Annotated in this window: 100 protein-coding genes; 57 read left to right on the top strand and 43 right to left on the bottom strand. The window is 33.8% G+C overall.

Translation table 11 applies throughout. The features are described from left to right. From OS188_RS12455 to OS188_RS12445, 3 genes are all read left to right on the top strand, one after another. Positions 1–1,902, top strand: a 1,902-nt coding sequence (locus OS188_RS12455) for a T9SS type B sorting domain-containing protein (protein ID WP_267149178.1), incomplete at its 5' end; no start/stop codon positions are given. A gap of 49 nt (positions 1,903–1,951) precedes the next feature. Then, positions 1,952–2,869, top strand: coding sequence for a PorP/SprF family type IX secretion system membrane protein (locus tag OS188_RS12450; protein ID WP_267149177.1), 918 nt, complete (start codon positions 1,952–1,954; stop codon positions 2,867–2,869). 11 nt (positions 2,870–2,880) lie between these two features. After that, positions 2,881–4,884 carry an OmpA family protein gene (locus OS188_RS12445; RefSeq protein ID WP_267149176.1) on the top strand — a complete coding sequence of 668 codons (2,004 nt, stop codon included), beginning with the start codon at positions 2,881–2,883 and terminating at the stop codon, positions 4,882–4,884. A 132-nt stretch (positions 4,885–5,016) separates the two neighbouring features. Here OS188_RS12445 and OS188_RS12440 read toward each other — a convergent pair whose 3' ends face one another. After that, complete coding sequence (locus tag OS188_RS12440; RefSeq protein ID WP_267149175.1) at positions 5,017–6,129, bottom strand: BamA/TamA family outer membrane protein; 1,113 nt, start codon at positions 6,127–6,129, stop codon at positions 5,017–5,019. After that, positions 6,129–6,767 carry a hypothetical protein gene (locus tag OS188_RS12435; protein ID WP_267149174.1) on the bottom strand — a complete coding sequence of 213 codons (639 nt, stop codon included), beginning with the start codon at positions 6,765–6,767 and terminating at the stop codon, positions 6,129–6,131. Before OS188_RS12435 ends, OS188_RS12440 begins: the two co-directional genes overlap by 1 nt. 235 nt (positions 6,768–7,002) lie before the next feature. On the opposite strand from OS188_RS12435, the gene era reads away from it, so the two are divergent. After that, on the top strand, positions 7,003–7,884 hold the full coding sequence (gene era / locus OS188_RS12430) for a GTPase Era (RefSeq protein ID WP_267149173.1): 882 nt from the start codon (positions 7,003–7,005) through the stop codon (positions 7,882–7,884). Between the two features lie 76 nt (positions 7,885–7,960). Here era and OS188_RS12425 read toward each other — a convergent pair whose 3' ends face one another. After that, positions 7,961–8,467: a GTP-binding protein gene (locus OS188_RS12425; protein WP_267149172.1), complete on the bottom strand. Its 507-nt coding sequence runs from the start codon at positions 8,465–8,467 to the stop codon at positions 7,961–7,963. Positions 8,468–8,706: 239 nt separating this feature from the next. Between OS188_RS12425 and der the strand changes: the two genes are divergently transcribed. Next, positions 8,707–10,011 (top strand): ribosome biogenesis GTPase Der, encoded by a 1,305-nt coding sequence (gene der, locus OS188_RS12420; RefSeq protein WP_267149171.1) that lies wholly within the window; start codon positions 8,707–8,709, stop codon positions 10,009–10,011. Between the two features lie 171 nt (positions 10,012–10,182). On the opposite strand, the gene OS188_RS12415 is transcribed toward der, so the two are convergent. Genes OS188_RS12415 through OS188_RS12395 form a run of 5 tightly spaced genes read right to left on the bottom strand, consistent with a single transcriptional unit; the run spans position 10,183 to position 13,392 of the window. Next, a complete protein-coding gene (locus tag OS188_RS12415) occupies positions 10,183–10,989 on the bottom strand; it encodes a TPM domain-containing protein (RefSeq protein ID WP_267149170.1) in 807 nt (268 codons plus the stop codon). Continuing rightward, entirely contained in the window at positions 10,989–11,426 is a 438-nt protein-coding gene (locus OS188_RS12410) for a TPM domain-containing protein (protein ID WP_267149169.1), read from the bottom strand. The genes OS188_RS12415 and OS188_RS12410 overlap by 1 nt, the downstream gene beginning before the upstream one ends. A gap of 8 nt (positions 11,427–11,434) precedes the next feature. Continuing rightward, positions 11,435–12,034: a LemA family protein gene (locus OS188_RS12405; RefSeq protein WP_267149168.1), complete on the bottom strand. Its 600-nt coding sequence runs from the start codon at positions 12,032–12,034 to the stop codon at positions 11,435–11,437. A gap of 57 nt (positions 12,035–12,091) precedes the next feature. After that, complete coding sequence (locus OS188_RS12400; RefSeq protein ID WP_267149167.1) at positions 12,092–12,421, bottom strand: MerR family transcriptional regulator; 330 nt, start codon at positions 12,419–12,421, stop codon at positions 12,092–12,094. Beyond that, positions 12,421–13,392, bottom strand: a complete 972-nt coding sequence (locus tag OS188_RS12395) for a peptidoglycan DD-metalloendopeptidase family protein (RefSeq protein WP_267149166.1) — start codon at positions 13,390–13,392, stop codon at positions 12,421–12,423. The genes OS188_RS12400 and OS188_RS12395 overlap by 1 nt, the downstream gene beginning before the upstream one ends. Before the next feature lie 229 nt (positions 13,393–13,621). On the opposite strand from OS188_RS12395, the gene alaS reads away from it, so the two are divergent. From alaS to OS188_RS12360, 7 genes are all read left to right on the top strand, one after another. Next, positions 13,622–16,228 carry an alanine--tRNA ligase gene (gene alaS, locus OS188_RS12390; RefSeq protein WP_267149165.1) on the top strand — a complete coding sequence of 869 codons (2,607 nt, stop codon included), beginning with the start codon at positions 13,622–13,624 and terminating at the stop codon, positions 16,226–16,228. A 148-nt stretch (positions 16,229–16,376) separates the two neighbouring features. After that, positions 16,377–17,342: a GSCFA domain-containing protein gene (locus tag OS188_RS12385; protein WP_267149164.1), complete on the top strand. Its 966-nt coding sequence runs from the start codon at positions 16,377–16,379 to the stop codon at positions 17,340–17,342. A 145-nt stretch (positions 17,343–17,487) separates the two neighbouring features. Continuing rightward, entirely contained in the window at positions 17,488–18,015 is a 528-nt protein-coding gene (locus OS188_RS12380) for a DUF6252 domain-containing protein (RefSeq protein ID WP_267149163.1), read from the top strand. Positions 18,016–18,293: 278 nt separating this feature from the next. Beyond that, positions 18,294–18,581 carry a hypothetical protein gene (locus OS188_RS12375; RefSeq protein WP_267149162.1) on the top strand — a complete coding sequence of 96 codons (288 nt, stop codon included), beginning with the start codon at positions 18,294–18,296 and terminating at the stop codon, positions 18,579–18,581. Between the two features lie 4 nt (positions 18,582–18,585). Continuing rightward, positions 18,586–20,535, top strand: coding sequence for a tetratricopeptide repeat-containing sensor histidine kinase (locus OS188_RS12370; RefSeq protein ID WP_267149161.1), 1,950 nt, complete (start codon positions 18,586–18,588; stop codon positions 20,533–20,535). 58 nt (positions 20,536–20,593) lie between these two features. Beyond that, positions 20,594–21,247 carry a response regulator gene (locus OS188_RS12365; RefSeq protein WP_267149160.1) on the top strand — a complete coding sequence of 218 codons (654 nt, stop codon included), beginning with the start codon at positions 20,594–20,596 and terminating at the stop codon, positions 21,245–21,247. Positions 21,248–21,294: 47 nt separating this feature from the next. Next, on the top strand, positions 21,295–21,918 hold the full coding sequence (locus tag OS188_RS12360; protein ID WP_267149159.1) for a DUF4230 domain-containing protein: 624 nt from the start codon (positions 21,295–21,297) through the stop codon (positions 21,916–21,918). Positions 21,919–21,956: 38 nt separating this feature from the next. Here the strand turns inward: OS188_RS12360 and OS188_RS12355 are convergent, their stop codons facing one another. Both OS188_RS12355 and OS188_RS12350 read right to left on the bottom strand, forming a co-directional pair. Beyond that, complete coding sequence (locus OS188_RS12355; protein ID WP_267149158.1) at positions 21,957–22,262, bottom strand: rhodanese-like domain-containing protein; 306 nt, start codon at positions 22,260–22,262, stop codon at positions 21,957–21,959. 457 nt (positions 22,263–22,719) lie between these two features. After that, complete coding sequence (locus OS188_RS12350) at positions 22,720–24,465, bottom strand: aromatic amino acid hydroxylase (RefSeq protein ID WP_267149157.1); 1,746 nt, start codon at positions 24,463–24,465, stop codon at positions 22,720–22,722. A 118-nt stretch (positions 24,466–24,583) separates the two neighbouring features. Between OS188_RS12350 and OS188_RS12345 the strand changes: the two genes are divergently transcribed. The 14 genes from OS188_RS12345 to paaZ all read left to right on the top strand — a co-directional run bounded on the left by OS188_RS12345 (position 24,584) and on the right by paaZ (position 37,651). After that, positions 24,584–25,153, top strand: a complete 570-nt coding sequence (locus OS188_RS12345; protein ID WP_267149156.1) for a TetR/AcrR family transcriptional regulator — start codon at positions 24,584–24,586, stop codon at positions 25,151–25,153. A 68-nt stretch (positions 25,154–25,221) separates the two neighbouring features. Then, on the top strand, positions 25,222–26,295 hold the full coding sequence (locus OS188_RS12340) for a 2Fe-2S iron-sulfur cluster-binding protein (protein WP_267149155.1): 1,074 nt from the start codon (positions 25,222–25,224) through the stop codon (positions 26,293–26,295). A gap of 153 nt (positions 26,296–26,448) precedes the next feature. Next, complete coding sequence (gene paaA, locus OS188_RS12335) at positions 26,449–27,405, top strand: 1,2-phenylacetyl-CoA epoxidase subunit PaaA (RefSeq protein WP_323370151.1); 957 nt, start codon at positions 26,449–26,451, stop codon at positions 27,403–27,405. 78 nt (positions 27,406–27,483) lie between these two features. Further along, positions 27,484–27,774: a 1,2-phenylacetyl-CoA epoxidase subunit PaaB gene (paaB, locus tag OS188_RS12330; RefSeq protein WP_267149154.1), complete on the top strand. Its 291-nt coding sequence runs from the start codon at positions 27,484–27,486 to the stop codon at positions 27,772–27,774. A gap of 78 nt (positions 27,775–27,852) precedes the next feature. Next, positions 27,853–28,605 (top strand): 1,2-phenylacetyl-CoA epoxidase subunit PaaC, encoded by a 753-nt coding sequence (paaC, locus tag OS188_RS12325; RefSeq protein ID WP_267149153.1) that lies wholly within the window; start codon positions 27,853–27,855, stop codon positions 28,603–28,605. An 88-nt stretch (positions 28,606–28,693) separates the two neighbouring features. Next, positions 28,694–29,194: a 1,2-phenylacetyl-CoA epoxidase subunit PaaD gene (gene paaD, locus OS188_RS12320; protein ID WP_267149152.1), complete on the top strand. Its 501-nt coding sequence runs from the start codon at positions 28,694–28,696 to the stop codon at positions 29,192–29,194. 71 nt (positions 29,195–29,265) lie between these two features. Beyond that, positions 29,266–30,045: an enoyl-CoA hydratase-related protein gene (locus OS188_RS12315; protein ID WP_267149151.1), complete on the top strand. Its 780-nt coding sequence runs from the start codon at positions 29,266–29,268 to the stop codon at positions 30,043–30,045. 45 nt (positions 30,046–30,090) lie between these two features. Further along, positions 30,091–30,459, top strand: coding sequence for a four helix bundle protein (locus OS188_RS12310; RefSeq protein ID WP_267149150.1), 369 nt, complete (start codon positions 30,091–30,093; stop codon positions 30,457–30,459). 59 nt (positions 30,460–30,518) lie between these two features. Beyond that, positions 30,519–31,697, top strand: a complete 1,179-nt coding sequence (locus OS188_RS12305) for a 3-hydroxyacyl-CoA dehydrogenase NAD-binding domain-containing protein (protein WP_267149149.1) — start codon at positions 30,519–30,521, stop codon at positions 31,695–31,697. Then, positions 31,694–32,074 carry a four helix bundle protein gene (locus OS188_RS12300; RefSeq protein ID WP_267149148.1) on the top strand — a complete coding sequence of 127 codons (381 nt, stop codon included), beginning with the start codon at positions 31,694–31,696 and terminating at the stop codon, positions 32,072–32,074. Before OS188_RS12305 ends, OS188_RS12300 begins: the two co-directional genes overlap by 4 nt. A 13-nt stretch (positions 32,075–32,087) precedes the next feature. Then, positions 32,088–32,510, top strand: coding sequence for a hotdog fold thioesterase (locus tag OS188_RS12295; RefSeq protein WP_267149147.1), 423 nt, complete (start codon positions 32,088–32,090; stop codon positions 32,508–32,510). 71 nt (positions 32,511–32,581) lie between these two features. Further along, positions 32,582–33,442, top strand: coding sequence for a KPN_02809 family neutral zinc metallopeptidase (gene ypfJ, locus OS188_RS12290; protein ID WP_267149146.1), 861 nt, complete (start codon positions 32,582–32,584; stop codon positions 33,440–33,442). A 165-nt stretch (positions 33,443–33,607) separates the two neighbouring features. Beyond that, positions 33,608–34,813, top strand: coding sequence for a 3-oxoadipyl-CoA thiolase (pcaF, locus tag OS188_RS12285; protein WP_267149145.1), 1,206 nt, complete (start codon positions 33,608–33,610; stop codon positions 34,811–34,813). Positions 34,814–35,113: 300 nt separating this feature from the next. Next, positions 35,114–37,651: a phenylacetic acid degradation bifunctional protein PaaZ gene (gene paaZ / locus OS188_RS12280; RefSeq protein WP_267149144.1), complete on the top strand. Its 2,538-nt coding sequence runs from the start codon at positions 35,114–35,116 to the stop codon at positions 37,649–37,651. A 155-nt stretch (positions 37,652–37,806) separates the two neighbouring features. On the opposite strand, the gene OS188_RS12275 is transcribed toward paaZ, so the two are convergent. Genes OS188_RS12275 through OS188_RS12265 form a run of 3 tightly spaced genes read right to left on the bottom strand, consistent with a single transcriptional unit; the run spans position 37,807 to position 43,459 of the window. Then, complete coding sequence (locus OS188_RS12275; protein WP_267149143.1) at positions 37,807–40,659, bottom strand: CHAT domain-containing protein; 2,853 nt, start codon at positions 40,657–40,659, stop codon at positions 37,807–37,809. 39 nt (positions 40,660–40,698) lie between these two features. Beyond that, the gene (locus OS188_RS12270; protein WP_267149142.1) at positions 40,699–41,442 is read right to left on the bottom strand and encodes an MORN repeat-containing protein; all 744 of its coding nucleotides are present in this window, start codon (positions 41,440–41,442) and stop codon (positions 40,699–40,701) included. A gap of 46 nt (positions 41,443–41,488) precedes the next feature. After that, complete coding sequence (locus tag OS188_RS12265; protein WP_267149141.1) at positions 41,489–43,459, bottom strand: hypothetical protein; 1,971 nt, start codon at positions 43,457–43,459, stop codon at positions 41,489–41,491. Between the two features lie 228 nt (positions 43,460–43,687). Between OS188_RS12265 and OS188_RS12260 the strand changes: the two genes are divergently transcribed. The 7 genes from OS188_RS12260 (at position 43,688) to OS188_RS12230 (ending at position 50,808) form a co-directional block, all read left to right on the top strand. Then, positions 43,688–44,440 carry an enoyl-CoA hydratase/isomerase family protein gene (locus OS188_RS12260; RefSeq protein ID WP_267149140.1) on the top strand — a complete coding sequence of 251 codons (753 nt, stop codon included), beginning with the start codon at positions 43,688–43,690 and terminating at the stop codon, positions 44,438–44,440. A 43-nt stretch (positions 44,441–44,483) separates the two neighbouring features. After that, a complete protein-coding gene (locus OS188_RS12255; RefSeq protein WP_267149139.1) occupies positions 44,484–44,858 on the top strand; it encodes a four helix bundle protein in 375 nt (124 codons plus the stop codon). A gap of 74 nt (positions 44,859–44,932) precedes the next feature. Further along, positions 44,933–45,529 carry an acyltransferase gene (locus OS188_RS12250; RefSeq protein ID WP_267149138.1) on the top strand — a complete coding sequence of 199 codons (597 nt, stop codon included), beginning with the start codon at positions 44,933–44,935 and terminating at the stop codon, positions 45,527–45,529. A 213-nt stretch (positions 45,530–45,742) separates the two neighbouring features. Beyond that, entirely contained in the window at positions 45,743–47,065 is a 1,323-nt protein-coding gene (locus OS188_RS12245; RefSeq protein ID WP_267149137.1) for a dihydrolipoamide acetyltransferase family protein, read from the top strand. Between the two features lie 97 nt (positions 47,066–47,162). After that, a complete protein-coding gene (locus OS188_RS12240; RefSeq protein WP_267149136.1) occupies positions 47,163–48,230 on the top strand; it encodes a branched-chain amino acid aminotransferase in 1,068 nt (355 codons plus the stop codon). Between the two features lie 232 nt (positions 48,231–48,462). Then, the gene (locus OS188_RS12235; protein WP_267149180.1) at positions 48,463–50,484 is read left to right on the top strand and encodes an alpha-ketoacid dehydrogenase subunit alpha/beta; all 2,022 of its coding nucleotides are present in this window, start codon (positions 48,463–48,465) and stop codon (positions 50,482–50,484) included. Between the two features lie 69 nt (positions 50,485–50,553). Further along, positions 50,554–50,808, top strand: a complete 255-nt coding sequence (locus tag OS188_RS12230) for a hypothetical protein (RefSeq protein WP_267149135.1) — start codon at positions 50,554–50,556, stop codon at positions 50,806–50,808. A gap of 97 nt (positions 50,809–50,905) precedes the next feature. On the opposite strand, the gene OS188_RS12225 is transcribed toward OS188_RS12230, so the two are convergent. Further along, positions 50,906–51,097, bottom strand: coding sequence for a cold-shock protein (locus tag OS188_RS12225; RefSeq protein ID WP_007646460.1), 192 nt, complete (start codon positions 51,095–51,097; stop codon positions 50,906–50,908). Positions 51,098–51,339: 242 nt separating this feature from the next. Here OS188_RS12225 and OS188_RS12220 point away from each other — a divergent pair, with 242 nt between their 5' ends. Further along, positions 51,340–51,690 carry a hypothetical protein gene (locus OS188_RS12220; protein WP_267149134.1) on the top strand — a complete coding sequence of 117 codons (351 nt, stop codon included), beginning with the start codon at positions 51,340–51,342 and terminating at the stop codon, positions 51,688–51,690. Positions 51,691–51,747: 57 nt separating this feature from the next. Here OS188_RS12220 and OS188_RS12215 read toward each other — a convergent pair whose 3' ends face one another. The 4 genes from OS188_RS12215 to OS188_RS12195 all read right to left on the bottom strand — a co-directional run bounded on the left by OS188_RS12215 (position 51,748) and on the right by OS188_RS12195 (position 60,730). Then, on the bottom strand, positions 51,748–52,347 hold the full coding sequence (locus OS188_RS12215) for a DUF4136 domain-containing protein (protein ID WP_267149133.1): 600 nt from the start codon (positions 52,345–52,347) through the stop codon (positions 51,748–51,750). A gap of 16 nt (positions 52,348–52,363) precedes the next feature. Then, the gene (hutU, locus tag OS188_RS12210; RefSeq protein WP_267149132.1) at positions 52,364–54,358 is read right to left on the bottom strand and encodes a urocanate hydratase; all 1,995 of its coding nucleotides are present in this window, start codon (positions 54,356–54,358) and stop codon (positions 52,364–52,366) included. 252 nt (positions 54,359–54,610) lie between these two features. Then, the gene (locus tag OS188_RS12205; protein WP_267149131.1) at positions 54,611–54,763 is read right to left on the bottom strand and encodes a C1orf53 family protein; all 153 of its coding nucleotides are present in this window, start codon (positions 54,761–54,763) and stop codon (positions 54,611–54,613) included. Between the two features lie 861 nt (positions 54,764–55,624). Next, positions 55,625–60,730 (bottom strand): RemA C-terminal-like gliding motility protein, encoded by a 5,106-nt coding sequence (locus OS188_RS12195; protein ID WP_267149130.1) that lies wholly within the window; start codon positions 60,728–60,730, stop codon positions 55,625–55,627. A gap of 264 nt (positions 60,731–60,994) precedes the next feature. Between OS188_RS12195 and OS188_RS12190 the strand changes: the two genes are divergently transcribed. Genes OS188_RS12190 through hemL form a run of 3 tightly spaced genes read left to right on the top strand, consistent with a single transcriptional unit; the run spans position 60,995 to position 64,056 of the window. Further along, positions 60,995–61,885 (top strand): 1-aminocyclopropane-1-carboxylate deaminase/D-cysteine desulfhydrase, encoded by an 891-nt coding sequence (locus OS188_RS12190; RefSeq protein WP_267149129.1) that lies wholly within the window; start codon positions 60,995–60,997, stop codon positions 61,883–61,885. A 50-nt stretch (positions 61,886–61,935) separates the two neighbouring features. Then, positions 61,936–62,754, top strand: a complete 819-nt coding sequence (locus OS188_RS12185) for a glucosaminidase domain-containing protein (protein ID WP_267149128.1) — start codon at positions 61,936–61,938, stop codon at positions 62,752–62,754. A gap of 15 nt (positions 62,755–62,769) precedes the next feature. Beyond that, positions 62,770–64,056: a glutamate-1-semialdehyde 2,1-aminomutase gene (gene hemL, locus OS188_RS12180; protein WP_267149127.1), complete on the top strand. Its 1,287-nt coding sequence runs from the start codon at positions 62,770–62,772 to the stop codon at positions 64,054–64,056. Between the two features lie 77 nt (positions 64,057–64,133). Here the strand turns inward: hemL and OS188_RS12175 are convergent, their stop codons facing one another. Both OS188_RS12175 and OS188_RS12170 read right to left on the bottom strand, forming a co-directional pair. Beyond that, complete coding sequence (locus tag OS188_RS12175; RefSeq protein WP_267149126.1) at positions 64,134–64,583, bottom strand: DUF4890 domain-containing protein; 450 nt, start codon at positions 64,581–64,583, stop codon at positions 64,134–64,136. A gap of 171 nt (positions 64,584–64,754) precedes the next feature. Continuing rightward, positions 64,755–65,756 (bottom strand): hypothetical protein, encoded by a 1,002-nt coding sequence (locus OS188_RS12170; RefSeq protein WP_267149125.1) that lies wholly within the window; start codon positions 65,754–65,756, stop codon positions 64,755–64,757. Between the two features lie 187 nt (positions 65,757–65,943). On the opposite strand from OS188_RS12170, the gene OS188_RS12165 reads away from it, so the two are divergent. The 4 genes from OS188_RS12165 to OS188_RS12150 all read left to right on the top strand — a co-directional run bounded on the left by OS188_RS12165 (position 65,944) and on the right by OS188_RS12150 (position 69,939). After that, positions 65,944–66,543, top strand: coding sequence for a SprT-like domain-containing protein (locus tag OS188_RS12165; RefSeq protein WP_267149124.1), 600 nt, complete (start codon positions 65,944–65,946; stop codon positions 66,541–66,543). Positions 66,544–66,715: 172 nt separating this feature from the next. Continuing rightward, on the top strand, positions 66,716–67,795 hold the full coding sequence (locus OS188_RS12160) for a mannose-1-phosphate guanylyltransferase (protein WP_267149123.1): 1,080 nt from the start codon (positions 66,716–66,718) through the stop codon (positions 67,793–67,795). Between the two features lie 87 nt (positions 67,796–67,882). Then, positions 67,883–69,370 (top strand): DUF389 domain-containing protein, encoded by a 1,488-nt coding sequence (locus OS188_RS12155; RefSeq protein WP_267149122.1) that lies wholly within the window; start codon positions 67,883–67,885, stop codon positions 69,368–69,370. 20 nt (positions 69,371–69,390) lie between these two features. Further along, the gene (locus tag OS188_RS12150; RefSeq protein ID WP_267149121.1) at positions 69,391–69,939 is read left to right on the top strand and encodes a hypothetical protein; all 549 of its coding nucleotides are present in this window, start codon (positions 69,391–69,393) and stop codon (positions 69,937–69,939) included. 40 nt (positions 69,940–69,979) lie between these two features. Here the strand turns inward: OS188_RS12150 and OS188_RS12145 are convergent, their stop codons facing one another. Both OS188_RS12145 and OS188_RS12140 read right to left on the bottom strand, forming a co-directional pair. Further along, entirely contained in the window at positions 69,980–70,747 is a 768-nt protein-coding gene (locus OS188_RS12145; protein ID WP_267149120.1) for an ABC transporter ATP-binding protein, read from the bottom strand. Next, entirely contained in the window at positions 70,744–71,484 is a 741-nt protein-coding gene (locus OS188_RS12140) for an MlaE family ABC transporter permease (protein WP_267149119.1), read from the bottom strand. Before OS188_RS12140 ends, OS188_RS12145 begins: the two co-directional genes overlap by 4 nt. A gap of 109 nt (positions 71,485–71,593) precedes the next feature. Between OS188_RS12140 and pafA the strand changes: the two genes are divergently transcribed. After that, positions 71,594–73,258 carry an alkaline phosphatase PafA gene (pafA, locus tag OS188_RS12135; protein ID WP_267149118.1) on the top strand — a complete coding sequence of 555 codons (1,665 nt, stop codon included), beginning with the start codon at positions 71,594–71,596 and terminating at the stop codon, positions 73,256–73,258. 157 nt (positions 73,259–73,415) lie between these two features. Here pafA and OS188_RS12130 read toward each other — a convergent pair whose 3' ends face one another. From OS188_RS12130 to rsfS, 6 genes are all read right to left on the bottom strand, one after another. Then, on the bottom strand, positions 73,416–73,682 hold the full coding sequence (locus tag OS188_RS12130; protein ID WP_267149117.1) for an acyl-CoA-binding protein: 267 nt from the start codon (positions 73,680–73,682) through the stop codon (positions 73,416–73,418). After that, positions 73,682–74,332 (bottom strand): phosphatidylserine decarboxylase family protein, encoded by a 651-nt coding sequence (locus OS188_RS12125; RefSeq protein ID WP_267149116.1) that lies wholly within the window; start codon positions 74,330–74,332, stop codon positions 73,682–73,684. The genes OS188_RS12130 and OS188_RS12125 overlap by 1 nt, the downstream gene beginning before the upstream one ends. Further along, entirely contained in the window at positions 74,322–75,143 is an 822-nt protein-coding gene (locus OS188_RS12120) for a phosphatidate cytidylyltransferase (RefSeq protein WP_267149115.1), read from the bottom strand. Before OS188_RS12120 ends, OS188_RS12125 begins: the two co-directional genes overlap by 11 nt. A gap of 91 nt (positions 75,144–75,234) precedes the next feature. Then, on the bottom strand, positions 75,235–75,843 hold the full coding sequence (locus OS188_RS12115) for an LUD domain-containing protein (RefSeq protein WP_267149114.1): 609 nt from the start codon (positions 75,841–75,843) through the stop codon (positions 75,235–75,237). Between the two features lie 120 nt (positions 75,844–75,963). Continuing rightward, on the bottom strand, positions 75,964–77,979 hold the full coding sequence (gene ftsH, locus OS188_RS12110) for an ATP-dependent zinc metalloprotease FtsH (protein WP_267149113.1): 2,016 nt from the start codon (positions 77,977–77,979) through the stop codon (positions 75,964–75,966). 9 nt (positions 77,980–77,988) lie between these two features. Further along, positions 77,989–78,360 carry a ribosome silencing factor gene (rsfS, locus tag OS188_RS12105; protein WP_267149112.1) on the bottom strand — a complete coding sequence of 124 codons (372 nt, stop codon included), beginning with the start codon at positions 78,358–78,360 and terminating at the stop codon, positions 77,989–77,991. 94 nt (positions 78,361–78,454) lie between these two features. On the opposite strand from rsfS, the gene OS188_RS12100 reads away from it, so the two are divergent. Next, complete coding sequence (locus OS188_RS12100) at positions 78,455–79,186, top strand: biotin--[acetyl-CoA-carboxylase] ligase (protein WP_267149111.1); 732 nt, start codon at positions 78,455–78,457, stop codon at positions 79,184–79,186. Here the strand turns inward: OS188_RS12100 and OS188_RS12095 are convergent. Together OS188_RS12095 and pyrE are read right to left on the bottom strand one after the other, a co-directional pair. Then, entirely contained in the window at positions 79,183–79,578 is a 396-nt protein-coding gene (locus tag OS188_RS12095; RefSeq protein WP_267149110.1) for an SRPBCC family protein, read from the bottom strand. The genes OS188_RS12100 and OS188_RS12095 overlap by 4 nt on opposite strands. A gap of 24 nt (positions 79,579–79,602) precedes the next feature. Next, positions 79,603–80,244: an orotate phosphoribosyltransferase gene (pyrE, locus tag OS188_RS12090; protein WP_267149109.1), complete on the bottom strand. Its 642-nt coding sequence runs from the start codon at positions 80,242–80,244 to the stop codon at positions 79,603–79,605. Between the two features lie 126 nt (positions 80,245–80,370). On the opposite strand from pyrE, the gene OS188_RS12085 reads away from it, so the two are divergent. Both OS188_RS12085 and OS188_RS12080 read left to right on the top strand, forming a co-directional pair. Further along, entirely contained in the window at positions 80,371–80,952 is a 582-nt protein-coding gene (locus OS188_RS12085) for an NUDIX hydrolase (RefSeq protein WP_267149108.1), read from the top strand. Between the two features lie 192 nt (positions 80,953–81,144). Then, positions 81,145–82,254, top strand: coding sequence for a hypothetical protein (locus OS188_RS12080; RefSeq protein ID WP_267149107.1), 1,110 nt, complete (start codon positions 81,145–81,147; stop codon positions 82,252–82,254). A gap of 4 nt (positions 82,255–82,258) precedes the next feature. Here the strand turns inward: OS188_RS12080 and OS188_RS12075 are convergent, their stop codons facing one another. From OS188_RS12075 to OS188_RS12065, 3 genes are all read right to left on the bottom strand, one after another. Continuing rightward, on the bottom strand, positions 82,259–84,517 hold the full coding sequence (locus OS188_RS12075; protein ID WP_267149106.1) for a TonB-dependent receptor plug domain-containing protein: 2,259 nt from the start codon (positions 84,515–84,517) through the stop codon (positions 82,259–82,261). Between the two features lie 34 nt (positions 84,518–84,551). Next, on the bottom strand, positions 84,552–85,451 hold the full coding sequence (locus tag OS188_RS12070) for a FecR family protein (protein WP_267149105.1): 900 nt from the start codon (positions 85,449–85,451) through the stop codon (positions 84,552–84,554). Between the two features lie 67 nt (positions 85,452–85,518). Then, entirely contained in the window at positions 85,519–86,034 is a 516-nt protein-coding gene (locus OS188_RS12065) for an RNA polymerase sigma factor (protein WP_267149104.1), read from the bottom strand. A 107-nt stretch (positions 86,035–86,141) separates the two neighbouring features. Here OS188_RS12065 and OS188_RS12060 point away from each other — a divergent pair, with 107 nt between their 5' ends. From OS188_RS12060 to OS188_RS12040, 5 genes are all read left to right on the top strand, one after another. Then, complete coding sequence (locus OS188_RS12060; RefSeq protein WP_267149103.1) at positions 86,142–87,809, top strand: FIDD domain-containing protein; 1,668 nt, start codon at positions 86,142–86,144, stop codon at positions 87,807–87,809. A 147-nt stretch (positions 87,810–87,956) separates the two neighbouring features. After that, positions 87,957–89,285, top strand: coding sequence for a signal recognition particle protein (gene ffh / locus OS188_RS12055; RefSeq protein ID WP_267149102.1), 1,329 nt, complete (start codon positions 87,957–87,959; stop codon positions 89,283–89,285). A 318-nt stretch (positions 89,286–89,603) separates the two neighbouring features. Continuing rightward, positions 89,604–90,479: a bifunctional 5,10-methylenetetrahydrofolate dehydrogenase/5,10-methenyltetrahydrofolate cyclohydrolase gene (locus OS188_RS12050; protein ID WP_267149101.1), complete on the top strand. Its 876-nt coding sequence runs from the start codon at positions 89,604–89,606 to the stop codon at positions 90,477–90,479. Between the two features lie 33 nt (positions 90,480–90,512). Further along, positions 90,513–91,214, top strand: coding sequence for a YwaF family protein (locus OS188_RS12045; protein ID WP_267149100.1), 702 nt, complete (start codon positions 90,513–90,515; stop codon positions 91,212–91,214). Positions 91,215–91,313: 99 nt separating this feature from the next. Next, positions 91,314–93,053: an alpha/beta hydrolase-fold protein gene (locus OS188_RS12040; RefSeq protein WP_267149099.1), complete on the top strand. Its 1,740-nt coding sequence runs from the start codon at positions 91,314–91,316 to the stop codon at positions 93,051–93,053. A 21-nt stretch (positions 93,054–93,074) separates the two neighbouring features. Here the strand turns inward: OS188_RS12040 and rluF are convergent, their stop codons facing one another. From rluF to OS188_RS12015, 5 genes are read right to left on the bottom strand one after another with little or no spacing between them, the layout of a single operon-like run. Further along, the gene (gene rluF / locus OS188_RS12035; protein WP_267149098.1) at positions 93,075–93,836 is read right to left on the bottom strand and encodes a 23S rRNA pseudouridine(2604) synthase RluF; all 762 of its coding nucleotides are present in this window, start codon (positions 93,834–93,836) and stop codon (positions 93,075–93,077) included. Positions 93,837–93,854: 18 nt separating this feature from the next. Then, positions 93,855–94,682, bottom strand: coding sequence for an alpha/beta hydrolase (locus tag OS188_RS12030; protein ID WP_267149097.1), 828 nt, complete (start codon positions 94,680–94,682; stop codon positions 93,855–93,857). After that, positions 94,679–95,053 carry a cupin domain-containing protein gene (locus tag OS188_RS12025; RefSeq protein WP_267149096.1) on the bottom strand — a complete coding sequence of 125 codons (375 nt, stop codon included), beginning with the start codon at positions 95,051–95,053 and terminating at the stop codon, positions 94,679–94,681. Before OS188_RS12025 ends, OS188_RS12030 begins: the two co-directional genes overlap by 4 nt. A 37-nt stretch (positions 95,054–95,090) precedes the next feature. Beyond that, complete coding sequence (locus tag OS188_RS12020; RefSeq protein WP_267149095.1) at positions 95,091–95,642, bottom strand: hypothetical protein; 552 nt, start codon at positions 95,640–95,642, stop codon at positions 95,091–95,093. Between the two features lie 51 nt (positions 95,643–95,693). Beyond that, positions 95,694–97,226 (bottom strand): helicase HerA-like domain-containing protein, encoded by a 1,533-nt coding sequence (locus OS188_RS12015; protein ID WP_267149094.1) that lies wholly within the window; start codon positions 97,224–97,226, stop codon positions 95,694–95,696. Between the two features lie 199 nt (positions 97,227–97,425). Between OS188_RS12015 and OS188_RS12010 the strand changes: the two genes are divergently transcribed. Beyond that, positions 97,426–98,058: a 7-carboxy-7-deazaguanine synthase QueE gene (locus tag OS188_RS12010; protein WP_267149093.1), complete on the top strand. Its 633-nt coding sequence runs from the start codon at positions 97,426–97,428 to the stop codon at positions 98,056–98,058. A gap of 105 nt (positions 98,059–98,163) precedes the next feature. Here OS188_RS12010 and OS188_RS12005 read toward each other — a convergent pair whose 3' ends face one another. Continuing rightward, positions 98,164–98,697, bottom strand: a complete 534-nt coding sequence (locus OS188_RS12005; RefSeq protein ID WP_267149092.1) for a DUF2911 domain-containing protein — start codon at positions 98,695–98,697, stop codon at positions 98,164–98,166. Positions 98,698–98,975: 278 nt separating this feature from the next. Between OS188_RS12005 and asnB the strand changes: the two genes are divergently transcribed. Next, complete coding sequence (asnB, locus tag OS188_RS12000) at positions 98,976–100,664, top strand: asparagine synthase B (protein ID WP_267149091.1); 1,689 nt, start codon at positions 98,976–98,978, stop codon at positions 100,662–100,664. A 49-nt stretch (positions 100,665–100,713) separates the two neighbouring features. On the opposite strand, the gene OS188_RS11995 is transcribed toward asnB, so the two are convergent. Beyond that, positions 100,714–102,225, bottom strand: a complete 1,512-nt coding sequence (locus OS188_RS11995; protein WP_267149090.1) for a hybrid sensor histidine kinase/response regulator — start codon at positions 102,223–102,225, stop codon at positions 100,714–100,716. A 542-nt stretch (positions 102,226–102,767) separates the two neighbouring features. On the opposite strand from OS188_RS11995, the gene gyrB reads away from it, so the two are divergent. The 5 genes from gyrB (at position 102,768) to secDF (ending at position 111,106) form a co-directional block, all read left to right on the top strand. Beyond that, positions 102,768–104,717 carry a DNA topoisomerase (ATP-hydrolyzing) subunit B gene (gene gyrB, locus OS188_RS11990; protein WP_267149089.1) on the top strand — a complete coding sequence of 650 codons (1,950 nt, stop codon included), beginning with the start codon at positions 102,768–102,770 and terminating at the stop codon, positions 104,715–104,717. Between the two features lie 226 nt (positions 104,718–104,943). Beyond that, the gene (locus OS188_RS11985) at positions 104,944–105,957 is read left to right on the top strand and encodes a DUF6588 family protein (RefSeq protein WP_267149088.1); all 1,014 of its coding nucleotides are present in this window, start codon (positions 104,944–104,946) and stop codon (positions 105,955–105,957) included. A gap of 310 nt (positions 105,958–106,267) precedes the next feature. After that, positions 106,268–107,194 carry a malate dehydrogenase gene (mdh, locus tag OS188_RS11980; RefSeq protein ID WP_267149087.1) on the top strand — a complete coding sequence of 309 codons (927 nt, stop codon included), beginning with the start codon at positions 106,268–106,270 and terminating at the stop codon, positions 107,192–107,194. A 120-nt stretch (positions 107,195–107,314) separates the two neighbouring features. Continuing rightward, on the top strand, positions 107,315–107,977 hold the full coding sequence (locus OS188_RS11975) for a hypothetical protein (protein ID WP_267149086.1): 663 nt from the start codon (positions 107,315–107,317) through the stop codon (positions 107,975–107,977). A 150-nt stretch (positions 107,978–108,127) separates the two neighbouring features. Continuing rightward, entirely contained in the window at positions 108,128–111,106 is a 2,979-nt protein-coding gene (secDF, locus tag OS188_RS11970) for a protein translocase subunit SecDF (protein ID WP_267149085.1), read from the top strand. A gap of 124 nt (positions 111,107–111,230) precedes the next feature. Here secDF and OS188_RS11965 read toward each other — a convergent pair whose 3' ends face one another. The 3 genes from OS188_RS11965 to lgt form a co-directional block, all read right to left on the bottom strand. Beyond that, positions 111,231–112,088, bottom strand: a complete 858-nt coding sequence (locus tag OS188_RS11965; protein WP_267149084.1) for an alpha/beta hydrolase family protein — start codon at positions 112,086–112,088, stop codon at positions 111,231–111,233. A gap of 110 nt (positions 112,089–112,198) precedes the next feature. Further along, positions 112,199–112,711 (bottom strand): DUF192 domain-containing protein, encoded by a 513-nt coding sequence (locus OS188_RS11960; protein WP_267149083.1) that lies wholly within the window; start codon positions 112,709–112,711, stop codon positions 112,199–112,201. 1 nt (position 112,712) lies between these two features. Then, complete coding sequence (gene lgt, locus OS188_RS11955; RefSeq protein WP_267149082.1) at positions 112,713–113,642, bottom strand: prolipoprotein diacylglyceryl transferase; 930 nt, start codon at positions 113,640–113,642, stop codon at positions 112,713–112,715. Positions 113,643–113,904 lie beyond the last annotated feature (262 nt).

The raw sequence follows: 113,904 nt of genomic DNA, 5'->3' as shown, positions 1-113,904 counted from the left end.
GGTGATGAAACTGAAGACGATCAAGACAGCGTGTTAATTACACCTACCGATCTAGTAGCCGATTTATCGCTTACAAAAGAAGTAGTAAACGGAAATACAACACCATTAGTTGGGTCTCAAATCGCTTTCTTAATCTCAGTAACTAACGATGGTCCACAAGACGCAACAGGCGTAGAGATAGTAGATTTATTACCATCAGGATTTGATTATGTGTCTTTCAGTACATCATCTGGAACATATAATAATGTAACAGGAGTTTGGACTGCCGGAACAATTACAAACGGAGCTACCGAAACTCTAACTATAAATGTGGTAGTAAATGAAACAGGAGATTACCTGAACATTGCAGAAGTAACAGCATCCGATTTACCTGATCCAGATTCTACACCAAATAACGGTGATGAAACTGAAGACGATCAAGATAGCGTGTTAATTACACCTGTTGATTTTATGGCAGATTTATCATTAACCAAAACAGTTGTTAATGGTAATGACACTCCAAACGTTGGAGATCAAATTACCTTTGAAATTACAGTAATTAACGACGGACCTAATGCTGCCACAGGAGTAGAGGTGGTAGATCTATTACCAGCAGGGTTTAGCTATTTAGTTTATAGTTCAACTTCAGGAACCTATAATCAGGTAACCGGTTTGTGGACTGTAGGCGATATTCCAAATGGAGGTACTCAAACATTATTAATTAATGTTTTGGTTAATGCTCCAACAGGAACTCCGGGAGAGTACTTCAACTCAGCGCAAGTAACTGCAAGTGATATTGCAGATCCGGATTCTACACCAAATAACGACGATGGAACTCAAAGTGAAGATGATGAGGATGGTATCTTAATTATGACTGAAACTGCAGATTTAAGTTTAAATAAATCAGTAAGTAATAGCAATGCCAATGTTGGCGAGGTAATAACCTTTACACTTCAAATTGATAATGGAGGAAATAGTACGGCTACAGGAGTTGCTGTTCAGGATATCTTACCAATTGGTTATAGTAACATCACAAACATCTCTAATGGAGGTCTGTTGTTTGGTAGTGTTATTGATTGGGCAAACTTAACAGTTCCTTTAACTGGATTAACATTGACTTATCAAGCTACTGTTAACTTACCAACTCTTGCAGATGACGAGTATTTAAACATAGCTCAAATTACAGCTAGCGATCAGTTTGATCCTGATTCTACACCTAATAATGACGATGGTGATCAAAGTGAAGACGATGAGGATAGTACCTTCATTAATACACCAACAACAGATATTGAGGTTATTAAAGTTGTAAATAATGAAAATCCTAATATTGCAGACGAAGTGATATTTACAATTACAGCGGCTAACCTAGGAGGTCTAGATGCAACAACAGTAGAAATTGTTGATGTTCTACCTGCAGGATACGAGTTTGTTTCTTATAATGCAACTTCAGGTACTTACAATAACTCAACTGGATTATGGTTAATTCCAACCGTTGCAGGTGGAGAAACGGAAACCTTAGATATTACAGTTAAAGTATTGGATATTAGCGATTATCTGAATATCGCATCCTTAGAGTACTTAGATCAAATTGACTCAAACAATAGTAACGATAGCGATGATGCGATTATTAGTCCTTCATGTTTAAAAATCTATAATGAGTTCTCACCTAACGGAAACGGTAAAAATGAGTTCTTCTATATAGATTGTATAAACAATTATCCAAATAATAATTTATTGATTTATAATAGATGGGGGAATTTAGTTTACAGTAAAGATGGTTACGACAACACTTTTAATGGTGAGTCTAACGGAAGATCGGTTTTCAACAAAAATGAAAAATTACCAGTAGGGACCTACTATTACATCCTTGATCTTGGTGATGGATCGGAAAGAAAATCTGGTTGGCTGTATTTAGCTAGATAATAATAACTAAAATAACATTTGATTATACCTCAAACATAAATATTACAAAATGAATTTAAAAAATAAAATAACAATCAGCTCATTAGTGTTTCTACTAACACTAGTGAGCTACGGTCAACAAGATCCTCAGTACACAGACTATATGTTTAATACATTAACTGTAAACTCTGCGTATGCAGGATCTCGAGGCCACTTAACTCTAACAGGACTTCATAGATCGCAATGGGTTGGTCTGGATGGTGCGCCAACCACCCAATCTTTTAGTGTAGATTCTCCAATTGGGAAAAATGTTGGTTTGGGAGTTTCGCTGGTTAATGATAGGATTGGACCATCGGACGAGTTTTATTTAGATGCAAACTTTTCATATACTTTAAGACTTGTAAAAGATAGAAAGTTATCTTTTGGAGTTAAAGGAGGAGGAAAGTTGTTTAATGTAGATTGGACAAGAGGTTCGTATCAAGAAGACGAAGATATCTTCCAAGACAATATTGAAAATAAATTCTTGCCTACTATAGGTGCTGGTGTTTACTATCATACCAATAAAAGTTATATAGGACTTTCAGTTCCTAACTTTTTAACCAATCAGTATTATGATGCTATTCAGAATTCTGTAGATGCAGAAAGATTGCATTTCTACTTAATTGGAGGAATGGTCTTTGATTTAAATTCTAATTTAAAATTTAAACCAGCATTTTTAGGAAAGTTTGTTACTGGAGCTCCAATTATTGTAGATCTGTCGGCTAACTTTATGATCCATGACGTATTAAGATTAGGAGCTTCTTATAGATGGGACGACTCGGTTAGTGGATTAGTAGGTTTTCAAATTTCTCCACAATTAATGATTGGTTATGCCTATGATTATACAACAACAGAAATACAAGATTTCAATAATGGAACTCACGAAATAATGCTCCGTTTTGATTTAATATCTAAAGAAAAGCAACTTAAATCCCCACGTTTCTTCTAAACCAAAGCTAAATGAAAAATACAATTACACTACTAATATTATGCGCAATTACTTTTTCTTATGGGCAAAACAGCTCTACGGAAAAAGCAGACCGCTTATTCGACAAAATGTGGTATAAAGAAGCTGCTGTATTATATGAGAATAAAATACAGAAGCTGGAAAAAAGAAATAAACAAGATAGCACAAATCAGCAAGACTATTTTAGAGTTTTAAAAAGAGCTGGAGATGCTTATTTCTTTAATACAGATATGAAAAATGCAAACCGTTTTTACGATCAGTTAATTTCAAATTTTAATGAGGAGGTAAGTCCGGAATATATTTTTAGATATGTGCATTCTTTAGAAGGTATTGGAAAATACAGAGAAGCGAAATACTGGATGAAAGAGTTTGCTAAAAGATCAAAGGAAACAGACGATAGATCGAAAAATTTTGATCAAGTAAACTTCGAAATCGAAGATGTTTTAAATATGGAGCCAAGATTTTTACTTAAAAACCTATCTATTAATACTAAGTATTCAGATTTTGGACCTATGTACTATAAAGATCAGTTGGTGTACTCTTCTACTGTTGATACCTCAAATTTCCATACTAGAATATACGAATGGAACAAACAACCATATCTAAATATGCATTTGGGAGAAATGGACGGTCTTGAATCTGATGTTGTTAATATTGGCGAATTCGCAAAAAACTTAAACACCAGATATCACGAAGCTACTTTGGCCTTCTCTCCAGACGAAACCAAAGTATATTTTACTAGAAACAACTATAATGGAAAACTAGGTAGAGATGGTAAGGGAACTAACCATTTAAAAATATATAGTGCAGAATTAGCAAAAGATAAAGACAGCACTTTAACATGGCAAAACGTAAAAGAACTTCCGTTTAACAGCGAAGAGTACTCGGTAGGTCACCCAACTGTAAGTAGCGATGGAAAGTTATTGTATTTCGTTTCAGATATGCCTGGCTCTATTGGTGGAACAGATATTTTTGTAGTAGATATTTTAGATGAAGACGCTACAAATGAAAATGGCGAAAAATCTAATGGGTATTCTACACCAAGAAACTTAGGAGAAAAAGTAAACACTGCTGGTAGAGAAATGTTCCCGTTTATAACAGATAGAGCACTTTATTTTGCTTCAGATGGACATTTAGGTCTTGGAGGTTTAGATGTTTTTCAGAGTAAAGTTCAAGATAGTACTTTTCAAAGCCCGGTTAATTTAGGAGCTCCATTAAATAGCGAGTTAGACGATTTTGGTTTTATTGTAAACGAAGAGAAAAACAAAGGCTTTGTTTGCTCTAATAGATTGTCTGGAAAAGGTGATGACGATATATATTCTTTTATACGTGAAGATATAATCTGTAATCAGCTTATTCGTGGTTCTGTAGCTAATAACATAACAGGAGAAAGCATTGCAGATGTAAAAATGATCTTAATGGATGAAAATGGCGTCAAATTAGATTCAACTCTAACAGATTTAAGAGGAGCTTACAAATTTAAGCCACGTTTAGATTGTTCTACTACATTTAATGTTATGGCCTCTAAAAATAACTATGAAACTAGAGAGAAATTAGTTCTTACTTTAGATAAATCTGGAGAAACAATTGTTCCTCTAGGTTTAGATAATATGCTAATTGTAAAAGAAGGTGATTTACTTAAAATTAAAATAGGAATTATTTATTTCGACTTGGATAAATCTTTCATTAGAAACGATGCAGCTGTAGAGCTTAATAAAGTGGTTTTATTGATGAAAGAATATCCTAGAATGATAATTAAGATAGAATCTCATACAGATTCAAGAGCAAGAGATGCTTATAACCTGCAGCTTTCAGATAGAAGAGCAAAAGCTACAAGAGATTATATTATATCTCAAGGAATTGAAAGTGATAGAATTGAAAGTGCTATTGGATATGGAGAAACTCAACTAATCAATAACTGTTCTAATGGCGTTCCTTGTACAGAAACAGAGCATCAAATGAACAGAAGATCCGAGTTTATAATTTTGCAAATGTAAATCTACCTAATAGGTTTAATATAAGTAGACATTGTAATTTGTTTTACGGACTTATATTAGTAATAGTATAGAAAAAGGTTGTTTAAAATATTATTTTTAGACAACCTTTTTTATGTTTTGTTCTTGAGGTTTTTAAAAAGCCTCATTAATTCCAAAGTAAATACCGCTACTGCCGTCTATACCAATTCCCGCATCCAAGCGCACCCAGGTATCTTGGGTTTTTAGAAGTTTAAATCGGAGTCCACCTCCAGCACTAGGTTTTAAATCGTTCATACTAAAAAGTTCTTTTTGATCGTTTGCCACCTTTCCAACCAATCCGTATCCAGCCAATGCCCAGCGCGGTTTAAATCTATACCTATATTCGGCTTGAAATAAATACAAACTTTTATCTATATATCTCCCTTGGTAATATCCTCTAGCTCTATTTCCACCACCATACCAAGCTAATCCTTGAAAAGGAGGGTTTCCATAATTACCTTCGTAATACAGTTGTAAAGCCGCAATGCTGTTTTTACCTAATTTTTGGTAGGTACGCAAATCGGCAATAAACTTGTTGTATGTTTGAGTTGCTCCAAAAAGTTCGCTTGAAAACTGAGCATTCATTTTTAATAAATGTCCAGAAAAAGGCGAACCTATATTATCTCTAGTATCTAGGTTAAATATTACTCCAAAACCACTAATTATAGCGCCATCGCTACCAGTTATGTCACCAGCGTCTAAAAGACCACCTTCAGTTACTTTTGTAACGTCGTGGTTTTCATAAATATATTCAAAACCAAAATTTAAAGAAGGAGGAAGTCGTTTTAAGAAGCTTACTTTTAGAATTTTCGAAGTCATATCGTAAGATTCCTCGTTGCTATTTGGAGTTGTATTCCCAATTCCCCAAAAATTATTAGGGAATATTTTCCACTTAAAATTCATGTCTAGAAAATAATCACCATCTCCAAAATATATTTGCGGAATAACATCTATTATAAATTGCTTGTTGGAGGTCATTATAAAATCAACAAAAATATTTGATACCCTGTCATTATAAATATTCTTCTGTTTTAGTAAAAATATTTGTCCTCCAGCTCCAAAACCAAAGCTTGTTTCTGGAGTGTAAAATACAATTGGAATAGCTACAAATTGAATTTTCTTATTCTTATTTATCGTGTCAGATTTTACAACATCGTCCTTAGTTTGACTATAGCCAAGAGAACTTATAAAAAGACTTGTAAATATGAATAAAAAAAGCTTTTTCATTATAAGGGTTTCGTGTCTAATAATATTTTAAATCCGAAAGAAAAGGATAAATTACTCAATTCGTAAGTAACCTGTTTCGTGTTATTGTCAATATTAGTTTCTTGTTTTAAATCTAACCAATATATATTGTAATTTAAACCAAGATCAAAAGATACACGATCTTGAATAACATAAGAAAAACCAAATGTTGAAAGAAATCCAAAACCACCACCTCCATTAACATTTTCAATATATGTATCAGCTACCAGGTTTCCAATAGTTTCTCTATAGAGCGCATATCCAGGGGATAAGCTAAAAAAAACAGATCCAACATTACTTGGCGATAAAAAATAAGTTCCTTTTGGTCCAATAAAAAAAGTTTCAGAAGTATTTTCAGAATCTTCATTTTCTAGATTACTTCTTTCCATATTGGCAGATAAGCCAATATTTAACCGGTCTATTAAAAACTTTCCTGTACCAATTTCTATTCGGTACCAATTGCTAATAGATTTATTATCTGTTTTAGTGTTTTCGAAAGAACCAGAACCTATAGAACCAGTAAGTCCTGTAAGCCATCTCCCTTTTCTAAAAGGAGTAACCTCATCAGCTTGCTTTGTAGAATCAGTCACTTTGTCTTGAGAGAAACAAAAGCTGGGCATTACAAAAATCCATGCTATAAATAAAATTATAAAATACGGTTTGTTTACCACTTAAATCTACACTTTAAAACAGGTTTGAATAATAGCACTAAAGTATTAAAAAAAAACCTACAAAATATTTTATGAACTAAAAAGATGAAAAACAAAAACTAAATTTTCCATTTTGAATTTATTAGTTATTTGGTTTGTACCAAGTTTAAAATTTTAAAAACTATCTTTGCCATAAGAAAATAACATGATGCATAAAGCTGGTTTTGTAAATATTATAGGAAATCCAAACGTTGGAAAATCGACATTAATGAATGCTTTTGTTGGCGAAAAACTTTCGATAATAACATCGAAAGCTCAAACCACAAGACATAGGATTCTGGGTATTGTTAATGGGGAAGATTTTCAAATGATTTTATCTGATACCCCAGGAATTATCAAGCCAGCATACCAGTTACAAGAATCTATGATGGATTTTGTAAAATCGGCTTTTGAAGATGCCGACGTGCTTATTTATATGGTTGAAATTGGTGAAAAAGAATTAAAGGACGAAACTTTTTTTAAGAAGATTACTAGCTCTAAAATTCCTGTTTTATTACTGTTGAATAAAATTGATAAATCAGATCAGAAACAATTAGAAGAGCAAGTTCAAAGTTGGGCAGAGAAAGTTCCTAACGCTGAAATTTTTGCTATTTCTGCCTTAGAAGGATTTCAAGTAAAAGAAGTTTTTAATCGTATTATAGAATTACTGCCAGATTCGCCACCTTTCTACCCTAAAGACCAATTAACGGACAAACCAGAACGTTTTTTTGTTAATGAAACCATTCGTGAGAAAATTTTAATGCACTACAAAAAGGAAATTCCTTATGCAGTTGAAATCGATACCGAAGAGTTTCTTGAGGAAGAAGAGATTATTAGAATGCGCTCAGTAATTATGGTAGAACGCGAAACTCAAAAAGGAATTATAATTGGTCATAAAGGTTCTGCCCTAAAACGGGTAGGTATAGAAGCCAGAAAGGATTTGGAAAAATTCTTTGGCAAGCAGGTTCACTTAGAACTTTATGTAAAAGTGAATAAAAATTGGCGAAGCGACCAAAGACAGTTAAAAAGATTTGGTTATAATCAGTAAGTTTTTTTTAGACATTAGTATCCTGAATACTGAGTTCTTTCTACGCTCTAAAAATTGCCCACTACCTACTACCCACTTATTGACTGCGCAAGGTATCTCTCATAAACCCATGAAGCAGATGCATTTGTTCCATGCCAGCTTGTTTGCCTAATCTCCCCACAAAATACAATACTATCCAACAAATAATCATTAATAACATCACACTTATTTGAATGCCATAAGTTGTTTTTAAAGTCCAATTGGTATAGGCCCAAGCTCCAAATCCTATAAAAAAACTTGCAACAATAAAGTGAAAAAACATAAACATGGTCCAAACGGTTGGGTTTGGGCCAAATAAGCCTCGAATTGTACTTGAATTTTCATTTATTTCTTCTATTTCCAAATGCAATTGCGGCGACCAAAAATGTTGTTGATGCTTTGGAAATTTAATAAATACATGGTCGTCTATTCTGGAAACAATAAAATTCTTCTGTTCTTGCTTAGCTTGATCAAATAACCCTAATAATTTTTCATTATTTTGATCTTTTTCAAACTTAAAACGTGGTCTTAAAACCACTTCATTGATTGTTGAGGAGTTGGACATATAGTTCTTTAAATCATTTTATTTTTTAAATTATGTTTTTATGTAGATAGTTTTAAAAAGAAATAAAAAGCTTTTAGAATTTTTTTTAAACTTTCAGAAAGTATCAATAAACAGTCAATTAAATTATTAAGTAATGATAGTGATTTTTATTAGACGCACATATTTATTTTTTTTTTGAATTAAACAAAATACAATTTAATACTTAGCATATCATTATATTTGCATCAAAATTTATTAAAATGAGTAACATAGTTGCTATTGTAGGAAGACCTAATGTAGGAAAATCCACTTTTTTTAACCGTTTAATTAAAAGAAGAGAAGCTATTGTAGATGCTGTAAGTGGCGTAACAAGAGATAGACATTACGGAAAAAGTGATTGGAATGGGAGAGAGTTTTCTCTTATCGATACAGGAGGATATGTAAAAGGAAGCGACGATGTTTTTGAAGCAGAAATCGATAAACAAGTTGAGTTAGCTATAGACGAAGCAGATGCTATTATATTTATGGTAGATGTGGAATCTGGTGTTACAGGAATGGACGAAGATGTTGCAACCTTACTTAGAAAAGTGAAAAAACCTGTTTTTTTAGTTGTCAATAAAGTAGATAATGCTAAAAGAGCCCAAGATGCGGTAGAATTTTATTCTTTGGGCTTAGGAGAGTACTTTACTATTGCCAGTATTAATGGTAGTGGAACAGGAGACTTATTAGATGCACTTGTAGAATCTTTACCTGTAAAAGAAGAAGTAGAAGAATCTGAACTTCCTCGGTTTGCTGTGGTAGGAAGACCAAATGCTGGAAAATCTTCTTTTATAAATGCATTAATTGGCGAGGACAGATATATAGTTACAGATATTGCTGGAACAACTAGAGACTCTATAGATACTAAATACAACCGTTTTGGATTTGAATTTAACCTTGTAGATACTGCTGGAATTAGACGTAAGTCTAAAGTTAAAGACGATTTAGAGTTTTATTCTGTAATGCGTAGTGTTCGTGCTATAGAACATGCAGATGTATGCTTGTTAGTTATGGATGCCACACGCGGTTTCGATGGGCAGGTACAAAATATCTTTTGGTTGGCAGAGCGCAACAGAAAAGGAATTGTAATTCTAGTTAACAAGTGGGATTTGGTTGAGAAAGACCATAAATCGACCAACGAGTACGAGGGAATTATTAGAAAAGAAATTGAGCCTTTTACAGATGTGCCAATTGTATTTATTTCTGTATTAAATAAACAACGTATTTTTAAGGCTATAGAAACGGCTGTTGAAGTGTATAATAACCGCAGTAAAAAAATTAAAACTAGTAAGCTTAACGAGGTGTTACTTCCTATTATAGAAAATTATCCTCCACCAGCTTACAAAGGGAAATTTGTAAAAATTAAATACATTATGCAGTTGCCAACACCGCAACCACAATTTGCGTTTTTCTGTAATCTACCTCAATATGTAAGAGATCCTTATAAGCGATTTTTAGAAAATAAACTTCGTGAGCATTTCGATTTTAAAGGTGTTCCAGTAAGTGTTTATATGCGTAAAAAGTAATTGTTACTTCAGTGTAAATGAAAAAGGTTCTACATCTTGTAGAACCTTTTTTTTATTAGATAATATGGAATTTTACTTTAATAGTCTCTGTTTTTAATACCAGACTTTGCAACGGTAAATTTAAATTTCGAACTCAGACTACATACATAATCCAAAGCTTCTAGTAAAAGTTTACCAACTTCCTCCAGCACCTCCACCAGAGAATCCACCACCACCGAAGCCGCCTCCAAAGCCTCCACCAGAAGAACCTCCTCCAAAACCTCCAGAAGAACCTCCATAGCCTCCACGTCCCATATTGCTTAAAATAATAGCATCGAGAATACTAAAGCCTCCAGATTTATTACTTCCGGAACCTCCAGAGCCACCTCTTCGGTTTTTAGAGATAGAGATTAATATTATGATGAAAAAGATAATTAGGAATATAATAAAACCTCCAGGCGATTCAGAGTTCTTATCAGACTTTCGAGTGCCCTGATACTCTCCCATTAAAACCTGGAAAATAGCATCTGTTCCTTTGTCTAAACCACTGTAATAATCCCCTTTTTTAAATTCAGGAATAATGACGTTTCTAGTAAGTTCGCCAACAATTCCTGCGGTGAGTTTATGTTCTACGCCATAACCAGGAGAAATCCATATTTTTCTATCGTTTCTAGCTAATAAAATAAATACGCCATTATCCTCTTTAGCTTGTCCTATTCCCCATTCTTGAGCCCATTTGGCAGATAAAAGTCCAATGTTTTCACCTTTGGCACTAGGGATAATAACTACAACTATTTGAGTAGAAGTGGTATCAGAATATTTGATGAGCTTCTGTTCTAAACTACTTTTTTCTGAAGCAGAAAGCAGCGACATATAATCGTAAACACTTGTTTGTTCTTTGGGTATTTTAGGGACATCAAATTGCGCCAATAAGTTTTGCGAAAAACACAAACTCACGAACAGAACAATAAAAAATTTAATGTGTTGAGGCTTTAACATTATCCTTTGGATATTTCGTTGCTTAATTCATCAATATCATTGTGTTGCCACGGAAAGTGTTTCTCTAAAACTTCTCCAGCTTTTAAAATACCATCCACAAGACCTTGTTTAAAATTTCCAGATTTAAACTGAGCTTGAATAGTATCTTTTGTAGTAGTCCAAAAGTCTTTCCCTACAATATCGTTAATACCTTTATCGCCATAAATAACAAAAGTTTTATCTTCTACGGCTACATAGATTAAAACCCCATTTTGTTCTTTGGTATTATCCATCTTTAGATAATGGAATACTTCCATGGCACGATTAAAAGCATCAATTTTAGAAGATTTTTCAAGATGCACTCGTATTTCTCCAGAGGTGTTTTTTTCGGCTGTACGAATAGCGTTAACAATCTCTTGTTCTTCTTGTGCAGTTAAAAAATCTTCTATTTTTGACATGATAATTTTTAATTAAAATCGAATTCTACATCTACTGGTTTTTCTGCTCCAGCTTCAGCATCGAAATAAGGCTTTCCTTCAAAGTTAAAAAGTCCAGCTAATATAGAATTAGGGAACTTTTTAACATGGGTATTATAAGGTTTAATAGCTTCGTTATAACGAGTTCTGGCAGTTTGAATAGTGTTTTCAGTACTAGTTAATTCGTCTTGAAGTTTTAAGAAATTCTGATTAGCCTTCAATTCCGGATATCTTTCTACCGTTACTAAAAGTCTAGACAAAGCACTACTTAATCCACCTTGAGCCTGATTAAATTCTTGAAGTTGCTCGGGTGTTATATTCGATGGGTCGATAGATGTTTTAGTAGCTTCGCTTCTTGCTTTAATAACTGCTTCTAAAGTGCTTTTTTCAAAATCGGCAGCACCTTTTACTGTATTTACAAGGTTTCCAATTAAATCGTTTCTACGTTGATAAGAAGTTTGAACATTTCCCCAAGCTTCGCTTACGTTTTCATTTAATGTAATTGCTGTATTATTAAATCCTACAGCCCAATTGTACATTCCAAAGCCAAGAGCGGCAATGATAATTACTGGAATTAACCATTTTTTCATGATGTATAGTTTTAAGTGTTAGTGTTTTTATTATTAGTTGTAATAGTTGGTAAAATGTTACAGTTGTTCTTTAATTTTAAGAAGTTGTGCTTTAATACTTTTTAATTTACTAATTATTTCGAAGGTTTCTAAAGGCTTTTTCTTTTCTTCTTTTAAATGGGTTTTTGCGCCTTCAAGTGTAAAACCTCTTTCTTTTACCAGATGATAAATAAACTTTAAGTTATTAATATCTTCTGGAGTAAACTTTCTATTTCCTTTTGCGTTTTTCTTAGGTTTTAAAACATCGAATTCTTTTTCCCAAAAACGAATTAAAGATGTGTTTACATCAAAAGCTTTGGCGACTTCGCCAATACTATAATATCGTTTTTCAGGTAATTCTATATGCATTAATCTAAAGATTGATTTTCTACCGAAGCATGTGTTAATAACTCATTAAACTCTTCAGCAGATAAACTACCATAGTAAAAGTTAAGAGGGTTAATTCGTTCTCCATCCTTAAAGATTTCATAGTGTAAATGTGGTCCTTGAGATCGGCCTGTACTTCCTACAAACCCAATAATATCACCTCTTTTAACTTTCTGATTCTTTTTTACATTGTATTTATACATATGTCCATAAAGACTAACATAACCATAACCATGATCTATGCGTACGTGGTTTCCATAACCAGCAGAACGGTTGTCTGCTCTAACAACAACGCCGTCTCCCGATGCATAAATAGGTGTCCCACGAGGAGCCGAAAAATCCATACCCCAATGCATTTTTCGAGCCTTCGTAAAAGGATCTGTCCTAATACCATATCCAGAGGCCATTCTAGACAGATCTTCGTTTTTTACAGGTTGAATGGCAGGAATAGCTTCTAGAAGTTTTTCTTTATCGGCTGCTAATTTTGTTATTTCATCTAAAGATCTCGATTGGACTACAATTTGTTTCTGTAATTGATCTATACGTTTATGACTTTCAATAATTAATTTCGAATTGTCAAACCCCTCGAGTTTTTTATATCTATTAATACCTCCAAAACCTGCCTTTCTTTGTTCTTCAGGAATGGGATTTGCTTCAAAGTATAATCTGTAAATATTGTTGTCTCTATCAGCCAGGTTAGCTAAAACAGTTTCTGTTTCGTCCATTTTCTTATTCAAAAGCTCAAGCTGTAATTGAGCGTTTTGTAATTCGTGCTTTAAACTTTTTTCTCTTGGAGACTCTATAAATTGGCTGGAAATAAAAACAAACAGAAATGCAAATAAGGCAGTTGCTAGTAAAAATATCGAAATGTACTTTACTGTTCTTCTTTTTTTACGCTCTATTCTTCTGTAAGAAAGCGTATCTGGATCATAATAATATTTTACCTTACTCATTATCTAATTTATGCTATTTTTGCATGGAATTAATATTTAGCGATTTATCAATTAGTATCCAAAAGCAACAAACCTACAAAATATTTTCATGGTAAATTTAGTGAAAACTAAATGAAAAAATGAGAAACTATCTTCTCCGAATCCGAAATTTAAAATAGATTTGTGGAGAAATTGTAAAAGATGCGTCGTTTTATACAATTTTTAACAAAACAGCTTTCAAAATAAACAGATGAAATCTCAAGAAGTACGTTCAAAATTTTTAAGTTTTTTTAAAGAGAAAAAACACAGCATTGTTCCGTCGGCACCATTAGTATTAAAAGATGATCCTAGTTTGATGTTTGTCAATTCTGGAATGGCTCCTTTTAAAGAGTATTTCTTAGGAAATGCCGAACCAAAAAACAGCCGGATTGCAGATAGCCAGAAATGTTTACGCGTCTCTGGTAAGCATAACGATTTAGAAGAGGTTGGTTACGATACGTATCACCATACACTTTTTGAAATGCTTGGAAATTGGAGTTTTGGCGATTACTTTAAGAAGGAAGCTATTGCTTGGTCTTGGGAATTATTAACAGAAGTTTATGGCATTGATAAAGACATCTTATATGTAACTGTTTTTGAAGGCGATAAAAATGATGGAACCACAATGGATCAGGAAGCTTTCGATTTGTGGAAACAATTCTTCCCCGAAGATAGAATCCTCATGGGAAACAAGAAAGATAATTTCTGGGAAATGGGCGAGCAAGGACCTTGTGGACCTTGCAGCGAAATTCATGTAGATATTCGTTCGGCTGAAGAGAAAGCTAAAGTTGATGGAAAAACCTTAATTAATATGGATCACCCGCAAGTGGTGGAAATATGGAATCTGGTTTTTATGCAGTACAATCGTAAAGCTAGTGGTGCTCTAGAACCATTGCCAAATAAACATATTGATACGGGTATGGGGTTTGAACGTCTTTGTATGGTATTACAAGATGTTAAAAGTAATTACGATACAGATGTTTTTACACCAATTATTCGTGAAATTGAAACCATTACCGATAAGGAGTATGGCAAAGACGAAAAAATAGATGTCGCTATTCGTGTTATTTCAGACCACGTTCGCGCTGTAGCATTTTCTATTGCAGATGGTCAATTACCAAGTAATACAGGAGCTGGATATGTCATTCGAAGAATTTTACGTCGTGCCATTCGTTATAGTTTTACTTTTTTAGATCAGAAAGACCCGTTTATATATAGATTAGTTGATGTTTTAAGTACAAAAATGGGAGAAGCTTTCCCTGAATTAAAAGTTCAAAAACAACTGATTGAAAACGTAATTAAAGAAGAGGAAGCTTCTTTTTTACGAACCTTAGAACAAGGCTTGGTGCTTTTAGATGGGATTGTAAAAAGTGTTTCTAACGATACAGTTTCTGGAGAAAAAGCCTTCGAGTTATACGATACTTACGGATTTCCAATAGATTTAACGGCCTTAATTTTATCTGAACAGGGTTTAAAGCTCGATGAAAAGGGTTTTAAAGAGCAATTAGAAAAACAAAAAATGCGTTCGCGTGCGGCTAGTGAAATGTCCACAGACGATTGGACCATATTAATTGATGATGCCGTACAAGAGTTTATAGGTTACGATGCTTTAGAAGCTAAAGTTAAAATTACACGTTACAGAAAGGTAAGCTCTAAAAAAGATGGAGATATGTATCAATTAGTTTTTAATTTAACTCCTTTTTATGCTGAAGGTGGAGGACAAGTTGGAGACAAAGGATATTTAGAAGATGGAAATGGAAACATTACTTATATTCTTGATACTAAAAAAGAGAATAATGTAGTCATGCATTTTGCTAAAGATTTACCAGAAAACTTAAATGAAACATTTATGGCTTCTGTAGATTCTAAACAGCGTTATAGAACCGAATGTAATCATACTGCAACACATTTAATGCATCAGGCCTTACGTGAAATTTTAGGAAGTCATGTGGAGCAAAAAGGATCTGCCGTGCATTCAAAATACTTGCGTTTTGACTTTTCGCATTTTTCAAAATTAACTCCTGAAGAAATTCGGGATGTAGAAATTTTTGTGAATGCACGTATTGCTGGAAAACTACCTCTGCAAGAAAAAAGAAATATCCCAATGGATCAAGCTTTGGAAGAAGGAGCTATAGCTTTGTTTGGAGAAAAATATGGAGATACGGTTAGAATGGTTCGCTTTGGTCAATCTATAGAATTATGTGGAGGAACACACGTAAAAAATACAGGTGATATTTGGTTTTTCAAAATAGTATCTGAAGGAGCTGTTGCAGCAGGAATTCGACGAATTGAGGCCATTACCAACGATGCCTTAAAAGATTATTTTGTAGACATTAATAAGACTTTTGTAGAAATGAAGTCCTTGTTAAATAATAACGAACCTGTAAAAGCCATTCAAAACCTGCAAGAAGAAAATAGCAGTCTAAAAAAACAAGTGGAAGCCTTGTTAAAAGACAAAGCAAAAAACTTAAAAGGTGATCTAAAAAATGAATTATCCGATATAAATGGTATTCAGTTTTTAGCTAAGAAAATTGATTTGGATGCTGGAGGAATTAAAGATCTTTGTTTTGAATTAGGCAGCCAGTTTGATAATTTATTCTTGTTATTTGGAGCAGAAAACGAAGGTAAAGCGCTGTTGTCTTGTTACGTATCTAAAGGACTGGTAGAAAGTAAAGGCTTGAATGCAGGGCAAATAGTTAGAGAATTAGGAAAACACATCCAAGGAGGTGGAGGAGGACAACCTTTCTTTGCAACTGCAGGAGGGAAAAATCCAGGAGGTATTGAGGCTGCTTTGGAAGCTGCTAAAAGTTATTTGTAATAAACTAATAGCTCAGTTTTTACACAGAGACTCACAGAGATTTTTTTAAATTCAAATCTCTCTGTGAATCTTTGGTAAACTTTGCGAATCTCTGCGAAATAGTCTTGCATATTTAAAATTTGTGATAATTAGTGAAATTCGTGACTAAATGAACCTTCAAACAAACATACCATTCATAAAACAACAGCATAATCAAATAGATTATCATACCAAGTTGTTGTTAATTGGGTCTTGTTTTGTGGAAAACATAGGAGGAAAATTAGATTATTTTAAATTTCAAACGGTACAAAACCCTTTTGGAATTTTATTTCACCCACAAGCAATCCAGACTTTTATTACCAATGTTGTAGGTAAAAAAGTGTATACAGAAAAGGATGTTTTTTTTATAAATGGACAATGGCATTGTTTCGAAACACATTCAAAATTAAGTAACTCTAATAAGGAAGAACTTTTAAAAACACTTAATGGCCAAATTGACTTAGCAACCACGCAACTTCAAAATTCCTCTCATATTGTTATTACCTTAGGAACTGCTTGGGTATATAGATTAATAGAAACAGATTCTATTGTGGCCAATTGCCATAAAGTTCCACAAAAAAAGTTTGTCAAAGAATTACTTTCCATAGACGAAATCTCTCAATCTCTTGAAGTGATTACAAATTTGATAAAAAGTGTCAATAAAAAAGCGAACATCATATTTACCGTTTCGCCAATAAGACATTTAAAAGATGGTTTTGTAGAGAATACTCAAAGTAAAGCGCATTTAATTGCAGCTATTCATGAGGTCTTAAATCAACAATCAGCTATCGTTAACCATCAATTGTATTACTTTCCTTCCTTTGAACTGATGATGGACGAACTTCGCGATTATCGTTTTTACTCAGAAGATATGATTCACCCTAACCAAACAGCTATCAATTATATTTGGGAAAAGTTTAAAATGGTCTGGATTTCAGAAAAAGCTTCACATATTATGGAAGAAGTTGCAGTTATTCAAAAAGGAATAAATCATAAGCCCTTCAATCCAAACTCAGAAGCACATCAAGAATTTCTGCAGAATTTAGGTTTTAAAATAGAGTCGCTTCAATCCAAATTTCCAAATATTTCCTTCTAAACAAACATTGTTTTTTGCTTAATTTTTAATGCCTAAAAGAAAACCTATTTAGCAGTATTACTAAATATACGTAATTCTTCGTATTGATTACTACGCCTTTAAGTTGCAATTTTGGAGAACTATAAAACCCTAAAATATTTCAATTATGAAAACTTTAAAACATCTTACTTTATTATTAATGTGCTTTTCTTTAGTAACACTGTCATCTTGCTCAGACGATGACGATGGTGGAGATGCTGGTGGTGGAGCAGCAGCTTCTGGAACTATTACAGCAAAAGTTAATGGGGCTTCTTTTACATCTATGGAAATAACATCTACAGCCACTAAAGTGTCAGGTGGCGGGCAAACAACTTTAACTATGCAAGGGAATACAGAATCTCAAGCTATTAGTATGGTTATTAATGGATATGATGGTGTTGGTACCTATACGTTAAGCGACGATAATGTATTTAGAAATGCATCTTATGTAGAACCTAATGTTAGTAACCCACTGAATACCCAAACCTGGAATGCACCATATCAAGATTCTGGAGTAATTGGAGAAATTAAAATCTCTGAAGACACAGATTCTAACATAAAAGGAACCTTTAATTTTGTTGGAAAAAACAGTAATGACGATACGATTAAAGAGGTTACAGAAGGGGCTTTTAATCTTTCGGTACAAATATATTAATGCATTCAAAACCTTAACAATAAGAGCCTTGTTGTTAGGGTTATACCTGATTAAGCGTAATAAGGTAGGTTATTGCGCTTAATCTTTTTTAACTATCGTTTTGTCGAATAATTATGTAATATCTACCATTAAATTGTATTTTCATCATGCTATTAATCAATTTTATAAATAAACATCAGGCAATATCTATCTTTTGAGGGATTGAGTTTGATGTTTTTTTTATGTCTAAAATGAAAATTTAAGCATGCTTTTTTTTAAACTTAATAAAGTATTTAATTATGGATTTAAATCTTCTTTTTTCGGTTGTTTTATGTTCTACTATTGGTATTTTGATACTGTTGAGTATTAAAACAATTATAGCCACAAAATGGGATGCAAAGATGTTTCAGGAAAAGCTTTTAAATCTGCAAGAGCAATTTGCTCAAGAAAATGTAAAACAAGAGCAAGTCATTCAAAAAAATGTTTATTTGGAAAACTACAATAAGTCCTTACTCAATCAATTATTTGAAATAACAAAAGAGCTACTTATCACTAAAAAGATTATATTCGAGGAGCATTACAATTAATTATATGAAGAAGTTACTATTCCTGATTTTTGTTTTACAACTTAATTTAAATGCGTTTTCACAAAGCCCGCAAAAAATTATAGATAGTTTAAAAATTCAGCTTTTAAATAATCCAGATGAAGTTAAAAAAGCTAAAATCTATGGAGATTTAACTTGGTATTATTGTACAGTCTCAACTGATTCTGCCTTGGTTTATGGAAAGAAAGCTATGTCTATGGCTAAAAAAATGAACGACTCTGTATTCTTGGCTCAAACTCTTAATGATTATGCCACAGTTTATTATTTAAAAGGAGACCTTAATCAGTCTGAAAACCTATTGCGGAAATCTTTAAAAATTAGAAATAAGCTGCAGGACTCTTCTGGAATAGCAGCAGTAAATTCTAAATTGGGTAATATTTTTTATAGGAAGACATTATTAGATAGTTCTATGATTTATTTTCTTAAATCGCTGAAATTTTATGAAAGTAGTGGAAATGAAGTTGTAGCAAATTCTCTTAAAAGTAATATTGCAAATATTTATATGGCATTAAAAAACTATACTAAATCGCAACAGTATTTAAATGATAATATTGCTTTTTTTAAGAAAAATAATCAGTTTGAATATTTAAGTAATTCATATGTAAGTATGGCTAGTCTTTATTTGTTTAAAACGGATACTGCAAATGCTATTACTTATTTACATAAAGGAATAAAAGAAGCAGAAAAAGCAGATGCATTTCCAACTTTAGGTTCTGCTTATAATAATTTAGGAACTATTTATAACGATAAAAAAGAATATAAATTAGCTAGAGAATATATACAGAAATCTATAGAAATTAGAGAGAAAACAAATTTAGGAACAGAATTGGCTAGTTCTAAATTAAGTCTAGCAGGAGTCTATAATAATTTAGGAGAATTTAGTAAGGCAAAATCCATCCTTTTAGAAAGTTTAAAGATTTTTAAGGATGAAGCTATGGTTGAAAAGAGTTTGCAGGTGTATTTACAGCTTATTCCGGTTTATGCAAGTGAGTCTAAACCGGATAGTGTAGCATATTACACAAATTTATATGTCAAGAATCAAGATTTAGTGTTGCAGGAAAAAGCTTTAAAATTAAGTAGCGAATTAGAAACTAAATATCAAACGGAAAAAAAGGAAAAAGAAATTTTATTACAACAAACTGAAATTTCGCAAAAAGAATCTGATTTAAATAGAAAAAACTATCAAATTATAAGTTTGATTATTTTAGCTATTGTTTTATCTCTATTTGGGTATTTATTATACAATCAGCAAAAACTCAAACATAAGCAGCTTAAAAAAGAGAATGAATTAAAAGAGGCTTTGGCCAAAATTGAAACCCAAAATAAACTCCAAGAGCAACGCTTACATATTAGTAGAGATCTGCACGATAATATTGGCGCCCAATTAACTTTTATTATTTCGTCTGTAGATAATTTAAAATATGGCTTTAAACTTTCAGACAATTTAAACGAAAAACTAAAATCTATTAGCGACTTTGCTTCTTCGACTATTTACGAGTTACGAGACACTATTTGGGCCATGAATAAAAATGAAATAACTTTTGAAGATTTACAATCGAGAATTTCAAATTTCATTGAGAAAGCCAATAAATCCGCGCATGCTATAGTTTTTAGTTTTAATGTAGACGAAGACATGGGGAAACACAAGATGTTTACCTCTGTGCAAGGAATGAATATCTATAGAATTATTCAAGAAGCTATTAATAATTCTATAAAATATGCCAAGGCTACTAAAATAGATGTTGATTTTACTTTTGAAAATGCTATTTATATAATGACGATTTCAGATAACGGAACTGGATTCAATTATAAGGAAGTAGAGTTAGGAAACGGTTTAAATAATATGAAAAAACGTGCTCATGAATTGGATGCTGAATTCGAAATAAAATCTGAAATAAATAAAGGAACAACCGTAAGAGTGTTTAAATCAATTTAAACCTCATTCTTTCTGTTATTATGAATAAATAAAAGGTTGAATTACTAAGAAATAATATATGAATATTAAAATAGCTATAGTTGACGACAATGCTTTTCTAATAAATACTGTAAAAGAAAAACTCTCTTTTTTTGAAGATTTGAATTTTAAATTTTCAGCTACCGATGGTTCAGATTTATTAGCGAAATTAGAAGATAATAGGAATATAGATTTAATTTTAATGGATATAGAAATGCCAATCTTAAATGGCATTGAAGCAACAGAAATTGTCAAACAAAAATATCCGCATATTAAAATAATTATGCTTACCGTTTTCGATAACGATGAAAACATTTTTAAGTCTATTAAAGCGGGAGCTGATGGATATTTATTAAAAGAAATAAACGCTCAAGATCTTCACGACGGAATTATAGAAACCCTAAATGGTGGTGCTGCTATGAATCCTTCCATCGCTTTAAAAACCTTAAAACTTCTTAGAAACCCACTGAGTATTGAAAATAGAGAGGAACAAGAAGATATTAAATTAACAGCTAGAGAGGTTGAAGTTTTAGAACACTTAAGTAAGGGATTAAGTTATAATGCCATTGCAGAAAATTTAATACTTTCTACAGGAACTGTTAGAAAACATATTGAGAATATTTATAAAAAACTTCAAGTACACAATAAAATTGAAGCCTTGCAAAAAGCTAAGAAAAACAACCTTATTCCTTAATAGTTGGGGTACTATTATCTCATTAATTTTTTATGTACTTTTGAGTTATGAGAAAAATACTATTGGGAATCATCATTGCTTTAGTTGTGCTTTTAACTTTTAAGTTTTGCGAAGACCAAAAAGATAATAAAACAACCCTTCACGAAGACTCCGCTTTAATACAAGAATCCATTAAAAATGTGGGGAAGCTTGTAGTTACAGAAGGACATTTTAGTCAGGTATTTACCTATAAAAATTCTAAAGCCTTATTTTCTAATTTAATAAATGTAGAAAAAAAGGCTTTGGTAGTTGCAAATGCAGATGTTACGGTTGCTTACGACTTAAGTAAGTTGGAATATGTTTTAGATGAAAAGAATAAAGAATTAATAATTACATCTATTCCAGAAGAAGAAATAAGCATTCATCCAGATTTTGAATATTATGATGTTCAAGCAGATTATCTAAACCCGTTTGAAGCCAAAGATTATAATACCATAAAAGAATCCGTAAAACAAAGTTTACTAAAAAAAGTAGAAGCCTCTAATTTAAAATCGAATGCTCAAAATAGACTACTAAGCGAATTGGCTAAATTCTATATTCTTACAAACTCTTTAGGTTGGACTCTTAAATATAATGGAGATGCTATCAACTCTTCAAACGATTTTCAAAACCTTGAAGTTTTTAAAGATTAAAACTCCCCCATAAAGAGACGCTAAGCTGTAAAAGCTATTTATAACTTATTGCGTAAGCTACTCCAGCCTCCGCCATTAATGGCTTCAATACCATTGCTGTTTAAAATAGAAGCGGCACTTCCAGAACGCATACCACTAGCACAACAAGCAATAACAGGTCTGTTTAATTTTTTAATATCATTAATTTTCCCTTTTAAAGTTTGAAGAGGAATATTTTTAGAACCCGTAATAGCACCTTGACTAAATTCTTCTTTTGTTCTTACATCAATAATAATAGCTTTTCTAGATTGAAAGTCTTTTATTTTATCACTTTTATTCCCAGTTAGAAAATCTAATAATCCCATAATTTAATTTTTTACAAAGTACTTTATTTTATTTCAAAAACTTTGTAACAAGTGTTACATGACACTTTATTTATAAATTGTTTAACAATAGCTTCTTAAAAAAAAATTATAACGAACTCTCAAAGTCTTTATTTACGCAGGTTTTCATGGTGTTTTAACCTTTAGGGTTGTTTTTATAAAGCTCATTTTTGGCCTATCGAAAGTTTATCGTAAAATTTGAAGTGTAGGCCTCGTAAAATTTTAGGCTGTTTGAGTCAGTCGGATTAGTCCTCAAAGGACTATATTTAATGGCGAGTTCCTAAAATTTAGAGGACTAGCAAAAAATTTAGATAAAGTTTCGTAAGCCTAGATTTTTTTGGTTCGTTTTTTCATCAATGGAAAAAATGAATAAACTAAATATTTATGATAGGATTGGTTATTTAACAATAATGTTACTATTCTAAAATGAAAAAAACTCTTAAAATAAAGCCAAACCATCTTCAATAAGATGGGCAATTTTAGGTTTCTGCAGTTGGATGTTTTTTAAATGCTCTAATAGTTCAGCATGTAATTCTTTACTATTTTGTTCTTGTAAAATTTCCAGTATCTCCAGTATAATCAGCCATTCTAATGGGTGATTTACTTTCAAATCATCAAACATGGCTCGGAGTTTTAAAATATCTATTTTATTAGAATCCCTCATGTCTCTTACAAAAGCATACAAACTTTCTAATTCTATAGTTTTCGAGTTTTTTTCTTGTTTGATGGTTTCTGTGCTGGATACATGGTATAAATTATTAAATGATCTAAAGTCGGCAGCACCAGCATAGGCAGAAACAATAGACGAGCCTACGGCCAATCTAAAAATTCCATCATTTGGAGAAAACAAAATCTCATCTTTATAGCTCACGGTGCAATCCTCAAACTCAATTAAAATAAGCTTTCCAAATAAGTTTCTAATTCCAGTAGTATTTAAACCTTCTACTATGATACCACTTTCATATTCAAAAGAAATTCGTTTTCCATCGTAAAAATTATAAGCTTTTAAATCTCTTGGACCCATGTCTTCAATAGCTAAATTAATCCCTTTTAATTTACCAATTGGAGAGCTAAACCCATCAGGGTTTGCCTCGGTTCCTAAACCTATTAACTCTTTTTCACGATTGGCTAAAGCTGTTGGACCTTCGGTTTTAAAATAGACTACACGATTGTCTTCGTCGGTTATCATGTCGGTAAAAACACCCGAAATCTGTAAACCCGTATTCAACTCAATACTACCAATTTTCTGAGAATCGATTAGTTTTTGTAACCCTCTAAACCCACCTTTTCGCAAAGCCATGGTATTAGAAAATTCATCTAAAACCTCCATTAAATAAGCAAAATCTGGAGTTACATAAAGTTGAGGTTGCGGTTTAGTAATATCAAATTCTTGTTCAGCAGCATCTAAAGAATATGGTATTTTTTCAACTTCATCTCTCATACACCATTTACTTTCGCCTATAGAAGATAGTAATCCCGCTCCATAAATTTTAGGATTTTCTATGGTTCCAATTAAACCGTATTCAACCGTCCACCAATGTAAATTTCTGATTTTTGCCATTTCAGAAAGTGGTACTTTTTTATTCTGTAGCTCATGGACTAAATCTTCAGCTTCTTGAATTTCTCTTTCACTGGAGTTTGTGGCTTCTTTTAAAATAGACAGTCTTCTAACAGCTTCATACATATCGTTATCATGAGAAGATAAAATGGCCTTCGCGCCAACTTCCCCAAAACGTCTAAGGTATTCCGCATAATCAGGATTTGCAATTATTGGAGCATGCCCGGCAGATTCGTGAATAATATCTGGTGCTGGAGTGTATTCTATGTTTTCTAGCTGACGGATATCGGAAGCTATCACCAATATTTTATACGCTTGAAATTCCATGAAAGCATTTGGAGGTATAAACCCATCTACGGCAACAGCTGCCCATCCAATGTTTTTAAGAATTCTATTCATGCCATACATGCTGGGTACATTATCTATAGAAATTCCAGTTTTTTCAAGACCATTTAAATAAGATTCGTGGGCAATTGTACTTAAATAAGAGACGTTTTTTCGCATCACATAGCGCCAAACAGCCTGATTAATTGGTGAATAATCTTTATAATTCTGTGGCTTAATAAACTGTTTTAAATGTGGAGGTAATCGGTCTATTAATGGGTTTGTTTCTATTTTAGTATCCATAAGCAGTATAGCTTTCTAAATTGAAAAATATGTGTGCAAAGTTACAGATTAAAGCTTGGTAATAGTTAAGTCTAATCCAGAGATTTTATAGAATAATTTATCAGTATCTTAGTAGCCAATGAAACAAGAAACACGTAAAAACGAAATTATAAATGTAGCAGCCAAACTCTTTAAGGAAAAAGGTTATAGTGCTGTAACCATGAGAGATATTGCTACTTCTATGGGAATAAAAGCAGCAAGTTTATACAATCATATAAGTTCCAAACAGGAAATTCTTAAAGAAATAATTATTGCTCTGGCTGAGGAATTTACAGAAGGTATAGAGCAGATTAAGGCTTCAGAAAAATCTTCTATAGATAAATTAAAAGAGATTGTTACCCTTCATATATCTATAACAAGTAAAAACACTTTTGGGATGGCATCGTTAAATAACGATTGGATGCACCTGGAAGAGCAATTGGATTACTATTTAGGTCTACGAGCTGGGTATGAGGAAAGTTTCCGAAGTATTTTAGTAAATGGAATAAAAAATAATGAAATTGCTAATAAAAACCCAGAAATTATGATGTTTTCTATGCTTTCAACCTTACGCTCCTTATACATTTGGATTCCAAAGAAAGAAGCTGTAAGTATTAAGAAACTCAGTGCTCAATTAAGTGATGTTCTCATTCATGGAATTAACAAATAGTTTAGATTTAATTTTGTAATTTTGTAAACCAAACTAACAAGTGTTAGTTTCATATGAATAAGAAAACTATGGCTGAATTTTACAACTTAAAAGTTGCAGATATATATAAAGAAACCCAAGACACTTCGGTTATTACTTTTGAGGTGCCAGAAACATCTCAAGACATCTTTAAATTTAGACAAGGACAACACCTGACTTTAAAAGCAATAATTGATGGAGAAGACGTTCGTAGGTCGTATTCATTATGTTCAAGTCCGTTAGATAAGCAATGGAAAGTAGCTGTCAAATTAATTCCTGGCGGAAAATTTTCAGCATTCGTAAATAACGAGTTACAAACTGGAGATATGCTAGAAGTTATGACGCCTAGTGGAACTTTTGGGGTAGACTGCAATAAAGAAAAAGCAAAGAATTATTTGTTTTTTGCTGCCGGTAGTGGTATTACGCCTGTTTTATCTATGATTAAAACGCATCTTGCTACTGAGCCCAAAGCAACATGTAAATTGTTTTATGTAAATAAAACAGCAAAATCTATTATCTTTAAAGAGGAATTAGAGCAGTTGCGTAACACGTATTTTGGGAGGTTGGAAATTTATTATTTTTTAACCAAAGAACGAAGAGATATCGAACTGTTTAACGGAAGATTTAACGATGAAAAAATGCAGGTGCTTACAAGAACCTTCATCGATATTCCAGATACAAGTGAAGTCTTTTTATGTGGTCCAGAAAAAATGGTAAATTATGTGAGTAATTATTTAATAGACGCCGGATTACCCAAAGATTTGGTGCATTTTGAGTTGTTTGTTACAGGACTTTCAGACGAAGATATTGAAAGAGCAGAACGTTTATCCAAACAAAATGTAGAAGGGACTAAAGTAACTATTATTGATGGTGGAAAAGAATTCGATTTCACTATGACAAAAGAATACGACAATATTCTGGATGCAGCTCTTGGTGCTGGTGCCGACTTGCCTTTTGCTTGTAAAGGTGGGGTTTGTAGCACCTGTAAATGTCAGATAAAAGAAGGCTCTGTTGAAATGAAAATCAACTATGCGCTAGAAGATAAAGAAGTCAAGCAAAACTATGTGCTTAGTTGTCAGGCAGTACCAACATCAGATAAAGTAGTAGTAGATTTTGATGTGTAAAATTCCTTTAAAAAAAAGGATGTCGCTACAAATACGAAGTATTCACGATTTCGTATTTTTAAAAAAAATAGAATGGAGGAGTAATCCTTAACACGCAAGTCAACACCAACCTGTTAAGTTTTTAAAACCAGACAGGTTTCTAAATCAAGAACAATGAGTGAAGAACAAATAAAATATTTAGAAAAGCAATTCGAAGAACGTATCGCAAGAGACGAAAAAATCGAACCGAAAGATTGGATGCCAGAAAAGTACCGTAAAACGCATATCAGGCAAATATCTCAACATGCGCACTCCGAAGTTGTCGGCATGCTTCCAGAAGGGAATTGGATTACCAGAGCGCCTTCTTTAAGACGTAAAGTGGCTCTTTTGGCTAAAGTTCAAGACGAAGCAGGCCATGGTTTATATTTGTATAGCGCTTGCGAAACCTTAGGGATTTCTCGAGATGAATTATACGAGCAATTACATTCAGGAAAAGCCAAATATTCATCCATTTTTAATTACCCAACAATAACATGGGCAGATATGGGTGCTATTGGCTGGTTGGTAGATGGAGCAGCCATTATAAATCAAGTGCCATTGTGCAATACCTCTTTCGGCCCTTACGCTAGAGCGATGGTTCGTGTATGTAAGGAAGAGAGTTTTCATCAGAGACAAGGCTACGAAATCATGCTTAAACTTTCTAACGGAACACCAGAACAAAAGGACATGGCGCAAGATGCCTTAAATCGTTGGTGGTGGCCATCTTTAATGATGTTAGGTCCTACTGATGCCGAATCTGTGCATACAGAACAATCCATGAAATGGAAACTAAAAAGAAAGTCTAACGACGATCTGCGTCAGCAATTTATAGATCAGACAGTACCACAAGCCGATATTTTAGGATTGAGCATTCCAGACCCGGATTTAAAATGGAATGAAGAAAAAGGAAGTTATGATTTTGGAGAAATCGACTGGGATGAGTTTTGGCAAGTCGTTAAAGGTCATGGACCAATGAATAAAGAACGCATGAAAGCACGTGTTGGAGCTTGGGAAAGAGGCGAATGGGTTAGAGATGCAGCTATGGCTTATGCTGAAAAACAACAAGAAAGAAAAGAAAAACAAGTAGTTTAATAATTTATGATTAAAGATTAACGATTTGTGATTTTAGAATCAACAAATAACAATCAACAGTCAACAATCAACAATAACATGTCAAAAACAAAAAACTGGCCACTTTGGGAAATCTTCGTAAGAAGTAAAAACGGATTAGAACACAGACACTTTGGTAGTCTTCATGCGGCAGATGCAGATATGGCATTAGAAAATGCAAGAGACGTGTATACCAGAAGAAACGAAGGTGTTAGCATTTGGGTTGTGGAAAGCAAAAATATCACAGCATCCAATCCAGAGCATAATGGCGAAATGTTTGAGCCAGCTCAAGATAAGGTGTATCGTCACCCTACATTTTATGAACTACCTGATGAGGTTAAGCACATGTAAAATTCCTGCGCAGGCAGGAATCTCATAAAAAAATAAATGTTTAATTAAAAAAGATTTCCACTTTCGTGGGAAGTAAACATGAAACAAAACCTATACAATTACATTCTAGGAATAGCAGATAACAGCCTGATTCTTGGTCAAAGAATGGGAGCCTTAACGGGACATGGGCCAAGTTTAGAAACAGATATTGCCTGTACTAATATCTCTTTAGATTTATTTGGTCAAGTGCGCAGTTATTATCAATATGCTGCAAAAGTTGCAGGTGATAAACGAACGGAAGATGATATTGCTATGCTGCGTCACGAACGTGAATATTTAAATGTGCTTTTAGTAGAGCAACCTGATACCGATTTCGCTTATACTATGGGACGTCAGTTTTTATTCGATGTGTACCATTTTTTATTCTTGACAGAATTACAAAAAAGTAAAGATTTAACTTTATCTGCAATTGCAACAAAATCGCTTAAAGAGGTAAGTTATCACCAGCGTTTTTCTACAGATTGGATCAAGCGTTTAGGAGATGGCACCGAAGAAAGTAATAAGCGTATGCAGACAGCTATAGACGATTTATGGACCTATACAGACGAGTTATTCCATCAAACCGATGCAGATAAAGAAATGGTAGCAGAAGGAATAGGTGTAGATGTTACAACATTAAAAGAAGCTTATTATCAAAAAGTGGCAGACGTCTTACAAGAGTCAACTCTGACCATTCCAGAATCTAAATATTTTCAAAAAGGAGGAAAACAAGGCATCCACACAGAACATATGGGATATTTACTAGCCGAACTGCAATATATGCAACGCGCTTATCCAAATATGGAATGGTAAAACCGAAATGTCACTCTGAGCGCAGCCGAAGAGTCTCAATCATATTTAAATTAAAAAATATAAGATTCCGTTTTCACGGGAAGTGAACATGACAACAACAGAACAAAACATAGACAACATTTTAATTCCAATCTTAGAACAGGTTTCCGATCCGGAAATTCCAGTTCTATCTATTATGGATATGGGTGTGGTTCGTTCTGCTGTTATTGAAAACAATATGGTTAAGGTGCAAATTACACCAACCTACAGTGGCTGTCCTGCCATGGATGTTATTGGAGACGATATTAAAGCAGCTTTAAAAGAAGCAGGTTATCAATCTGAAATCGAACTGATTCTTGCCCCAGCATGGACAACCGATTGGATAACCCCAAGAGGTAGAAAAGCACTTGAAGATTATGGAATAGCAGCGCCATTAGGTGCAGAAGCCGATAAAGATGTGTTGCTACATGGAAAACGTTTGGTTAAATGTCCACAATGCGGATCCACAAATACAAAAATGGTCAGTCAGTTTGGTTCTACAGCATGTAAAGCCCAATTTCAATGCGATGATTGCCAAGAACCATTCGATTATTTTAAATGTTTAAAATAGGCTTTCGTCAGTTCGAATGAAATTGCTTTTTTGCAATTTTGTATCGAGAACCAACAAAATATAAAGAATATATGAACTCAATCCAACTAAAAATAGAAAACAAAATAGCAACCATTACATTAAACAGACCTGAAGTCTTCAATAGTTTCAATCGAGACATGGCTTTAAGTTTACAAAGCATTTTGGATGATTGCGAAAACAATTCCGAAGTGAGAGCTATTATTCTAACAGGAAACGGAAAAGCATTTTGTGCCGGTCAAGATTTAAAAGAAGTTACAGATCCAGAATTAAATCCTGGCTTCAAAAAAATATTAGAAGAACACTACAATCCCATCATTACACGAATCCGAAGCATTAAAAAACCAATCATCGGAGCAATAAACGGTGTGGCAGCAGGAGCAGGAGCAAATATTGCATTAGCTTGCGATATCGTTGTTGCGCATGAAAAAGTAAGCTTTATTCAAGCCTTTAGTTTAATTGGTTTAGTGCCAGATAGCGCAGGAACTTACTTTCTTCCAAGACTAATTGGTTTTCAAAAAGCACAAGCTTTGGCTATGTTGGGCGATAAGATTTCAGCAGAAGAGGCAGAAAGAATGGGAATGATTTATAAAATGATTCCTTTAGACAGTTTTGAAGAAGAAACAAATAAGCTTGCTTTAAAACTGGCAAACATGCCAACAAAAGCACTTGGTTTGATTAAAGAGTTATTTAACAAATCGATGACAAACACATTAGAACAACAATTAGCGTTAGAATCTAAAATACAAATAGAAGCAGCACAAAGTGAAGATTATAAAGAAGGGGTTGCAGCATTTATTGAAAAACGTAAGCCAAACTTTAAAGGGAAATAAATACCGAATATCGAACTGAATAATAACGAATAATGAAGTTTTAAAATGGCTAATTATAAGTATGATTTAGAAGAACGATTAATTAAATTCGCTGTAGATGTTATTTTAATTTGTGGGAAAATTGATGGTAATTTTGCTTCGCAACATTTATCAAAACAGTTAATTCGGTCGGCAACGGCTTCAGCTCTTAATTATGGGGAAGCACAAAGCGCAGAGTCTTCAAGAGATTTTCTTCATAAAATGAAATTATGCTTAAAAGAGCTGAGAGAATCTTTAGTTAATCTTAAGATTCAAAAAGGAGCAGATTTAATTAAAAACATAGAACAATTAGAGGTTTTAATGAAAGAAAATAATGAGCTAATTGCAATTTTCGTTTCAAGCATTCGAACTTCTCAAAATAAAAATAAGATCTAAAAATATGAATAGAAAGACGGAATCAAACTTCGGTATTCAATATTCAAAATTCGATATTCATGATTAATAAAGTAGGAATAATAGGCTCAGGAACCATGGGAAGTGGTATCGCACAAGTTGCTGCTACAGCTGGTTGTAAGGTGAAATTATACGATACAAATCAATCGGCTTTAGATAAAGCAAAAGCTGCTTTAGAAAAAATATTAACACGGTTAGTAGAAAAAGGACGTATTGATGCTACTGAAAAATCACGAATCCAATCTAACATCTCTTACGTTGATAAATTAAAAGACTTGTCAGATTCAAACCTGACAATCGAAGCCATTGTTGAAAACTTAGAGGTTAAGAAAAAAGTATTTTCTGAATTAGAAAGCTATGTTTCTACCGATTGTATTATCGCATCAAACACATCTAGCTTGTCCATTGCTTCCATTGCCTCATCACTTCAAAAACCTGAACGTTGTATAGGCATCCATTTTTTCAATCCAGCACCTTTAATGAAATTGGTTGAGGTAATTCCTGCCATCCAAACATCAAAAGAAGTATTAGAAAAGTCTATTCAAACCATTTCCGATTGGAAAAAAACGGTAGCTGTTGCAAAAGACACACCTGGATTTATAGTCAACCGTGTAGCTAGACCATTTTACGGCGAAGCTCTTAGAATATATGAAGAAGGTATAGCGGACTTTGCCATGATTGATGCAGCTATGAAAGAAGCAGGTGGTTTTAGAATGGGGCCGTTCGAGCTTATGGACTTTATTGGAAACGATGTCAATTATACCGTAACCGAAACCGTATTTACAGCTTTCTACTTCGATCCAAGATATAAACCAGCTTTCACACAAAAACGCTTTGCAGAAGCCGGTTATTTAGGTAGAAAATCTGGTAAAGGCTATTACGATTATGATGAAAACGGAAAACGTGTTATTCAGAGCGACAGCGAAGAATCTCAAGATAAAAAATTATCACAACAAATTTTCAACAGAATCCTAATAATGCTAATCAACGAAGCAGCAGACGCACTATTTTTAAACATAGCATCAGCCAAAGATATAGACAACGCTATGACCAAAGGAGTCAATTATCCAAAAGGCTTATTAGCTTGGGCAGATGAAAAAGGAATCGATTGGTGCGTAGATAAAATGGATGAATTATATAATGAATATCGTGAAGACAGATATCGTTGTAGTCCATTATTACGAAAAATGAACAAAAAAGGCCATAGGTTTGAGGTATGAGGAAGTCCAAGTATCATTTTAAAATTGAAGAATTAACTATTTATGCGACTGCTATGGATTTTGGAGAAGTTGTTAATAAACAATCAAAGAAATTTCCTAAAGACGAACGATTTGAGTTGGCATCACAATTTAAAAGAGCGGCAGATTCTATTGCATTAAATATTGCGGAAGGGGCAAGCGGTTCAGATAAACAGTTTCATAATTATCTAGGTAACGCTTGGTATAGTGCACATGAATGTATTGCTTGTAGTTCTAAAGCTTGGTTAAGAAACTATATAACTACTGAGGAAGATGAAGAAAACAGAAGACTAATCACTGAGTTGTCAAAAATGATAACAACTTTACGTGCAATAATTTTCAAAAGAATTAATAAATAATTTTAAATAACGAATGAAACCTATTACCTCACACCTCATACCTAAAAAGATGCTATCCCAAGACGCCTACAGCACATGGTTAGGCATCGAAATTTTAGAATGTGAATTAGGACGGTGCAAAGTTGGTATGACCATTAGAAATGACATGCTTAACAGCATGAATAAAGCGCATGGTGGCATTAGCTATTCATTGGCAGATACAGCTTTTGGATTTGCAGCCAACACACATGGAAAATATGCGGTTTCTATAGAAACGAGTATCAATCATATTGAAGCTCTTGATGAAGGAGATTATATAGTTGCCGAATCGGTTATAGAAAATGTAAAGAATAAGTTGGGCTTCAACATCATTAAAGTTAAAAGAGGAGAAGAATTAGTAGCGCTTTTTAAAGGTGTTGTATATCGCACAAGTAAAAGTTGGGAAGAAAATGATTAACTTTCTGTGAAGTTTGAATTCCGAGTTTTCGGGATTAGATATAATAACATAAGAAATTAAACAATATTAGTATGAAATGGAAAGGTAGAAGAAAAAGTGGAAATCTTGAAGACCGTCGTGGTATGGGCAACAAAGGTAAGTTAGTTGCTGGTGGTGGAGTAATTGCAGTAGTTGTCATTCTTTTACAACTATTTGGAGGAGAAACAGGTCAACAAATAGCACCCATTTTAGAGCAAATAAATAGCGGCCAATCCACACAACAAGTGGAGCAACGCGAATTGACCAGCGAAGAAAAGGAAATGGGAGATTTTATGGCGACTATTTTAGCAGATACCGAAGACGTTTGGAGCAAAATTTTTAGAGAAAATAATCTCGGAAATTATAAAGAACCAAAAATGGTATTATTTACAAATGCCGTTTCAACAGCTTGCGGAAATGCCAGTTCAGCATCTGGACCATTCTATTGTCCTGCCGATCAAAAAGTATATATGGATTTAGTTTTTTTTAATGAACTAAAAACCCGATTCGGAGCCAAAGGGGGCGATTTTGCCATTGCTTACGTGACTGCGCACGAAATAGGCCATCACATACAAACCATAACAGGAACATCGCAAAAAGTAAGACAATTACAACAACAATCTGGAGAAGTTCAGGCTAATAAATTGTCGGTTGCACAAGAGTTGCAAGCCGATTTTTATGCAGGCGTATGGGCACATCACAATAGAAAATATTTACAAGAAGGAGATATCGAGGAAGCTTTAAGTGCCGCCAATGCTGTTGGAGATGATGCCATTCAAAAACGAACAAGAGGTAGTGTAAATTCAGACAGTTTTACACACGGAACCTCTGAGCAGCGCATGGAGTGGTTTATGAAAGGTTTTAGAACGGGAGATATTAGAAATGGGGATACCTTTTCTGCATTGTTGAATTAATCATTTCCTGTTAAAGCAGGAATCTCTGAGTAAATAAAACTAACACAAACTTAAGTCACATGCTTAGCAAACAAGTTTTTTAAGTATAAATAAAAATTTCAAACCATACAATTCCTATTTTCGTGGGAATGTAATTAAAAAGATACCACTTTCGTGGGCAATACTATGGAAGCATATATTATAGACGGAATTAGAACACCAATAGGAAATTATCAAGGCACTTTATCGGCTGTTAGAACGGACGATTTAGGCGCTTTAGTTATTAAAGAAATTGTAAAACGAAACCCAAACATTCCAAGCGATGCTTATGATGATGTGATAATGGGTTGTGCCAATCAGGCCGGAGAGGACAATCGGAATGTGGCTAGAATGGCGTCACTTTTAGCAGGATTGCCATTTACAGTTCCCGGAGAAACGGTTAATAGATTGTGTAGTTCAGGATTATCGGCTATCATTCATGCCAACAGAGCGATTAAAGCTGGAGATGGCGATTTATTTATTTCTGGAGGTGTCGAAAATATGACTCGTGGACCTTACGTAATAGCAAAGCCTTCTAAAGGTTTTGGCACAGACGCCAAGATGTACGATTCTAGTTTCGGATGGCGTTTTATTAATCCGAAAATGGAAAAAATGTTCGGAACCGATGGCATGGGGCAAACAGCTGAAAATCTTGTGGAGAAATACAATATTTCTCGTGAAGACCAAGATAAATTTGCTTATTGGAGTCAGATGAAAGCTGCCAAAGCACAAGAAAACGGACGCTTAGCAAAAGAAATTGTAACTGTAGAAATTCCGCAACGTAAGAGAGACCCAATCTTATTTTCAAAAGACGAATTTGTAAAACCAACAACCTCTTTAGAAGTTTTAGGAAAATTAAGAGCGGCCTTTAAAAAAGAAGGAGGAAGCGTAACAGCTGGAAATTCATCAGGATTAAACGATGGAGCAGCAGCAACAATCATCGCTTCAGAAGATGCTGTAAAAAAATACAATTTAAAACCCTTAGCAAGAATTGTAAGTTCTGCAGTAGTTGGGGTAGAACCTAGAATTATGGGAATAGGTCCTGTGGAAGCTTCTAATAAAGCCTTAAAAAAAGCAGGATTAACTATGGACGATATGGACGTAATCGAGCTCAACGAAGCTTTTGCAGCTCAGGCCTTAGCTTGTACACGTGCTTGGGGATTAAAAGACGACGATCCGAGATTAAATCCAAATGGAGGCGCCATTGCTATTGGTCATCCTTTAGGTGTTACCGGAGCAAGAACCACGTATTCTGCAGCTTTAGAGCTAAAGGAAACTGGTAAAAAGTACGCATTGGTAACCATGTGTATTGGTGTTGGACAAGGTTATGCAGCGATAATTGAAAATGTCTAAATACCTGCGCAGACAGGAATCTCATTGCAAATAGGTTCCTACTTTGAGAAAGGTAAATAACATAGCAAGTAAGTGCGTTAGGGATTGAAGTGGCATCCTTTTTTATGTCAGTTCAAGTAAAATTGCTTTTTTGCAATTTTGTATCGAGAACAAATAAAAAAGATATAACGGAAAGCCCGACCTTTAGGTAACGCCCAAATAAAAATAACGTTACTTCGAAAGATTTCTATTTTATTGGAATTAGATCGAAAGAACATAAATAGATTTCCGTTTTCACGGAAACCATAAATAAATTTATTGATGAAAAAAATACAAAATTACGTTACAGGACAATGGAGAGAAGGTAAAGGCGAAGGAGTTCCAATGTTTGATGCCATAACCGGAGAGATTGTAGGACTTTCAGATACAGAAGGTTTAGACTTTGGTGAAATTCTTCAATACGGAAGAACAAAAGGTGGCGAGAAACTAAGGAAAATGACCTTTCAAGAACGCGGCAACATGTTGAAAAGTTTAGCGCTTTATCTAATGAAAAAGAAAGCTGCTTTCTACGAAATAAGCTATAGAACTGGAGCTACAAAAGTAGATAGCTGGATAGATATTGAAGGGGGTTTTGGTAACCTATTCGCAAATGCTTCGTTAAGAAAATTATTCCCAAATCAATCCTATCACGTAGAAGGCGATCCAATCGATTTATCTCGTGGTGGCCGTTTTATGGCACATCATATTATGGTTCCAAAACGTGGAGTTGCCGTTCATATTAATGCCTTTAACTTCCCAGTTTGGGGCATGTTAGAAAAATGTGCAAGTAACTGGATGGCAGGAGTTCCTGCTGTGGTAAAACCGGCAACTAACACCTCTTTCTTAACTGAAGCGGTTGTACGTGAAATAATTGCTTCCGGTATTTTGCCAGAAGGAGCATTGCAATTAATTACTGGTTCTGCAAGAACCATTCTAGATACCGTAGAGTCTCAAGATGTCGTAACCTTTACAGGTTCGGCAACAACCGGTAGATTGTTAAAATCACATAAACGCATCATTCAAGAATCTGTACCATTTAATATGGAAGCAGACTCTTTAAACGCTTCCGTTTTGGGTGAAGATGCCGTACCGGGAACACCAGAATTTGATCTTTTTATCAAAGAGGTAAGAAATGAAATGACTGTAAAATGTGGTCAGAAGTGTACCGCAATTCGCAGAATTATTGTGCCACAGAATCTGGTTGAAGATGTTCAGATTGCCTTAGGAAAAGCTCTAGGGAAAATAACTATTGGAGATCCACGACTAAAAGAAGTTAGAATGGGTGCTTTAGTAAGTAAAGATCAAGTTACTGAAGTTCGAGATCGTGTACAAGAATTGGCCAAAACAGCTCGTATTGTATATGGCGATTTAGATAAAATTGAAACCATTGGAGCAGATGCGGAAAAAGGAGCTTTTTTAAGTCCGATTTTACTTCGTGAAGACAACCCATTTACCAATTTAGCTGTTCATGAAACAGAAGCCTTTGGCCCGGTAAGTACAATTATGCCTTACAAAAACTTAGATGAAGCTGTTACATTGGCTCAAATGGGTAAAGGCTCTTTAGTATCGTCTATTGCAACTTACAACGACAAGCTGGCAACAGATTATGTTGTAAATGCAGCCTCTCATCATGGACGTATTTTAGTCATTAATCGCGATATGGCAAAAGAAAGTACAGGTCATGGTTCGCCATTACCATATTTAGTTCATGGTGGTCCAGGACGTGCAGGTGGAGGCGAAGAAATGGGAGGTATGCGAGGTATTAAGCATTATTTACAGCGTACAGCCATACAAGGTTCGCCAACAACTTTGACAGAAATCACAGGAATTTATCAGCAAAACGCAAAGTATAAAGAGGCAGAAAATCATCCATTTCAATACCATTGGGAAGATATAAAACCAGGTATGTCGCTTAAAACTCACAAGCGAACATTTACAGATACCGATATTATTAATTTTGCAAACCTGACTTGGGATCATTTCTATGCACATACAGATATTACATCCTTGGATGGCAGTATTTTTGAGAAAAGAACAGCGCATGGCTATTTTATAATTTCGGCAGCAGCAGGATTATTTGTGTATCCAAATAAAGGACCAGTTGCAGCAAACTATGGTTTAGATAGTATTCGTTTTTTACGACCATTATATCATAACGATACCATTTATGTGCGTTTAACTTGTAAAGAAAAAGTAGATCGCGATGTAACTTCAACAGAACATCCAAGTGGTATTGTTAAATGGCATGTAGAGGTGTTTGATGCTAATTTTGAAAACAGGCCAGAAAAAGATAAGACGGATAAAGACAATCCGTTAGTAGCAGTAGCAACTATTCTGACGATGGTTCAAAAAAAACAAGAGGTTTTTGTTGAAATGACAGAAGAAAAAATATCTGAATGTCTTTCAAAATTAAAAGAAAATATGAAGCCAAAATGGGGAATTATGACGCCGCAACACATGATTGAGCATTTGGAATATACTTATAAAATTGCTTCAGGTGAGATTCAGGATTTTGAAATTGCTACACCAGAAAAATATTTAGAGAAAGTGCATGCAAGCTTATACAACTATGAGAAGTTCCCAAAAAACTCTCAGTTTCCTCAGTTAGAAAAAGATACCTTAGACGATTTAGAACATCCAGATTTAGAAACTGCCATTGAGAAATTTAAAGCACAACGTAAAAAATATATTGAGTATTTTAAAGAACATTCAGAAGCAAAATTGAGAAACTTAGTTTTTGGTGAATTGAATAAATATGAATCGTATTTATTAGAAAGAAAGCATTTGAATCATCATTTTGAACAATTTGAACTTATATAATTAATAGAGATTACTGGTGAAAACGGCAATAAAAAGCCGTAGAGGTTTATTTTAAATAAAAGAACAGCTTATTGAATCTTATTTCAATAAGCTGTTTTTGTTTCATAAAGTTATCAAAAATAACAAGTTGAATAGACCTAGATTCTGTGTATTATTTATCTACCATTATAAATAAATGGAGCCCACAATTTAGGTGACTTTCCACGTTCGCCAAATTCCCCTTTAATAAAGGCTCTTTTAATTTCATTTAAAACCATATTTGCTTCCAAATTATTTTGGATGATGTTTGTAAACAGCAACTGCATAGTTAAAGCTGTTCCAGAATCGTCTACAGGCCAAAGTGAAAGAAGAGTGCTGTTAGATCCAGCTACTAAAAATGAGGTGTTTAACCCATTTATACCTTCACCTTCATAGAGTTTTCCAACTCCCGTGTCGCAAGCACTCATAATAACTAAATCTGCATTTAAGTTAAGCTTAGCAATTTCTGGCGCTAATAAAAAAGTATCTTCATTGCCATCTCCATTGTCTGGTTGAGAAAACATTAATCCACTAAATTCAGGAATAACATCACCAGTAAATCCGTGTGTAGAAATAATTAGATTTTTGTATTCTGCTAATTCGCCACTTGAGTTCCGGTTTTTAAAATCACTTTCTGTCATATCCATTCCAGTAACTATTTTTGCATCATTAGCCAGTGTCCCAATATATTGTACCTCTTCTAGTGTTCCGCCTAAATAATTAGCACCACCAAAGCCTATGGCTTCTAATTCTGGTTTAAAGTTATAAATACCTTGATCTATTTTTTTGGATACCGCATCAGATATTTTGTAAAAATCTTCCATATTTCTTACGGTTGCCGTTACATTACCAGAAGGTTGGTATTGGGCACCACCAAAAGCAATTACCGATTTTCGGTCTGCCGCGTAATTTCGATTAGAAATATATTTCCATACACTTACATTTGGTATATAACGCACATTATTTGTGGTTATAAAATAGTTGTTTTTCGGATTAATAAACGCTTCAAAAGGTAAATAGTTGAGTTCTGAGGCAGCGCTTATTATCACATTTTTGTATTGACTAGTAAGGTCTTGAACTGGTAGCAATGTTAGGTTGTACCAAAAATGCATAAAATCGTTTAAAACGTTTTGATAATCTGGTTTGTCTGAATTGTCTAACACATCTCTAGACCACTCTACCAAAGTTATAAAATCGTCCTTGCTAAAATTCTTTTCTTTATTACCAAGACGTACCAACTTACCATTAACATAGTCTACATTGTAGTCTTGCATGTATTTGTTAAGAGAAGGTGGTACTTTTTTTATACGATCTGTATAGGTCTTTTTTAGTTTAATTAAATCGTCTAACGGATAATTATAGCGTATTTCTGCATTGTTTTTAGTAATTGCAGAAATGATTATTTCGCCTGGTTTACCAATGGAATAGGTTAATAAAAGCTCATCGTCTTTCAACATGTTTTGAGCATCATTAAGGCTTGCCGTTGGAATGCTTTTATCTAATAAGTCTCGTAAGTAATTACCTCTGTTCTCTTCTTGAATTTTAAATAGCTTTCCAATTTCATTGGTTTGTTTAAGTCCCATAATTAGAAATTCATAAGTATCAGAAACACGGTTCATATATTCTAGTTTCTGTTTAGCATTTAATGGCTCTTTAACGTTTTCAATTAGAGCAATGCTTTTTTCGAATTGTTTATTGCTATTAATATAATCTTCTTTCTTATAAAAAATTGCACCCAAATTATTATAGGCATGTTGTGCTTTTTGATATTCTTTCTTAGATAAATAATCTTGTGCTACTTCTTCTATAAGTTCACTAGCTTCCGTATAAAAGCCTTGTTCGGCTTTAATAATTGCATAGTTGTTTTTGGTAGATTGGATGAGTGCTTGATCGTTTAATTGATTTGCAATAGTATAAGCTTTCATAACATAACTATGTGCTTTGGCTTTTTCTTCAGGGTCTAAACTAAAAAAATTGCGAGTCCCAATAGTTCCGTATGCTTTTGCTTTAAAATAATCGTTGTTAATTTGATTTGCAATACCTTCAAGTTGATAGGCTGTTTGAATTATTTCTTCATCTTGTGCCTCTAAGGCATTGAGTACATTAATTTTATGAAAGGTCATAGAGGCTTGATGAATAGAAGGATAATCTAGGTTTTTGTATGCGTTTAAAGCTTCGTTGATATCTAAAAGTGCACCACGACTATTAAAGGAATTATTTTTTATAACAGATAAAAAATGAAGTGCGTGGCTTCTTCGCCAATATAATTTAGTATTGTTTTCACTCAACTTCTTAAATTTTTCAAACTGCTCTACACTCGCCTTAGAATTACCTTTATAATATAAACTAACCGCTTTTAAACTTGGTAGTATAGTTTGAAAAACTGGATTGGAATTAGGTAAATTTATATAGTGTGCAAAAAGTTGGTCTAGGTTATCGCAGGTTTTGCCTTGAGTAAAAACTCCATTAACACATTGTCCTAATGCTAATGCTTTTTGATTATCAATTTTTTTGTTTTCATAAAAGCTGGTCCATTTAGTTTTTAATGTTGTTAAATCTTTTCCACTAATTTGTTCTATCAAACTCATGTCATTTACAATATCATCTGAAGTTGGAAAAGTGCTCAACTGTGCTGCCCACTCTAAGTTCTGTAAGGCCGAATCGGTATTCCCCTTTAAAAAGTCTATATATGCTTGAGTATAATAAGCATACTCTAATAAAGGCTGAATATTGATAGCTTGTTGGTTAGCAGATTGGGCAGCATTTAAATCATTGTTTAAAATTTGATAGTAAGCATGTAAATAAAAGCCTGCAAACTCATCTGAGAAGTGTGTCATTAAATCTTCACTTCCTTTTTTCATCTTTGCTAGATCTTTAGTGTCATAACCTTCTATATAATGATTATAATAATCATTAAATGTATTTTGAGCAATCGCTACGTTTGTTACAGCAAATACCAAACATAAGAGCGTTAAGATTTTATTTTTCATAATCAATATTTTACTTATTTGATGTTTTTTGAACAGGTTTTATATTGCGATGTCTAAACTGCCTTTTTTATAATATCCTTTTTCGGTCACTTTTCCATCTTTATCCATCATAAACCCTAAACCTTCTTTATAATTATTATGCCAAGCACCAATATACTTGCTACCATCATCATAAAAATACACACCAAATTCTTTGCGCAAACCTTGTATGCACTGACCATAAAATGAACTACCTTCATCCCAAATATGAATAATTGGATATGCTCTTCTACCGTAAGCAAAATAGCCTAAGGCGTAAGAACCGTTGTATTTTTCAATTGTAAAACCGTCAAAACTTTCAGAGTTTTTATCAGCATAGTAATCAAAACTATGATTTACTTTATAATCTTTTCCAGTAGCTTTATCATTTTTAAATTGCTTTTCCCATGCAATTTCTCCTCCCGCAATTTTAAATGCAGGACCATTTTTCTCGTTTTTTCGGTAGGTATATAATTCAATACTACCTGAGTTTCGGTCCATAATTATTTTTGTGCCATCTAATTCATGATTCTTATTAAAAGTTTGATAGATACTTTTGCCATCGGTTGTAACTAACATTTGCCCACCAACAGCCAAGCCATCCATTAAAAATCCATAAGTTACATTTCCATTAGCGTCCGTGTTTTCATGAAAAGAAACTAACTCTTTTTTTACTTCTTTTTTACCTACTTGCTTGGCATAGCTAATTTGTGCGAATACAGAACCGCAAAATAATAGCATGACTAACTTTAATACGTTTTTCATAATTATTACATTTTATAGTTTATATTTTTGTTTGATAAGATTAATCTTAATATAAGTTACAGTTGCTTATTAGTTTTGTTTCTGATCTTCTACCATCATCAACAACAAGGGTGTATTTGGTGTTATCCATACTATCTCTATTAATATATACATGGGCTATTTGTGTTGTAATACCATTAACAACCTGTGTAGTTCCTAATATTTTTCTCCTTACATGAACGCCACGCACACTGTAGGTTACTGTAATTAACTCTACTGTATATTGATTGTTTGAAATGCCCAATGCTAAAACAGCACCACCATCATAAGTACAAAATTTACCAATGGCATGTGTAATACCGCCAATTCCGTTTTTATTCATTAATGGGTCGCTTGAAATATTGACATAATCATAATTGTTATAGTTAAGTGTGTAACTATTCCCAAATGTTTTAAACTGACTTAAAAACTGCTTTACCTCTTGTTTTCCTTTGGCTAGCGTTGCTTGTAAAGCTTCTTCATTTTTCTTCATTTCTGTAGAAGTTTTATAAAGTAAAAATGGTGTGATTTCATTCGTTTTTGTATTCACAATATAAGCTGAAGTGTTTTTTACCGCATCATTGTATGAAAAATAAAACTGTGGTGATATGTCTACATAGCCACTAACAAATACCTCATTCCGTTCTGGAAAATACGTGAATGTATACCTCTTACCTGTTCCTGTTAGTAGTTGAAGATTAGAAACCACCTTTTTACCTGTAATAAGGTCTGTAATATTTAGCTCACGACCATTAGTCTCTATAAAATATTGGCCTTGGTAAGTTCCTTCCTCCCTTAAAAACTCTTTTTTGCCTGTTTTTATATTAATTTTATAGGTCGCAAATAGATCTTCTTGAAGAATAATATACTCATCAAAACAACTTAGTATTTTACCTCTTCTATTGAAATTGTCTGGAAATTTAATTTCCTTTCCTGTTAACATATCATAAACATGCCAGCCCATGGATAAATAACGTTTATTGTTTGAGAGGAAATTTTTTTGGCCATAATTTCCTTTAAAACGCTTTTTAAAGGTTTTTGTGTCTAAATTATACGTATAAACACGATAATTTTTATTATTGCAAACCAAAATCTCTTTATCGTTAAGCCAATCTATATATTTATAACCTTCTAGTATTTGCATTGGTTTATTGGGCATTAAAATTTCAGCATTTCTACTAAGATTATTTCTAATCACAGTTTTTTTAAGACGCAGTTGTAAATCTTCATTAGAGAGTAAATTAAATGTTTTAAGGTCGTAATAATTAAGATTGCTAACTACAATGGCTTCATATTCTGGAAGATAGGTGCTAATTTCAAACGATGATTTAGGGTGTTTTGCAGGTGGCTTTAACGCTTCTACCTTAGGGTAATCGTTTGCAATTTTATGATGGATTTTAGATGTTTTGTATTGCGCAAGCTGCGTTGTTAGTTTATTTTTAAAATCCTGTTTATTTATATCATTTAAATAGTAGGCATGGATATACTCACAAGCAATTCCTGATTCTCCAGTCCTTAAGCGCAGTTCCTTTCCTTTTGCTTTGATTTCGGAAATATGAGCTACAACCTGATCGTTTATAGAAAAATATAGTTCATCATCAATTTTATAAATTTGTAGTCTATTATATGCAGAATGATTTACTATAGAAGTCGGTTGCCATTCATTATTATTTTCAATAAATGTGGAATTGTTAATACTACTTACCGCATAATAATCTGCATATATATTTAGATTAGAAGAATATTGAATTGCTAAGCCATAATAACTATCTGAATCCTCATCAAAGCCAAATAATAATTGTGCTAGCTCTTTATTTGGTGTTTTTGTAATTGTAGGCCTAACGTTAGTTTCAATAAAGAAATCACGATTCCAATCGGGTTCAAATGCTAATCTAAACTTTATATCTCTAGCTTCTTTAAAGTTTTCATTGAGAATGTAATCTTGAGAATAGCCAAGAAAACACGAAATGGATAATAAAAATAAATATAAATTTTTCATTCGAATGTATTAATTTAATGCTTTCACATAATTCAGTATGCTTAACAGCTTCAAACCTATACATATCTTGAATAGAATAAAATACGATGAATGTCGTATATTTTGAATCAATAGGTTAAATATCTATGCTTTTAAAGGCGCTTATAAAAATCTTATTAACAAAAAGTAATAATGTGAAGTTTAAGTTTTATTGTAACTTTGAATATTCACAATTTATAATAATTTAAGATGTCTAAACCATACGTAAACGTAGAAATAGAAAACGAAGTAGGCTACATAGAATTCTTCCATCCCGCACACAATTCCTTACCTGGAGATTTGTTAGCTAAACTAGCTAAAACTATAACGGAAGCAGGAGAGAATAATGATATTAAAGTCATAGTATTAAAAAGTGGAGGAGACCGAACCTTTTGCGCTGGAGCAAGCTTCAATGAATTAATCAATATCAATGATGCGGCAACCGGAAAAGTATTCTTTTCTGGCTTTGCAAATGTGATTAATGCCATGCGAAAATGTCCGAAATTTATTGTGGGACGCATTCAAGGAAAAACAGTTGGTGGAGGCGTAGGTCTAGCAGCATCAACCGATTATTGTATGGCAACAAAATTTGCTGCTATTAAGTTAAGTGAATTAAATATAGGTATCGGACCATTCGTGGTTGGCCCAGCAATTGAACGTAAAATGGGATTAAGTGCTATGAGTCAAATTGCTATAGATGCCAATTCGTTTTATGCCCCAGAATGGGCTAAAGAAAAAGGATTATACACACATGTTTTCGATACGACAGAAGCCTTAGACGAAGCAGTTAAAAATACAGCTGAGCATTTATGTACATATAATCCGGAAGCCATGTTAGAAATGAAAAAGGTGTTTTGGAATGGAACAGATCATTGGGATGAATTATTAGCAGAACGAGCTGAAACCAGTGGAAGACTAGTGTTGTCTGATTTTACAAAAGAAAAATTGAAAAAGTTTGAGTAGTTGGAGGGTAGAATGTACCGGGTAGAAAGAAGTTAGATTTCAGATGAAAAGTATATATCATTTTAATTTCGAAGATTTAAAAGTATATCAAAAAGCCATAGAGTTTGTGGAGTTGGTGCATCAACAGTTAAATGATTTTCCTAAAATTGAAAACTATAGATTGTCGGCTCAGTTTGCACGAGCAGCAGATTCCATAGCATTTAATACTGCTGAAGGCTCTGGTAGTTCAGACGCAAGTTTTTTAAATTACTTGAGAATTGCAAGAGATAGTTCTAGAGAATGTGTAGCCGCTACAACAAAAGCTTATTTGAGGAACTATATAAGTTTTGAACAGAGCGAAAATAACCGCTCCTTACTTGTGGAAATAAATAAAATGCTATCGTCTTTAATGAAACATTTGAAAAATAAACCGACGTAATACTAACAACTAAAAACTACCAACTAAAAACTAAATATTAATCAAGCTCACAGCTCAAAACTAACAACTCACACATGATTTACGCATTCAAAGATTACACACCAGTAGTACACGAATCCAGTTTCGTGCATCCTCTTGCAGCCGTTACTGGAAACGTTATTATTGGCAAAAACTGTTATATTGGTCCGGGAGCTGCCATTCGAGGAGATTGGGGACAAATTATTTTAGAAGATGGGGTGAATGTTCAGGAAAACTGTACCGTTCATATGTTCCCTGGAAAATCAATTACGCTTAAGGAAAGTGCTCATGTGGGGCATGGAGCCATAATTCATGGAGCTAATTTAGGTCGGAATTGCTTAATTGGAATGAACTCGGTAATTATGGACGATGCCGAAATTGGAGACGAAAGTATTGTTGGAGCCATGGCATTTGTAAAAGCAGAAACCATTATTCCAAAGCGTAGTTTGGTTGTTGGGAATCCAGCAAAAGTGATTAGGCAAGTAAGCGATGAGATGATGGCATGGAAAACAAAAGGTACCCAGTTATACCAGCAATTACCAGATGATTGTCACGAGAGTTTAAAAGAAGTAGAGCCATTGAGAGAGATTCCGAAAAACATGAAAATGCAGGAAGGAGTTTACGATACGTTGAGGGATTTTATGAAAAAATAAAAATGTCATTCAGAACGAAGTTAAGAATCTTTTTTTTTTAAGATTATCAAGCCCTTGGTTCTCACAATGACAAAATATAATAATAATGTCAAAACTTAAGTTAAAGACACATAAAATGGAATCGTTCTTGGAAAATAGAATTGATTGAAAGTATGAATCCAAGTTGGATGGATTTAAGTTTGAATTGGAATATAGATTTTAATAGATTAAGACATGGAAGATAAAGAGAAATTCCCACGTTCGTGGGAATTGAAGATGCCCAGAATGGGTGAATCAATTACGGAAGGAACCATCATTAGCTGGCTACTATCGGAAGGCGATAGCTTTGAAGAAGGCGATGTTATTTTAGAGGTTGGAACAGATAAAGTGGATAACGAAGTGCCTGCTCCAGTTTCAGGAACTTTGATAAAAATTTTATTTCAAGCTCAAGATGTAGTTCCCGTTGGCGAAGTAATGGCTATTCTTGAGGTCTCAGATAATGTTCCAAAACAGAAGGCTAAACCTGTCACACCTATTGAACTGAAAGAATCTCAACCAAACAAGAAAAAGGCCACTCAACCAAAACCTGTTCAAGTCGCTTCATCTTCAGCTTCATTTTCAACTTCAAATTCCAATACGTTCTTTTCGCCACTAATCATTAAAATAGCCAAAGAACAGCATATCAGTTTTGAAGAACTTGCCAGAATACCAGCTACAGGACATGAAGGCAGACTTCGTAAAAGCGATGTGTTTAATTATATAGAAGAAGGCAGACCATATAAGTTTGCACAAGCTGTTACTCAAGATCCAACAGCCTATAGAATTCCACAATTAACTTTCGATAAAGGCAAAGGGAAAATTATTGAAATGGACCGTATGCGACAAATGATTGCAGATCATATGGTGTATTCTAAACACACTTCGCCACATGTTACGGCTTATGTGGAAGCCGATTTAACCAATATGGTTAATTGGAGAAATGCCAACAAAAAAGCCTTTCAAGAAAAATACGGCGAACGCCTGACTTTTACACCTTTATTTGTGGAAGCAGTAGCGAAAGCAGTTAAAGATTTCCCAAATATCAATGCTTCTGTAGATGGGAGTCATATTATTGTAAAAGAAGCTATTAATATTGGAATGGCAACCGCCTTACCAAGTGGAAATTTAATTGTTCCGGTTGTAAAAAATGCCGATACAAAAGATTTAAAAGCCTTAGCTGAAAATGTTAATGAGTTAGCAAATAAAGCAAGAGAAAATAAATTAACAGCAGACGATATTAAGGGAAGCACGTTTACTATTTCCAATGTTGGAACGTTTGGATCTGTTATGGGAACACCCATCATCAATCAGCCAGAAGTCGCTATCTTAGCTCTGGGAATCATTAAAAAACGAGCTGAGGTCATCGAAACTGAAAAAGGTGATGAAATCGCAATCAGAAGTATGATGTATTTATCTTTATCTTTCGATCATAGAGTGGTTGACGGATTTTTAGGTGGAAGTTTTGTGCGCCGTGTAGCAGATTATTTTGAACAATTTGATATCAATAGAAAAATATAAATGTCATTCTGAGCGATAGCGAAGAATCTCTCATTAAAAGGTTGCTACGTTTCTCGATAGTTATCGGGATTCTATACAATGACAAACTAATATAATTATGAAACACAATATTTCAATAAACAAAGTAGAAAGATCTAGGGTTGATGCTTTAGACTTCAACAACATTCCTTTGGGAACCACTTTTACAGATCACATGTTTATCTGCGATTATGAAAACGGTCAATGGGTAAATCCTAGAATAGAACCTTTAAAATCTATTGCAACCCATCCAGCAGCCATGGCCTTACATTACGGACAAGCTATTTTTGAAGGTATGAAAGCTACCGTTGATGCCCATGGGAACCCTATGTTATTTAGACCCAATAAAAATGCAGAACGCTTGAATTTTAGTGCAGACAGAATGGGAATGCCAGACTTTCCTGAAGATCTTTTTGTAGAAGGTTTAAAGCAATTAGTAGCTTTAGAAAAAAACTGGATTCCACCTCAAGACGGAAGTGCTTTGTATTTAAGACCTTTTATGTACGCAGACGAGCCCTTTATTGGAATGCGTGCAGCCACGCATTATAAATTTATCATTATTGCTTCACCAGCTGGGCCTTTCTTTAGTAAAAGAATCAAGTTATGGGCTGAGAAAAAATATATTAGAGCTGTAGCTGGAGGTACAGGAGAAGCCAAAGCAGCCGGAAATTATGCTGCAGCCATTCGTCCAACAGAATTAGCCAAAGCCAATGGTTACGACCAGGTATTGTGGTTAGACGCTGTAGAACATAAGTACATTCAGGAAGTTGGTACCATGAATATTTTCTTCAAAATTGATGGGAAAATTATTACTCCTGGTAGAGATGGTGCCATTTTAGACGGGATTACCCGTATTAGTGTTATGGAGTTATTAAAAGCCAAAGGTTTCGAGGTTATCGAACGCGCCATAAGTATAGACGAAGTTAAAGAAGCTTCTAAAAATGGTACTTTAGAAGAAGCTTTTGGTACTGGTACTGCCGTTGGAATTGCTTATATTCAAGACATTGGATTAAATGGAGATGTTATTCATGTTTCTAACGAAAGTCCGGTTGGCCTGGATGTCAATAACACGCTTAACGGTATTAAAACAGGAAAGGTTAAAGACAAGTTTAATTGGATGGTTAAGGTAGAGAACGCTATGGTTTAAAAGAATTTGGGCGTTACCATTTGTAGCTTTATGGCAACAAATGGTCGGGCTTTCACTACTCGCTTTTTTTGTATTTTCTGTTTAAACAGAAATACAAAAAAGAGCTCAAACAGACCGTTCAATCCCTAACGCAAAAAATAAATATTAATAGTTAATTAGAGAATTCGTGGAAAATAAGATAAGTAAAGACATACTAGAAAAAGGATTTTCAACTCTTTGTACGGCCAAAGCTATGGCAGAATTATACGAAGCTAATTTTAAGCAAGTATCTAAATATGTACATGCCACTTCTAGAGGGCATGAAGCCATACAAATAGCCTTAGGAATGCAATTATTACCTCAAGATTATGCTTTTCCGTATTATAGAGACGATGCTATGTTATTGTCGTTTGGTGTAACCCCATACGATCTCATGCTGCAATTATTAGCTAAAAAAGACGATCCCTTTTCTGCAGGAAAAACTTATTATTCACATCCTAGTTTAAAAGATGCTGATAAACCTAAAATTCCACATCAATCTTCAGCCACAGGCATGCAAGCCATTCCCGCTACCGGAGTTGCTATGGGTTTAAAATACTTAGAAGAACAAGGTTTAAATAATCCTCATGTCATTCAGAGCAATAGCGATGAATCTCAACTAAATCCAATTTCTGTTTGCTCATTAGGCGATGCCTCTGTAACCGAGGGGGAAGTTTCTGAAGCTTTCCAAATGGCAGTTTTAAAACAAATGCCTATTTTATATTTAGTACAGGATAATGGTTGGGATATTTCAGCCAACGCTGCAGAAACAAGAGCTCAAAATGCCTTCGAATATGCAAAAGGATTTAAAGGTTTGGAAGCTATAACTATAGATGGTGCTAATTTTACAGAGAGTTATCAAGCTATTCAGAAAGTAATTGCAACCATCAGAAAAGAACGTCGTCCGTTTTTAGTTCATGCTAAAGTGCCTTTATTAAATCATCATACTTCTGGGGTAAGAATGGAATGGTATCGAGACGATTTAGAAGAAGCACGCTCTCGGGATCCTTATCCAGTAATCAAACAACAGTTATTGGACAACGGTTTTTCGTCTAAAGAGATTGAAGCTATAGAGAATTCAGCAAAAACAACCGTTCAAACGGATTACGAGAAAGCTTTAAAAGCTGAAGATCCAAAGCCCGAAGATTTATTTACTAACGATTTTGCTCCAACCCCAATTACAGAAGAAAAGGGAGAGCGATCACCAAAAGGAGCAGAAAAAGTGGTGATGGTAGATTGTGCCTTATTTGCTGTGGAAGAACTTATGAGAAAACACAAAGAATGTTTGCTTTACGGACAAGATGTTGGAGGCAGATTAGGAGGTGTTTTTAGAGAGGCTGCAACTTTAGCTCAAAAATTTGGAGACGACAGAGTTTTTAATACCCCAATTCAAGAAGCGTTTATTGTAGGCTCAACCGTTGGAATGAGTGCTGTTGGTTTAAAGCCTATTGTTGAGGTTCAATTTGCAGATTATATTTGGCCTGGCTTAAACCAGTTATTTACAGAAGTTAGTAGAAGCTGTTATTTAAGTAACGGAAAATGGCCTGTAAGTATGATTCTTCGTGTACCCATTGGCGCTTATGGCAGTGGAGGACCTTATCATTCCTCTTCTGTAGAAAGCGTTATTACTAATATTCGTGGCATTAAAATAGCCTATCCAAGTAATGGAGCCGATTTAAAAGGTTTGATGAAAGCTGCCTATTACGATCCAAATCCCGTAGTGATTTTAGAACACAAAGGATTGTATTGGTCTAAGGTGCCGGGAACTCAAGGCGCAACCTCTATTGAGCCTGCAGAAGATTATGTGTTACCATTTGGAAAAGCTTGGGTTTTACAAGAAATATGGAAACAGGAAAATGTGGAAACCATCACCATTGTGTCATATGGAATGGGCGTGCATTGGGCCATGAATGCTTCGGAAGAGCTTGGGATGAAGGATCAAATTGAAGTTATCGATTTGAGAACTTTATATCCATTGGATGAAGAAACCGTAATGAAATCGGTTAAAAAAACCGGGAAATGTCTAGTGGTTACCGAAGAACCTAGTAATAATAGTTTTGCAAGAGCCTTAGCAGGAAAAATTCAAGAAGACTGTTTTAAGTTTTTAGATGCACCTGTAATGACTATTGGAAGTGAAAATATGCCAGCGATTCCATTGAATACAACTTTGGAGCAGACCATGATTCCATCTACAGAGAAAGTTATGACTAAGATAAATGAGTTATTAAATTATTGATTCGAGTTAAATTATAGTTTAAATGTTGAGTAATTTTATTCAAAATTATAAACACTAAAATTTAATATTATGAAAAAAGTGATTTTTATGTCGTTCATGGCTTTATTTATGTCCATGACCTTAACATCATGTAGAGAAGAAAATAAAACTCAAAAAGAAGAGTTGATAGAAGAGATGCAGGCTAAAGATGCAGATATCGAAGTAAAAGATCGAGCTACAGACACTAAAATTAAAATGGAAACCGAAGATAAAAAGGTGAAAATTAAGGAAGGTGACGACGGCGATACAAAAATAAAAGTCAAAGAAGACAATGATGGTTCTTAAAAAGGAAATGTTTTAAATCGATTATTGGAATAATCTTAAAAAGAAAAAGAGCCTATCGTAATGATAGGCTCTTTTTTAAAGCTTTAAAAGTATATAATTAGATAACTTTTACGTTAATCGCGTTTAATCCTTTTTTTCCTTCAGTTAAATCAAATTCAACTTGGTCACCTTCTCTTACTTCGTCAATTAAGCCAGAAATGTGTACAAAATGCTCTTTGTTGTTTCCTTCTTCTGTTATGAATCCAAAACCTTTAGAGTCATTAAAAAATTTTACTGTACCAGTACTCATAATAATATTTTATTTAATTAAGGCACAAAGGTAATCTAATAATCTGATTTATAAAGCTTTTTTTCTTTTAGTTTGAAGATTTGTATAAATTAGTAAAAGAGAATTGCTTTTTATTTAGTTCATTTCTGTTTTCAAGAAGAATTTATTACAGTTTTTAATAGTAGATATGTAAGTAGAAATAAACCTATATTAATAATTTTTGTATATTTAATTTTTAAAATAAACAATAACTAAAAAATATCATGAAAAAATACCTATCTTTTTTAAGCTTTATAGCTTTGTTTTTTATTGGATTGCAATTTTCATCTGCTCAAACAGATGCTAGGCAAAGCCAAAGCCCTGAGGCTATTGCTAAAGAAAAAACTCACGAGTTACACCAACTTGTAAACCTTACAGGAGGACAGCAAAGCGCTATTTTTAAAGTTTTAGTAGATGCAGAACAAAATATGGGGGAGCTGAATAAAAGGGATGTTACCGATAATCTAAAACAAGAAGGTTCTATAACTGTACGTAAAAATACAGAAGAAGCTTTCAAAAGAATCTTAACTCCAGAACAATTTAATATATATATGGAGTCCTTAAAAAAGGAATAAAAGTAACTTATTTAAATAGAATTAAAAAAGGGATTTACAATTGTAAATCCCTTTTTGTTATTTATTATCTGCTCCTGGAGGGTATTTCTCCAAAATGGAAGCTACAAATTCTTGTATGCGTTCTTCCTTTTTATTAGTGCTACTACTTAAGTATCCAGTTCCAACTCCTTGCCAAACAAGTTCTTTTTTATTGGCGTCTATCAAATCAATATACAAAACACCTTCGGTAGATGTACTTACTGTGTTGTAGTTACCCCAATAGTATGGACTCCAACCCCAGCCGTATCCATAGCCATACGGATAATATCCCGACTGTTCAATATTTACTTTTTCACGTGACTTTGTAAAAATACTAACCAATAAATCTGGAGTTTCTGATTTTGTGAAGCCTTTATTCAATAATTCAGACTCTATGGCTCGAAGCATGCGTCTTTTATCCAAATCGTTAATTTCAGCTTTGTCAATTCCCGGTTTATAGAAAGCAAAGGTTTTGTATTCAGAAAAGTTAGCCTCCTTGTCAAAGTCTGCTGCTACTCTAACAGAATCGCAAGAAACAACTGTAATTAATAACAATGAGACTAATAAAATAACCGGTAATTTTCTAAAGGAAAAACTTATAAAATTAAAGCCCTTTCCGTTTGATGATAATGTTTTCATAGCATTTGTTTTTAGGTTAAAACGAGTTTAGCAATTTTTCATCAACCAAGTTAGGAAGCGTTACTTTTAAATTAGGTTCCACTTCCATAGCCCTTTTAATGGCAAAAACAGCGCCTTCATTTCTTGCCCAACTTCTTCTTGAGATACCGTTATTAACATCCCAGAAAAGCATTGATTTTAAGCGTCTTTCTGCGTCTTTACTACCATCAAGAACCATACCAAATCCTCCATTTATAACTTCGCCCCAGCCAACGCCACCACCATTGTGGATGCTTACCCAAGTTGCTCCTCTAAAGCTATCTCCAATCACATTTTGGATAGCCATATCTGCAGTATAGCTGGATCCGTCGTAGATATTACTTGTTTCTCTGTAAGGCGAATCTGTTCCGGAAACATCATGATGATCTCTACCTAAAACAACGAAACCTATCTCTTCTTTTGCAATGGCATCATTAAAAGCTTGTGCTATTTTCATTCGGCCTTCGGCATCAGCATATAGAATTCTAGCCTGAGATCCTACTACCAGTTTATTTTCTTGAGCCCCTTTTATCCATTGGATATTATCTGCCATTTGTTGTTGAATTTCACTAGGAGAATTGGTTTTCATCTCTTCTAATACTTTACAGGCTATGGCATCTGTTTTTGCTAAATCTTCTGCTTTTCCGGAGGTACATACCCAACGGAAAGGTCCAAAACCATAGTCAAAACACATGGGGCCCATAATGTCTTGAACATAACTAGGGTATTTAAATTCTCGACCTATGCTTGGGTTTTTAGCCAAAACATCGGCACCAGCGCGCGAAGCTTCTAATAAGAAAGCATTTCCGTAGTCGAAGAAATACGTGCCTTTTGCAGTGTGTTTATTTATGGCTGCTGCATGACGACGTAAGGTTTCCTGAACTTTTTCTTTAAATAATTCTGGGTTATTCGCCATCATTTTATTCGAGTCTTCAAAAGAAATATCTACGGGGTAATAACCTCCTGCCCACGGGTTGTGGAGCGAGGTTTGATCGCTTCCTAGGTCGATAGTGATGTTGGCTTCATCAAATTTTTCCCAAACATCCACCACATTTCCTAAATAAGCTATAGAAATGGTTTCTTTATTCGCTTTTGCTTTCTTGACTCTTTCTACCAACGCATCTAAGTCTGATAATTTTTCATCTATCCAACCTTGATCTAAGCGCACTTGAGTTATTTTCGGATTCACTTCAGCACAAACAGTAATACATCCTGCAATATTTCCTGCTTTTGGTTGCGCGCCACTCATGCCTCCTAATCCAGAAGTAACAAATAGATTCCCTTTAGGTTCTTTGTTTATTTTTCTAAATCCGTTTAAAACAGTAATGGTTGTTCCATGTACTATACCTTGAGGTCCAATATACATATAACTTCCGGCCGTCATTTGTCCGTATTGCGTAACACCCAGGGCGTTAAATTTCTCCCAATCGTCTGGTTTGGAGTAGTTAGGAATCATCATCCCATTAGTAACCACAACTCTTGGTGCTTCTTTATGACTAGGGAATAAGCCCATTGGATGCCCGGAATACATGACTAAGGTTTGTTGGTCGGTCATTTCGGCTAAATACTTCATGGTTAGGAGGTATTGCGCCCAATTAGAAAAAACGCCACCGTTACCACCATAAGTAATAAGTTCGTGTGGGTGTTGAGCAACAGCATGGTCCAGGTTATTCTGAATCATTAACATGATTGCTGCAGCCTGCTTGGATTTTGCAGGATAATCGTCAATAGGTCTGGCGTAAATATCGTAATCTGGATGAAAACGATACATATATATTCTTCCGTAAGTTTCCAGTTCCTGTTTAAATTCAGGAAATAGGGTTTCATGATGTTTTTTGTCGAAATAACGAAGGGCATTTTGGATAGCCAGTTTTTTTTCCTCAGACGTTAAGATGTCTTTCCGTTTAGGTGCATGATTTATGCTTGTGTTATACGGTTTTGGTTGTGGTAAAACACTTGGTATTCCTTCTAATATTTGTTCTTTAAATGTCATTTGTTCTGTTGTCGGTTATCTGTTATCTGTTGTCTGTTGTCTGTTGTCGGTTATCTGTTGTCTGTTGTCTGTTGTCTGTTGTCGGTTATCTGTTGTCTGTTGTCGGTTATCTGTTGTCTGTTGTCGGTTATCTGTTGTCTGTTGTCTGTTTTTCCCACCTTCGCAATTGCTACGGACGGGCAGTGTTATCTGTGTGTTGTAAATTGCGTCTCAGTTTTCTAGAAACAAAAACTTCGCAGCAATTAGTAATTCTTAATGTTTTTTTTGATTAAAGCCATAGGGGCAATGTCTGCAACCGCTTTCGCAACAATATCCTCTTTTTAAATGATACTGTTCTGTAAAGCAGCGATAGCCTTCTGGCGTTAGATAATAATCGCCTTCTTCTATGGGGATTAATTTTTTCATAATACAAAGATATGAAAATAGATTGTTGGATTGTTTTTCTGTTCTATGGGATTCTTTTCTCTCCTGTTTATTAATTATTCTGATTCATAGGAGAGGTCGGGAAAGGTACGGGAAAGGTACGGGAAAGATACGGGAAAGGTTTAGGTGGATTTTTACTAGATGGTTTATTTAAAAATAAATATTAAGGTATTGTATTTAATTGAAATTTACTCTTTACCGAATGTAGATTTAGGTTGAATCAAGAATTACTAAAACAAGGAATAGCTATTATTTGCGTCTTAGACTTAGTTGTATTTTCTTAATTAGTTTGTTATAGTTAGTAAAAAAATGACGAAGGTTTTAGATTCTATGTGCTGAAATTCTGGTGAAAATCGACACGAACTATGTACGGACTATCTACGGACTATCTACGGACTATCTAGGGAGTGTGATTCTAGCTTGACTCGTCCTAAAATAACTATACAGTTTATAAAATTAATCCTGATATAATTATACAGTGCTGTTCTTTGGACTAAAATTTGATTATTTTTGGATATGATTGTCATTTCAAAATACTTGGTGCCCAAACATTATTTAGGACTTAGCGTTTGGCCTTTTATTTTTCTGAAGCATAAAGCTTTAAAACAGGATGAGGTTTTAATTAATCATGAACGCATTCATATGCGGCAGCAACTAGAATTGCTGATTCTTCCTTTTTATATGTTCTATGGTCTGGAATTTCTATGGCGTATTTATCAATACAAATCCTGGTATTTGGCATATCGCCAAATTTCTTTTGAACGAGAAGCTTATAGTAAAGAAAAAGACCTTAATTATTTAAAATCAAGGCCTTTTTGGAGTTTTATTAGCTATTTATAATTTTTATTTCAATACGACTTTCTGTGTTTTTTGAAGTCCGTTGATTAAGGTTGCTTTTACAATATAAGTACCATTTGATAAAGACAAATTGTTTAATGTCAATTTGTTTTCATTGATGTTTTTATTGTTGAACAAGCTACGACCTAAAATATCAAATACTTCAACCTGCTTAATGGCTTCGGTTTTTGAACTTATTTGAATATAGTTGTTTCCAGGGGCAGAAATTAATAGGCCACTTAAAAGTTGTTCATCGGTAATATTTAAAGTTTCATTTGTATAGCGCAAAATAAAGCGATTATTAAAAGTTCCTGCTTCAGACGTAAAACTGTATGGCGAGTTTCTTAAATTATGAACCATATTATTGTAAGTATCTTCTAAGAAGATGTCTTGAGATGTGTTTTCAAATAAACCATCCAGGGTATTGATAGCTATAGTATAATTGCCGGCTGTTGCTATTTTAACACCTAAGGGAACCGTATCGATATCATTAAAAGGAAGTGAACGTCCTTGAATAGCCATTTCCTCTGTATCGATTAACGAGTAAAAACGGTTACTGGTTTCGCTTAGTTCATGTCCGTCGAACATGAAATCCACCTCATTAGTCGCTTGTTCTATATAGCCCACTAAAATAGAATTGGCAGTATTATTTGGAGCAACTAAATCTAACCAGATACGATGTTTCTCAAATTCATTTTGATTAATATCTGTGCTATTTCGGTAAAATTGTCCGTTGTCATGCGGTGTAAAACTAGAGCCATAACGCATGTTGTTATTAAATGTGAGGTTAGAAGGAGAGGTTGCTCCATCATCCATTAATACAAAAAACGCTTGTCCTGCAGCAATATTTCCATTAAATCCAGCCGGATTAGATCCAGTGCCGTTATGGCCAATATAGTCCTCGGCATTATAATTGTATACATAATCGCCATAAAAAGGATCTGTGGTTGAGTTTGGTGCTGTTATATGTCTCCATAAATAAACAGTACCAGAGATAAGTGGCGTATTTGGATCTGGAGTGTTGTATAGAAGTCCTGCGTTTTCGGTAATAAAAGATTGTGCAGAAATAGCAGAAGGGTACGGATTCCCTACTAGATTCCAATTATCGTCTAATCTGGTAGCCATGGTGTTTCCTGCGCCAGGGTAATCGCCAGCTGTGTATGTGCCTCGTAGAATAGGGATTTGAATGCGACCATTTCTTGGAACCCCATTAAACTCTACTGTATTAACAGGAGAAGTGTTGAATGGATTTGTACCAGAAATACCACGAATAATATATCCTTTTGCTGGTAGCATGATGCCATTAGCTGTTTCCCAATGGCCGTAATTACCAGCTCCGTTCCCAGGAACGGTTGGAATCCAACTATATCTTAGGTTAGAATTGGGGGACACGGCTGTTACAGAAAAATTATCAACTGGAGACGACCAGTATACATAAGCTTGCGGAGACATATTGTTTACGCTACGTTGCATTTGAATATTCCCAGAGTTTGTAATACCTGTATTTGTAATTTGAATCAGGTTCGAACTGTTTCTTAAAACCATTTGTCCATCCACTGTAATATCATCTGTTATGACAAGATCGGCTGCTGGCAATAATTCTAAGTATCCGTTGTTTTGTACATGTAGGGTTCTTCCTAAACCAGGGTTTGGAGCTGCATTAACAATAGGAGAGATATTACTTGTGGAGGCTGCGCTTGGAATAATAACACAGTCCATTTCTGTTGGAATGGCGTTACCTGTCCAATTGGCGTCTGTATACCAATCTGTAGTTCCTGCTCCAGCAGTCCAAATTTTACTATTATTAGTAACGACTATTTCATCTGTTAAGGTTATTGGGCCAGAGCAAGTTGTGTAATTTGAAACTGCAAAATAAGTGTCAGGTGATGCTATGTTAATAGTTGTGCCAGAGCCTATTGATGTGCTACCAACACCGCCATTACTTGCAGAGTACCAGGTAACACTATCTGGAGTTATATCAGCGCCACTAGGTGTAAATCGCCATGCTTCGTTAGTTGTTTCCCAGTTAGTGTCAAGGCCATTTCTACAAGGAGCTACAGCGTATTGATTGTTAGGGGCTAAAGGTGTGATGTTTCCCTGAATTCCTACAATAGCATTCCCGCCATTCCATGGATTGACGTTCCCGTTTTCTATTCGTTTTTCTTCTATGAATACTTCAATGATGTTTGTGGTTTCATGTAATACAATCATTCCGGTGTATAGTCTAGAAGAGTCACTAAACATAGGAATATCATGCCAAGACACTTGAAACTGTCTACAAGGGGCAGAACCAGTGGTACGACTTTTAATGGCACCTTCAGGTAAACTGGTAGGAATGATATCGTGATAGACTCCATAAATAGCTTGTTCAAATAAAGCTCCTGCTGTACTAGGCAGGTTGGCATTAAAGCTATAACCAGCGTAATCTCCTGCATCAATGGCGCTATTAAAGGTAATTACTCCATTTGGGCCAACTAAAGTTTGATTATAGGAGTTTTCATAAAAACAAAAATTAAATCCAAGATTGGTTCTGGAGTCAGCCCAATAGTCATCAGTAGAAATAGATTGATTACCGCCATTTCCAAGAATTGAAAAATTGTAATCTGGAGCAGGGCTTGTAGGGTATGTTATTTGTTCAACTATATAGCTACTTGTTTCTTTTAGGTTTGAGTTTACTTCTAATGTAATAGAAGGAAGACTACAATCTAAATTAACTGTGGGGTCTAAAACAAATGGGTCTGCAATAAACGGGTTATTTCCTTGTTCGTCAATAATTGTAGTAGGGCAGAGGGTAGGTGTTGATACTACTGGTCCTGATGATGTACAAGGTTCAGTAACACAGATATTAAATGTTGAGGTAGCACCTGCTGTGGATGACCAAGTAAATACTTGTACGAAATAAGTAGCTCCCACAGTTAAACCAGTTAAGTCAGTTGAGTCAGAATCATTACATGAAATATTATCTGCCACCGCTACGCTACAATCTGGTGGAGTAAATGGACCATATACCGCATGGTACATATCTGTAGTGCTTCCAGAAACATTAAAAAGGCTTACGGTTTGACTTGAGTTTGTAGCCACAAAGCTGTACCAAACATCATCATTTGGAGTTCCAGAACATGCATCTATACCGGAATTGGTTGCACTGCCAACAGAGCCTGTAGTGCCGATACAAGTTGAATTTACCGTTAAGCTGACTGCTCCACAAGGTTCATCATTAGTTGGAGGTGGAGGTGGTGTGCCTATACATATATCAAAAGTTGTAGTAGCAGATCCACTGTAATAGGTATATACTTGAACAAAATAGGTGTCTCCAATAGTAAGACCAGTAACTGTACTTGAGTTTGGATCGGAACAACTAATATTATCTGCTGCGACAACGGAGCAATCTGGTGCTGTAAACCCACCATAAACAGCATGGTACATATCAGTTGTGCTACCAACAGCATTTGATATATCTACAGAATGACTAGTATTAGTAGCAACGAAACTATACCAAACGTCATTATTAGCTGTTCCAAAACATGGGTTTAGTCCAGAATTTGTTGCACTAGCAACAGTGCCAGAAGTTGTGCTTGCACAAGAATAATCTGGATTAACTGTTAGACTAATTGAAGCACAGGGGTCGTCATTTGCAGGAGGAGGGGGAGGAGTTCCGATACAAATATCAAAATCTGTATTTTGTCCAGTTGAAGCTGTATATGTATAAACTTGAACGTAATATGTGTTTCCTATAGTTAGTCCAGTAAGCGTACTAGAGTTGGGATCAGAGCATACAATTGGTGTTCCCAAAGTTCCACAAGTGCCGTTATAAACGGCGTGAACCAAATCTGTAGAACTCCCAGAAATATTATTTAAATCTACAGTGTGATAAGTTGAAGTCGCGACAAAACTGAACCAAACGTCATCATCTTCTGTACCTGTACAATTATTTGCTCCAGAATTGGATGCAAACTCTACGGTCCCAGACGCAAAATTTGAACAGCTAAAGTCATTGTTTGTTAATACAGGTGTTGCAGCACAAGGCTCATCATTTGGCGGAGGGGTTACAGTTGTACACGTTCTAGAAATAGTGAAATTTCCTGTGGTAGTACCAGTAGTCCAATAGGCTATGTATATATAATAGTTAACACCATTTGTAGTTATAAATGTGTAGGTTTCGCTTCCACCAAAAGCATCATCACAATCTATATTAGTTAAAGCACCACAGTTTCCGCTTGTTGTAGCCATTTCGAGATCAAAACCACTTCCTGTAGCTGTTATAGTGGTTTGATTTCCATCGCCAGTAAATGTGTACCATACTCCATAATTAGACATAGTACATCCTGTGTTGTGTGCTACATTTGTAGTGTTATTTGTAGTGCCTGATAAATTTGTTGTTCCACATGGTAATGCAGTAGCATTATTACATAAATTATTTACTGGTGCTGGAGGTGGTAAATCGGATATTAACGAAATATTATCAATAGCAATTGGGGGATTTGTGCCAACACTACCATCATTACTCCATTCAAAAACGATTCTAAATGTAGTGCCAGCATATTCTGTCGGAATATTTAGACTGCTATTTAACCATGTGGTTTGTGCGCTATAATTGCCGCCAATTTGAATTCTACCTGTTGGTGCTGTGCCGTTTGCATCTATTTTAGTACCATATGAAGGAGTGTACGAAGTCGGTACAAGCCAAACTTGCATTTTGTCATATGAACTTTCTCCTCGACATTTCCAATCAAAATTTAAAGTAATATAAGTCTCATTTGCAGGAACTGTAATTGTTCTATAAATGTGTGAATATCTTGATGCAGAATTAGTGTAGGCGTTAATTGGAGGTGTTGCGTTATTATTGCTGACATATGCCGCTCTAGCGCCGCTAAACCCAGAAGCGCCTGTGCTACATACCCAACGATTTAGGTTGGTTGCACCAGTTGTAGCAGCCCAGCCATTAGAAGCGAAGGTTGTTCCGTTTTCAAAACCGCCATCCCCTGTAGGTGAAATATGAGTTGTTTGTGAAAACCCATTGATAGATATTAAACAAATGATTGGTATTAATGTAGAGATTTTTAAGAACTTATTTATGGTAAATAATTTCCATATTGAGTAATTTTTTTTCATGCGCTATTAATTTAGTGGGAAAAACGCAATATTAACTTTAATACACCTTAGTGGTAGTTGTTGAAAATTTAATAAAACGTTATTAATATGTTAATATTACAAATTTTATTGTTAAAATTTGCTTGAAAATATAATTATTTTATTAAAACGGTCTTCTTTCTTAATATTTATAAAATATAGTATTCTTATAGCGTTCTAAATGCGCTATGAAAGCGACTTAAACTTCTAGTATTTTGTATCTTTGACGTGTAAAATGTTCTAAAAGTGATTGAAATTATTGATCAAGAAAATGTGTGTTTAGAAAATCAACTTTCCCTGAAGCTTGATTATTTAAATCACCCAGATATTTCTGGAAATAAATTTCGGAAGTTGAAATACAATCTCCTGGAAGCTAAAAAGCTACAGAAGTCCATTTTATTAAGCTTTGGTGGCGCTTTTTCCAATCATATTGCTGCTGTGGCAGCTGCTGGACATAGGTTTGGATTTAAGACTATTGGTGTTATTCGAGGTGAGGAACTAGCAGATAAAATTTTAGAAAATCCAACTTTATCCTATGCCAAAAAACAAGGCATGCAATTTCATTTTGTTTCTAGAAAAGTCTTTAGAGAAAAAGCGACAGAAGCCTTTACAGAGGATTTAAAAAGCCGGTTTGGCGATTTTCATCTTATTCCCGAAGGGGGAACCAATGCCTTAGCTGTAAAAGGCTGTGAAGAAATTTTAACCGAAAAAGATCATGGTTTCGATTATATATGTTGTCCAGTAGGAACAGGAGGGACTATTAGCGGACTCATTAATTCGAGCTTGCCTCAACAAAAAATTCTAGGTTTTCCGGCACTAAAAGGTGACTTTTTGCAAGAAGAAATTAGTAAGTTTGCAAATAATTCTAATTGGGAATTAATAACAGATTATCATTTTGGAGGTTATGCTAAAATAAACTCTCAATTAATCAGTTTTATAAATAGTTTTAAGGCTAACTATCAAATCCCTTTAGATCCTGTGTATACAGGGAAAATGATGTTTGGAATTTACGACTTATTAAAACAAGGGTATTTTCCAGAAGACAGTAAAATATTAGCCATTCATACAGGAGGATTGCAAGGAATTGACGGTATGAATAAAAAATTAAGACATAAAAAGTTACCAATAATTAAATAATAGATTTCCGTTTAACTGTCTTTAAGCAGGCAGGAGCGAAAAAAACAGATATGAGAAAACTAATCTTACTTTTTCTTTTAGGTATTTTTGTTTTTAGCTGTGGTTCCAGTAAGAAAACTAGTTCTAGAAAGCATAAAAATAAGCAAAAAACAGAACGCGTTGTTACAGATCCCAGAACAAATCCTAAAACCAACGCTCCCAAAGAGGTGATAGTTGTAGAGGATACACCTGTAAGAGTACCAACTACAGTAGAAGAGTATATTGCCCTATTTAGTGGGGTTGCGCAGGAAGAAATGCGTCTGTATCATATTCCGGCGAGTATAACTTTGGCTCAAGGAATTTTAGAATCAGGCTCCGGAAAAGGCAGATTAGCTGTAGAAGCAAATAACCATTTTGGGATTAAATGTCACGACTGGACAGGAGCTAGAATTTATCACGATGATGATGCCTCTCAAGAGTGTTTTAGAAAATATAATGATGCTAAATACTCTTATCGCGATCACTCTTTGTTTTTAACCCATAGATCTCGTTATAAGGGTTTGTTTGCCTTAGATATAGACGATTATAAAGGATGGGCTAAAGGTTTAAGAGCTGCAGGTTATGCTACGGATAGAAAGTATCCAGACAAGTTAATAAGTTTAATTGAGCGCTACGATCTTGATAAATATGACGATGAAGTTACTGGAGGTAAAAGGGCCAGAAAATCATCGACTGTAAATGCTAAACACACACATTTAATTTCTAAAGGAGATACTTTATATTCTCTGTCTAGAAGATATAACACAAGCGTTGACGAATTAAAACGCTTAAATAAGTTAACCAACAATAATTTAACTATAGGAAGTGTATTAATAGTTAAATCTAATTAAAAAATTCAATCATTCATGCTGTATAAAAGAAGTAGTGCTTTGTTTGCCGAAGCAGAAACTGTCATTCCCGGAGGAGTAAACTCGCCAGTAAGAGCTTTTAATGCTGTTGGAGGAACTCCTGTTTTTATTAAAAAAGCTCAAGGAGCTTATTTAGTAGATGAAGATGATAATGAGTATATAGATTATATAAATTCATGGGGACCTATGATTTTAGGTCATGCCTACAAACCCGTTGTAGATGCTGTTATAGAAAAAACTAAGTTGGGAACCTCTTTTGGAACACCTACTGAAATTGAAACTAAAATAGCTAAACTGGCTGTTTCTATGGTGCCAAATATCGACAAAATAAGATTTGTTAATTCAGGTACAGAAGCTTGTATGAGTGCTGTAAGATTAGCTCGAGGTTATACAGGAAAGGATAAGATTATAAAATTTGCAGGTTGCTACCATGGGCATAGCGATTCGTTTTTAATCCAAGCTGGATCTGGGGCTGTTACTTTTGGAAGTCCAAATAGTCCTGGTGTTACTAAAGGAACTGCTCAAGATACTTTATTAGCAGCATACAACGATATTGAAAATGTGGAACAGCTTATAGAAGCAAATAAAGGAGAAATTGCCTGTATTATTTTAGAGCCTGTAGCTGGAAATATGGGATGTATTCCTCCCAATGATAATTTTCTACAAAAATTAAGAGCTTTATGTACAGCCCATAATATTTTATTAATTTTTGATGAGGTAATGACGGGCTTTCGTCTCTCTAAAGGTGGTGCTCAAGAATTGTATGGAATAGAAGCAGATTTAGTTTGTTTTGGAAAAGTAATTGGTGGCGGATTGCCAGTGGGGGCTTTTGCCGGACGTTCTGACATTATGAATCACTTAGCGCCTCTTGGACCTGTTTATCAGGCAGGAACTTTAAGTGGAAATCCGTTAGCTATGGCAGCAGGTTTGGCCATGCTAACCGAATTAAATGCCGATAAAGATATTTATAAGCGTTTGGCAGATAAAACAGCGTATTTACACAAAGGCTGTGCTGAGGTTTTAAATAAACACAAAATTCCACATACAATTAATAGAATTGGATCTATGATTTCTATTCATTTTTCCGATACAGATGTGGTTGATTTTGAAACTGCAGCTCTTGGCAATAACGACAGATTTAAAGCCTTTTTTCACGGCATGCTTAAAGAAGGAGTGTATATTGCACCTAGTGCTTTTGAAACCTGGTTTATTACAGATGCTTTAAGCTATACAGATTTAGATAAAACTATTGCTGCCTGCGATAAAGTTTGCGGTAGCTTATAATACGTAAAATCTTATCATAAAAAAAGCTGTCTATGTTTTTAGACAGCTTTTTTAGTATAAAATCTAATTTACTTCTTTTATTCTTTTAAGCTTGCTCTTTTTTTTTGGCGCCTCTGCTTTTGGTATTTTCCTTTTTTCTCATCACGCAGTTTTTCCCATTTGGAATATTGTTCCTCGCTAAGAATCTCCTTCATGTGTTTTTTCATTTCTATCTGCTGATCTAATCTTTCATTTTTCATTTTAAGCTTTTCTTCTTTCGAAAGACTTGCTTTTGAAGGTTTTTCAGTATTAGATTGTTTTCTCTCATCTATTTTGGTCTGTCTTGTTTTTTCCATTTCAAGAAATAAGTTCTCAACTTGCTTTTGTTGAGTTTCAGATAAATCTAAATCCAGAGTAAGTTGTTTTGAATGCAGTTGAGCTCTTTCTTCTGGCGTGTAATCTTGCATTTTTTGTTTGCTTTGCTTGTTATGTTGTGCATTGGCAAAACTTGTTATAAAAACGAGGGTAATTAAAGCTAATTTTTTCATCTTAAAGAGTTTATGTTTATAACTATAAGACTTTTAAAAATTGAAATAGTTTAATCTCATCTTTAAATATGTTTAATTTACAGAACGGGATTTAACTAAAAATCTATTCATACAGCCACTTATTCATGCGAACATCCAAACTTATTTTTATACAAATAAATAGGTGTTTTGTTATAAGGTATTTAAGTATTCACTAATTAAATCGTAGCCTTCAGGGTGCATCATGGTAGTTCCTGTTAAAGGCATGCTTATTCCATCGTAATACATAGACATTCTAAAATCTATATTTGGTTTGTCTTCTACTATATAAGAATCCAATAATGGCGTATCATAAGATAATCTCAAATTAGATTGGTCAGCACAAAATGCGCCATCAGAATGGCAATGGGCACAATTCATATCAAAATAGGCTCTAGCACGTTCTTCTAATGAGAAGTTAACAGCGTCTTTCCAATCTGGTAATATTGAAACCTGGGACGCATTAGATAGATTGGTAATATAATTTTCTGAAATCCAAGTTTCCAATTGATTGTTCCCGTTTAAGGCTCTAAGTTTAGGGCCAATAGGTACAATTACGTTGCTTGTATTATGACAATCTATGCAGTCTTGCGCAGAGGGAATTACATAATCTACATTTACAGTGTTTCCATCTAAATTGTTGTAACTAATAGGAACCGTACTTGTTGTATTATCTAAAACAGCATCTGTTTGTTGCGTATTCCACTTGTAATTACCAAGTTCCCAAACCCCATTTTTTTTAATAAGAATACGAGTTTCAATTAACTGTTTTCCTTCAGTTTCGTCTCGTTCATTATTTAGATAATAAAATGTTTTTGCTATTACCGTATTGTTTGGAAAGTTAGGAAGTCCGTCGTCAATATATTCCATAGTTGTGCCTTCTGGAAGCGCTAAAAGACGTTGTTTATATGAATAATCTGAAAAAAGTGTGGTGTTTAGATTGTAAATAAAGGCACGATCGCTAGGCGTTAAATCGTTTAAATTTTCTGAAAATAAATTTAGATCCGATAAGTTTGGCAGAAATTCCGGAATAACTTCAGGGCTTGTTGGCGGAGTTGGATCTGGTGGTGTTGGCGAATAATGGGTGTCGTCTGTATCGTTAGAACAGGAGAAAATGACTAAGGAAAAAGTCATTAATAAAATTAATTTTTTCATTTTTAAGTTTGTTAATTTCGCTAGTGAAAATAATAAAAAACTTTTATTGTGAACTAAAAAACCTGTAAATAATTGATATTTAAAGTTTAAGAATGATTTATAAGCCGCCTTTTATTCAGAGAAAATAAGATGTTTTTCTTAAAAATTGAGATTGTTATTCTTTGGAATAAAACTGTATTTTTGTTTTATGAAGCATACCATAAAGCCCTTTGTTAACGCATCTGTTTTAGATCAAGTTTTATTACTTTTAAACCATGATAATTTAACAGTAAAAGTAAAAAACGAACGTAAGACAAGGCATGGAGATTATAGACGTTTACCAAATGGGAAGCATTTAATTACTGTTAATTCTAATTTAAATCCACATCGGTTTTTAATTACCTTAATCCATGAGATTGCTCATTTCGAGGCTTTCAATAAATATGGTAGAACTATAAAGCCACATGGAAAAGAGTGGAAGCAAACTTTTCAAAGACTCATGTTGCCCTTTATAAATCCGGAGGCTTTTCCTATGGAGTTATTGCCGCTTTTGGCAAGGCACTTTAAAAATCCAAAAGCTAGTAGCGATACAGATATACATTTATCACTAGCCTTAAAACAATTTGACGCAGATACCGATAAAACTTATGTTTTTGAAATACCGATAGGTTCAGACTTTAAACTTTATAACGGAAAAGTTTTTAAAAAAGGAAATACAAGAACAAAACGCATTGAATGTGTTGAAATAAGTACGGGAAAGTTGTATCTTTTCAATCCAAATGCAGAGGTAGAACTGGTAGAGCAATAGGCTTTTTTTTATAATAATGAAGTGGCACTTATTCCTTGTTTTTAGAGCTGTAGTTTTAAATGGAATGAGTGTTTATGCAGATTGCTAAGACCCAAAAGGCGTGCAATGATAAACAAAACAGATTCCCTTCCGAAAGCTTTCGGGATTGGAGGAATGAAAAATAATATTTGTAATGAATAAAAATTATTATGCCATTTTAATGGCTGGAGGAGTTGGGTCTAGATTTTGGCCAATAAGTACAGAGGATTTTCCGAAGCAATTTCACGATATGTTAGGAACAGGAGATACATTAATTCAAAAGACCTTTCAAAGACTTTCTAATCTTATACCAAAAGAGAATATCTTTATTTTAACCAATGAGCGCTACGAAGATTTAGTTTTCGAACAACTTCCTGAGGTTACCAAGCGTCAAGTAGTTTTAGAGCCAGCCATGAGAAATACAGCACCATGTATTTTGTATGCTGCTTTAAAAATTCAAAAAGAAAACCCTAACGCTGTTATGATTGTTGCACCCAGCGACCATTGGATAGAAGACGAACAAGCCTTTACGGATAATGTGCAACAAGCCTTTGATTACTGCGCTAAAAATGATGCTTTAATGACGCTTGGAATTAAGCCTACCTTTCCTAATACGGGCTATGGTTATATTGAATACAATACTAGTTTTGAAACAGATATTAAACAGGTAAGTCAATTTAGGGAGAAACCAGATTACGAAACTGCTAAACAATTCTTGGCTCAGGGCAATTTTTTATGGAATGCAGGTATTTTTATGTGGCATGTAAAACATGTAATTGAAGCTTTTAAAAAGAATCAAGAAACTTTATTTCAATTGTTGGAAAAAGGAATTCCTGTGTATAATACAGACGACGAATCAGATTTTATAAATGAAAATTACGGGAAAGCCGAAAATATTTCAGTGGATTACGCCATTATGGAAGCTTCTAGTAATGTATATGTTCTTCCTGCAACTTTTGATTGGAATGATCTGGGAACCTGGGGGAGTTTATACGATAAACTAGAAAAAGACGATAGCCAAAATGCCATAGTCAATGCTAAAACCCTCTTGGAAGATGCTTCTGGAAATATGATTAGAACCAACAAAGATAAAGTTGTAGTTGTGGATGGCTTGAAAGATTATATTATTGTGGATAAACAAGACGTACTTCTTATTTATCCAAAAGCAAAAGAACAAGATATTAAAATAGTGCTAAATAAGGTAAAGGGTAAATTTGGATCTTCTTTAGGCTAAGACTTATTTATCTTTTTCAGTTCCATATAAAATAATAATCAGAATGGTTTTATTTATATATTAGTGCCCTGGGAAAAAACTAAAAACATGGAAGAAAATAAATTTAATTTTTCTGAAGAAGAAGCAGGTAAGAATGAAGATGCCGAAATGGCTAAAAGAATGAAAGCTGTTGAAGACTCTAAAAAGGCCGTAAGAGAAGATGCCAAAGGACTATTTCAAAATATTAAATTATTTTTAAATGAACTTTTAGACTTTAGAGACGACACTGATAGGGATGAAACTATTGAATCTATTAAAAAGGACATTTCATTTAAAGGAGCTACGGCTTGGATTTTAGTTTGTTCCATTTTTGTGGCTTCTGTAGGATTAAATGCTAACTCGACAGCAGTAGTTATTGGAGCCATGTTAATTTCTCCGCTTATGGGACCTATTTTAGGATTGGGACTATCTGTGGCTGTAAACGATATTGATACTTTAAGAAAGTCTTTAATAAACTTAGCCACCATGATTGGTTTAAGTTTATTAACAGCTTTTTTGTTCTTCTGGTTGTTTCCACTTAGTGAAGATACCTCAGAATTATTAGGAAGAGTAAAACCAGATATTCGAGATGTATTGATTGCCTTTTTTGGGGGAGCTGCATTAATTATAGCTAAAACCAAAAAGGGAACTATTGCTTCAGCCATTTTTGGAGTAGCTATTGCAACTGCCTTAATGCCTCCTTTATGTACGGCAGGTTACGGTTTAGCCAAAGCAAACTGGCCATACTTTTTTGGAGCCATGTATTTGTTTGTAATCAATACTATTTTTATTGCTTTAGCTACCTTTCTTATCCTGAAAACTTTGCGTTTTCCAATGATTAAATATGCGAATTCGGCAAAACGGAAACGTATTTCCAGAATTGCTTCAATTCTAGCTGTAGTTGTTATGATTCCTGCTGTATGGACCTTTATTAAGGTGTTAAAAGAGAGTAATTTTCATGTTGAAGCTAGAAGGTATGTGGATAACGAACTTAGCGGTTTAAAAGATTTTGAGTATATAAAAAAGAATGCTGTTTTTAAATATAGCGATACGGGCTCTACTATAGAATTTAATACTTATGGATTGAGCGAAGTGCCTCAATCTACCATAGATGTTATCAAGCACAAAAAAGACGCCTATCCAAATTTAGCTAATACCAAGGTTATTTTTAACCAAAGTATCACTGAGCAATATGATAATATGAAGTATATGGAACAAATACGTTATCGTGATTCCATAGACCTAATGTCGCAAACGCAAAAAATCACTTTTTTAGAAAACCGTTTACGCGCATTATCTGCTCTGGAAAAAAACACCATACCTTTTAACGATGTGGTGGAAGAGGCAAAAATTAACTACGAAGACCTAACAGCCTTTAGTTATGCTAGTCGGATTACAACTAATTTTAAGACTTCAGATACTATACCAGAATTTTTAGTGGCATGGAATAAAGAAAAATTAGAAAATGAAGACTTGGCAAAGGAGCAAAAGAAGTTGGAACGCTGGCTAAAAGTGAAATTGAAATTAGACACTTTGGTTGTTAAAAGCATCAATTAATCTTTAGGATAATTAAAAGCATGAAAAAAGTTCAGTTTGCTATTTTAGTTTATTTTTTCGGAAGTATTATTTCATGTTGTTCAGACGAAGGGACTACGACATTTAATACCATAGAATCCGCCAGTGTTTTATTGTTTTCTTTCGATGAAAATGGCATTTTTCCTTATCTAGATGAATTTAATCCAAACGAATTAGGAATTTCTGTTTCGGCAGATTCTATTTCTTCTAAGATAGCATATACGAAGCCATTTTCAACTATGGATAAAGCCTATGCTTGTACAGATCCCAACCAAACCTATTATACCAATGCCATAGATTCTCTAAATGTTGTAACAGTGTATGATTTTGATACGGATTACCCTGCCGGAAGTGTTATAAATAATTTATTAGACCGGGTGGATCATTATGGAGAGACTTCATCTATAAACATTCAAGAAACAGAGTCTGTAAGTCATCTTTATAAGTTTTCTAAAGCGCCAGAAAACGATAGCCTTCAATTTAAAATTACCGGAAGAATAACAGATCAGGGTAGTTTTGAAAAATATACGGAGTTGGTAATTTTGGACTGAGAAGACCACACATTATTTATAAAACGTTTAGATAAGACTTTTAGTGTCTTTCTTCCAAGTACATTTGTCGTACTTTTTTAAACAGTTCTGAAGAGTAAACAAAATCGGTAACAACTTCATTATCCGTTTTAAAAATGTTCTCTTTAGAGCCTTCCCACGCTTTTAGGCCATCTTTTAAAAAGACAATTTTTTCACCTATTTCCATAACAGAGTTCATATCGTGAGAGTTTATTACTGTAGTAATATTGTACTCCTCTGTAATTTCCTGAATTAAATTATCTATAACAATAGCAGTTTTGGGGTCTAAACCGGAGTTTGGTTCATCGCAAAATAAGTATTTAGGTTTATTAACAATAGCTCGAGCAATAGCAACTCTTTTTTGCATACCTCCAGAAGCTTCACTCGGCATTTTGTTATGTGCATCTTCTAAGTTTACACGTTTTAAAACAAAATCGGCTCTATCTTCCATTTCGCTTTTACTTTGCTTGGTAAACATACGCAAAGGGAACATTACGTTTTCTAAAATCGTCATAGAGTCGAATAAGGCGCTACCTTGAAAAACCATACCTATTTCTGAGCGCAGATGTCTTTTTTGATCTGTATTCATTTCGGAATAAATACTTCCGTCGTACAGAATACTTCCTTCTTCTGGCTGAAATAAGCCGAGCAGACATTTTAAAAACACCGTTTTTCCAGAACCACTTTGTCCAATAACCAAGCTCGTTTTACCTTTTTCAAAAGTTGTAGATATTCCTTTTAAGATATGAGCATCTCCAAAAGATTTATGTATGTTTTTTACTTCAATCATGAGCTAAGCAGGAGTTGGGTTAATACATAATTTAAAAGAATAATTACAACGCTGGTCCATACAAAAGCTGTTGTACTTGCTTTTCCTACTTCTAAAGCGCCACCTTTCATATAATAACCATGAAAAGATGGGATTGTAGCTAGAACAAATGCAAACACAAAGGTTTTTATAAATGCATAGGTAATATGAAACGGAATAAAGTCTAATTGAATTCCTGTAATATAATCGTCTACAGTGCTAAATCCTCCATAAATACAGGCAGCCATTCCTCCAATAATACCTAAAAACATAGCAATAGAAATTACAAAAGGGTAGAGCATTAAGGCAATAAATTTAGGAAACACCAAATAATTAACAGCGTTAATCCCCATAACCTCTAGAGCATCAATTTGCTCGGTAACGCGCATGGTTCCAATGCTTGAGGTGATAAAAGATCCTACTTTTCCTGCCATAATAATAGAGATAAATGTAGGAGCAAATTCAAGAATAATGGATTGTCTAGTTGCAAACCCAACTAAGTATTTAGGAATAATAGGGCTTGTAATATTTAATGCAGTTTGAATGGTTACAACTCCTCCAACAAAAAACGATATAAAAGCAACAATACCTAGAGACCCAATAATTAAGTCGTCTATATCTTTAAAGATAAGGTCTCGCATTACAGACCATTTAGTTGGTTTGCGAAACATATCTTTAATCATTAAAAAATAAGCACCAATATTATGAAGGTATGTCATATTCTAATTTGTTCCTGCTAATGTATAAAATCTAAAAGTTTTTTAACCTTAATTTTAAATAATGATGTGTTAATTTCCTTATTTTTGAACTATAAAATCAACATATAAAATGAAAAAACTAGTTCTTGTTCTTGGTCTTGCAATATTAAGCGTTTCTTGTAAATCTCAAAACGAAACGGCTGTAATTACTCAGAAAACATCTATTTCACAAGATAATCCAAAGTTAGTAATTGGAATTGTAGTAGACCAAATGCGGTACGATTATTTAACACGCTTTTATAACAAATTTGGTGAAGGTGGATTTAAGCGAATGATGAACGAAGGGTTTAATTGTAAAAACAATCATTATAACTATACGCCAACCTATACGGGACCAGGACATGCTTCTATATATACTGGGACAACGCCAAAATATCATGGAATTATTGCCAATAATTGGTACGATAAAGAACTAAAGGAAAAAGTGTATTGCGCAGGAGATGAAACTATGAATTCTGTGGGTACAGAAGATAAATCAGGACAAATGTCTCCACATAGAATGAGAACAACTTCTTTTGCAGATGAGAATAGATTGTTTACCCAAATGCGAGGCAAAACTATTGGTATTTCTATAAAAGATAGAGGCGCCATTTTACCAGCAGGACACACGGCGAATGCTGCGTATTGGTTTCAAGGAAAAGACGAAGGGAATTGGATAACAAGTTCATTTTATAGAAATGATCTACCAAGTTGGGTTACAAGCTTTAATACATCTGATGTTGCGGAATCTTATTTGAAAACATGGGATACATTTTATGATATTGATACGTATACAGAGAGTGGATCAGATTTAAACACATTTGAAGGTGGATTTAAAGGAAAAGAAACAGCAACTTTTCCTTATGATTTAAAAGCATTGAGTAAAGAAAATAAAGGGTTCGATATTTTAAAAGCGACAGCTTATGGAAATTCTTTAACAACAGATTTTGCTATTGCTGCCATAGATGGGGAACAATTAGGGCAGGATGCATATACAGATGTTCTAACCGTAAGTTATTCCAGTACAGATTATGTAGGACATAATTTTGGGGTAAACTCCAAAGAAATTCAAGACACATATATTCGTTTAGACCATGATTTAGAGCGATTAATTAATGCGCTTGATGCTCAGGTAGGAAAAGGAGAGTACACGCTGTTTTTAACTTCAGATCACGGGGCTATTGAAGTACCTTCATATTTAGAAAGTGTGAAAATTCCAGCAGGTTATGTAGATAATAAAATGAGGAAAAAAAGATTGAATGCTTTTATGACAGAAACCTATGGAGCTTCAGACCTGATAGAAAGTGTTAGTAACTACCAGATATTTTTAAATAGAGAAAAATTAGACTCATTACACCTAGATCTTGAAACCGTACAGAAAAGAATAGTTAACGAGGTTATTACTTATCCTAATGTGGATAAGGCGTATACTGCAACAACTATGAGTTCTGCTTATTTTTCTGATGGTATTGAAGAATTACTTCAGAATGGATTTAACCAAAGACGTTCTGGCGATGTTATAATTGTAGATGATCCTTCTTATATATCTTACAGTAGAACAGGATCTACTCATGGCTCTGGTTTAAATTATGATACACATGTGCCTCTTTTATTTTATGGAAAAGGAATATCAAAAGGAAGTACTTTTCAAAAAACAAGAATTGTAGATATTGCACCAACTATCTCAGCTTTATTAGGGATTAGTTTTCCAAATGGTGCCATAGGATTGCCGTTGGAGTTTGTTTTAAAGGAGTAATACCTAATTACCATGTAAGTTAAGATTTGTTTAGAAAAAAAACAGGATAAACAGATGATGTTAGGAGTTATCGGACTCTTAAAGGTAATTTGTTCTTGACTCAAACAGAGTTGAAGGTAGTTGTGATAAAGCTTTTTATCTAGAGAAGCTAAAAAAGTTATTTTCTATACAGAAAATAATTATTCACTAAATCGATATAAGTTTGTTTGGCTTCGTCTTGAGTAATATTTTTTATTTGAAATAAAGCGTTGGTTTTAAACGCAGAAATAAGAGGTTTGCTACTACTAGGTCTGCTATAATCGTTAGTAGCTTTTTTGTAATAGGCATATAAACGCAGCAGAAAGTCGGCTGGAAAGGCTTCTGTGTAGTCGTTAATTCTGTCTACAGCCTCTTTAAATTCTATATCTAACTCTTCTGAATTCATTATTTTTCTGCAATGATGGTTTCCCCACCACGTACTTTTTGATTTAATTGCACTTTAATATTTGTGTCTAAAGGTAGAAATAAATCTACTCTCGAACCAAATTTTATAAATCCAGAATCTTCGCCTTGTAACACCGTTTCATCAACTTTAGCATAATTAACAATACGTTTTGCCAAAGCTCCTGCTATTTGTCTGTACAGCACTTTTCCGTAGGTTGTGTTTTCTACAACTACAGTTGTGCGTTCGTTTTCCTCGCTAGCTTTTGGATGCCAGGCAACTAAATATTTTCCTTTATGGTACTTGCTAAACAGTACTTTTCCTCCTATGGGATGACGCGTAACATGTACATTTATTGGTGACATAAAAACGCTTACCTGAAGACGTTTTTCGTTAAAATATTCTTTCTCAAAGACTTCTTCAATAACCACAACTTTGCCATCTACCGGAGAGACTACGGTATCTCCATTTCTATGAGTAAAACGTTTTGGGTTTCTAAAAAATTGTAGGATGAGTATTAAGAAAATTAGAAATACTATCATTAACAAGGTACTTAACCACGGAATAGTTACAAAACTATCGGTAAGTAAAAATGCAGCAACAACAATAATAAGTGTTCCTAAAATAATTTTATGGCCTTCTTTATGAAACATAGTTTATAATTCGTAAAAATAAATATATAAAGGGAGCAGCAAAAATAATGCTGTCAAACCTATCTAATAGTCCGCCGTGTCCTGGCATAATAACTCCACTGTCTTTAACGCCTGCTTGACGTTTAAACTTAGACTCGATTAAGTCGCCTAAAGTTCCAAATACACTAATAATAATACTTAAAATTAACCAATGGTTAAAACTTAGAGTCTCGGTAAAGGTAGCAATAAAATAACTTGCAATACACGCGAAAAGTAAACCGCCTAAAAAGCCTTCAACTGTTTTTTTAGGTGATATACTTGGAAACAGCTTTTGTTTTCCAAAATTCTTGCCTACAAGATACGCAAAGGTATCGTTTGTCCAAACCAAAATAAAAGACCCTAGTATCAATAAAGGGCTAAAAGTTTGGTGATAGTTAGCAATTAGAACCAGAAATACAAATCCACTGGACAAGTAAAATGTTGTAATTATTATTTTTTTTGAAATAAAAAGAGGAATGTTTTTTTCGGTAAATAAATCTTTAATTAAAAATAATTGTACAAAGATTGTGATTACTTGTAAAATCTGAGTGGCTTCTTCTAAGCCAGTATGAGATTTCATTACGAATTGCCAATAGCCAAATACGCCGTATAATAGTGTAAATACTATATAAGGAATAAAAGATTTATAATTAATAAGTTTTTTAAGTTCGGCAACGCAGATAAGACCAAATACAAAAAACAAGAGTATAAATACATGCTTGTTGTAAAGTGAAAAAATCAATAAAGAAACATATAAAAGACCAGAAAACGATCTCACTAAAATTTCTTTCATTCGTTTGTATTTGTGTCTCTGTCTAAATAAATGGCTTTTATATCCATTTATTTTTTTTAGTCTAGAGAGGTTAGTTGGTTTTATTTAACTTTTATAAATCTTCTAAAAGTAGCAAATATAAGTTTTTTGAGCTACTACCGTAAGACATAAAGTCTTTTTCTTCTTTAGATTTAAAGTGTTTTATTGTTGTAATATTTGTAGGGATCTTTTTTGGGTTTTTAGATTTAATTCCTCTTAAACCCTCGCTAATACTCTCTACAATCTGGCTGGTGGTTGCAAAAACAATAAAATGGTCTGGAAGTTCTATTAATTTCTTTTCGGCTATTTGGTTTGATGAAATTAAAAGAGAACCGTCGTCTGCAATTAAATTCTCGCAGGTAGTAATAAAATAAGACGCTTCTTGTGAGTAGTTGGAAGTAGGTAAATTGAAGTCCTTAAAACGGTCTTTTAGGTTATTATCGTAAATAAGTACTTTACTGTCTTCCCAATTATTTTCTATAATAATATTATTTAAAGAGCTGTATATTTCTTCCAAATTCTCACAATATAGAAATTTACCACCGTTAGCCTTGAAGTTTATTGTAAACCTTTCGTCAACTGGTAATTTGATCTCTGGCATATATTTGCCTCTGTCATGTGACTTTAATTCTTCGTCTGATTTCGCAGATTTGGAACCAAAAATTTTTCTAAAAAGACTCATTTAAGTTTTAGCTATTAATCTAAGTATAGTAGGCTTCTTGTCAAATATAAAAAATCTTAAATTAACCATAGGGTCAATTTAAGATTTTTGCTTATTCTTAACAAATATATTTGAGAAATGTTAGTCCTCTTTAGGTTTGTCAAGTTCTTTTTCTTCGTTTACATCTTCCTTTTTGTCTTCAGTTTTCTCTTCAGCAACTTTATCTGCTACAAGTTCTTCTTTTTTAAAAGGTCGTTTTCCAAATATCTTCTCTAAATTATCTTTAAAGATAACTTCTTTTTCTAGAAGAACTTCGGCTAATTCGGTTAGTTTATCTCTATTATCTTCAAGAAGTTTTACGGCTCTTTGGTATTGTTCTTCAATAATATTAGAAATTTCCTTATCTATTAACTCTGCAGTTTTCTCACTATAAGGTTTTGTAAAACCGTATTCATTTTGTCCTGAAGAATCGTAATATGTTAAGTTTCCAACCTTATCGCTTAAACCATAAATAGTAACCATGGCTCTAGCTTGTTTAGTTACTTTCTCTAAATCGCTTAATGCTCCAGTAGAGATTCTATTGAACACAACTTTTTCTGCTGCACGTCCACCTAAAGCAGCGCACATTTCGTCAAGCATTTGTTCTGGATGAACAATTAAGCGTTCTTCTGGTAAATACCAGGCAGCACCTAAAGAACGTCCACGGGGCACTATGGTAACTTTTACCAAAGGCGCCGCATGTTCCAACATCCAGCTTACTGTAGCATGGCCAGCTTCGTGATAGGCAATGGCTCTTTTTTCGGCTACAGTCATTATTTTATTTTTCTTTTCTAAACCACCAACAATTCTGTCTACAGCATCCAAGAAATCTTGTTTATCTACAGATGGTTTCCCTTGTCTTGCAGCAATTAAAGCGGCTTCGTTACAAACGTTTGCAATGTCTGCTCCTGAGAATCCAGGGGTTTGTCTTGCTAAGAATTCGATATCTAAATCTTCAGCTTTTTTAAGAGGTCTTAAATGAACTTCAAAAATTTCTTTACGTTCGCGAATATCCGGAAGGTCTACAAAAATCTGTCTATCAAAACGTCCGGCACGCATTAGGGCTTTATCTAAAACATCAGCTCTGTTGGTTGCAGCTAAAACTATCACGTTGGTGTTGGTTCCAAAACCATCCATTTCAGTTAATAGCTGGTTTAGTGTGTTTTCTCTTTCGTCGTTAGAACCAGAGAAATTACTTTTTCCTCTAGCACGTCCAATCGCATCAATTTCATCTATAAATATAATAGCAGGCGATTTTTCTTTAGCTTGTTTAAATAGGTCTCTAACTCTAGAAGCTCCAACTCCAACGAACATTTCAACAAAGTCTGATCCTGACAACGAGAAGAAAGGTACTTTTGCTTCTCCAGCAACAGCTTTAGCAAGTAGGGTTTTACCTGTTCCCGGAGCCCCAACTAATAAGGCGCCTTTTGGAATTTTACCTCCTAAAGAGGTATATTTTTCTGGGTTTTTAAGAAAATCTACAATTTCCTGAACCTCTTCTTTTGCGCCCTCTAATCCGGCAACATCTTTAAAAGAAGTCTTTACTTCGGTGTTTTCGTCAAACAATTTAGCACGAGATTTTCCAATATTGAAAATTTGACCGCCACCACCTCCGGCACCACCAGAAGACATACGACGCATAATAAATATCCAAACACCAATTAAAAGTATAAAAGGAAGTAATCCAATAAGGAAATCTCCCCAAAGATTTTGTTCGGTTTTATATTCGATTTTTGGTTTTGGATCTAAATCTTCTTCTTTTATAGCTTTAGACATATCGTCTTCAAAATTCTGAAGATCTCCAAACTCAAATTTGTAATTAGGTAATTTTGTTGCGGAAGGTAAAAGCGAAGTAGGCTTAGATTTTTTATGAATTTCTTTTTGCTCGGCTTGAGGTGTTAAATACACTTTTGCTTCGCGCCTGTTTACTATCTCAACTTTTTCAATGTCTCCATCCTTTAAAAAAGTCATAAATTGTGAAGGCGTTGTTGTTCCAGCTTCCTGAAAACTACTTCCACTAAATACTTGCATAGTTAAGAAAATAACTATGATGATTCCATAAATCCAGTACGGACTGAACTTTGGTTTTTTAGGATTTATATTTTTCTTATTTGCCATTAATTCTTTCTAATATTTTGTTTCAATAACGGTTGTTTTTGCATCGCCCCAAAGGCTTTCTATGTCGTAATACTCTCTTATATGTTTTTGGAATACATGTACAACAACGTTTACATAATCTATTAAAACCCATTCGGCATTATCTTCTCCTTCAACATGCCAAGGTTTGTCTTTTAATTCTTTACTTACTTTTTTCTGAATGGAATTTACAATGGCATTTACCTGTGTATTCGAATTTCCTTCGCAAATAATAAAGTAGTCGCAAACTGTATTTTCAATTTCTCGTAGATCAAGAATATTGATATCATTTCCTTTTACATCTTCAATTCCACTTAAGATATTTGCTATTAGCAAGTCTGCGTTAGATTCTTTTTTAGCCATTAATAATTTTTAATTTGTGCAAAGTTATTATTTTTTAGTTCTTTATACTCTAAATTTATCATAAGATTTTACCGTACGAAGATAACCAATTAATATGCCTATTATCAAACTTAATGCCATCGATTCTACAAATAGTTATTTAAAGGAACTATGCACTAAAGAGACTCTAGAAGACGGTACTGTGGTAGTTACAGATTATCAGACCAGTGGTCGGGGGCAGATGGGAACTGTTTGGGCTTCGGAAGCTTCTAAGAATCTAATGTTTAGTGTTTTAAAAAATATTTCCTGGTTGAATGTTGACAAGAGTTTTTTTATTAGTATAGCTACTTCTTTAGCTATAATAAAAACCTTGGATATGTTTTTAATTCCAAAATTACATGTAAAATGGCCTAACGACATTTTGTCAGAGAACAAGAAAATAAGTGGTGTTTTAATTGAAAATGTCATAAAACATAACCAATTAAAGGAGGCGATAATAGGAATTGGTTTAAATGTAAACCAAACGGATTTTAGGGGATTGCCTAAAGCGTCTTCACTTCACCTTATTTTAGGACCTGTTTTTAGTCGAGACGAAATTTTACAAACACTGATAAAAAATATAAACTATTATTTTAACCGTTTGGAAAAAAGAGAATTTTTTGAGTTGAAAGCAGCTTATGAAAAGCTCTTATTTAGAAAAGACAAACCTTCAACATTTAAGGATGCTGAAGGTTATATGTTTTCTGGTTTTATAAAAGGAGTTACCAATTCTGGAAACTTACAGGTCTTATTAGAAGACGAGGTTCTTAAAGAATTTGATTTAAAACAAATACAATTGCTTTATTAAACAGATGGAGGAATATTTCCAGCCAGAGTTTCAATAAATTTCGAGATAGGACCTTTTATCATCATAGCCATCATCGCGTTAAATTCGCCATTAAAAAATAACTGAACTTCACTTTTTCCAGGTTCAATTTCATTAATAACACCAGTTAAAGAAAAATCTATTTTACCACCTGCAGCTCCTAAAACAATTTTGTTAGGAGATATTAATTCTTTTTTCTTAAGTACAATTTCAGGCATGCCTTTTAAAGCAAATAAGAACTTATCGTCGCTTAATACTTCAAATTTATTGATGTTTTCTGGCATTAATTTTTCGAAGTTCTTCACTTCAGATAAAAAATTAAAAACCTCCTCTGTAGATTTGTCTACACTTACTTTTGGTGATTCTAAATTCATTTGTTTTGTATTAAAAAGGATTCATTATTTATTCCACTCGCTTGGATTGGCATTCCAATCGGCTAATGTTTTTAGTTCCTTTTGGGTAATATAATTTGTTTCTAATGCTTGCTCCAATAAGCTATCATAATTGCTTAAAGTATGAAGCACAATGTTTTCTTTTTCAAAGTTTTTAACAGCTACATCAAAACCATAAGAGAAAATGGCAATCATACCTTTTACGTTTAGATTGGCTTCTTTTAAAGCTTTAACAGCGTTTAAACTACTATTTCCTGTGCTAATTAGGTCTTCTATAACAACCACATTTTGTCCACTTTCTGCGTGACCTTCAATTTGGTTTTTTCTTCCGTGAGATTTAGCTTCTGGGCGAACATATATAAAAGGAATTCCCAAATACTCTGCAACTAACATGCCAATGCCAATAGCGCCAGTGGCAACTCCTGCAATAACATCTGGTTTGCCATATTGTTTTTCTATATGTTTAGCCATGGTTTCGCGAATGTAATTACGTATAGTTGGATACGATAAAACAATGCGATTGTCGCAGTAGATTGGCGATTTCCATCCTGATGCCCAAGTAAAAGGTTCGCTTGGACTTAATTTAATAGCGTTTATTTGCAATAAAACTTCTGCTGTTTTTCTTGCGGTATCTTTGTTAAAAATCATAACGGCAAAATTACACTTTTTTAATTAAATTTTGAATTTGATTTTGGAATTATAATTCCTAATGAAATTTATTGTTTTGTACCAAAAGTTTTTATTTTTACAAGATATAAATGTCTTAAACAACTTATGTATAAAGTTTTTGTAAACGATAAACCAATAATCTTAACCACAAAAGTGGAAAAAGAAAAGGATTTTAAAAATTACTTTTTAAAAACTGTAGACCTAAACAAAGTTGTAAGAGAGCTTAATAAGACGTCTTTAAAAGAAGTTAGACTTATTCATCACAACGAAGAGAAGTTGTTAAAAAAGTTCTTAAAAAAACTGCCAAATGTAGTAGCTGGAGGTGGAAAAGTGTACAACGAAAAGGGTGAAATTTTATTTATTTACAGAAATGATAAATGGGATTTACCAAAAGGTAAAACCGAAAAAAAAGAGCCTATTGAAGTTACAGCCACTCGGGAAGTAGAGGAGGAGACCGGAGCTAAAGGTTTAGAAATAATTAAACCCTTAGAAACTACTTACCATATATTTAGACGCAATGGGAGGAATAAAATAAAAATCACTCATTGGTTTGAAATGAAAACTACTTATACTGGCGCTTTAACACCACAAGAGGATGAAGGGATTACCCAGGTAGCTTGGTTGGGTGAGGCAGAAATTGAAAAAGCACTTGAGAACTCTTATGCCAATATAAAACGTCTAATATAGTTTTGTCACGTTTTTGAATAAACTATGTAAAATGTAAAGTTTATTTTAGCTGTCAAATCTTCAACTTTTTTATAATAACCAGTCACTTGTTCCGTAATTAGTTATTATATTTATGGTACTTATATGATACATCGTCCTTGCTATATCCATAAAATCAAGATTTTTCTTGTCTTCCTAACTTTAGGAGCTTTTATGTCCAGCTGCTCTTTACTTAAAATAGAAAGTGCTCAAGAACCACTTTCAAAACAGGATTTAAATATTCGGTTGTTAACGCAATCTCTGGTAAACGAAGCAAACAATCGTGTAGAATTTGCTGCAGATAGCATTATTTCCAGCAGTACAAATACAGAATTACAGAAACACGCTTATCGTTGGAAAATAGAAACCTTAAACACCTTTAAAAATACAGCTTTTCAGAGTTCACCAAAACTATCCTTAATGGATACCTGGACTTATATGTTGCAGGTGCGTAATTTTATGGAAACCGATGCAGCTATGGATTATTTTGGGTCTTATACGTCTTTAGTGGCAAAAGTATCTCAAGATAATGTGGACGATATAGAAAAGAAAGCAAAACGATTTTTTAAACCTGAAGAGTTTATAAAGCATCAGAATTTTGCATATCAATACGCTGATAAATATCCTATTTCCCATAACAATTTAAGGCATAACTCTGTGCGCAGTGAGTATGTTGAATTTTTAAAAGTTCCAGATAGTTTGGCCTTTACAACCGTTGGAACTTTATCTGAAGTTGTATCTAATTTTTCAGATAAATTAACCTATTCAACAGATGCGGCTGGAAAACAGTTTAAATGGAATACGGAATTAATGCTCAAAGAAAAAGGTTTCGATTCTGTTCAGATTAAAGATATTATGTTAACTGTAGAAAAGAAAGTAGATCGCTTGAGTGATATTGCTGAAAATACTCCAGAAAAACTAGATATGGCACTGAAATCCTTTTCTAACGATATGGCGATTTTGTTTTATAGTCTCAACAATCAAATAGAATTTGTAAGCGAACAAATGTCTTTAGAACGACAAGCAATTGATACTATTATTAGACGAGAACGAATTGCTCTAGACAGTATTATAATGCGAGAGCGTGAAGCTGTGGTAGATCAGGCAGGCGAAATTTCGGTTAGAGTAATGGATGAAGCTATGATTCATCTTAAAGATTTAACTGGAACTATTCTGTTTTATGTTGTATTGCTCTTTGCTGTATTATTGTTTCTTCCTTTTGCTTTAGGCTATTTTGCAGGAAAGGTTCATCAAAAAATTAAGCAGCACAAGAAAGAGAGTTAGGTTTCTAGAAAAACACTCTAAAGGAAACGTTTGGCGTAATTCCTAAAGCCATATTTTCTACTTGAATAATTTCATTTTCAGCATTCATAATATAATAACTGTTGATGACGTTTTTTGTATCAAAAATATTCCAAACCGAAACCCCAGCTTCGGCTTTAGTTTGTTCTGAAAATTTAAAATTATAGGTTGCCGAAAAGTCGGTGCGCCAATAATCTGATAAATTTGAGGCATTTGGAGCTTCGAAAACCAAAGAGCTTTGTGCTTCAGATTGCTCGCTGTTTAGTAATGTGGTTGGTTTTCCCGAATGCCAATTCATTCCTAATGCAAACTTTAACTGGTCTAGGGTGTACGTTCCAGAAACATTTAATAGGTGTTTTATATCTACATTATTTGGAAATGTATTCCCTTCGTTTAATTCAGGAAAAGTATAATCGTTTTTACTGTATGAATAACTAAACCAGGTTCCAAAACGATTGAATTGTTTATTAATTAAAAAATCCAAACCTTTTACTGTGTATTCTCCAATAGTATTGGTTAGTTGAAACTGATTTTGAAACCCTTGGCTTCTAGAAGTTATGTCTTCCACTTGTTTTATATAGCCAACCAAACTTATAAGTAGTTGTTTGTTGTTATAATGAATTCCTGTGGAAACCTGTTGACTTTTAATTATAGGAATATCTTTATTATTGGCTAATATCCAGCGCTTTTTTTCAATTCCTAAAAAGTCGTTTTGTAAGTCGATTATTTGGGATGTGGTCTGACTGTTGAGCTCTCCTAGGACTTCAATTCTAAAATCATCGGCAATAATTTGATTAAAACTCACCCGTGGTTCAAAATAGAAATCAGCAAATTTTTCAATATAATTGGCTCGCAATCCCAATCTTGCTCTGGTGTTTCCTGTTCTAGACTTATATGTAAGTTCACTAAATAGACCATGTGATCTTAGAACTTCTTTTATATATCGTCTGTACGCAGGATTACTAACATCTTCTAGATTGCTTATGCCAATTTCCGAATAGTTATAACCTCCAAAATAATTTAAATAATCGTTTATATTATAGAGGGCATGAGCTTTAAAACTACCGTCTGTAACTTGGTTTTCTTGAATTAAATTCTGGTCGTTGCTAATGTCCAAATGATTGGCATACAAATCGTATTTAGAATAATAGGCCTGGAAAATTGTTTTTAATTTAGAATTCCAATTGCGCGTGTAAATGCCATTTATAGCTAGACTTCCTTGTGTAAGTTGGCTGTTAGAACTTTCGTTTTTGTTATTGAAACTAGCTGTTTCTTGGTAGTCCAAAGCATTGTCGATAAGTAAAAAACTAACTTCTAGTTTATCGTTTTCTGAGATATCGTAATTAGCCTTGGCAGAAATATCATAAAAATAGAAGTTCTCATTATTAGTAATTACTGTTTCTTCAGGGTTGTTTAAATCGGACGCCTTAAAAATCCGTTTAAAATATTGTTGGTATGTTGGTGTGTTAAAAGCGTCTGTTATCGAGCGTCTTCCTGCCAATTGAACGGAGAGTTTTTTTGAAATAGGAATTTGTAAAAAAGCATCTATCGCTAACATATTTGCTCCAACTCCTGCTTTAAATTTTTTAGAGACTTTATTCGAGCTTTTCATATTAATAATCCCAGAAACACCTTCGTTAAATTCTGCGCTAGATCCGTTTTTTGAAACCTCTACATAATCTATTAATAACGGGTTAAAGGCAGATATTAAACCAAAGAAATGACCGGATTGGTACATTTTTACACCATCCCAAAGAATCAGGTTTTGATCGTTTGTGCCTCCTCTAATATTTAAATTGGAAACTCGTTCGTCCGAACTTGTAATTCCCGGTAAAGCTTGAACAGTTTGTAAAACATCTGCTTCTATCAAGCCAGGTAAAATGCCAAAAGATTTTAATCTAATAAGAGAGGTTCCATCTGCTTGAAGAGAAATACCTTCGGTTAAATAATTACTTATTAATACTTCGTCTAAATATTGCGTTTTGGTTATATCTGTGAAGTTAACGGGTCTAATAGCATAACTAGTGCTATCTATAGCTTCAAAAATTAATTGAGTTTCGGACTCCAGATAGATAATGAGGTTTGCTCTGCTTAGGGTTTTAGCAGGAGCTAGAATTTCCTTGTTTTGAATTGTAGCATCTGCATAAGAAAAAGTGATGTTGTATTGCTCTTCAATGGTGCTTAAAATAGTCTCTAAGCTGTCTTTAGAATCAGGTGTTTTTTGGGCAAAAAGTATTCCGGTCACTTTTAAAAAGCAGCAAAAAAGAAAAATAAAACGTCTATTTGGCATATAATACAATCAAACTATCTTCTTTGGAATAAGAAATATTTAAAGGTAAAGTTATGGCTTTTAGTGCTAAATCTAAATTATTGTGTACAAAATGACCCGTGAAAAGTATGGAGGTATCTATGTTGTTTATATCGATAGAAACTTGATACTGACGTTCTAATTCCTTTAAAACATATTTGTATGGCATGCTTGAAAACTCACTTTCATTATGCATCCATGCAGGTTCCGTAGCATCGTGGCTTTTTGTAACCATGAATTTATTGTCAAGAATTAAATACTGATCTTTAGGTTTAAGAATTTTTGTGTTTTTATCTGTAATAACTTCAACAGAGCCTTCGTAACAAACTACTTCAAAAAGATTTTCTCTGTTTTTTACTACAAACTGAGTTCCTAAAACGGTGATGGTTCCAGTAGAGGTTTCAACTTTAAATGTAGAGCCTTTTTCAACTTTAAAAAAAGCTTCCCCATCTAAAGTTAAACTTCGGTTATTTTTCCAACTTCTTTTATTATAACTAATATCTGAAAGTGAATTTAATGTTACAACCGATTGATCTGGTAATTCTATAGTGGTTTTTTCTGTGGCTAAGGTAGATATGTTAGTGGTAGAATCTGTTGAAAAATAATACACACTAAAAGAAATGGCTAATAAAGCAGCAATTTGTAAAACAGGTTTTAGCCAATTTGTTTTCTTTTTTACTTCAGTTTTATCTCCAATCGTTTTAGAAATATTCTCTAAAATAGCAGGTTCATCAAATTCTGGCGCTTTAAATTTCTTAAGGCTTTCATTTAATTTTATTAAAGATTCGTAGCCGTCCAAAGCCTGGAACTCAATGAGCTCTTCTGGGCTTAAGTCGTCTTGCAACCATTTTTTAAGTAATTTTTCTTCCATAAATTTTCTGCTCTAACTTATTCATATATAAAACAGTTATACTTGCTTTTTTCCTACCTTTTATATTTTAAATACCATCAATTTCTTTTCGTAACTGCTTTAAAGCGCCATAAATACGTTTCTCTACAGCCTTGGTGGAAATGTCTAAAAGCGCTGCAATTTCTTTGTGTTTTTTTCCTTCAATCCTATTGAGTAAAAAGGCAACCCGTTGCGCTTCGGTTAAATTGGAAATGGCTTTTTGAAGCTTTTCCATATATTCACTTTCTTCCAAAACAAATTGAGGTGTCTCGTTGGTAGAAGATTTAGGCTTAGTTTCCTGATGTCTTAAAACCACTTTTTGATGCGCTACCTCATTCAACATTAAATTGTTTGCAACCGTAAATAAATAGGATTTAGCTTTAGAAGGTGTTACTTTTTTGCAATTTTCCCAAAGTTTTATAAATGCTTCTTGTACCTTGTCTTGCGGATTTAAATGACTGCCAAATTTATAATATAAAAAATCGTGCAGATTCTTACCATGCGTCTTAAAGAGCTTTTCAAAAAGTTGCTCGTTGCAAATATGATCGTTTAAATCTTTAGGCATAAATTAATATTGAACTTGTAAATGTATAAAAAAAGAGATGTTCTGGTAGGAGTTTTTAATTTTAAACTGTTTTATAAGAAAAGAGACTCATATAAATATTCAATGAAATGAAACTACCAATCAGAATTACCATATTACTGTTCTCTGTAATGACTTTGTTTCTTACAGCTTGTCAAAACGAAGTTATAGAAGAAACACCTCAAAATCAAGGAGAAGTTATTGTTCCAAATTCCAATTTAACAAATACCATGCGAAATGCTTCTGCAAATAACGGAAGCGTAGATAATATATTGGATAATAGTAATTGCTTTACGGTTAATTTACCAGTTACTGTAGAGGTAAATGACCTTACTATTACTATAGAAACTCTAGAAGATTTGATTCTAATAGAAGCTATTTATGATGCTAATGGGATTGGAAACGACGATTTAGATTTTCTGTTTCCTATAACTATTACCTTGAACGATTATACCGAAGTTGTTGTAGAATCTGAAGATCAACTTGAAGATTATATGGACATATGCATGGGCGACGATGATGTTATTGAATGTGCAAACTTTGTGTATCCCATTTCGTTTTCTATTTATAACAGCGATTTTCAAGTTTTAGAAACTGTTGTAATTAATAATGATTACCAATTATACCTATTTCTAGAAAATTTGGATGACAATGACGACGATATGGAGTTGGTAAGCTTAAACTTTCCTGTGTCTATTACCTATTTAAATGGTGAAACTATCGAAGTGTTTAATAATCAGGAATTAGAAAATGCCATTGATACAGCTGAACAATTTTGCGATGACGATTGCTCTGAAGCCTATATTTTAGAACATTTAAAAGAGTGTTTTTGGGAGATTGAGAGTTATAATGACAACGATTACTCCATGGGATATAGTTTATATTTTAATGATAATAACTCGCTTCAGGTTATGACAGAAAACTTCGATTTTATTGAAGCTAACTGGCAACTCTCCAGCACCGGTTCAGGAGCGTTCAAATTGGTTATCTCTAATTTTATAGAAGACATAAATGGCACTTGGATTTTTGATGATTGCGATGAGGACGAATTCGAGTTTGTTCAAATTATTCCAAATAGCAATACATATAATACAATGGAATTAGAACAAAATTGTTCTGCAGATGCCAATCCGTTTAATTGTTTTGAAGATGTTTCTGTTTCAGTTTGCGACGATAATAATGATGGCATTGCAACATTCAACTTAGAAACCCTTGTTGTAGAACCTGTTATGTGTACCGCATATTTTGTGTCATCTTTTCATCTAACCATGGCTGATGCTGAAATTAATATAAATGCAATTGCACAACCAGAGAGCTATACTAATACTACAAATCCACAAACTGTTTTTCTAAGAATAGAAACTTTAAATGGTATGTTTCAAGTTTTTGAAATTGAATTAGAGGTAGAAGATTGTAGCTCTACTTGTTCGGCAGACGATGTAGAAGGTATGTTGTTAGATTGCGAATGGACGCTTACAAGTTTTGCTGGAAGTGATTTTAGTATGTTTAATATAGATTTTGATTCAGATAATGAAGCTGAAATTTTTATGCCAAATGGTAACGAAGAATATACGGCTACCTGGACCGTTTCTCAGCAAGCTAATGATGTGGAAGTAACTATTAGTAATGTCTCTGGTGGTAATGTTCAAATTATAGAAGGCACTTATAAAGTGGTAGAATGTGTTAGCAATCAGCTCATTCTTCACGACGTTAATAACAGTAATAATGAATTAGTTTTAGATAAAGATTGTGGTTAAGATTTAGTTTTTATGTGTTTAAAAGATAAATCTATGAAAGGGTTGCTATTTTTAGCAACTCTTTTTTTATATAATATATTCTATGTGAAACTTTATAAATACACTTGAAATTGCTATTTTTGTGCCTCTTAAAAATGAAGATTTATTATGTTTAATAATTTAAGCGAGAAGTTAGATAAAGCCTTACATGTTCTAAAAGGACACGGAAGTATTACAGAAGTAAACGTTGCCGAAACCTTAAAAGAAGTTCGTAGAGCGCTTTTAGATGCCGATGTTAACTTTAAAATTGCTAAAGAATTTACCGTTCGTGTAAAGGAAAAAGCACTTGGTCAAGATGTATTAACTACATTACAGCCAGGCCAATTAATGGTTAAAATAGTTAAAGACGAATTAACCGAATTAATGGGAGGAGATGCAGAAGGTGTTAACTTATCTGGAAATCCGAGTATTATTTTAATGTCTGGTTTACAAGGTTCTGGTAAAACAACTTTTTCTGGAAAACTGGCAAACTTTCTTAAAAACAAAAAAACAAAGAAACCTTTATTAGTTGCCTGTGATGTGTATCGTCCGGCTGCAATAGACCAATTACATGTAGTTGGAGAGCAAATTGGGGTTGAAGTTTTTAGCGATAGAGGAAATACAGATCCGGTAGCTATTGCAAAAGCTGGTGTAGCTCATGCAAAAGCTAATGGGTTTAATGTAGTAATTATAGATACAGCCGGTCGTTTGGCGGTAGATGAAGCCATGATGACCGAAATATCGAATATTCATAAAGCCATAGAGCCACAAGAAACACTGTTTGTAGTGGATTCTATGACGGGGCAAGATGCTGTTAATACTGCAAAAGCCTTTAACGATGTCTTAAATTTTGACGGGGTTATCTTAACAAAATTAGATGGAGATACTCGTGGGGGAGCAGCAATTTCTATTAAATCTGTAGTAAATAAACCCATTAAGTTTATTGGTACAGGAGAAAAAATGGAAGCTATTGATGTTTTCTATCCATCGCGTATGGCAGATAGAATTCTTGGAATGGGAGACGTTGTTTCTCTTGTTGAAAGAGCTCAGGAGCAATACGATGAAGAGGAAGCAAGAAAAATTCAGAAGAAAATTGCCAAAAACCAATTTGGTTTTGACGATTTCTTAAAGCAGATTCAGCAAATCAAGAAAATGGGGAACATGAAAGACCTTATTGGAATGATTCCTGGAGCTGGAAAAATGATGAAAGATATTGATGTAGACGACGATGCTTTTAAAGGTATTGAAGCTATTATTCATTCCATGACTCCTTTAGAGCGTACAAACCCATCAGTTATTAATGCTAGTAGAAAAAAACGTATTGGAAAAGGTTCTGGAACATCTGTGCAAGAAGTAAATCAGCTGCTTAAACAATTCGACCAGATGAGTAAGATGATGAAGATGATGCAAGGAGGAAAAGGAAAAGCCATGATGCAGGCTATGAAAGGAATGAGATAATTTGTCTCAGTTTTCTGTGAAACAACTTACTAGAATGCTACTGGTGAAATTTTTGAAATAAATTCGAGGTTAGATTTTGCTCTAGCTTCCAAATGTATTACGATTGAACAATAGACAGGTTTATCAATTAAAGTAATTTAAATTGGTGAATGAATAAAATATATGATTAATAATCCAGGGAAGTTGGGAGTGAAAGAGGACCATCTAAGTTGTTATTAATTATAACCAAGAATCCTTCCTGATTGAAACTGGAAATTATAAACATGTATAACAGAGTAAGTCTGTAAACTGTGACTGCGACTGAAAACTATTTTAACTATGACAATTTTAGACGGAAAAAAAGTAAGCAACGACATTAAAAATGAAATTGCTGAAGAAGTAAAAAAAATGAAGGCTAAAGGAGAAAAAGTACCTCACTTAGCTGCTATTATTGTTGGAAATGATGGTGCCAGTTTAACCTATGTAGCTAGCAAAGTAAAAGCTTGCGAACGCGTAGGTTTTGAGTCTACCATGGTTAGAATGTCTAATACTACAAGCGAAATTGAGCTTTTAGATAAAATTCACGAATTAAATACCAATCCGGAGATTGACGGATTCATTATTCAGTTACCTCTACCAAAGCAAATAGATACGCAAAAAGTACTAATGGCTGTAGACCCAGATAAAGATGTGGACGGATTCCATCCCATGAATTTTGGAAAAATGGCACTAGATATGTCTACTTTTATTCCTGCAACGCCATTTGGTATTCTTGAGCTTTTAGATAGATATAATGTAGAAACTAAAGGAAAGCATACAGTTGTAATTGGTCGTTCTCATATTGTAGGTCGTCCAATGAGTATTTTAATGGGAAGAAAGGGTTTTCCAGGGAACTCCACAGTTACCGTAACTCATAGTCACACAAAAAACATTACTCAAATAACCTCACAGGCGGATATAATTATTTCAGCACTAGGCGTGCCAAATTTCCTAAAAGCAGAAATGGTAAAAGACGATGCAGTAATTATTGATGTTGGAATTACTCGCGTTGCAGACGATACCTCTCCAAAGGGATATATTATTACGGGAGATGTCGATTTTAAAAATGTGAGTAAAAAAGCAAGTTTTATTACTCCTGTTCCAGGTGGTGTAGGACCTATGACAATTGCTATGTTGTTAAAAAACACGTTATTAGCTAGAGAGTTGCGCCATTAGTACTTTAATTATATTTAAATACAATATATAAGTGTGTTTTTACAGATAGAAATAGGAGGTTTTCTGCACGAAATGCCAATTATTATTGCTTTTATATTAGGTGTTTCTATTATTTTATTTGCAAAAAAGGTTTTAAATAGTAAACAGCAGTTTGGTCTGCTTCTCTTTTTATCTTTGTGTTTATCTTTATTTGTTATCGGGGTTATTGTTTATTTGCTCTTTACGAATAATTTTGATATCAAAACGGATTTACCTCTCTATTTAAGTAGTTTTTCAGCATTGATTTTCCCAATTATTGTATTCTTAAATAAACCTTTACTTTTTAGAATCTTTTATTTCTGGTGTCTAGCTTGGGGAGTACAAGCTATCTCCACTCCCGATATATTGGATAGTTATCTATCTTTAGAATATTTTCGTTATTGGATTGTACATCTTGGGACTATTATGATCGTGTTATATGGTGTATTTGTCTTAAAAATATACCCAAATTTCAACAGCGTATTTTTGTCTATTTTAGCTTTACAAGGATACATTTTAATTATTTTGTTAATTAACGAGATTTTAGATTCTAATTATATGTATTTAAGTGTAAAGCCAGAATCTGTGACTGTTTTAGATTATTTAGGGCCCTGGCCTTATTACATTTTAGGACTGCAGTTATTTCTTATTCCTTATTTCTTATTATTTTATTTGCCATTTTACTTTTATAATAATAAAGCTAATTCAATTAGTTAATATTTGGGTCTATTTGTTTTCTTATTGAAAATGGCTTGTTGAAGAGGTTGGTTTTGTGTTTTTAATAAAAAACGTACCTTTCATAAAATAACCAAGCTTATGAAATCTTTATCGAAACTCACATTATTGTTATTTATATTTGTTTTAGCTTGTCAATCTAAATCTTCCAATATGTCTTCTGAAATCTATATTTCTGTATCTTATTCTGATAGTCTCAATCTTGAAAATCTGGATGGAAGGTTGCTTCTTATTCTAGCAGATGGGGAAAAGGAGGAACCTCGTTTTCAAGTAACATACGGTTTAAACGCACAACCCATTTTTGGGAAAAATGTGGACCAGTTGCAACCTAATGAAAAAGTTGTGTTTTCTAAAGAAGGTTTTGGCTTTCCGTACGAGTCTTTATCGGAAGTTAAGCCAGGCGAATATTATGTACAAGCTGTATTGCATGTCTATGAAACCTTTAATTTGTCTACCGGACAAACTGTAAAGCTTCCTATGGATAATGGAGAAGGACAGAAGTGGAATATTTCTCCAGGAAATTTGTATAGTAAACCGGTAAAAATAGAAATTACAAAAAACTCCCTTCCAAAACTCCATATTGTTTTAGATCAAGTTATTCCAGAAATTGAGCAGCCAGAAGACACTGAATGGATAAAACATATTAGGATGAAATCTGATTTGCTATCCCAATTTTGGGGAAGAGATATGTATGTTGGAGCTCATGTGTTATTGCCAAAAGGGTTTAATGAACATCCAGAAGCCAAATATCCACTAATGGTTTTTCATGGACATTTTCCAAGCGATTTTGGAGGTTTTAGAACCACACCTCCCGATCAAAATTTAGAACCTGAATATTCAGAGCGTTTTGGAATTGATGGTTATAATATTATTCAGCAAGAGGAAGCTTATAATTTCTATAAACGCTGGAATGAACCAGATTTTCCAAGATTTTTAATTATTGAAATACAGCATCCAACACCTTATTACGACGATTCTTATGCGGTAAACTCTGCTAGCCAAGGTCCTTATGGAGATGCGCTTACCTACGAATTAATTCCATATATAGAAAAAATGTTTAGAGGTCAGGGCGAAGGTTGGGCTCGGTTTTTATATGGAGGATCAACAGGAGGATGGGAAGCTCTGGCGGTACAAGTAAAATATCCTGAAGAATACAATGGATGCTTTGCGGCCTGTCCGGATCCAATTGATTTTAGAGCGTATTGCCTAAACAATTTATACGAAGATGAAAATGCGTATTATGTAAAATCTAATCATAACCCTGTGGAAATTCCTGGTCATAGAGATTATTTAGGAAATATAAGTGCTTCCATGAAATCCATTAATCATTTGGAATTAGTTCTTGGTAATAAATCTCGTTCTGGTGAGCAATACGACATCTGGGAAGCTACATATTCACCTCAAGGAGAAGATGGGTATCCGCAACGTATCTGGGATAAATATACAGGTGAAATAAATCATGAAGTGGCTGAATATTGGAAAGAGAATTATGACTTAAGACACATTTTAGAACGTGATTGGGACAAATTAGGTGAAAAATTAAAAGGAAAAATTCATATTTACTGTGGAGATATGGACAATTATTATTTAAATAATGCCGTTTATTTAATGGAAGATTTTCTGGAAAGTACAACCAATCCTTATTACGATGGCGAAGTAGCTTATGGAGATCGTGCCGAGCATTGCTGGAATGGCGATCAAGAAAATCCAAACCATATTTCTAGATTGCGTTATAATAGTATGTATGTGCCAAAGATTATGAAACGTATTATGGAATCTGCTCCAAAAGATGCAGATTTAACAAGCTGGCGCTATAAATAACAAGATAGCTTATAAGAACGATTATCGATGTCTATTTCTTTTCTTTGTTCCAGTAGGTTTAACTTGCTTAGTGGATTCACCTAATAAATCGGATAATTCTTTAAACTCGGTGTCTGTTAACTCTCTATACTCTCCAACTGGAATATCTAACTTTATATTCATTATGCGAACCCGTTTAAGTGTTTGTACCTCGTAATTTAGATATTCGCACATGCGACGAATTTGTCTGTTTAAACCTTGGGTAAGTATAATTCTAAATTCGTAGGTTCCAAGCTTTTCAACTTCACACTTTTTAGTTATAGTATCTAAAATGGGAACACCTTCCGACATGTGTTTTATAAAGGTTTGCGAAATAGGTTTATCCACTGTTACAATATATTCTTTGTCGTGATTGTTGTTGGCTCTAAGTATTTTATTTACAATATCGCCATCATCTGTTAGAAGAATTAGACCCTCACTTGGCTTGTCTAGTCTTCCAATGGGAAAAATTCGTTTTGGGTAGTTAATAAAATCGATAATATTGTCTTTTTCAACACGGGTATCTGTTGTACAAACTATGCCAATAGGTTTATTAAAAGCTAAATAAACAAATTCTTCTTTGGTGTTTTTAATTAGTTCTCCATCTACATGTACCACATCGGTTGGGCTTATTTTTGTTCCCATCTCTGGAACTTCTCCATTAATAGTTACACGTCCAGCATCGATAAGTTTGTCTGCTTCGCGACGAGAGCAATAACCAACTTCACTTAAAAACTTATTAATTCGTTTTAAATTTTCTTCCATAAGACAAAGATAGTAACTTTAGTTTTCTAAAAATTCGTAAATGTAATTTGAAACTTCGTCTGTTGCCAACGAATGACCAAAACCTTCAGTTGAAATCAACCTACTATTTTTGTATTTATTTTTAATTAAAATAGCGTCGTTGTAAGGAATTATTCCATCTTTTTTATCGTGAATAATCAAGCCTTGTGAAGTGATTTTTGCTGCATATTTTGCTGTAGAAAATTCTTCAGGAAACTCTCCAAAACGTTCCTTAATAAGTTTTTTAAGATGTTTTATAACACGATTGCTAAAGCTAAGCATGTCTGTATAGCGAGTTAAAACGTCAATGAATTCTGAGGGCGCGCCTAAAAATATCAGTTTTTGAATGGATTCTTCTTGATATTTAAATTGATAATAAGCCGTTGCCATTCCGCCAACCGAATGCCCGATAATAATATTTGGTTGGAATCTTTCTGCCACAACTTTTATAAATTCGGAATAAACAATAGCATTAAACCTATTGCTTCCAGAACGCCCGTGAGCCGGAGCATCTAATGCTACAACTCCATAGCCTTTTTGCTTTAAATTGGTTATAAGGGTTTGCCATCTGGCCGAGTTACTTTCCCAGCCATGAGCTAATAAGATGGTTTCTCTTTTTCCAAGCCACCGGTAGGTCATGATTGGCATATTGTTAAAAGTGAGTTCCTCTCTAAAAGCGGTGTCTAAAAAATCGGATTGTTTCTCATTTATCTCACCTTTCATAGGTTTGGTAAATAGAAATAAAGCCATTCTAGCTGCTAATTTTGGGAAAAATATACCAACAATATTTATAAATAAACCTATTAATTTTGAGAGAATAAATTTCATTCGGTCTCTCTATTTACAAGATCTATAGAAAAAGCAGGTAAGCAAATGGCAAGATATTCGCAAACTTCTGTAAACGGATTGGAGTATTGTACTCTTGTGTTTTTTTTAATTTTAATAGACTGGCCGGCTTCTAATATAAGTTCTTCTCCGTCTATAATAAATTGTTTTTTACCTTTTATAATAAATGTGTACTCGTCGAATTCTGGGGTTTGAAACGGTTCGCTCCAACCAGCAGGTGCTGTCATGTGCGCAATGCTTAGTTTTGAATCTCCATGAGAAGCATTTCCAAAATGTTCTTTAATTATTTTTCCATCGGTTGTTGGAACAATAAATGGGGAATTTTGAACAGTGTATTTTTTATTTTTTTGCATGTGTTTATAAATTACAGCGATTTCAATTTCATCTGGCTTACCAGCCTACCATAAAATATTTAATTTTTGCTTTTCCTGGTATTTGTACAGCATCAATTTTAGCATTTGTATCAAACTGCAGTTCAGCTGGTAATTCTGTTTTGGAAATGGTAAAAAAGGCATTGATTTCGTCTACAAAAACCACAACATTTTTAAGCGTATTTTGGATACTTGAAATTTTATAGTTCTTTTCGATATCTGCAAAGGTGCTATGAGTTGAAATGCCCTTATCTGTTTTAAATCTAGGGTCTAATATTTTTATTGTTTTTATAGTGGACGTAGGTTCTTTTACCTTATTCGGGGTTAGAATAAGTAGTTTATTACTTGCTTTGTCAAAAATATCAATATCTGTACGGTTATAAGTAAACTCCGGATCAAGTAGTCTTTCTACCACAGAATCGTTTGCAAAAACAGTTTTAAGATCTTGCACTTGTGTGGAGTCTGTTAATAAACCAATATGTTGTTTGCTAACTTGAAATGGATTTTGCTCTTTTTTACAGCTAATAAATAAAAGAGATACAATGGCTAAACTAAAAGCGATTTTTTTCATTTGATAAATAAGTGTGTTTTTAATTTGTTTTTATTTGTAATAAATGGGGTGTTATTTTTTTATGACTTTATTAAGAATTCCGAAAACACTTCTAATAAAAACAGCACTTGTAAGCACTTTTACTATTGGGTTCATTCGGGTGCTTTTTCTACTAGAACTACTTTTAGATTGCGCTTTTTCAAGGGCTTCTCTTTCTTTTCGTGCTTTTTCCTTTAATTCTTCGGTTTCGGCCTGTTCAATTTTATCATTGAGCAATTCGTAAGCACTTTCCCTATCAATTTCTTCATTGTATTTTTTAACTAATTTGGAAGTGTCTAAAAGCTCATTCAGCTCCTTATCTGTAAGAATGTCCATTCTGCTCATTGGAGCACGCATCATAGTTGCAGCTAATGGAGTTGGTCGTCCCTTTTCATTTAAAGCAGAAACTAAGGCTTCTCCTGTTCCTAAAGAAGTAAGAACGCTAGCAGTGTCGTAATATTCTGTGTCTGGATAGTTTTGTGCTGTAAGTTTAATGGCTTTTCTATCTTTAGCCGTAAAAGCTCTTAAGGCATGTTGAACTTTTAAACCCAGTTGAGCTAAGACGGCTTCTGGAACATCTGTGGGGTTTTGAGTAACAAAATATAGACCAACTCCTTTACTTCTAATTAACTTTACAATACTTTCAATTTGGTTTAATAAAGCCTTAGAGGCCTCGTTGAAAATTAAGTGTGCTTCGTCTATAAACATTACAAGTTCAGGTCTTCCTGTATCTCCTTGTTCCGGAAAAGTGGAATATATTTCCGCTAATAAACTCAACATAAAAGTTGAGAATAATTTAGGTTTATCTTGAATATCTGTTAAGCGAATAATGTTTATATAGCCTCTGCCATTTTCGTCAAGTCTCAATAAATCTTGTGGATCGAAAGAGGTTTCTCCAAAGAATAAATCGGCTCCCTGTTGTTCCAATTCCACCAGTTTTCTTAGAATAGCTCCGGTGGAAGCTGTTGAAATGCGTCCATAGGCATCTTCAAACTCTTGTTTACCCTCGTTAGTAGCGTATTGAAGAATCTTTTTAAAATCTTTAAGATCTAAAAGAGGTAAATGATTATCGTCGCAATATTTAAAAATAACAGAAATAATACCCGCCTGAGTTTCGGTAACATCTAAAATTCTAGAGATTAGAACAGGGCCAAACTCACTAATGGTGGCTCGAAGTCGTACACCATTCTGTTCAGAAAGAGTTAGTAATTCAACAGGAAAAGCTTTGGCTTCAAAAGGCAGGCCTATTTGTTCGTGACGTTCATCGATTTTTGCATGTCCGGGACTGGCTTTTGCCAATCCGCTCAAATCGCCCTTAACATCCATAAGTACAACAGGAACACCCTTTTCGCTTAGGTTTTCTGCAATTACTTGAAGAGTTTTTGTTTTTCCAGTTCCTGTGGCTCCTGCAATTAAACCATGTCTGTTCATGGTTTTTAGTGGCACATTAACAAAAGCGCTTTCCACCGTTTTTCCGTCTAACATTGCCGAACCTAAAGTAATATATTCTCCTTTGTTTTTGTTGCCTTCGGTAATATGATTAAAGAACGCATTCTGTCTGTCCATCTGTCTTGAAATTTTGCATAAAAATACTAATCTTTAAGCTAAACATTTGAAAAATCTTTCAACATTTACTCTGAAAGTTATTGTGCTAAAGAAAAGAAGAGCTATAAGTTTATAATTATGAAATAGATGTGAAATATTTAATTTTAAATACGTGGGTACATAATTAGTTTAAATACTGAAATAGTTACCTTTGCAATCTATGACAAAAAGCGAAAGACAAGAGTTGATAGATAAGGGGTTAATGTTGCCTTTAATGGAGGAGTTTTATACCATTCAAGGAGAAGGTTTCCATAAGGGAACGGCTGCCTACTTTATTAGAATTGGCGGCTGCGATGTAGGTTGCCACTGGTGTGATGTTAAAGAAAGTTGGTTAGCAGATTTGCATCCTCCAACAGATACAGAGAAGATAGTAGAACAAGCGGCTAAGTATAGTAATACCATTGTTGTTACAGGAGGCGAGCCACTTACTTGGGATATGGGACCATTAACTGAGCAATTAAAAGCCAAAGGACTTCAAACTCATATAGAAACCTCCGGAGCTTATAAATTAACGGGAACCTGGGATTGGATTTGTCTTTCTCCAAAAAAGCTCAAACTCCCTACCGAAGAAGTTTATAAAAAAGCAGATGAATTAAAATGTATTATTTTTAATAAGGACGATTTTCGTTTTGCCGAAGAACAAGCTGCAAAAGTAAGTAAGGATTGTATTTTGTACTTGCAACCTGAATGGAGCAAACGAGATAAGGTGGTTCCTAAAATTGTAGACTATGTGATGGCTAATCCAAAATGGAAAGTGTCTTTACAAACACATAAATATTTGAATATACCGTAGTAGGTTTTTAGAGTTTATATGGCATGTTCTAAAAATAGATAAAGACCAAAAAAAATGTTCCAGTTTTAAAACCTGGAACATTTTTTATTTAATATCTCATTTTTCTTATTTAATAGGAACCGCAACTCTTAAAGTTCCCCATCCTAAATGCATGGTTCCATCGTCATCAAAAGTAATAGAAAATGCTTCTAAAGATTTTTTGCCTTCGGAAGTTTCTGCCATAACTCTAACAACATCGTTTGTTTCGTTATAAGAATAAGCCCCCCAAACATTAATATCTGAATTTAAAATAACCGTCCATTCTTTTTCACCTGGAATGGTAAACATAGAATACGTTCCAGCTTTTACCTGCTTGTCTCCAAACATTTTGTCTTGATAAAAAGTAATCTCTACGGCTTCATTAGCTCCGGTTCTCCAAACTTTTCCATTTGGTGCAAGTTTTTTAACATCTCTTCCTTTTAATTGTGGTCTGCTGTAAATAACTTTTACTTGCTTATCTGACACTTTATAACTGCTTGGAAAAGAAGCTGCATCCATCGGGCTTTTGTCTAAACCACTAAAGTTTTGCGCAGAGATAGTTGTTGAAAATAATAGGACACATGCAAATGTCAAGACGGAGAATAATGTTGATTTTTTCATAATTTTTTTTATAAATATAATGGAATAAAAATAAATAGATTTTAAACTATGTTAATTTTAACGCTAGTCCTTTAATATTATTATGAAATTCATGCTATCTACAAGGAAGTTTCATTCTATAAAAACAATTAGTAGTTAATCTTTAATAATGTTTCATTTTTAAATAAATTTAATTAATAATGTTTTAATATGTAATCTATTGTTCGTTTATTGTTTCGGTATTCATAAATTGACCTCATATTTGTGTTAGATTTGAAACTATTAAAAAGAAATAGATTATGTGTGGAATAGTATGTGCTTTCGATTTAAAGCAAAAAACTGAAACTTTAAGACCTCAAGTTTTAGAAATGGCTAAAAAAATTCGTCATAGAGGTCCGGATTGGAGTGGAATTTATAGCGATGAAAAAGTTATTATGGCTCACGAGCGTTTGGCTATTGTGGATCCGGCTTCAGGAAAACAGCCATTATTAAGTGATGATAAGCAACTTGTTTTAGCAGCAAATGGTGAAATATATAACCATAGTTCTCTGAGAGCGCAGTTACTAAACACATATAATTTTCAAACAAAAAGTGATTGCGAAGTTATTCTAGCTTTATATAAAGAGAAAGGGGTTGACTTTTTAGACGATTTGAACGGGATTTTTGGGTTTGCGATCTACGATGTGGAAAAGGACGAATATCTTGTGGCCAGAGATCATATGGGAATAATACCTTTATATATTGGTTGGGATGAACATGGAACGTTTTATGTAGCATCCGAATTAAAAGCCCTTGAAGGTGTTTGTACTAAAATTGAGCTTTTTCCTCCAGGACATTATTTATCTAGTAAAACTGGAGAATTTGTAAAATGGTACAAGAGAGATTGGACCGAGTTTGATGCTGTAAAAAACAATACGACAGAGATTGCTGAATTACGTCAAGCTTTGGAAGACGCCGTACACAGACAATTAATGAGCGATGTGCCTTATGGTGTTCTGCTTTCTGGAGGCTTGGACTCTTCTATTACCTCTGCCATTGCAAAAAAATATGCCCAACGACGCATTGAAAGTAACGACAAAACCGAAGCTTGGTATCCGCAATTGCATTCTTTTTCAGTGGGTCTGAAAGGGTCTCCAGACTTAAAAGCGGCAAGACAGGTGGCAGATCATATTGGAACCATTCATCACGAAATAGAGTTTACTGTTCAAGAAGGCTTAGATGCAATAAAAGATGTAATCTATCAATTGGAGACTTACGATGTAACTACTATTAGAGCCAGTACACCTATGTATTTAATGGCAAGGGTAATTAAGTCTATGGGAATAAAAATGGTGTTATCTGGTGAAGGTGCAGACGAGATATTTGGAGGTTATTTATATTTTCATAAAGCTCCAAATGCCCAAGAATTCCATGAAGAAACGGTTAGAAAATTAAGCAAACTACATCAATACGATTGTTTAAGAGCAAATAAAAGTTTAGCTGCCTGGGGTATTGAAGGACGTGTGCCATTTTTAGATAAAGAATTTATGGATGTGGCTATGCGTATTAGTCCACAAGATAAAACCATAGATGGAGAAGCTACAGATTCTCGCGCAAAACAAGGCATGGAAAAATGGGTACTTAGAAAAGCTTTTGAAGATATGCTACCAGAATCTGTGGCCTGGAGGCAAAAAGAACAATTTAGTGATGGTGTTGGCTACAGTTGGATTGATAGTTTAAAGGAAGTTGTTGCTAAAGAAATTACAGACGAACAATTAGCAAATGCAAAATATAAATTTCCAATTCAGACTCCAACCAGCAAGGAGGAGTTTTATTACCGCTCTATTTTTGCTGAGCACTTTCCAAGCGATACAGCTGCTTTAAGTGTTCCGCAAGAAGCAAGTGTGGCGTGTAGTACTAAAATTGCTTTAGAATGGGATGAAGCCTTTAAAAATATGAACGATCCAAGTGGCAGAGCTGTTGCTAAAGTGCATGCAGATGCGTATTAAAAAGAAGTATTAAGTAGAAAGCTGTCTAAATTGCAATTAGACAGCTTTTTTAATTAAATACTTGTATTTCGGAAACTGGATTTGGGGTCAAATGTTCTATTCTGTCAATAACTCGGAATAGTTTTGTTTTATCTAAAGGTTTAGAAATACAATCTATAAAACCTGCTTCATAAACGTTATTAATAATATCTGAAGATGAATAAGCCGTATGGGCTATAATTGGTAGAAAGGGTTTAAAGCTTTTTATAATATTTCTCGCTTCGTAGCCGTCCATCTTCGGCATTTTTAAATCCATGATAACCAATTGAATAGATTTGTTTTTTCTGCAAATATCAACGGCTTCTTGTCCGTTATTAGCTCTGATTAAGGTGTAATTTCTAACACTCAAAACGTGGCTAATAAGCATAAAGTTAACATTGTTGTCTTCGGCAATTAATATGGTTAAGGGCTTTGCTTTATCTGCCGAGTTTAGTTTTACTTGTTTTTCAGTCTCTATTGGTAAACTGTTTAATTTTAGAGGTATATGAAAGTAAAATGTTGTACCCACATTTTCTTTAGAATTTAACCAAATTTTACCACCAAGCATTTCAACATAAGCTTTTGATATGGCTAAGCCTAATCCTAAACCGTGTAAATTCATAGTCTGGTCATTCTGAATTCTATTAAAGCGATTAAAAATTTTATTAAAAGCCTCTTCAGAGATTCCTATTCCGGTATCTTTTATATAAAATTCTAAAGCATTAATCTCAGGAGTAATATTGTATCCAAATTGTACAGAGCCTTTTTCTGTATACTTTACAGCGTTATTAATTAAATTAACAAACACTTGTTTAAATTTTACTTCATCTGTTATAAATTGAAAGACTACCGGATGTTTGGGCGAATCAAAAATTAACTTTAAATCTTTATCCTTAGGGATAGTAATTTCAATGGTTTTTTGGAGCTCATTTAAAGTTCCATCCAAATTAAAAGCGCCAAATTTAGGTTTTACCTGATTTGTATCGATTTTAGACATTTCAATCAAATCGTCAATAATAGAAACCAAGTTTTTTCCACTGCGATTAATTATACTTAAATATTCTTTTATTTCAGATTCCGATAATTTTTGAGAACTTAGAATGTCTGAGAACCCTAAGATGGCATTCATAGGTGTTCTAATTTCGTGAGATAGATTGGTCAAGAATGATGATTTTAAAAGATCACTTTCCTCTGCTTTTTCTTTTGCTTTTTGAAGCTCTATTTTTTGAATATTATTATTAGAAAACAAATTTCCAATATGCGAAAACTCTAGAGATGTTTCTTGTAATTTGGTAATTGCAGAAGCGTCATTTTCTTCCAGTATTTTCGTAATTAAGCCTAATGGTTTGTTCAATAAAACATTGAAGATATAGATGTAGATGCTGAGTGTTATTAAGAAGCTTACTAGTACAATGGCTAAAAACAATACGTTTTGATTGCCAATTATAAAGTAAGAGAAAACACATATTAAAAGAAAAATAAAACCAGTAGATCCGTAAATAGACAACACAGTTTTGTAGGTAGAAGAATTTCTAATTTTCATAAGTAATATAGTAGAGTTGGGATAGCAATATATTAAATTATTTTGTTAAATGTTAAATAAAAGTTAACACCAATTTGAATTCAACCTTAAAAAATTGTTTTTTTAGGGGTAATTGATCATATTATTCAATTTGGTTGTAATAGTAGTTGATTTGGAATAGAAAAAAGAAATAAACGAGGTAGCAGCTTAAATAGATAGTTTTAAATTCTAGTAGTTTATTTTGGTTTAAAATTGCCATTTTTTATACTTAGCAAAATTTAAAATTTCACTTGTAAGAGGTTTTTCTTCTTTTCTTGTTCTGATAGCTAGTTGATAATTGTCTAAAACTTAATTTAAGCATGTTTTTAAGCGATTTAAGACGTTTTCACGTAATTAACAAATGTTAATAAATTTGAGTCAAACTTGTTAATTTGCTTTCTAAAAGCGTTAATTATTCGTATCTTTGTTTGTATTCAAAAGTCCCGATACATCGGGATTTTTTTGTGAAGTCATTTGCTGACTGAACAAGCTAAAAAAATAAAATTAACTACAAACGTTTTTATATGAGCGATAATAAAGAGGAAATTAAAAAGCACAATTATTCGGCTGATAGTATTCAGGCTTTAGAAGGTATGGAGCATGTGCGTATGCGTCCTTCCATGTATATTGGAGATGTTGGTACAAGAGGACTTCATCACTTGGTGTACGAAGTTGTAGATAACTCTATCGATGAGGCTATGGGTGGATACTGTGATAATATTACAGTAACTATTAATGAAGATAATTCTATTACCACAGAAGATGATGGTCGTGGAATTCCGGTGGATATCCATAAAAAGGAAGGTGTCTCGGCATTAGAGGTAGTTATGACTAAAATTGGTGCTGGAGGAAAATTCGATAAGGATTCTTATAAAGTATCAGGAGGTCTTCACGGAGTTGGGGTAAGTTGTGTAAATGCTTTGTCAGAGCACTTAACCGCTACTGTGCATAAAGATGGTAAAATATGGGAGCAGGAATACGAGAGAGGAAAAGCCATGTATCCTGTAAAAGAAGTTGGTACAACAGATAAAAAAGGAACTATAGTTACCTTTAAACCTGATACAACAATTTTTACCCAATCTATCGAATTTAGCTATGATACTCTAGCTAGTAGAATGCGCGAATTGGCGTATTTAAATAAAGGTATTACTATTCACTTGGTGGATAGACGTAGCTTAAAAGAAGATGGTTCTTTTGAAGGAGAAACTTTTCACTCAGAAGAAGGTCTTAAAGAGTTTATCAAATTCTTAGATAGTAATAGAGAATCATTGCTTCAAGATGTTATTGCTTTTGAAGGAGAAAAGAATGGTGTTCCTGTTGAGGTTGCCATGGTTTATAATACCTCTTATGCTGAGAACTTACATTCTTATGTAAACAATATTAATACCCACGAGGGAGGAACTCACTTATCTGGTTTCCGTCGTGGATTAACCCATACACTTAAAAAATATGCCGATGAATCTGGGATGTTAGATAAGTTGAAATTTGATATTGCTGGGGATGATTTCCGAGAAGGTTTAACAGCTATTGTTTCGGTAAAAGTTCAAGAGCCACAATTTGAAGGGCAAACAAAGACAAAACTTGGAAACAGAGAAGTTTCAGCTTCTGTTAGTCAGGCTGTGTCTGAAATGTTAACCAATTTTTTAGAAGAAAATCCAGATGAAGCTAAAACAATTGTTCAAAAAGTAATTTTAGCAGCTCAAGCTAGACACGCAGCTCAAAAAGCTCGTGAAATGGTACAGCGTAAAACTGTAATGAGTATAGGTGGTTTACCTGGAAAATTATCTGACTGTTCTGAACAAGATCCGGCAAAATGTGAAGTATTTCTTGTCGAGGGAGATTCGGCAGGTGGTACAGCCAAACAAGGTAGAGATAGAGCGTTCCAAGCTATTCTTCCATTACGAGGAAAAATTTTGAACGTAGAAAAAGCAATGACTCATAAGGTGTTTGAAAACGAAGAGATTAAAAATATCTTTACGGCACTTGGAGTAACAATTGGAACAGAAGAAGATAGCAAAGCTTTAAACTTATCTAAATTACGTTACCATAAAGTAGTAATTATGTGTGATGCCGATATTGATGGTTCGCATATTGCTACTTTAATTTTGACTTTCTTCTTTAGATATATGAAAGAACTTATTGAAAACGGACATATATACATTGCAACTCCACCTTTATTTTTAGTTAAAAAAGGACAGAAAAAAGAATATGCATGGTCTGAAGAAGAGCGTGACTCAATTGCAGAAGAACTTGGAGGAAGCGTGAGTATTCAACGTTATAAAGGTCTTGGAGAGATGAATGCAGAACAACTTTGGGATACTACAATGAATCCAGAACATAGAACAATGCGTTTGGTTCAAATAGACAATGGCGCCGAAGCAGATAGAATATTCTCTATGTTAATGGGAGACGAAGTGCCACCTCGTAGAGAATTTATCGAGAAGAATGCTGTTTATGCAAATATTGATGCCTAAACAATTTAGAGCACTTGTATTGCATTAAGCAAAACAAGTAAGCTCCAGATATTGTTTTAGAGTATCTTTAATTTACTTAAAAAAACCTGTAGGATCGATTAAGGTTCAACAGGTTTTTTTATAACAAGCTATAGTAAGTATTTTCCGTTTATAGACAATAAATGTTAACCTTCTAAGTTAAATAGCTATTAAGTAGTTGTGCTTTTAATCTTAACCTAATTTTGTTATGCGTACAGGTCTTTCCTTTTTAATTTTATTTTTAGTTTCCTTTTCATTCACTGCCCAAAATAATATAGACGAATTATTAGCTGCAGGTATTGATGACGCCAAGCGTTTTAGTACAGATTATTTAGCTCCGGCAACAGAAGGGTTAATGTATGGTATAAATAACGGTTGGTTTAATCACGCCAAAGGACAGAAGCAATTTGGTTTCGAAATAGGCTTGGTTGCTAATACCTCTTTTATAAATGATAAGAAGAAATCGTTTGAAATGAGAGCTAGCGATTATAACAACATACGCTTTCCAGATAATAGTGCGTCTAAAATGGTGGCTACGGCTTTGGGACATAACAATCCAGATATATCTGTAATTATTACTTACGATGATCCTATTTTTGGAAATCAAGAAACAGAAATAACCTTACCAACAGGACTTGGCTCTTCGGGAGTTAATTTTATACCAACCGCTTTTTTACAAGCTAGTTTTTCACCATTTAGAGGAACACAATTAAAAGCGCGTTATTTTCCAAAAGTAGAAACTAACGATGTTAAAACAGGGCTTTACGGATTCGGGATTCAGCAGGAATTTACAGCATGGTTGCCGCGAGATAAATTTTTTCCTGTGGCCATTTCGGGCTTAATTGCTTATACACATTTAGATGGCAGTTACGATTTTACAAATTCAAGTATAATAGAAGGCAATAGCCAACAAGTAAGTACAGATGTTAATACCTTGTTATTTGAATTAATTGCTTCTACAAACTTTAAGGTGCTAAATGTATATGGAGGACTTGGTTATTTAAACGGTAAATCGGAAACAGACTTGCTTGGAACCTATGTGGTTACAGATGGGGTATTGTATACCGAAGAAATTATAGATCCGTTTTCTATTGAAGATAAAACTTCAGGAGTTAGAACGACGTTAGGAGCTCATGTAAAACTTGGTTTTTTTGCTCTAAACTTAGACTATACCTTTGCAGAATTTGATAGTGCTTCCCTTGGATTAAATTTTTCATTTTAGATTTAGCAAAATCTTAAAACAATTTTAGTTTAAAAATGTTAAATTTGCTAAAGTTTAGTAATTGTACTGCTAAACAGGTAGATGAAAATTGAAAAACACAAAACTTTCAGACGTATTTCTAAGAAATAAATGTGGACATATAATATGGACAGGATTATTTTATTATATGGACTGTTGTTAGTTTTATACTTTTAATATCTTCCTATAATTATAGAAGAATTCAAACTTTTGATTTAACCCGATTAAAAATTAAATGGTTTTAAAACGGGGATAAATCATTCTTATATTAACTTAAAATAATAATTATAATATGAAAGTAACAGTAGTTGGAGCAGGGGCAGTAGGAGCAAGTTGTGCAGAATACATAGCGATTAAAAATTTTGCTTCAGAAGTGGTTTTATTAGACATTAAAGAAGGTTTTGCCGAAGGGAAAGCCATGGATTTAATGCAAACGGCTTCATTAAATGGATTTGACACGAAAATAACAGGGGTAACTAACAATTATTCAGCTACTGCAAAGAGCGATATTTGTGTAATTACTTCGGGAATTCCTAGAAAGCCAGGAATGACACGTGAAGAATTAATTGGTATTAATGCTGGAATTGTAAAAGAAGTATCTTCAAACTTAGTAAAACATTCACCAGAAACTATACTTATTGTTGTAAGCAACCCAATGGATACTATGGCCTATTTAGCTTCAAAATCTACTGGATTACCAAAAAACAGAATTATTGGAATGGGTGGAGCTTTAGATTCTGCACGTTTTAAATATAGATTAGCAGAAGCTTTAGGTGCGCCAATTAGCGATGTAGATGGAATGGTTGTTGGTGGACATAGTGATACCGGAATGATTCCTTTAACAAGATTGGCTACAAGAAACTCGGTTCCTGTAACTGAATTTTTATCAGAAGACCGTTTAGAGCAGGTTAAGGCAGATACCAAAGTAGGGGGAGCAACTCTTACAAAATTATTAGGTACGTCTGCTTGGTACGCTCCTGGAGCAGCAGTAAGTGGTTTAGTACAAGCTATTGCATGCGACCAGAAAAAAATGTTCCCTTGTTCAGTTCTATTAGATGGTGAATACGGATTGAAAGATATTTGTATTGGAGTTCCAGTAATTTTAGGAAGAAACGGGATCGAAAAAATAGTTGAAATAGACTTAAACGATGCCGAAAAAATAAGCATGAAAGAAAGTGCAGAAGCCGTAAGAAAAACAAACGGACTTTTAGAATTATAAGAAATTCTATAATATGTCATTCTGATACATGGCTTTAAGAGTTGCCCCTTTTTATTAAAGATTCTTACATTTATCAGGATGACATTTTTTTATATAAACCAAAAACTTAAACTATTATTTATGAAAAATATATTTTTAGCCTTTTTAATTACTGTTAGCAGTTTAGGCTTTTCGCAAGAAAAACTTACAGAAGGCGTGGTTACTTCTAAGCAAACTATGTCTACAGACAATGAGGAATTGCAAGGTCAGCTAGCTATGATTGGAGATATTATAACTACAACGTATTTTAAAGGAAATAAAACGCGTTCTGAATCTAATAATTTTATGACAGGCTCTACTGTGGCTATTATGGATAACGATAATAACCAAATGTTTATGAGTCTTAATAATCAAAGTACAGGTAAAACGTATTCAATTCAACCTATGGAACCGTCAGAGGAAGATATGGAGAATGTGGTTGTTACAAAAGGAGACGAAACTAAAAATGTTCTTGGATACGAATGTCAAGAATATAATGTAGAAATAAATAAAGATGGTGTAGTTGTAAAAATGGATGTGTATACAACAGATAAGTTAAGTGCTATCTCTCAACAATCTGCAATGATGGGAACGGATTTAAATGGATATCCACTTTACTTAACTATGAATATGAATCAGATGGGAATGAATTTAACTATCACTCAAGAGGTTACAGAAATTAAGAATGAATCTGTTCCAGATGATAAATTTGATATGACACCTCCAGAAGGTTACGAAAAAACTGACAAGTTACAAGGCATGTAAGCCATTAACTTTTTAGCAACAAAAAAAAACAGCTTTTTATAGCTGTTTTTTTTTGTTATATATCCTAAACATTTTGTTAAATAAGTCTAGAAGATATATATTTGCTCGTTTTAAAAATTCAGAACAAAGAACTAATTAATTTAATAAATAATGCAGAATAAAGGATTAGTAAAACTATTTGCAATTTTATTTGGTTTGGTAAGTATTTACCAATTGTCTTTTACATTTAAGGCAAACAGTATAGACGAAGATGCAAGAGTGTATGCAAGTGGCGATGCAGTTAAAGAACGTCAGTATTTAGATTCTATAGCTAACGAAAAAGTGTATAGCTTAGGAGTTGCCGATTACACCTATAACGAGGTTAAGGAAAACGCCATGAATTTAGGTCTTGACCTAAAAGGTGGAGTCAATGTTATTTTACAAGTATCTGTAAAAGACATTTTAAAAGGATTAGCTAATTATAGTAAAGATCCTGTTTTTAATCAGGCTTTAGATAACGCTTCCGAACTTCAGAAAAGTAGTCAAAATACATACTTAGAAGATTTCTACATAGCTTTCGACGCAATTAAAGGAGACACTAAATTGGCTTCTCCAGAAATTTTTGCCAATAGAACGTTAAGCGAAGAAATTACTTTCGATATGTCCGATGATCAGGTAAAACCTATCATCTCAAGAAAAATTGACGAGTCTATTATTTCCGCTTTCGAAGTCTTACGTAAACGTATTGATGAGTTTGGTGTAACATCTCCAAACATTCAGCGTTTAGGATCTTCTGGTCAAATTCTTGTAGAATTACCAGGTGTTAAAGATGTAGAACGTGCTACTACCTTATTACAAAGTACAGCTCAATTAGAGTTTTGGGATGCTTATAAAGGTGAACAATTCATGGGCTTCTTAAATCAAGCTAACGAATTGATAAAAGAAATTGAAGCTCCAGAACAAGAAGCTACAGATGAAAACGAAGAAGGAATTGAAGATTCTGAAGATTCTAAGATTTCTGACTTATTAGGAGACGATCCAGATTCTTTAGATGTTGAAAATAATCCAATTGGAAAATTAATTAGAGGTTTTGGTTACCAAGGCGGTCCTGTTGTAGCACAATTTGCTATAAAAGATAAAGACAAAGTTCTTGAGTATTTAAATATGCCTCAAGTTAGAGCTTTACTTCCTGCAGAAATGCGTAATGTTAAGTTCTTATTTGGAAAACCAGCAAAAGACAGCGAAATAGTAGATTTATACGCTTTAGTTGGAAATAGAGATAACCTTCCTCCTTTAAGTGGAGCCGTAGTTACAGATGCACGTCAAGAATATGGCCCTACAAGTAAGCCAGTAGTTTCTATGCAAATGAATGCTAAAGGTGCTAAAATCTGGGAAGAAATGACTGGAAATGCATTTACTCAAGGTTCTCAAATTGCTATTGTATTAGATAATGTGGTGTATTCTGCACCAGGAGTTACCACAGGAGCTATTTCTGGAGGAAACTCTCAAATCTCTGGTAACTTTACATTAAATGAAGCAACGGATTTAGCCAACGTTTTACGTGCCGGTAAATTACCAGCTTCAGCAGATATTATTCAAAGTGAGGTAGTAGGACCATCTTTAGGTCAGGAAGCTATCGATTCTGGAAAATTATCTTTCTTAATTGCACTTGCTTTAGTGTTGTTATGGATGATTTTCTATTACGGAAAAGCAGGACTTTTTGCTGATATAGCAATGGCATTCAATATTTTATTAATATTTGGTGTGTTATCTGGTTTAGGAGCCGTATTAACCTTACCTGGAATTGCCGGTATTGTGTTAACTATTGGTATGTCTGTGGATGCAAACGTACTTATCTTTGAGAGGATTCGAGAAGAACTCGCTAAAGGAAAAGGACAAAAAGAATCTATACAAGACGGATTTAGTAATGCTTTGTCTTCTATTTTAGATGCCAACATTACAACAGGTCTTACCGCTTTAATCTTATTTATATTTGGAACAGGACCTATTAAAGGATTTGCTACTACCTTAATAATTGGTATTGCTACTTCTTTATTTACAGCTATTTTTATTACAAGATTAATAGTGGATTGGTATTCTGAAAGAGGAGGGAAATTAGATTTCTCTACAAGCTTAACTAAGAATTTATTTAGAAACATCAATATAGACTTCTTAAAGAAACATAAAACTGCTTATATATTTTCAGCAATTATGTTAACTGTAAGTATTGGATCTTTATTTACAAATGGTTTAGATCAAGGTGTCGATTTTGTTGGGGGAAGAACTTACCAAGTACGTTTTGACCAACCCGTAAGCGCATCTGAAATTACAGACCTACTTTCAGAGCCTGAATATTTTGGGTCAGCAGATGCTAAAACTTTTGGTAATTCTAATCAATTAAAAATTACAACTAAGTTTAAAGTAGATGAAACTAGTGCTGAAGTAGATGAAGAATTAAGAAAAACTTTATATACAGCTTTATTACCTCATTTAGAAGGTGTTTCTTATGATGACTTTATGAGTGATAACGAACATAAAACTGTTGGTTTAATGAAGTATTATAAAGTGAGTCCAACAATTGCAAACGATATTAAAACAGCTTCTATTTGGGCTATTTTTGGATCGCTAATTGTTGTGTTCCTTTATATCTTATTCCGTTTTAAAAGATGGCAATTCTCTCTTGGTGCAGTTGCAGCTGTATTCCATGATGTGATTATTGTTTTAGGTGTATTCTCTTTAACATATAAATTTATGCCATTCTCTATGGAGATAGATCAAGCCTTTATTGCAGCTATCTTAACGGTAATTGGTTACTCATTAAACGATACCGTGGTTGTGTTTGATAGAATTCGTGAATTTGTTAACGAACATACATCATGGAATTTCGGTAAAATTATCAACTCCTCTTTAAGTAGTACTTTAAGTAGAACCTTAAATACGTCTTTAACTACCTTAGTGGTGCTATTAGCAATCTTTATTTTTGGTGGAGATTCAATTAGAGGCTTTATGTTTGCCTTAATAGTTGGTGTTATAGTTGGTACATACTCATCGTTGTTTATAGCAACTCCAATAATGTACGATTCTGTAAAAAGAGGAGATGCAGCCGATTCTTTAAAGGATAAACCAAAAGAAGAAGTTGCTGAAGCCTAAGCTCAGATAACTTTAAAGTATATAAAAAAAGTCTTTTTGATATTAATCAAAAGGACTTTTTTGTTTTCGGAATATAGTTTTTAACTGAAGTATTTTGGGCTGGATTCTTTTGCTCTAAAGAAAACTAAGTGTTTTCCTCAATCCAAGTTTCTGTTAAACTCCAAAGAGACTCTTTAAAGGCTTTCTTAAAAAAACCAAAATGTTGAATATCCTTAATCTGAAGCTCTTCAGGTATAAGATGTCGTCTGTCTACTTCTGCCTGAGTGAATTTAGATGCCAGCCAATCTACTGAAGCTTTTGAAGCAAATATGTCTCTTGGAAAACTTAAAGCTAACACATTACATCTAATAGAATTAAAGTATAAACTCGTGTGCTTAAAATGTCCAAACATATATTCTGGGTGAATTCCCCATTCTCTCCATTGGTAAGCCACTTGTTTTGGAATGTTCTCAAATAAGCCTAATTGTTTTGCAGGAAAATAACCAAATAATGGCGTAAATACAGGAATGAGCACATACCAAAACATACACATTCTAAATTTTGAAAATCCTTGAAAGTATTTCCAATAACCTGTTTGTGAAGCAACCGTAATTATAGCATCAACCAATTTAATTTCCGGGTTTAAACCAATAAGCTGTCCTCCAATACTATGTGTTATTAAAACTAATTTATGTTCAGGGTTTTTTTCTTTGGCGTATTTTAATACGGCAGCCTGATCCATTGCCCAAGTATTTAGATTAGCGGTAATTTGCTTAATATTTTTGGAATTAGAAGCACCAATACCATAATAATCGAAAGTATAAACGGTAAAGCCTAATTGAGCAAAGTGGTTGGCAAACCTGAAGTAGTATTTTTGTAAAACCCCAGTTGCAGAAGAAATTACAATACTTTTATGGTTAGACTGTTTAGGCTTAAATACAGACAAAGCTAAGTCCTGATTGGAAGCTGTTGTTATAGTTGTAGTTTTTACGCCGTAGTTCATCTTGTTTTGTGCAGTAAATTAAAACAGGATATCAGTTATTAGAACAGGTGTTAATTTAAGTTTCCTTTTATGATTTCTATTTTACCAATTCACTATAAACCCTTAAATATTTATTGTGAATTAATTACTGAATAACTCATATAATCTCCAACTTGTAGATTCCATTTAGCTACCAAGCCGGCATTTACTTCCAAAACATATTTTGCAGGGAAATTAGATGGGAGCGAGCTTTCATTTAAAGGCTGTGCATTTTCCTGAAAACTTACAATGGTTTTATTCGTATCTAAATAGATGAGATCTAATGCAAACTGTGTGTTTTTCATATAAAAAGAACGAGGTCTTTCATCTTCAAAAACAAAGAGCATTCCACGGTTTTCTTTCATGGAACTTCTATACATTAAACCCGTTTGGGTTTCGTATTCATTATCTGCAATTTCAATATCGATGGTTGAAATGGGTGTATTAGTTTCTGCTTCAAATAGTGTTAATTCGCCTTCTTTAGTAAAAGTAACTTCGGTAGTTTTAATAATCTTTTTATCGTCTTTACACGAAGTTGTTAGGCTTAAAGAGATTATACTTAGCAAAAAAACAAACGAAAGTGAATATTTAAATTTAAAGACCATATTAATCGATTGGGTTTTTAGGTTTATAAACAAACATAAAATACAGACCAATAAGAATAAACGGAATACTTAATAGTTGTCCTGTGTTTAATCCCATAAGTGTTATATACTCGTCGCCTTGTGGTTCTTTTACAAACTCAACAAACAGTCTAATGGTCCATAGAAGCACTAAAAATAAACCAAATAAAAATCCTTGCTGATTGCCTTTATTCGTTTTAGCGTAGAAATACCATAATATTAAAAACACAAACACATAACAAAATGCTTCGTATAATTGTGCCGGATGTCTATAAGGAACGGCTTGTAATAACTCTATAAATTGTGGATTATTTGCAATAGCATCATAAGCTTCTTTTGGTGTTTTCATTCCAGTAAGCTGCATGGCTTCCCCAGGAGCGTATTGGTCTTGAATAAAACGAACTCCAAACGCAGAATCTGTAACTTTTCCAATGATTTCGGAATTAATAAAGTTTCCTATTCTAATAAATATGGCACCCGAAGCTACAGGAATAACAACTCTATCCAGAATCCACATTAAAGATTTGTATTTGTATTTTCTTCGGTAGAGATACATTCCAATAATAATTCCAATAGCGGCACCATGACTAGCTAAACCTTGAAAGCCTGTAAATTCGAATTCTGGATGAAATCGAAAAGGTAAAAAGATGCTAAAGAAATCTTGAGAAATCAACTCAGATTGATAGAAGATTACATGTCCTAGACGCGCACCTAACATAGTAGCAAAAACCGTATATATAAATAAGGGGTCTAAGTATTCTAATTTTACTTTTTCTTTTATAAATATGCGTTTCATAATATACCATCCTAACATAAAGGCGGTAATCCACATCACGCTATAAAAATAAAGTTTGAAGTTTCCAATGATATCGATTCCAGAGATTGGGTTCCAATCGAATTTAAGTAAAAACATAGAGTATATTTTAGGATTGTAAATATAACATTTAAAGGTTATTTAAATGAATATGTTAAAAAGGATTAACGAGAATTTATCATAAATTTGGATGAACCAATATTTTTGTTGTGATAAATGCTGTAGGGACAGGTCGCGTACGGACAGGTCGCGACCTGTCCCTACAGTAATTTTTAGTTGTCATCCGTCTCGGGAACTGGATCGTAGCCAGAACGTCCCCAAGGCGATGGAACGCAGAAGAAAATGTACTGTGTACATTTTT

It is taken from the genome of Xanthomarina sp. F1114 (genome assembly GCF_026410255.1).
Lineage (GTDB): Bacteria > Bacteroidota > Bacteroidia > Flavobacteriales > Flavobacteriaceae > Xanthomarina.
Note: the sequence above shows the minus strand (reverse complement) of the source record. Positions and strands in the feature narration are given on the sequence as shown.

What these genes read in the sequence shown, in the direction of transcription:
- paaZ (WP_267149144.1), top strand. Translation starts at nt 35,114, where the DNA reads ATGAAAAAAATACAAAATTACGTTACAGGACAATGGAGAGAAGGTAAA.
- OS188_RS12120 (WP_267149115.1), bottom strand. Translation starts at nt 75,143, where the DNA reads ATGAAAGAAATTTTAGTGAGATCGTTTTCTGGTCTTTTATATGTTTCT.
- OS188_RS12230 (WP_267149135.1), top strand. Translation starts at nt 50,554, where the DNA reads ATGAAAAAAGTGATTTTTATGTCGTTCATGGCTTTATTTATGTCCATG.
- ftsH (WP_267149113.1), bottom strand. Translation starts at nt 77,979, where the DNA reads ATGGCAAATAAGAAAAATATAAATCCTAAAAAACCAAAGTTCAGTCCG.
- OS188_RS12365 (WP_267149160.1), top strand. Translation starts at nt 20,594, where the DNA reads ATGAATATTAAAATAGCTATAGTTGACGACAATGCTTTTCTAATAAAT.
- pcaF (WP_267149145.1), top strand. Translation starts at nt 33,608, where the DNA reads ATGGAAGCATATATTATAGACGGAATTAGAACACCAATAGGAAATTAT.
- OS188_RS12155 (WP_267149122.1), top strand. Translation starts at nt 67,883, where the DNA reads ATGGAAGAAAATAAATTTAATTTTTCTGAAGAAGAAGCAGGTAAGAAT.
- OS188_RS12010 (WP_267149093.1), top strand. Translation starts at nt 97,426, where the DNA reads ATGACAAAAAGCGAAAGACAAGAGTTGATAGATAAGGGGTTAATGTTG.
- OS188_RS12195 (WP_267149130.1), bottom strand. Translation starts at nt 60,730, where the DNA reads ATGAAAAAAAATTACTCAATATGGAAATTATTTACCATAAATAAGTTC.
- OS188_RS12020 (WP_267149095.1), bottom strand. Translation starts at nt 95,642, where the DNA reads ATGAAAAAAATCGCTTTTAGTTTAGCCATTGTATCTCTTTTATTTATT.
- OS188_RS12260 (WP_267149140.1), top strand. Translation starts at nt 43,688, where the DNA reads ATGTCTAAACCATACGTAAACGTAGAAATAGAAAACGAAGTAGGCTAC.
- secDF (WP_267149085.1), top strand. Translation starts at nt 108,128, where the DNA reads ATGCAGAATAAAGGATTAGTAAAACTATTTGCAATTTTATTTGGTTTG.
- OS188_RS12275 (WP_267149143.1), bottom strand. Translation starts at nt 40,659, where the DNA reads ATGAAAAATAAAATCTTAACGCTCTTATGTTTGGTATTTGCTGTAACA.
- gyrB (WP_267149089.1), top strand. Translation starts at nt 102,768, where the DNA reads ATGAGCGATAATAAAGAGGAAATTAAAAAGCACAATTATTCGGCTGAT.
- OS188_RS12250 (WP_267149138.1), top strand. Translation starts at nt 44,933, where the DNA reads ATGATTTACGCATTCAAAGATTACACACCAGTAGTACACGAATCCAGT.
- OS188_RS12165 (WP_267149124.1), top strand. Translation starts at nt 65,944, where the DNA reads ATGAAGCATACCATAAAGCCCTTTGTTAACGCATCTGTTTTAGATCAA.
- era (WP_267149173.1), top strand. Translation starts at nt 7,003, where the DNA reads ATGATGCATAAAGCTGGTTTTGTAAATATTATAGGAAATCCAAACGTT.
- OS188_RS12095 (WP_267149110.1), bottom strand. Translation starts at nt 79,578, where the DNA reads ATGAATTTAGAATCACCAAAAGTAAGTGTAGACAAATCTACAGAGGAG.
- alaS (WP_267149165.1), top strand. Translation starts at nt 13,622, where the DNA reads ATGAAATCTCAAGAAGTACGTTCAAAATTTTTAAGTTTTTTTAAAGAG.
- OS188_RS12125 (WP_267149116.1), bottom strand. Translation starts at nt 74,332, where the DNA reads ATGTTTCATAAAGAAGGCCATAAAATTATTTTAGGAACACTTATTATT.
- ypfJ (WP_267149146.1), top strand. Translation starts at nt 32,582, where the DNA reads ATGAAATGGAAAGGTAGAAGAAAAAGTGGAAATCTTGAAGACCGTCGT.
- OS188_RS12435 (WP_267149174.1), bottom strand. Translation starts at nt 6,767, where the DNA reads ATGCCCAGCTTTTGTTTCTCTCAAGACAAAGTGACTGATTCTACAAAG.
- OS188_RS12100 (WP_267149111.1), top strand. Translation starts at nt 78,455, where the DNA reads ATGCCTATTATCAAACTTAATGCCATCGATTCTACAAATAGTTATTTA.
- OS188_RS12220 (WP_267149134.1), top strand. Translation starts at nt 51,340, where the DNA reads ATGAAAAAATACCTATCTTTTTTAAGCTTTATAGCTTTGTTTTTTATT.
- OS188_RS12415 (WP_267149170.1), bottom strand. Translation starts at nt 10,989, where the DNA reads ATGTTAAAGCCTCAACACATTAAATTTTTTATTGTTCTGTTCGTGAGT.
- hutU (WP_267149132.1), bottom strand. Translation starts at nt 54,358, where the DNA reads ATGACATTTAAAGAACAAATATTAGAAGGAATACCAAGTGTTTTACCA.
- OS188_RS12400 (WP_267149167.1), bottom strand. Translation starts at nt 12,421, where the DNA reads ATGCATATAGAATTACCTGAAAAACGATATTATAGTATTGGCGAAGTC.
- OS188_RS12265 (WP_267149141.1), bottom strand. Translation starts at nt 43,459, where the DNA reads ATGAAAAATTTATATTTATTTTTATTATCCATTTCGTGTTTTCTTGGC.
- OS188_RS12345 (WP_267149156.1), top strand. Translation starts at nt 24,584, where the DNA reads ATGAAACAAGAAACACGTAAAAACGAAATTATAAATGTAGCAGCCAAA.
- OS188_RS12005 (WP_267149092.1), bottom strand. Translation starts at nt 98,697, where the DNA reads ATGAAAAAATCAACATTATTCTCCGTCTTGACATTTGCATGTGTCCTA.
- OS188_RS12405 (WP_267149168.1), bottom strand. Translation starts at nt 12,034, where the DNA reads ATGAAAAAATGGTTAATTCCAGTAATTATCATTGCCGCTCTTGGCTTT.
- OS188_RS12140 (WP_267149119.1), bottom strand. Translation starts at nt 71,484, where the DNA reads ATGACATACCTTCATAATATTGGTGCTTATTTTTTAATGATTAAAGAT.
- OS188_RS12350 (WP_267149157.1), bottom strand. Translation starts at nt 24,465, where the DNA reads ATGGATACTAAAATAGAAACAAACCCATTAATAGACCGATTACCTCCA.
- OS188_RS12215 (WP_267149133.1), bottom strand. Translation starts at nt 52,347, where the DNA reads ATGAAAACATTATCATCAAACGGAAAGGGCTTTAATTTTATAAGTTTT.
- OS188_RS11965 (WP_267149084.1), bottom strand. Translation starts at nt 112,088, where the DNA reads ATGAACTACGGCGTAAAAACTACAACTATAACAACAGCTTCCAATCAG.
- OS188_RS12315 (WP_267149151.1), top strand. Translation starts at nt 29,266, where the DNA reads ATGAACTCAATCCAACTAAAAATAGAAAACAAAATAGCAACCATTACA.
- OS188_RS12225 (WP_007646460.1), bottom strand. Translation starts at nt 51,097, where the DNA reads ATGAGTACTGGTACAGTAAAATTTTTTAATGACTCTAAAGGTTTTGGA.
- OS188_RS12185 (WP_267149128.1), top strand. Translation starts at nt 61,936, where the DNA reads ATGAGAAAACTAATCTTACTTTTTCTTTTAGGTATTTTTGTTTTTAGC.
- hemL (WP_267149127.1), top strand. Translation starts at nt 62,770, where the DNA reads ATGCTGTATAAAAGAAGTAGTGCTTTGTTTGCCGAAGCAGAAACTGTC.
- OS188_RS12385 (WP_267149164.1), top strand. Translation starts at nt 16,377, where the DNA reads ATGAACCTTCAAACAAACATACCATTCATAAAACAACAGCATAATCAA.
- OS188_RS12065 (WP_267149104.1), bottom strand. Translation starts at nt 86,034, where the DNA reads ATGCCTAAAGATTTAAACGATCATATTTGCAACGAGCAACTTTTTGAA.
- OS188_RS12040 (WP_267149099.1), top strand. Translation starts at nt 91,314, where the DNA reads ATGAAATCTTTATCGAAACTCACATTATTGTTATTTATATTTGTTTTA.
- OS188_RS12080 (WP_267149107.1), top strand. Translation starts at nt 81,145, where the DNA reads ATGTCCAGCTGCTCTTTACTTAAAATAGAAAGTGCTCAAGAACCACTT.
- OS188_RS12115 (WP_267149114.1), bottom strand. Translation starts at nt 75,843, where the DNA reads ATGAGTCTTTTTAGAAAAATTTTTGGTTCCAAATCTGCGAAATCAGAC.
- mdh (WP_267149087.1), top strand. Translation starts at nt 106,268, where the DNA reads ATGAAAGTAACAGTAGTTGGAGCAGGGGCAGTAGGAGCAAGTTGTGCA.
- OS188_RS12070 (WP_267149105.1), bottom strand. Translation starts at nt 85,451, where the DNA reads ATGGAAGAAAAATTACTTAAAAAATGGTTGCAAGACGACTTAAGCCCA.
- OS188_RS12025 (WP_267149096.1), bottom strand. Translation starts at nt 95,053, where the DNA reads ATGCAAAAAAATAAAAAATACACTGTTCAAAATTCCCCATTTATTGTT.
- OS188_RS12450 (WP_267149177.1), top strand. Translation starts at nt 1,952, where the DNA reads ATGAATTTAAAAAATAAAATAACAATCAGCTCATTAGTGTTTCTACTA.
- OS188_RS12360 (WP_267149159.1), top strand. Translation starts at nt 21,295, where the DNA reads ATGAGAAAAATACTATTGGGAATCATCATTGCTTTAGTTGTGCTTTTA.
- OS188_RS12395 (WP_267149166.1), bottom strand. Translation starts at nt 13,392, where the DNA reads ATGAGTAAGGTAAAATATTATTATGATCCAGATACGCTTTCTTACAGA.
- OS188_RS12305 (WP_267149149.1), top strand. Translation starts at nt 30,519, where the DNA reads ATGATTAATAAAGTAGGAATAATAGGCTCAGGAACCATGGGAAGTGGT.
- OS188_RS12445 (WP_267149176.1), top strand. Translation starts at nt 2,881, where the DNA reads ATGAAAAATACAATTACACTACTAATATTATGCGCAATTACTTTTTCT.
- OS188_RS12050 (WP_267149101.1), top strand. Translation starts at nt 89,604, where the DNA reads ATGACAATTTTAGACGGAAAAAAAGTAAGCAACGACATTAAAAATGAA.
- lgt (WP_267149082.1), bottom strand. Translation starts at nt 113,642, where the DNA reads ATGTTTTTACTTAAATTCGATTGGAACCCAATCTCTGGAATCGATATC.
- paaD (WP_267149152.1), top strand. Translation starts at nt 28,694, where the DNA reads ATGACAACAACAGAACAAAACATAGACAACATTTTAATTCCAATCTTA.
- pyrE (WP_267149109.1), bottom strand. Translation starts at nt 80,244, where the DNA reads ATGATTTTTAACAAAGATACCGCAAGAAAAACAGCAGAAGTTTTATTG.
- OS188_RS12170 (WP_267149125.1), bottom strand. Translation starts at nt 65,756, where the DNA reads ATGAAAAAATTAATTTTATTAATGACTTTTTCCTTAGTCATTTTCTCC.
- OS188_RS12085 (WP_267149108.1), top strand. Translation starts at nt 80,371, where the DNA reads ATGTATAAAGTTTTTGTAAACGATAAACCAATAATCTTAACCACAAAA.
- OS188_RS11960 (WP_267149083.1), bottom strand. Translation starts at nt 112,711, where the DNA reads ATGGTCTTTAAATTTAAATATTCACTTTCGTTTGTTTTTTTGCTAAGT.
- der (WP_267149171.1), top strand. Translation starts at nt 8,707, where the DNA reads ATGAGTAACATAGTTGCTATTGTAGGAAGACCTAATGTAGGAAAATCC.
- OS188_RS12175 (WP_267149126.1), bottom strand. Translation starts at nt 64,583, where the DNA reads ATGAAAAAATTAGCTTTAATTACCCTCGTTTTTATAACAAGTTTTGCC.
- ffh (WP_267149102.1), top strand. Translation starts at nt 87,957, where the DNA reads ATGTTTAATAATTTAAGCGAGAAGTTAGATAAAGCCTTACATGTTCTA.
- OS188_RS11975 (WP_267149086.1), top strand. Translation starts at nt 107,315, where the DNA reads ATGAAAAATATATTTTTAGCCTTTTTAATTACTGTTAGCAGTTTAGGC.
- OS188_RS12310 (WP_267149150.1), top strand. Translation starts at nt 30,091, where the DNA reads ATGGCTAATTATAAGTATGATTTAGAAGAACGATTAATTAAATTCGCT.
- OS188_RS12300 (WP_267149148.1), top strand. Translation starts at nt 31,694, where the DNA reads ATGAGGAAGTCCAAGTATCATTTTAAAATTGAAGAATTAACTATTTAT.
- paaC (WP_267149153.1), top strand. Translation starts at nt 27,853, where the DNA reads ATGAAACAAAACCTATACAATTACATTCTAGGAATAGCAGATAACAGC.
- OS188_RS12245 (WP_267149137.1), top strand. Translation starts at nt 45,743, where the DNA reads ATGGAAGATAAAGAGAAATTCCCACGTTCGTGGGAATTGAAGATGCCC.
- OS188_RS12380 (WP_267149163.1), top strand. Translation starts at nt 17,488, where the DNA reads ATGAAAACTTTAAAACATCTTACTTTATTATTAATGTGCTTTTCTTTA.
- OS188_RS12440 (WP_267149175.1), bottom strand. Translation starts at nt 6,129, where the DNA reads ATGAAAAAGCTTTTTTTATTCATATTTACAAGTCTTTTTATAAGTTCT.
- OS188_RS11985 (WP_267149088.1), top strand. Translation starts at nt 104,944, where the DNA reads ATGCGTACAGGTCTTTCCTTTTTAATTTTATTTTTAGTTTCCTTTTCA.
- OS188_RS12060 (WP_267149103.1), top strand. Translation starts at nt 86,142, where the DNA reads ATGAAACTACCAATCAGAATTACCATATTACTGTTCTCTGTAATGACT.
- rsfS (WP_267149112.1), bottom strand. Translation starts at nt 78,360, where the DNA reads ATGGCTAAAAAAGAATCTAACGCAGACTTGCTAATAGCAAATATCTTA.
- OS188_RS12270 (WP_267149142.1), bottom strand. Translation starts at nt 41,442, where the DNA reads ATGAAAAACGTATTAAAGTTAGTCATGCTATTATTTTGCGGTTCTGTA.
- paaA (WP_323370151.1), top strand. Translation starts at nt 26,449, where the DNA reads ATGAGTGAAGAACAAATAAAATATTTAGAAAAGCAATTCGAAGAACGT.
- OS188_RS12375 (WP_267149162.1), top strand. Translation starts at nt 18,294, where the DNA reads ATGGATTTAAATCTTCTTTTTTCGGTTGTTTTATGTTCTACTATTGGT.
- OS188_RS12015 (WP_267149094.1), bottom strand. Translation starts at nt 97,226, where the DNA reads ATGGACAGACAGAATGCGTTCTTTAATCATATTACCGAAGGCAACAAA.
- OS188_RS12255 (WP_267149139.1), top strand. Translation starts at nt 44,484, where the DNA reads ATGAAAAGTATATATCATTTTAATTTCGAAGATTTAAAAGTATATCAA.
- OS188_RS12150 (WP_267149121.1), top strand. Translation starts at nt 69,391, where the DNA reads ATGAAAAAAGTTCAGTTTGCTATTTTAGTTTATTTTTTCGGAAGTATT.
- OS188_RS12340 (WP_267149155.1), top strand. Translation starts at nt 25,222, where the DNA reads ATGGCTGAATTTTACAACTTAAAAGTTGCAGATATATATAAAGAAACC.
- pafA (WP_267149118.1), top strand. Translation starts at nt 71,594, where the DNA reads ATGAAAAAACTAGTTCTTGTTCTTGGTCTTGCAATATTAAGCGTTTCT.
- asnB (WP_267149091.1), top strand. Translation starts at nt 98,976, where the DNA reads ATGTGTGGAATAGTATGTGCTTTCGATTTAAAGCAAAAAACTGAAACT.
- OS188_RS12295 (WP_267149147.1), top strand. Translation starts at nt 32,088, where the DNA reads ATGAAACCTATTACCTCACACCTCATACCTAAAAAGATGCTATCCCAA.
- OS188_RS12205 (WP_267149131.1), bottom strand. Translation starts at nt 54,763, where the DNA reads ATGAAAAAATTAATCCCCATAGAAGAAGGCGATTATTATCTAACGCCA.
- OS188_RS12235 (WP_267149180.1), top strand. Translation starts at nt 48,463, where the DNA reads ATGGCAGAATTATACGAAGCTAATTTTAAGCAAGTATCTAAATATGTA.
- OS188_RS12370 (WP_267149161.1), top strand. Translation starts at nt 18,586, where the DNA reads ATGAAGAAGTTACTATTCCTGATTTTTGTTTTACAACTTAATTTAAAT.
- rluF (WP_267149098.1), bottom strand. Translation starts at nt 93,836, where the DNA reads ATGGAAGAAAATTTAAAACGAATTAATAAGTTTTTAAGTGAAGTTGGT.
- OS188_RS12145 (WP_267149120.1), bottom strand. Translation starts at nt 70,747, where the DNA reads ATGATTGAAGTAAAAAACATACATAAATCTTTTGGAGATGCTCATATC.
- OS188_RS12240 (WP_267149136.1), top strand. Translation starts at nt 47,163, where the DNA reads ATGAAACACAATATTTCAATAAACAAAGTAGAAAGATCTAGGGTTGAT.
- OS188_RS12160 (WP_267149123.1), top strand. Translation starts at nt 66,716, where the DNA reads ATGAATAAAAATTATTATGCCATTTTAATGGCTGGAGGAGTTGGGTCT.
- OS188_RS12130 (WP_267149117.1), bottom strand. Translation starts at nt 73,682, where the DNA reads ATGAATTCAGAAGAGTTAGATATAGAATTTAAAGAGGCTGTAGACAGA.
- OS188_RS12425 (WP_267149172.1), bottom strand. Translation starts at nt 8,467, where the DNA reads ATGTCCAACTCCTCAACAATCAATGAAGTGGTTTTAAGACCACGTTTT.
- paaB (WP_267149154.1), top strand. Translation starts at nt 27,484, where the DNA reads ATGTCAAAAACAAAAAACTGGCCACTTTGGGAAATCTTCGTAAGAAGT.
- OS188_RS12410 (WP_267149169.1), bottom strand. Translation starts at nt 11,426, where the DNA reads ATGTCAAAAATAGAAGATTTTTTAACTGCACAAGAAGAACAAGAGATT.
- OS188_RS11995 (WP_267149090.1), bottom strand. Translation starts at nt 102,225, where the DNA reads ATGAAAATTAGAAATTCTTCTACCTACAAAACTGTGTTGTCTATTTAC.
- OS188_RS12030 (WP_267149097.1), bottom strand. Translation starts at nt 94,682, where the DNA reads ATGAAATTTATTCTCTCAAAATTAATAGGTTTATTTATAAATATTGTT.
- OS188_RS12355 (WP_267149158.1), bottom strand. Translation starts at nt 22,262, where the DNA reads ATGGGATTATTAGATTTTCTAACTGGGAATAAAAGTGATAAAATAAAA.